This is a genomic window from Actinomadura meyerae, assembly GCF_900188445.1.
In the GTDB taxonomy this organism is placed as follows: domain Bacteria; phylum Actinomycetota; class Actinomycetes; order Streptosporangiales; family Streptosporangiaceae; genus Spirillospora; species Spirillospora meyerae.
Genome location: NZ_FZOR01000011.1, coordinates 55,653 through 170,995 on the forward strand (window position 1 = coordinate 55,653; position 115,343 = coordinate 170,995).

Annotated in this window: 92 protein-coding genes, 1 other RNA gene and 3 pseudogenes (1 of these 96 only partly in view); 32 read left to right on the forward strand and 64 right to left on the reverse strand. The window is 72.8% G+C overall.

Features of this window, described 5'->3' with window-relative positions; all coding sequences use genetic code 11:
- From CHF16_RS13795 to CHF16_RS13810, 4 genes are all read right to left on the reverse strand, one after another.
- Positions 1-3,035, reverse strand: partial view of a DEAD/DEAH box helicase family protein gene (locus tag CHF16_RS13795; protein ID WP_089326410.1) — the 5' portion only. It extends 868 nt beyond the left edge of the window; the window shows 3,035 of its 3,903 coding nt (coding positions 1-3,035); the start codon lies at positions 3,033-3,035; the stop codon falls past the left edge of the window.
- A 144-nt stretch (positions 3,036-3,179) separates the two neighbouring features.
- The gene (locus CHF16_RS13800; RefSeq protein WP_089326411.1) at positions 3,180-3,383 is read right to left on the reverse strand and encodes a PspC domain-containing protein; all 204 of its coding nucleotides are present in this window, start codon (positions 3,381-3,383) and stop codon (positions 3,180-3,182) included.
- Between the two features lie 176 nt (positions 3,384-3,559).
- Positions 3,560-4,255, reverse strand: a complete 696-nt coding sequence (locus tag CHF16_RS13805) for an HAD family hydrolase (protein ID WP_089326412.1) — start codon at positions 4,253-4,255, stop codon at positions 3,560-3,562.
- A complete protein-coding gene (locus CHF16_RS13810; RefSeq protein ID WP_089326413.1) occupies positions 4,252-4,902 on the reverse strand; it encodes an MBL fold metallo-hydrolase in 651 nt (216 codons plus the stop codon). The genes CHF16_RS13805 and CHF16_RS13810 overlap by 4 nt, the downstream gene beginning before the upstream one ends.
- A 97-nt stretch (positions 4,903-4,999) precedes the next feature.
- Here CHF16_RS13810 and CHF16_RS13815 point away from each other — a divergent pair, with 97 nt between their 5' ends.
- Genes CHF16_RS13815 through CHF16_RS39440 form a run of 3 tightly spaced genes read left to right on the forward strand, consistent with a single transcriptional unit; the run spans position 5,000 to position 7,489 of the window.
- Positions 5,000-6,064, forward strand: a complete 1,065-nt coding sequence (locus tag CHF16_RS13815; protein ID WP_089326414.1) for a phosphotransferase family protein — start codon at positions 5,000-5,002, stop codon at positions 6,062-6,064.
- Entirely contained in the window at positions 6,061-7,167 is a 1,107-nt protein-coding gene (locus CHF16_RS13820) for an Rv3169 family protein (protein ID WP_179271524.1), read from the forward strand. The genes CHF16_RS13815 and CHF16_RS13820 overlap by 4 nt, the downstream gene beginning before the upstream one ends.
- Before the next feature lie 22 nt (positions 7,168-7,189).
- A complete protein-coding gene (locus CHF16_RS39440) occupies positions 7,190-7,489 on the forward strand; it encodes a hypothetical protein (RefSeq protein WP_143227972.1) in 300 nt (99 codons plus the stop codon).
- Positions 7,490-7,562: 73 nt separating this feature from the next.
- Here CHF16_RS39440 and CHF16_RS13825 read toward each other — a convergent pair whose 3' ends face one another.
- The 3 genes from CHF16_RS13825 to CHF16_RS13835 form a co-directional block, all read right to left on the reverse strand.
- Complete coding sequence (locus tag CHF16_RS13825) at positions 7,563-7,862, reverse strand: Fe-S cluster assembly protein HesB (RefSeq protein ID WP_089326415.1); 300 nt, start codon at positions 7,860-7,862, stop codon at positions 7,563-7,565.
- A gap of 104 nt (positions 7,863-7,966) precedes the next feature.
- Entirely contained in the window at positions 7,967-8,926 is a 960-nt protein-coding gene (locus CHF16_RS13830) for an LLM class F420-dependent oxidoreductase (protein WP_089326416.1), read from the reverse strand.
- 9 nt (positions 8,927-8,935) lie between these two features.
- Positions 8,936-9,703 carry an SDR family oxidoreductase gene (locus tag CHF16_RS13835; protein ID WP_089326417.1) on the reverse strand — a complete coding sequence of 256 codons (768 nt, stop codon included), beginning with the start codon at positions 9,701-9,703 and terminating at the stop codon, positions 8,936-8,938.
- Positions 9,704-9,910: 207 nt separating this feature from the next.
- Here CHF16_RS13835 and CHF16_RS13840 point away from each other — a divergent pair, with 207 nt between their 5' ends.
- Positions 9,911-10,360 (forward strand): Zn-ribbon domain-containing OB-fold protein, encoded by a 450-nt coding sequence (locus tag CHF16_RS13840; protein WP_089326418.1) that lies wholly within the window; start codon positions 9,911-9,913, stop codon positions 10,358-10,360.
- 29 nt (positions 10,361-10,389) lie between these two features.
- Positions 10,390-11,547, forward strand: a complete 1,158-nt coding sequence (locus CHF16_RS13845) for a lipid-transfer protein (RefSeq protein ID WP_245868486.1) — start codon at positions 10,390-10,392, stop codon at positions 11,545-11,547.
- A gap of 34 nt (positions 11,548-11,581) precedes the next feature.
- On the opposite strand, the gene CHF16_RS40880 is transcribed toward CHF16_RS13845, so the two are convergent.
- Positions 11,582-13,198 carry a serine/threonine-protein kinase gene (locus CHF16_RS40880; RefSeq protein ID WP_218826665.1) on the reverse strand — a complete coding sequence of 539 codons (1,617 nt, stop codon included), beginning with the start codon at positions 13,196-13,198 and terminating at the stop codon, positions 11,582-11,584.
- A 408-nt stretch (positions 13,199-13,606) separates the two neighbouring features.
- Here CHF16_RS40880 and CHF16_RS13855 point away from each other — a divergent pair, with 408 nt between their 5' ends.
- From CHF16_RS13855 to CHF16_RS13865, 3 genes are read left to right on the forward strand one after another with little or no spacing between them, the layout of a single operon-like run.
- A complete protein-coding gene (locus CHF16_RS13855) occupies positions 13,607-14,206 on the forward strand; it encodes an ATP-binding cassette domain-containing protein (protein WP_245868461.1) in 600 nt (199 codons plus the stop codon).
- A gap of 15 nt (positions 14,207-14,221) precedes the next feature.
- On the forward strand, positions 14,222-16,339 hold the full coding sequence (locus CHF16_RS13860) for a YhgE/Pip domain-containing protein (RefSeq protein ID WP_089326421.1): 2,118 nt from the start codon (positions 14,222-14,224) through the stop codon (positions 16,337-16,339).
- Positions 16,340-16,366: 27 nt separating this feature from the next.
- Positions 16,367-16,954, forward strand: a complete 588-nt coding sequence (locus CHF16_RS13865) for a TetR/AcrR family transcriptional regulator (RefSeq protein ID WP_089326422.1) — start codon at positions 16,367-16,369, stop codon at positions 16,952-16,954.
- Positions 16,955-16,982: 28 nt separating this feature from the next.
- On the opposite strand, the gene CHF16_RS13870 is transcribed toward CHF16_RS13865, so the two are convergent.
- From CHF16_RS13870 to CHF16_RS13895, 6 genes are all read right to left on the reverse strand, one after another.
- Positions 16,983-17,450 (reverse strand): MarR family winged helix-turn-helix transcriptional regulator, encoded by a 468-nt coding sequence (locus tag CHF16_RS13870; protein ID WP_218826666.1) that lies wholly within the window; start codon positions 17,448-17,450, stop codon positions 16,983-16,985.
- Between the two features lie 218 nt (positions 17,451-17,668).
- Entirely contained in the window at positions 17,669-19,240 is a 1,572-nt protein-coding gene (locus CHF16_RS13875) for an acyl-CoA synthetase (protein WP_089326423.1), read from the reverse strand.
- A gap of 83 nt (positions 19,241-19,323) precedes the next feature.
- Positions 19,324-20,481, reverse strand: a complete 1,158-nt coding sequence (locus CHF16_RS13880; protein ID WP_089326424.1) for a thiolase domain-containing protein — start codon at positions 20,479-20,481, stop codon at positions 19,324-19,326.
- Entirely contained in the window at positions 20,474-21,511 is a 1,038-nt protein-coding gene (locus CHF16_RS13885; RefSeq protein WP_089326425.1) for a thiolase domain-containing protein, read from the reverse strand. The genes CHF16_RS13880 and CHF16_RS13885 overlap by 8 nt, the downstream gene beginning before the upstream one ends.
- A complete protein-coding gene (locus CHF16_RS13890; RefSeq protein ID WP_089326426.1) occupies positions 21,511-22,458 on the reverse strand; it encodes a Zn-ribbon domain-containing OB-fold protein in 948 nt (315 codons plus the stop codon). The genes CHF16_RS13885 and CHF16_RS13890 overlap by 1 nt, the downstream gene beginning before the upstream one ends.
- On the reverse strand, positions 22,448-24,007 hold the full coding sequence (locus CHF16_RS13895; protein ID WP_089326427.1) for an acyl-CoA synthetase: 1,560 nt from the start codon (positions 24,005-24,007) through the stop codon (positions 22,448-22,450). Before CHF16_RS13895 ends, CHF16_RS13890 begins: the two co-directional genes overlap by 11 nt.
- 155 nt (positions 24,008-24,162) lie before the next feature.
- On the opposite strand from CHF16_RS13895, the gene CHF16_RS13900 reads away from it, so the two are divergent.
- Positions 24,163-24,975, forward strand: a complete 813-nt coding sequence (locus tag CHF16_RS13900; protein ID WP_179271525.1) for a crotonase/enoyl-CoA hydratase family protein — start codon at positions 24,163-24,165, stop codon at positions 24,973-24,975.
- Positions 24,976-25,139: 164 nt separating this feature from the next.
- The gene (locus CHF16_RS13905) at positions 25,140-25,529 is read left to right on the forward strand and encodes a hypothetical protein (protein WP_089326428.1); all 390 of its coding nucleotides are present in this window, start codon (positions 25,140-25,142) and stop codon (positions 25,527-25,529) included.
- Between the two features lie 61 nt (positions 25,530-25,590).
- Here the strand turns inward: CHF16_RS13905 and CHF16_RS13910 are convergent, their stop codons facing one another.
- Both CHF16_RS13910 and pgfA read right to left on the reverse strand, forming a co-directional pair.
- Complete coding sequence (locus CHF16_RS13910; RefSeq protein WP_089326429.1) at positions 25,591-26,700, reverse strand: NAD(P)H-dependent flavin oxidoreductase; 1,110 nt, start codon at positions 26,698-26,700, stop codon at positions 25,591-25,593.
- A gap of 354 nt (positions 26,701-27,054) precedes the next feature.
- Complete coding sequence (pgfA, locus tag CHF16_RS13915) at positions 27,055-28,203, reverse strand: cell envelope lipid trafficking protein PgfA (protein ID WP_089326430.1); 1,149 nt, start codon at positions 28,201-28,203, stop codon at positions 27,055-27,057.
- Positions 28,204-28,443: 240 nt separating this feature from the next.
- On the opposite strand from pgfA, the gene CHF16_RS13920 reads away from it, so the two are divergent.
- Both CHF16_RS13920 and CHF16_RS41350 read left to right on the forward strand, forming a co-directional pair.
- Positions 28,444-29,196, forward strand: coding sequence for a class I SAM-dependent methyltransferase (locus CHF16_RS13920; protein WP_245868463.1), 753 nt, complete (start codon positions 28,444-28,446; stop codon positions 29,194-29,196).
- Positions 29,193-30,416, forward strand: coding sequence for an acyltransferase family protein (locus CHF16_RS41350; protein ID WP_245868465.1), 1,224 nt, complete (start codon positions 29,193-29,195; stop codon positions 30,414-30,416). The genes CHF16_RS13920 and CHF16_RS41350 overlap by 4 nt, the downstream gene beginning before the upstream one ends.
- Positions 30,417-31,581: 1,165 nt before the next feature.
- Here CHF16_RS41350 and CHF16_RS41355 read toward each other — a convergent pair.
- The 12 genes and pseudogenes from CHF16_RS41355 to CHF16_RS13980 all read right to left on the reverse strand — a co-directional run.
- Positions 31,582-34,836: pseudogene (locus tag CHF16_RS41355) on the reverse strand (alpha-(1->3)-arabinofuranosyltransferase domain-containing protein); the annotation flags it as partial.
- A gap of 31 nt (positions 34,837-34,867) precedes the next feature.
- Positions 34,868-36,046, reverse strand: coding sequence for a glycosyltransferase family 4 protein (locus CHF16_RS13935; RefSeq protein WP_089326433.1), 1,179 nt, complete (start codon positions 36,044-36,046; stop codon positions 34,868-34,870).
- Positions 36,043-36,906, reverse strand: a complete 864-nt coding sequence (locus CHF16_RS13940) for a glycosyltransferase (protein ID WP_089326434.1) — start codon at positions 36,904-36,906, stop codon at positions 36,043-36,045. The genes CHF16_RS13935 and CHF16_RS13940 overlap by 4 nt, the downstream gene beginning before the upstream one ends.
- A gap of 13 nt (positions 36,907-36,919) precedes the next feature.
- Positions 36,920-37,051: a hypothetical protein gene (locus CHF16_RS41835; RefSeq protein ID WP_274704639.1), complete on the reverse strand. Its 132-nt coding sequence runs from the start codon at positions 37,049-37,051 to the stop codon at positions 36,920-36,922.
- Positions 37,051-38,820 carry an MmpA family trehalose lipid delivery protein gene (locus tag CHF16_RS13945; RefSeq protein ID WP_143227973.1) on the reverse strand — a complete coding sequence of 590 codons (1,770 nt, stop codon included), beginning with the start codon at positions 38,818-38,820 and terminating at the stop codon, positions 37,051-37,053. The genes CHF16_RS41835 and CHF16_RS13945 overlap by 1 nt, the downstream gene beginning before the upstream one ends.
- A gap of 13 nt (positions 38,821-38,833) precedes the next feature.
- A complete protein-coding gene (locus tag CHF16_RS13950; RefSeq protein WP_089326436.1) occupies positions 38,834-40,960 on the reverse strand; it encodes an acyl-CoA dehydrogenase family protein in 2,127 nt (708 codons plus the stop codon).
- 54 nt (positions 40,961-41,014) lie between these two features.
- Positions 41,015-42,313, reverse strand: a complete 1,299-nt coding sequence (locus CHF16_RS13955) for a hypothetical protein (RefSeq protein WP_089326437.1) — start codon at positions 42,311-42,313, stop codon at positions 41,015-41,017.
- A gap of 75 nt (positions 42,314-42,388) precedes the next feature.
- On the reverse strand, positions 42,389-43,219 hold the full coding sequence (locus CHF16_RS13960; RefSeq protein ID WP_089326438.1) for an EI24 domain-containing protein: 831 nt from the start codon (positions 43,217-43,219) through the stop codon (positions 42,389-42,391).
- A gap of 11 nt (positions 43,220-43,230) precedes the next feature.
- Positions 43,231-44,097 (reverse strand): SDR family NAD(P)-dependent oxidoreductase, encoded by an 867-nt coding sequence (locus tag CHF16_RS13965; RefSeq protein ID WP_089326439.1) that lies wholly within the window; start codon positions 44,095-44,097, stop codon positions 43,231-43,233.
- A gap of 49 nt (positions 44,098-44,146) precedes the next feature.
- On the reverse strand, positions 44,147-46,342 hold the full coding sequence (locus CHF16_RS13970; protein WP_089326440.1) for a hypothetical protein: 2,196 nt from the start codon (positions 46,340-46,342) through the stop codon (positions 44,147-44,149).
- A complete protein-coding gene (locus CHF16_RS13975) occupies positions 46,342-47,091 on the reverse strand; it encodes a hypothetical protein (RefSeq protein ID WP_089326441.1) in 750 nt (249 codons plus the stop codon). The genes CHF16_RS13970 and CHF16_RS13975 overlap by 1 nt, the downstream gene beginning before the upstream one ends.
- A gap of 66 nt (positions 47,092-47,157) precedes the next feature.
- The gene (locus tag CHF16_RS13980) at positions 47,158-47,796 is read right to left on the reverse strand and encodes a Crp/Fnr family transcriptional regulator (RefSeq protein WP_089326442.1); all 639 of its coding nucleotides are present in this window, start codon (positions 47,794-47,796) and stop codon (positions 47,158-47,160) included.
- Between the two features lie 49 nt (positions 47,797-47,845).
- Between CHF16_RS13980 and CHF16_RS13985 the strand changes: the two genes are divergently transcribed.
- Positions 47,846-48,709, forward strand: a complete 864-nt coding sequence (locus tag CHF16_RS13985; RefSeq protein ID WP_089326443.1) for a TIGR03619 family F420-dependent LLM class oxidoreductase — start codon at positions 47,846-47,848, stop codon at positions 48,707-48,709.
- Positions 48,710-48,734: 25 nt separating this feature from the next.
- Entirely contained in the window at positions 48,735-49,172 is a 438-nt protein-coding gene (locus CHF16_RS13990; protein ID WP_089326444.1) for a nuclear transport factor 2 family protein, read from the forward strand.
- 4 nt (positions 49,173-49,176) lie between these two features.
- Here the strand turns inward: CHF16_RS13990 and CHF16_RS13995 are convergent, their stop codons facing one another.
- Entirely contained in the window at positions 49,177-50,199 is a 1,023-nt protein-coding gene (locus CHF16_RS13995; RefSeq protein ID WP_143227974.1) for an effector-associated domain 2-containing protein, read from the reverse strand.
- A gap of 379 nt (positions 50,200-50,578) precedes the next feature.
- On the opposite strand from CHF16_RS13995, the gene CHF16_RS14000 reads away from it, so the two are divergent.
- Together CHF16_RS14000 and CHF16_RS14005 are read left to right on the forward strand one after the other, a co-directional pair.
- Positions 50,579-50,770: a hypothetical protein gene (locus CHF16_RS14000; RefSeq protein ID WP_089326446.1), complete on the forward strand. Its 192-nt coding sequence runs from the start codon at positions 50,579-50,581 to the stop codon at positions 50,768-50,770.
- Positions 50,770-51,990 carry an FxsB family cyclophane-forming radical SAM/SPASM peptide maturase gene (locus tag CHF16_RS14005; protein ID WP_089326447.1) on the forward strand — a complete coding sequence of 407 codons (1,221 nt, stop codon included), beginning with the start codon at positions 50,770-50,772 and terminating at the stop codon, positions 51,988-51,990. The genes CHF16_RS14000 and CHF16_RS14005 overlap by 1 nt, the downstream gene beginning before the upstream one ends.
- Before the next feature lie 22 nt (positions 51,991-52,012).
- Here the strand turns inward: CHF16_RS14005 and fxsT (CHF16_RS14010) are convergent, their stop codons facing one another.
- The 6 genes from fxsT (CHF16_RS14010) to CHF16_RS14035 all read right to left on the reverse strand — a co-directional run bounded on the left by fxsT (CHF16_RS14010) (position 52,013) and on the right by CHF16_RS14035 (position 62,600).
- Positions 52,013-56,173: an FxSxx-COOH system tetratricopeptide repeat protein gene (gene fxsT, locus CHF16_RS14010; protein WP_089326448.1), complete on the reverse strand. Its 4,161-nt coding sequence runs from the start codon at positions 56,171-56,173 to the stop codon at positions 52,013-52,015.
- Positions 56,170-57,192 (reverse strand): AAA family ATPase, encoded by a 1,023-nt coding sequence (locus tag CHF16_RS14015; RefSeq protein ID WP_089326449.1) that lies wholly within the window; start codon positions 57,190-57,192, stop codon positions 56,170-56,172. The genes fxsT (CHF16_RS14010) and CHF16_RS14015 overlap by 4 nt, the downstream gene beginning before the upstream one ends.
- Before the next feature lie 23 nt (positions 57,193-57,215).
- A complete protein-coding gene (locus CHF16_RS14020) occupies positions 57,216-58,697 on the reverse strand; it encodes a VMAP-C domain-containing protein (protein WP_089326450.1) in 1,482 nt (493 codons plus the stop codon).
- A gap of 167 nt (positions 58,698-58,864) precedes the next feature.
- Entirely contained in the window at positions 58,865-60,241 is a 1,377-nt protein-coding gene (locus CHF16_RS14025; RefSeq protein ID WP_179271527.1) for an MFS transporter, read from the reverse strand.
- A gap of 343 nt (positions 60,242-60,584) precedes the next feature.
- Entirely contained in the window at positions 60,585-62,237 is a 1,653-nt protein-coding gene (locus CHF16_RS14030) for an nSTAND1 domain-containing NTPase (protein WP_143227975.1), read from the reverse strand.
- Positions 62,238-62,381: 144 nt separating this feature from the next.
- Positions 62,382-62,600 (reverse strand): hypothetical protein, encoded by a 219-nt coding sequence (locus tag CHF16_RS14035; protein ID WP_089326453.1) that lies wholly within the window; start codon positions 62,598-62,600, stop codon positions 62,382-62,384.
- A gap of 289 nt (positions 62,601-62,889) precedes the next feature.
- On the opposite strand from CHF16_RS14035, the gene fxsT (CHF16_RS14040) reads away from it, so the two are divergent.
- A complete protein-coding gene (gene fxsT, locus CHF16_RS14040) occupies positions 62,890-65,409 on the forward strand; it encodes an FxSxx-COOH system tetratricopeptide repeat protein (protein WP_245868467.1) in 2,520 nt (839 codons plus the stop codon).
- Between the two features lie 13 nt (positions 65,410-65,422).
- Here fxsT (CHF16_RS14040) and CHF16_RS14045 read toward each other — a convergent pair whose 3' ends face one another.
- The 11 genes from CHF16_RS14045 to ftsE form a co-directional block, all read right to left on the reverse strand.
- A complete protein-coding gene (locus CHF16_RS14045) occupies positions 65,423-66,646 on the reverse strand; it encodes an FxsB family cyclophane-forming radical SAM/SPASM peptide maturase (RefSeq protein WP_245868468.1) in 1,224 nt (407 codons plus the stop codon).
- Between the two features lie 72 nt (positions 66,647-66,718).
- Positions 66,719-67,234, reverse strand: a complete 516-nt coding sequence (locus tag CHF16_RS14050) for a GNAT family N-acetyltransferase (RefSeq protein ID WP_245868470.1) — start codon at positions 67,232-67,234, stop codon at positions 66,719-66,721.
- 33 nt (positions 67,235-67,267) lie between these two features.
- Positions 67,268-67,600 (reverse strand): DUF3140 domain-containing protein, encoded by a 333-nt coding sequence (locus CHF16_RS14055; protein WP_089326454.1) that lies wholly within the window; start codon positions 67,598-67,600, stop codon positions 67,268-67,270.
- Positions 67,597-67,833: a hypervirulence associated TUDOR domain-containing protein gene (locus CHF16_RS14060; RefSeq protein ID WP_089326455.1), complete on the reverse strand. Its 237-nt coding sequence runs from the start codon at positions 67,831-67,833 to the stop codon at positions 67,597-67,599. The genes CHF16_RS14055 and CHF16_RS14060 overlap by 4 nt, the downstream gene beginning before the upstream one ends.
- Before the next feature lie 17 nt (positions 67,834-67,850).
- Positions 67,851-69,323, reverse strand: coding sequence for a cytochrome bc1 complex cytochrome b subunit (qcrB, locus tag CHF16_RS14065; protein WP_089326456.1), 1,473 nt, complete (start codon positions 69,321-69,323; stop codon positions 67,851-67,853).
- Between the two features lie 327 nt (positions 69,324-69,650).
- Positions 69,651-70,023, reverse strand: a transfer-messenger RNA (tmRNA) gene (gene ssrA, locus CHF16_RS14070).
- Positions 70,024-70,335: 312 nt separating this feature from the next.
- Positions 70,336-72,270 (reverse strand): penicillin-binding transpeptidase domain-containing protein, encoded by a 1,935-nt coding sequence (locus CHF16_RS14075; RefSeq protein WP_245868471.1) that lies wholly within the window; start codon positions 72,268-72,270, stop codon positions 70,336-70,338.
- A 9-nt stretch (positions 72,271-72,279) separates the two neighbouring features.
- Positions 72,280-72,780, reverse strand: a complete 501-nt coding sequence (gene smpB, locus CHF16_RS14080) for an SsrA-binding protein SmpB (RefSeq protein WP_089326457.1) — start codon at positions 72,778-72,780, stop codon at positions 72,280-72,282.
- A gap of 25 nt (positions 72,781-72,805) precedes the next feature.
- Positions 72,806-74,023, reverse strand: coding sequence for a S41 family peptidase (locus CHF16_RS14085; RefSeq protein ID WP_245868473.1), 1,218 nt, complete (start codon positions 74,021-74,023; stop codon positions 72,806-72,808).
- Between the two features lie 63 nt (positions 74,024-74,086).
- Positions 74,087-74,992 (reverse strand): permease-like cell division protein FtsX, encoded by a 906-nt coding sequence (ftsX, locus tag CHF16_RS14090; protein WP_089326458.1) that lies wholly within the window; start codon positions 74,990-74,992, stop codon positions 74,087-74,089.
- A gap of 131 nt (positions 74,993-75,123) precedes the next feature.
- Positions 75,124-75,813: a cell division ATP-binding protein FtsE gene (gene ftsE / locus CHF16_RS14095; protein WP_021597771.1), complete on the reverse strand. Its 690-nt coding sequence runs from the start codon at positions 75,811-75,813 to the stop codon at positions 75,124-75,126.
- Positions 75,814-76,243: 430 nt separating this feature from the next.
- Between ftsE and CHF16_RS14100 the strand changes: the two genes are divergently transcribed.
- A complete protein-coding gene (locus CHF16_RS14100; RefSeq protein ID WP_089326459.1) occupies positions 76,244-76,429 on the forward strand; it encodes a hypothetical protein in 186 nt (61 codons plus the stop codon).
- A 36-nt stretch (positions 76,430-76,465) separates the two neighbouring features.
- Here the strand turns inward: CHF16_RS14100 and CHF16_RS14105 are convergent, their stop codons facing one another.
- Positions 76,466-77,509: a DUF8094 domain-containing protein gene (locus CHF16_RS14105; RefSeq protein WP_245868475.1), complete on the reverse strand. Its 1,044-nt coding sequence runs from the start codon at positions 77,507-77,509 to the stop codon at positions 76,466-76,468.
- Positions 77,510-77,769: 260 nt separating this feature from the next.
- On the opposite strand from CHF16_RS14105, the gene prfB reads away from it, so the two are divergent.
- The 3 genes from prfB to CHF16_RS14120 all read left to right on the forward strand — a co-directional run bounded on the left by prfB (position 77,770) and on the right by CHF16_RS14120 (position 81,080).
- Positions 77,770-78,879, forward strand: coding sequence for a peptide chain release factor 2 (gene prfB / locus CHF16_RS14110; protein ID WP_089326461.1), 1,110 nt, complete (start codon positions 77,770-77,772; stop codon positions 78,877-78,879).
- Between the two features lie 113 nt (positions 78,880-78,992).
- Entirely contained in the window at positions 78,993-79,994 is a 1,002-nt protein-coding gene (locus CHF16_RS14115; protein ID WP_089326462.1) for a DUF8094 domain-containing protein, read from the forward strand.
- 219 nt (positions 79,995-80,213) lie between these two features.
- Complete coding sequence (locus CHF16_RS14120; RefSeq protein ID WP_143227976.1) at positions 80,214-81,080, forward strand: DUF8094 domain-containing protein; 867 nt, start codon at positions 80,214-80,216, stop codon at positions 81,078-81,080.
- Between the two features lie 36 nt (positions 81,081-81,116).
- Here the strand turns inward: CHF16_RS14120 and CHF16_RS14125 are convergent, their stop codons facing one another.
- Both CHF16_RS14125 and CHF16_RS14130 read right to left on the reverse strand, forming a co-directional pair.
- On the reverse strand, positions 81,117-85,958 hold the full coding sequence (locus CHF16_RS14125) for an NAD-glutamate dehydrogenase (protein WP_089326464.1): 4,842 nt from the start codon (positions 85,956-85,958) through the stop codon (positions 81,117-81,119).
- A 181-nt stretch (positions 85,959-86,139) separates the two neighbouring features.
- Positions 86,140-87,708 (reverse strand): serine/threonine-protein kinase, encoded by a 1,569-nt coding sequence (locus CHF16_RS14130; protein ID WP_089326465.1) that lies wholly within the window; start codon positions 87,706-87,708, stop codon positions 86,140-86,142.
- 180 nt (positions 87,709-87,888) lie between these two features.
- Between CHF16_RS14130 and CHF16_RS14135 the strand changes: the two genes are divergently transcribed.
- Entirely contained in the window at positions 87,889-88,485 is a 597-nt protein-coding gene (locus CHF16_RS14135; RefSeq protein ID WP_089326466.1) for a hypothetical protein, read from the forward strand.
- A gap of 61 nt (positions 88,486-88,546) precedes the next feature.
- The gene (locus CHF16_RS14140; RefSeq protein ID WP_089326467.1) at positions 88,547-89,221 is read left to right on the forward strand and encodes a Uma2 family endonuclease; all 675 of its coding nucleotides are present in this window, start codon (positions 88,547-88,549) and stop codon (positions 89,219-89,221) included.
- Positions 89,222-89,224: 3 nt separating this feature from the next.
- Here CHF16_RS14140 and CHF16_RS14145 read toward each other — a convergent pair whose 3' ends face one another.
- The 5 genes from CHF16_RS14145 to CHF16_RS14165 all read right to left on the reverse strand — a co-directional run bounded on the left by CHF16_RS14145 (position 89,225) and on the right by CHF16_RS14165 (position 95,135).
- Positions 89,225-91,180 (reverse strand): acetoacetate--CoA ligase, encoded by a 1,956-nt coding sequence (locus tag CHF16_RS14145; RefSeq protein ID WP_089326468.1) that lies wholly within the window; start codon positions 91,178-91,180, stop codon positions 89,225-89,227.
- A 203-nt stretch (positions 91,181-91,383) separates the two neighbouring features.
- Positions 91,384-92,094 carry an HAD family hydrolase gene (locus tag CHF16_RS14150; protein WP_089326469.1) on the reverse strand — a complete coding sequence of 237 codons (711 nt, stop codon included), beginning with the start codon at positions 92,092-92,094 and terminating at the stop codon, positions 91,384-91,386.
- A 108-nt stretch (positions 92,095-92,202) separates the two neighbouring features.
- Positions 92,203-93,834, reverse strand: coding sequence for an L-glutamate gamma-semialdehyde dehydrogenase (gene pruA, locus CHF16_RS14155; protein WP_089326470.1), 1,632 nt, complete (start codon positions 93,832-93,834; stop codon positions 92,203-92,205).
- 96 nt (positions 93,835-93,930) lie between these two features.
- A complete protein-coding gene (locus CHF16_RS14160) occupies positions 93,931-94,464 on the reverse strand; it encodes a DUF6912 family protein (RefSeq protein WP_089326471.1) in 534 nt (177 codons plus the stop codon).
- Between the two features lie 23 nt (positions 94,465-94,487).
- Entirely contained in the window at positions 94,488-95,135 is a 648-nt protein-coding gene (locus tag CHF16_RS14165; protein ID WP_089326512.1) for an HAD family hydrolase, read from the reverse strand.
- Positions 95,136-95,195: 60 nt separating this feature from the next.
- Between CHF16_RS14165 and CHF16_RS14170 the strand changes: the two genes are divergently transcribed.
- On the forward strand, positions 95,196-96,404 hold the full coding sequence (locus CHF16_RS14170) for an acyl-CoA dehydrogenase family protein (RefSeq protein WP_089326472.1): 1,209 nt from the start codon (positions 95,196-95,198) through the stop codon (positions 96,402-96,404).
- Between the two features lie 142 nt (positions 96,405-96,546).
- Here the strand turns inward: CHF16_RS14170 and CHF16_RS14175 are convergent, their stop codons facing one another.
- Together CHF16_RS14175 and CHF16_RS14180 are read right to left on the reverse strand one after the other, a co-directional pair.
- Complete coding sequence (locus CHF16_RS14175) at positions 96,547-97,443, reverse strand: N-acetylmuramic acid 6-phosphate etherase (protein WP_089326473.1); 897 nt, start codon at positions 97,441-97,443, stop codon at positions 96,547-96,549.
- A complete protein-coding gene (locus CHF16_RS14180) occupies positions 97,440-98,417 on the reverse strand; it encodes a MurR/RpiR family transcriptional regulator (RefSeq protein WP_245868477.1) in 978 nt (325 codons plus the stop codon). The genes CHF16_RS14175 and CHF16_RS14180 overlap by 4 nt, the downstream gene beginning before the upstream one ends.
- Positions 98,418-98,478: 61 nt before the next feature.
- Between CHF16_RS14180 and CHF16_RS14185 the strand changes: the two genes are divergently transcribed.
- The 4 genes and pseudogenes from CHF16_RS14185 to CHF16_RS14195 all read left to right on the forward strand — a co-directional run bounded on the left by CHF16_RS14185 (position 98,479) and on the right by CHF16_RS14195 (position 102,339).
- Positions 98,479-99,759 (forward strand): N-acetylglucosamine kinase, encoded by a 1,281-nt coding sequence (locus tag CHF16_RS14185; RefSeq protein WP_245868479.1) that lies wholly within the window; start codon positions 98,479-98,481, stop codon positions 99,757-99,759.
- A gap of 519 nt (positions 99,760-100,278) precedes the next feature.
- Positions 100,279-101,211 (forward strand): annotated as a pseudogene (locus tag CHF16_RS41365) (glycoside hydrolase family 3 protein); the annotation flags it as partial.
- 180 nt (positions 101,212-101,391) lie between these two features.
- The gene (locus tag CHF16_RS41370; protein WP_245868489.1) at positions 101,392-101,742 is read left to right on the forward strand and encodes a glycoside hydrolase family 3 C-terminal domain-containing protein; all 351 of its coding nucleotides are present in this window, start codon (positions 101,392-101,394) and stop codon (positions 101,740-101,742) included.
- Positions 101,743-101,811: 69 nt separating this feature from the next.
- Complete coding sequence (locus CHF16_RS14195; protein ID WP_089326475.1) at positions 101,812-102,339, forward strand: hypothetical protein; 528 nt, start codon at positions 101,812-101,814, stop codon at positions 102,337-102,339.
- A gap of 27 nt (positions 102,340-102,366) precedes the next feature.
- Here CHF16_RS14195 and ptsP read toward each other — a convergent pair whose 3' ends face one another.
- From ptsP to CHF16_RS14225, 6 genes and pseudogenes are all read right to left on the reverse strand, one after another.
- Positions 102,367-104,049 carry a phosphoenolpyruvate--protein phosphotransferase gene (gene ptsP, locus CHF16_RS14200; RefSeq protein ID WP_089326476.1) on the reverse strand — a complete coding sequence of 561 codons (1,683 nt, stop codon included), beginning with the start codon at positions 104,047-104,049 and terminating at the stop codon, positions 102,367-102,369.
- Between the two features lie 2 nt (positions 104,050-104,051).
- Positions 104,052-104,324, reverse strand: coding sequence for an HPr family phosphocarrier protein (locus CHF16_RS14205; protein ID WP_089326477.1), 273 nt, complete (start codon positions 104,322-104,324; stop codon positions 104,052-104,054).
- Positions 104,325-104,337: 13 nt separating this feature from the next.
- Positions 104,338-105,015 carry an HAD family hydrolase gene (locus tag CHF16_RS14210; protein WP_089326478.1) on the reverse strand — a complete coding sequence of 226 codons (678 nt, stop codon included), beginning with the start codon at positions 105,013-105,015 and terminating at the stop codon, positions 104,338-104,340.
- A gap of 30 nt (positions 105,016-105,045) precedes the next feature.
- Positions 105,046-105,495: a PTS sugar transporter subunit IIA gene (locus CHF16_RS14215; RefSeq protein ID WP_089326479.1), complete on the reverse strand. Its 450-nt coding sequence runs from the start codon at positions 105,493-105,495 to the stop codon at positions 105,046-105,048.
- 31 nt (positions 105,496-105,526) lie between these two features.
- A pseudogene (locus CHF16_RS14220) lies at positions 105,527-105,763 on the reverse strand (PTS sugar transporter subunit IIB); the annotation flags it as partial.
- A 22-nt stretch (positions 105,764-105,785) separates the two neighbouring features.
- Positions 105,786-106,826, reverse strand: a complete 1,041-nt coding sequence (locus CHF16_RS14225) for an SIS domain-containing protein (protein WP_089326481.1) — start codon at positions 106,824-106,826, stop codon at positions 105,786-105,788.
- A gap of 499 nt (positions 106,827-107,325) precedes the next feature.
- Between CHF16_RS14225 and CHF16_RS14230 the strand changes: the two genes are divergently transcribed.
- From CHF16_RS14230 to CHF16_RS14240, 3 genes are all read left to right on the forward strand, one after another.
- Entirely contained in the window at positions 107,326-108,075 is a 750-nt protein-coding gene (locus CHF16_RS14230) for a GntR family transcriptional regulator (RefSeq protein ID WP_089326482.1), read from the forward strand.
- A 14-nt stretch (positions 108,076-108,089) separates the two neighbouring features.
- Positions 108,090-109,469 (forward strand): PTS transporter subunit EIIC, encoded by a 1,380-nt coding sequence (locus CHF16_RS14235; protein ID WP_089326483.1) that lies wholly within the window; start codon positions 108,090-108,092, stop codon positions 109,467-109,469.
- A 312-nt stretch (positions 109,470-109,781) separates the two neighbouring features.
- Positions 109,782-110,216 (forward strand): Rv3235 family protein, encoded by a 435-nt coding sequence (locus tag CHF16_RS14240; RefSeq protein ID WP_143227977.1) that lies wholly within the window; start codon positions 109,782-109,784, stop codon positions 110,214-110,216.
- Between the two features lie 57 nt (positions 110,217-110,273).
- On the opposite strand, the gene secA is transcribed toward CHF16_RS14240, so the two are convergent.
- Positions 110,274-113,153 carry a preprotein translocase subunit SecA gene (gene secA, locus CHF16_RS14245; protein WP_089326485.1) on the reverse strand — a complete coding sequence of 960 codons (2,880 nt, stop codon included), beginning with the start codon at positions 113,151-113,153 and terminating at the stop codon, positions 110,274-110,276.
- A 184-nt stretch (positions 113,154-113,337) separates the two neighbouring features.
- Here secA and CHF16_RS14250 point away from each other — a divergent pair, with 184 nt between their 5' ends.
- Positions 113,338-113,670: an HGxxPAAW family protein gene (locus CHF16_RS14250; protein WP_089326486.1), complete on the forward strand. Its 333-nt coding sequence runs from the start codon at positions 113,338-113,340 to the stop codon at positions 113,668-113,670.
- Positions 113,671-113,959: 289 nt separating this feature from the next.
- On the opposite strand, the gene CHF16_RS14255 is transcribed toward CHF16_RS14250, so the two are convergent.
- The gene (locus CHF16_RS14255) at positions 113,960-115,276 is read right to left on the reverse strand and encodes a winged helix-turn-helix domain-containing protein (RefSeq protein WP_245868481.1); all 1,317 of its coding nucleotides are present in this window, start codon (positions 115,274-115,276) and stop codon (positions 113,960-113,962) included.
- Positions 115,277-115,343: the final 67 nt, after the last annotated feature.

Sequence of the window (115,343 nt, forward strand, 5' to 3'; positions counted from 1 at the left end):
CCGGGGGTGCCCCACAGGGCGGGGATATTCGGCGTTGCAGGGGGACGGCGCTCCGGTTCCGGGGGCTCGGGCGTCGTGTCCGGGCGTCGGGGAGGGGGGCCTGTCGGGGGGCGTCGGGGTGGGGCGGCCTCGGGTGGGTTCGGGCGCGGAGCGTCCAGGCGGCGGGGCGGGACGCGGCGGGCGCCGGGCTCGTTCGCTTCGCGTGAGGGCAGGGACGGGGCGTCCAGGCGGCGGGGCGGGGTCTTCGCCCGGGGCGGTTCCTGCTCCGTCTCGTCGCGGGGGGCGGTCAGGGCGGTGAAAAGGGTGGTCGTCGGGGTGATCGCCTCGTGCAGGTGGGGTGGGAGGCGGGTGGCGGGGAGGGGGCCCTCGGGGGGCGGGAGGTCGGCACCGGCGGGGCCGACGAGGATGGCGCGGGGTGCCAGCCAGAGGAGGAACAGGGCCTCGGCGCCGGCCTCGTGCTCGCCGTCCACGATGACGGCGTCGAACGAGTCGGGTTCGGGCGGCAGGACGTCCGGGATGCGCCAGAGCGGGAGGATCCAGGCGGGGACGTCGGCGAGGTCGGCGGCGGCCGTCCACGCCTGGGCGGTGGTGAGGGCGGCGCGGGCCTCGGCGAGTTCCTCTTCGGCGGCGGCCAGTTCGGTGCGGGCGGGCGGCGGGGTGGCGGCGGCGCGGCGGGCCCAGGCCCAGGCGTCGTCCCAGCGGCGGGTGCGGTCGTGCCAGGCCTCGTCGCCGTCGGTGGCGATCATGAGGTTGGCGAGGTCGGGGTGGACGGCGCGGACGCGGTCGAGGAGCTCGGTGCAGCGGATCTGCAGGGAGCGCTCGTGGCGGGCCTCGGCGAGAGCGCCGAGGGCGCGGCCGTAGGCGGCGGCGTCGCGGGCCTCGATCGCGGCGATGGCGGCGCCCAGCTCGGGGGGATCGTCGGCGTGCGGGGGGCCGATCGAGTCGCGGAGGGCGTCGAGGTCGGCGGTGGCGCGGTTGACGCCGAGCCCTTCGAGGGCGTTGCGGAGGGCGGTGGCGTAGGCGTGCCACTGCGCCGGGTGGTTGATGGACACGCCGAAGCCGTGCCGGTCGAGGAGCGTGCGCGTCGAGTCGACGGCGGGCATGGCGTCCCGGACGCGGGCGAGGCGGGCGTGGGCGCGGACGAACCGGGCGATGCGCTCGGCGGGCGGGAGGTCGGCGGGGAAGGAGATGCCCGCGGCCTCCCAGACGTACTGGAGCTCGCGGCAGGTGATCCGCACCATGAGGTCGGTGTGGACGAGGTGGAGCAGCTCGGCCGTGGTGGGCGCGGCGCCGTCCACGGTGACGGTGGCGAGGAGCGTCTCGGCCTGGCGCTGGGCCGCGGAGCGCAGGGGCCCGCGCTTGAGGGTGCCGCCGCCGGCGAGGTAGCCGCGCAGGTCCTGCGCGGCTGCGGCGAGGCCGCGCAGGTCGGCGTCGGCGGGCAGCTCGACGCGGTGGCGGCCGAGCCCGGCGAGGGCGCGCTCGGCCCACTGGGCGCGGTCCGTCATCTCCACGACGCGGGCCCAGATGAGCGGGCGGCGCTCGGCGAGCGCGTCGCTGAACGCGCGGACGGCGAGGTCGGCGGGGTTCCAGCCGCCGGGGTGGCCGTCCAGGCCGAGGTCGCGGAGCGCGGCGGCGACGATGGACGCGTCGCCGTCGAGGCGGGCGAGGAGGGTGACGTCGCTGTCGCGGAGGCGCTGCGACAGGTCCGTGCGGGCGCGCTCGGCGCGCTCGGCGGCGGCCTGCTCCGCCTCGATCAGCGTGCGCACGTAGGCGGCGCTGGGCAGCGCGCCCGGGTCGACGTCGCGCTGCGCGGTGCGGGCCTTGCGCTCGGGGCTCTCCTCGGCGAGCAGGACGACCAGCTCCGCCGCCTCGGACCGGGAGATCGGCGGGGTCGGCGGCAGGTCGGGCCGGACGGGCAGCCACGACAGCTCGGGGTCCTCGTCGCGGCGGTCGGGCGCGGGCGCGGCGGACTCGCCGTCCAGCCGCTCGGCGAGTTCGGTGACGCGCCGCGCGGCGGCCTTCTCGCGCTCGGCCGGGGCGGCGGCGTCGGGCCGGGCGGCGCGGACCGCGTCCCGCACCTGCGCGCCGGTGGCCGCGTCGGTCGCGGTGAGCTCGGCGAGTCCGGGCGGGAGGGCGGCGCGCAGCGCGGTGGACGCGCCGGGCCCGGACGTGGCGACGAGCACCCGGTGGCCGCGCGCCAGCATCCCGGCGAGCAGGTCGGGGACGGTCTGCGGCGTCCGCTCCGGGATGTGCATGACCTGCGGTCTGCGGCCGGGCGACACCAGCCGCGCCAGCCCGTCCGGCACGCGCCGGGGCAGCAGGCTGAGCAGCCGGGCGTGGTGGTCGGCGACGGCGTCGCGGCCCGGCGGCCGGACGACGAGCGCGGGCGCGAGCCGGATGCGCGGGGCGGGCGGCCCGCCGTCGGTGCCGGGCGTCCAGTCCTCCCGGTACTCGGCGGGGCCGGTAAGCGCCGTCTGGGCCCATTTGCGCAGGACGTCGCCGACGGACGGGTTCAGCCCGAAGCCCTGCCCGGCCTGGACGGCGTCGGCGATCCAGCCGGCGGGCCGGAACCCGGGATGCCCGGCGAGCAGCTCCCGGTCGCGCAGGGTCGTGTGCCCGGTGAGGACGACGTCGACGCGCTCGGTGCGCTCGTCCACGACGATGCGGACGGGCGTGCTCAGCAGGTGGTCGTGGACGGCGGGGCGCCACGACAGCAGGCCGGTCGCGAGCACGACCTCCTGCCCGGCGAGCTCCCGCAGGACCCGGTACCAGTTGCGGAGCGCGAGCCAGCCGTCGAACTCCTCCAGCACGACGGGCGGCGTGAGCGGGATGACCGGGATGCTGAACAGGACGTCGCCGGGCCCGGCGTCCGCCTCCACGTAGACGTCGCCGGGCAGGTCGGCCAGCCACTCGACGTGGTCGTGGCCGGCGAGGTCGCGGGACGGGCGCCGCCGGGCCCGCGCCAGGTCGCGCAGGAACCCCAGCAGCCGGGCCGCGTACTCCGCCTCGCGCGCGGCGGCGGCCTCCTCAGGCACCTGGCTCCTCCCCTTCCCACGGAGGGACGGGCCCCTTCCGGCGTTCCCCGCCCGGGCGACCGGACGGCGGAAGGGGTCCGATGGTGGTGCCCCGATCTAACACCCATGCGGGTGCCCGGTCGAGCACTATCGATGATCTTGGAGCTAGCGGACGCCCGCCGTGTGCCGGTCCTCGTCGGGCATCATCACCCACAGGACCAGGTAGACGACGAACTGCGGGCCCGGAAGCAGGCACGAGAGGACGAAGAGCAGGCGGACCATCCCGGGCGTCATGCCGAACCGGCGGGCGAGGCCGGCGCAGACGCCCGCGATCATCCGGCCGTCGCGCGGGCGGTAAAGACCGTTCATGGGTTCTTCTCTCCCCGATTAATCGAGCGGTGAACGCGGCCGCGGTCTCCGTCGCGGCCACGTTCTCCACGCTACGAACCGGGCGAGCCCCCCACATCGGCCGCAAGACCCGTTCCGGCGCCATACTCGCGGATTAGGGGACATCCCCTAGGGGCGGTCTCGGACGCGCCCCAGTGCTACCGGGCGTTGTACTCGGCGACGAGCTTCGGCAGGTCGACCAGGTCGTCGAGGACGAACAGGCAGTCGCGGAGCGCGGCGTCGTCCCGCTGGATGTGGCCCCAGGGGCCGCGCCGCAGGAACGCCGCCCGCATCTCGAACTCCAGCGCCGGGCGGACGTCGTTGTCGATGCGGTCGCCCACGTACAGGACCCGGTCGGGGAGCACGTCGGCGAGCTGGGCGCAGCGCTCGAAGAACTCGGGGGACGGCTTGCTGACGCCCCACACGTCCGAGATGCCGACGACGTCCGCGTCCAGGGCGATCTCCGCCATGTGCGCCGCCGCCTCGACCGGCTGGTTGCCCGCGATCCCGACGTAGAGGCCCTGGTCGCGGAGCCCGGACAGGCAGGCCCGCGCGTCCGGGTACAGGTCGTCCGGCCCGAACCCGTTCGGGACGCCCGCCTCGGCGCGGCGCCGCTCCTCCTCCGCCAGGTCGAACCCCGGCCGGAAGTACTCCAGGACGTCCATGTGGGTGCCGCCCGTGGCGAGCACCGCGCCGAGCTTCGCCAGGAACGTGTGCCTGGGCACGCCGAACCAGTCGGCCCACCGCCCGTAGATCTCCCCCTCGTTGATGAGGGTCTCGCCGATGTCGAAGAACACCGCCCGGATGGGCGGCGGCGCGGAGGCGGGGGGCCGGGGGCGAGGGGAACCGGTCATTTGGCGGCCAGGTCCACCGTGGTGCCCGGGGTGAGGCGGACGTACTCCTTGCCCTGCTCCTTGCCCGCGTTGCCGACGAAGTTCTGCAGCACCTGCAGCCCGATGTCGTTCAGCAGGCCGTCGTGGACGATGAAGGCGCGCTCGGGGCGGACCTCCCGCGTGTACTGGATCAGCTCCGGGATCTTCATCCAGGGCGCGTTCCCCGGCAGGCACAGCGTCGGGACGGGCTCGGACGGGACGGTCCACGCGTCGCCCGGGTGGAACACCTCGCCGTTCACCAGGAAGCCGACGTTCGGGATGGGCGGCACGTCCGGGTGCAGGATCTCGTGCTCCTCGCCGTAGACGTGCACGTCGAAGCCCGCGATGGTGACGGCGTCGCCGTGGCCCACCTGGTGGACGCGCCCGCCCAGGTCGGCGAGGCTCTCGGCGACGACGCGGGACGTCCAGACCTCCAGCTCCGGACGCTCCGCCATCGCGGCGCGCAGCGCGTCGGCGTCGAAGTGGTCGAAGTGCTCGTGGGTGATCAGCACGGCGTCGGCGGCGGCGACCGCGGCGGCACCGTCGCTGAAGGCCCCGGGGTCGATGACGATCGTGCGGTCGTTCTCGGTGAGCTGCACGCAGGCGTGCCCAAGCTTGGTCAGACGCATCCGGCCATGTTTTCACGCCGGGGGTCCCGCACCCATTGACCGCCCCCCGGCTCGTTGATAGAACACGTTCTACTTTGCTGCGGCGCAAGGAGGCGGCATGCCCGTTCCCGACCAACGCGATCCCGAGATCACCCGGCGCGCACTGGCGGACTGGCTGGCCGGGCGGCTGCCCGGCGCCGCCATCCCCGCCGTGGAGACCCCGCAGACCAGCGGGTTCTCCAACGAGACCCTGCTGTTCGAGGCCGAGTGGGCCGACGGCGGCGAACCCCGGCGCGAGCGGCTCGTCGCGCGGGTCGCGCCCGTGAAGTACCAGGTCTTCCCCGAACCGCGGTTCGCCGAGGAGTACCGGCTGATGCGGATCCTGGACGAGCGCACGAGCGTCCCGGTGCCGCCGATCCGCTGGTACGAGCCGTCCCCGGACGTGCTCGGCGCCCCGTTCTTCGTGATGGGGCGGGTCGACGGCCGCGTCCCCACCGACATGCCGCCGTACCACCTGGACGGCTGGGTGACCGAGGCCCCGCCGGAGGAGCGGGCCGCGATGTGGTGGTCCACGCTGGAGATCCTCGCCGTCCTGCACCGGCTGGACGTCCGGGAGCTGGAGCTCGGCTTCCTCGACCAGCCGCAGTGGGGCGCGCCCGGCCTCGACCAGCGGCTGAACTACTACGAGCACTACCTGCACTGGGCCTACCAGGGGCCGCAGGAGACGGCGCTCAAGGCCCTGGAGTGGCTGAAGGCGAACCGCCCCGAGGAGCCGGACGAGCCGGTGGCGCTGTGGGGCGACGCCCGCATCGGCAACGTGATCTTCCAGGAGGGCGTGCCCGCGGCCGTCCTGGACTGGGAGACCGCCGCGCTCGGCGCGCCCGAGGAGGACCTCGCCTGGTTCCTGTTCCTCGACCGGCACCACAGCGAGGGCGTCGGCGCGGCCCGGCTGGACGGCTTCCCCTCCCCCGCCGAGACCGTCGCCCGGTACGAGGAGCTGCTCGGCCGCCCGATGCGGGACATGGCGTACTACGAGGTCCTGTCCGGCTTCAAGTTCTCGGTGATCATGGCGCGGATCGGGCAGGCGATGATCGACTTCGGCTGGATCGAGCCGTCCTCCGACTTCCCGTACAACAACAACTGCACGCAGCTGCTCGCCCGCATCCTCGGAGGTGACCGGTGACGCTGTCGCCGCTCGACGACTACCCGATCCACCAGGCGCCCGAGGTGATGCGGCACGTCACCACGTCCGACCGCAACTTCTACGACCGGTACTACTTCAACGCCCACCCCTGCTCGGACGAGCTGATGCTGATCATCGGGATCGGGCAGTACCCGAACCTCGGGGTGATGGACGCGTTCGCGGTCGTGCGGCGCGGTCCGATCCACAAGGTCGTCCGCGCGTCCCGCGAGCTGGGGAACGACCGCATGGACACCAGGGTCGGGCCGTTCCGCGTCGAGGTCGTCGAGGGGCTGAAGCGGCTCAGGGTCGTCCTGGACGAGAACGAGCACGGCCTCGCGTTCGACATGGTCTGGGAGGGGGCGATCCCCGCCACCCTGGAGCCGCCGCACTACCTGCGCTGGCAGGAGCGCGTCATGTTCGACTCGCGGCGGCTCGCGCAGACCGGACGCTGGTCCGGCACCATCACGGTCGACGGCGAGACCATCGCCGTCACGCCCGACCACTGGTGGGGCTCGCGGGACAGGTCCTGGGGCATCCGCCCCGTGGGCGAGCCGGAGCCGCCGGGCATCCAGGTCAAGAACGCCGGCACGTTCTACTGGCTCTACACGCCGATGCAGTTCGAGGACCACTCGATCCTCTGCATCGTCCAGGAGGACGAGAAGGGGCGCCGCGTCCTGGAAGAGGCGACGCGCGTGTGGTCCGACCCCGACCGCGAGGCGGAGTACCTGGGACGGCCCGAATACCGTCCCGAGTACGCCGAGGGAACCCGCGACGTGGTCACCGCCACGCTCCGCTTCGCGCCGCCCGGCGGCGAGCCCTTCGAGGTGAGGGCTACGCCGATCCTGCCCGTCCACATGATGGTCGGCACCGGGTACGGGCTGGAGCCCGGCTGGAAGCACGGCATGTACCAGGGGCCAGACCTCAAGGTGGAGGGCGTCACCCATGACGTCCGCAACCCGGAGGACGCCGCCCGCATGTGGGGCATGGTCGACGCGGTCGGCAAGTACGAGTACCTGGACGGCGCCCAGCCGACCAGCGCCGTCACCGGCTACGGCCTGTACGAATACTGGGCGCTCGGCCCGCATCCGTCCTTCCCCGAGTAGCGGATCTGGGAGACTGGCGAGCGTGACGACCCCGTCTTCGCCCGACCCCCAGGACGCGGATCGGCCGTCCCGGAACGAACCGGACGGGTCCTCTGCGGAGCAACGGCCTCCCAGGACCACAGGGAAGAGCAGCCGCCGGTCCGGCTCCCTCCGCTCCGCCGGCGCGCTGCGAAGGGAACTGGACCAGCAGGTGCGCGACCACTACGGCACATGGCGCGACCAGCCGCGCGGCCTGGCCTGCGCGGTGATCGCCGCCTTCATGATCCTCACCACGGTGGCGTTCGTGTTCGCGGTGCTCGCCGTCGTCGCGGCCATGCGCTGAACGCGCGGGGCTGAACGCACGGGGGCCGGGACCGCTCGCGGCGGCCCCGGCCCTCGCACGTCGTTCGGGTGGGTCAGGTAGGGGTCCCCTCGGTTCCCTCCGCGATGGTGAAGGCCACATCCCCCTGCGGGTCGACCTGCGCGTCGAGGGTCTTGTCGTCGAGCATCTCCGCGACGGCCGCCTCCAGGTACACCTTGGCGCCCTCCTCCTCGACGACCTGGTCGCCGGCCTCGGGCGCGGGGGCGACCGACAGCCGCAGCGCGTCCGAGCCGTCGAGCCCGGACTCGATGCGGATACCGGTCTCCGGCGGAAGCTCCGGATTGGCGGTCACCGTACGGATGACCTGGACGGCACCGCTGGTCAGCGTGAGCACGATCAGCTCCTCACGTCTCTGTCTGTTCGGATCTGCCCCACCCTCCCCGAACGAGGGCGGGGCAAACATCCGGACGCAGCCGAGCGGGACGCGGCCGGCGGGTGTCAGCCCGCGCTGGGCGCGAGCGCTCGCGCCGCCTCCACCGGGGAGAGCCCGCCGCCGGGGACGACGGCCAGGACCGGCGTGGTCAGGCCGCTATCCACGTACTCGCGGACGCGCGCCCGGCACGCCGCCGGCGACCCGTGCACGATCAGGTCGTCGACGACCTCGTCCGGGATGACCTCCAGGGCCTTCTTCCGGTCGCCGGCCGCCCACGCCTCGTTCATCGGGCGCAGCGCCTCGCCGCGGCCGAGCCACTCGTGGAACGCCCGGTACACCGGGACCGTCATGTACGCGGCGATCATCCAGCGGCCGATCGCGCGCGCCTCCTCGGCGTTCTCGGTCGGGCAGACGAACAGCCGCGCGATCAGCTCGGGCTCCTCGCCGATCACGCCGCGGACCGTCCGGACGTCCTTCGGCGCGAGCCAGTTGGTGATCGCGCCGTCGGCCTCCCGCGCGGCGAGCCGCAGCATGCCGGGGCGCAGCGCCGCGAGGACGATCGGCGGCGGGGCGTCCGGGACGTTGTCCAGCTTGAAGCCCTTGACGGTGAAGGTGTCGTACTCCTCCTTCACCTTCTCGCCGGCGAGGGCCTTGCGCAGGAAGCGGAGCGTGTCGCGGACCCGCTTGTACGGGTCGTCGAACGGGATCCCGTTCCAGCGCTGCACGATCGTGTCGGACGAGGTGCCGATGCCGAGCACGAACCGTCCGGGCGCGAGGCCGGCGATCGTCGCGGCCTGCTGGGCCAGCAGCGCCGGTCCGCGCGTGTAGACCGGCACGATCGCGGGACCCAGGCGCAGCTCGGGGCCCCACTGGGAGGCGAGCGCCAGCGGGGTGAACGCGTCGGTGCCGTTGGTCTCGGCGGACCAGGCGTCGGTGTAGCCGAGCCCGGACAGCTCGGCGACCAGCTCGCGGTGCTCGGCCAGCCCGAGCCCCGTCATCGGAATGGTCAGTCCCCAGCGTGACATGCGGGCCTCCTAGGCGATCGACGCGCGGATGGTGGCGCCGCCGTCCACGACGAGCGTCTGCCCGGTCATCCAGGACGAGGCGTCGCCCGCGAGGAACACGGCCGCGTTCGCGATGTCCTCCGGCTCACCGAGCCGCTTGAGCGGCATGTGCTCGCTGATCTGCGCCTCGTTCGGCTCCCAGAGCGCGCGGGCGAGGTGGGTCTTGACCAGGCCGGGGGCGATGCAGTTCACCCGCACCTTGGGCGCCAGCTCCATCGCGAACTGGCGGCTGAGGTGGATCACCGCGGCCTTGGTGGCGTTGTAGTAGCCGATGCCGTGCTCGGTGATCATGCCGCCGACGGAGGCGATGTTGATGACGGCGCCGCCGCGCTCGGCGAGGCCGCCCTTCAGCGCGAGCTGCGTCCACTGGACGATCGCGAACTGGTTGACCTCGACGGTCTTGGCCGCGGCGGCGGGCTCGATGTCGGCCATCGGGCCGTAGTAGGGGTTCGTCCCGGCGTTGTTGACCAGGATGTCGATGCCGCCGAACTCGGCGACGGCCGCGTCCACGCAGGCGGCGGCCTCGTCGGCGTGGCCGACGTGCGCCGCCTTCGCGAGCACTCCCGCGCCGGGGCTCGCGGCGGCGATCTCCTTGGCGACCTCGTCGAGCGCCTCCTGCTTGCGGGAGGAGATGACCACATTGGCGCCCTCGGCCGCCAGCGCCGCCGCGATCGCCTTCCCGATGCCTCGGGACGCCCCGGTGACCAGGGCCGTCCTTCCGTTGAGACCAGTCCGCATCCGCGCGCTCCCTACTGCTTCGCCACTGCTTGCAACTCGCTCGCACCCTGTGGGCGGCATGGGCAGAATCCGACTCGGTCCACTGTAGCGAAGTGACTGACGAGTCAGTTACCTCGGCCCCTGGGTTCGTCCCGCTGACCGGACCCGGCATTCTTTCTAACGATTGTTTGATTGGTACTCTCGCCGTGAAGACACGAGGAGGGCCGCGTGACCACGACCAAGGAGCGCCGTCCGGCCGCCGAGGGCTGGTACACCACCGCGGACGGCGACGTCCGCCTGCTCGGTACCCGATGCTCGTCGTGCGGCACGCCGTACTTCCCGCGCAACGAGCTGGCGTGCCGCAACCCCGGCTGCACGGGACCGAAGGACGGCTCCGAACTGGAGCCCTACGCCCTGTCCGCGCGCGGCCGCGTCTGGTCGTACGCCGACTCGCGCTACAAGCCGCCGCCGCCGTACGTCGCCGCCGAGCCGTTCGTCCCCTACGCCGTCGCCGCCGTCGAGCTCGAAGCCGAGCGGATGGTCGTCCTGGGCCAGGTCGTGCCCGGCGTCACCGTGGACGACCTGGAGGTCGGCATGGAGGTCGAGCTGACCGAGGGCATCCTCTACGAGGACGACGAAGCCGAGTACACCGTCTGGATGTGGAGGCCCGTCAAGTGAGTCGCGACATCGCCGTCCTGGGCGCGGGCATGCACCCGTGGGGCAAGTGGGGCCGCAACTTCGTCGAGTACGGGCTCGCGGCGGCGCGCCAGGCGCTCGCCGACGCCGGGCTGTCGTGGACGGACGTCCAGTACGTGTCCGGCGCCGACACCATCCGGAACGGGTACCCGGGGTTCATCGCGGGCGCCACGTTCGCGCAGGCCCTCGGCTGGTCGGGCGCGCGGGTGTCGAGCTGCTACGCGGCGTGCGCCTCCGGGGCGCAGGCCATCAACACGGCGCGCGCGCAGATCCTCGCGGGCCTGTGCGATGTCGCGCTGGTCGTGGGCGCCGACGCCGCCCCGAAGGGCTTCTTCAAGCCCGTCGGCGGGGACCGCCCGGACGACCCCGACTGGCTGCGGTTCCGCCTGCTCGGCGCGACCAACCCCATCTACTTCGCGCTGTACGCGCGCCGCCGCATGGCCATGTACGGCGCCACGCTCGACGACTTCGCCGCCGTGAAGGTGAAGAACGCGCGGCACGGCCTCGGCAACCCGAACGCCCGGTACCGCAAGGAGGTGACCGTCGAGGACGTCCGCGAGTCCGCCGTGGTCGCCGACCCGCTGCGGCTGCTGGACATCTGCGCCACCAGCGACGGCGGCGCCGCGCTCGTCCTCACCTCGATGGAGTTCGCGCGGCGGCACGGCGTGGCCGACCCGGTCCGCATCCCGGCGGTCTCGACGGTGACGCCGACGTTCCCGAAGACCGTGCTGGACCTGCCCGACTTCGCCACGGACTCGGCGATGACCGCCGCCGTCCCGGAGCGGCCGTTCCGCTCCGCGATCGCGCACGCCGCCTACGAGGAGGCGGGCCTCGGCCCCGAGGACCTGTCGCTCGCCGAGGTGTACGACCTGTCCACCGCCCTCGAACTCGACTGGTACGAGGACATCGGGCTGTGCGAGCAGGGCGGCGCCGAGGAGCTGCTGCGCTCCGGCGCGACGGCGCTCGGCGGGCGCGTCCCGGTGAACCCGAGCGGCGGCCTCGCCTCGTTCGGCGAGGCGATCCCGGCGCAGGCGATCGCGCAGGTGTGCGAGCTGACCTGGCAGCTGCGCGGGCAGGCCGAGGGCCGCCAGGTCGAGGGCGCGCGGGCCGGCATCGCGGTGAACCAGGGCCTGTTCGGCCACGGATCCGCCGTCATCGCCGTCCGCTGAACGGCCGGCCCCGAGACCTACGGAGGCGACGGCTTCACGCGACCGTGAAGCCGTCGCAGGCCATGAAGTACGCGTCGCCGTTCGGGTGGACGTGCATCCAGATGACCGTCCAGACACCCTTCATCAGCGGGTAGGTGCCGTTCCCGGCGCCCTCCCACTCGAAGTCCGCCGGGTACCGGAGCTTCACGTCCTGGTTGTCCTTCGGTACCAGGTGCGGCTTGCTCACGACCACGCCGGTCACGCCGTTGCCCTGCTGCTCGGCGGGCGGGCGGATCTGCGCGGCCACGTAGTAGCCGGACGGCTGGGCGTACTTGAAGCGCATGCTCAGCTCGATGGACGACGCGGTGACCGGCTGGCGCGGCGCCGACCTCTGCAGGTCCCTGGCGAGGGCTTGGTCCTCCGGGCGGACCGCCGGGAGGCAGGTGAAGTCCTTCCAGGAGAAGCGGGTTCTCTGGTAGTCGTCGGTGGGCTCCTTGACCAGGATGACGTCCGGCGGGCGGCCGTCGGCGGACGGGGTGCGTCCGGCCGGGGCCGCGGTCTTCTGCCCGCCGTCGGCGCCCTGCCCGGCCTGGGCCGTGGTCGAGCTCTTCGACCCGCTCGCGCCGTTCTCGCCGCTTCCGCCGTCGTCGCCGTTGAGGAGGACGCGCGCCGCGAAGGCGCCCCCGAGGACGACGGCGACCACCGCGGCCCCGGCGGCGATGACGGCGGCGCGCGACCGCGCGGGCCCCGCGCCGGGCACGGTCCGCGTCCGGTCCGGCGGGACGAGGCCGGACGCGGCGGCGTCGGCGAGGCTCAGCGGCGGCGCCTGGACCGGCCCGACGATCGCCCGGTAGGCGGGGTCGGCGGGCAGCGGCTCGACCGGCCCGATCTCTCGCAGCAGCTCCTCCGCGCCGATCCGCTGCTCCGGGTCCTTCGCGGCGCAGCGGCGGATGAGGCCGGCGAGGCGCGGCTCGACGCCGTCCACGTCGATGTCGCCGCTGAGCGTGCGGTGCAGGACGGCCTCGATGCGGCCGCCGCCGAACGGCGGGCGTCCCGTGGCCGCGTAGGCGACGGTGCCGGCGAGCGAGAACACGTCCGACGCGGGGAGCGGCTGCTGCTCGCGGACGACCTCCGGCGCGACGTAGCCGGGGGTGCCGTTCCACGCGCCCGTCTGGGTGATCTGCGTCTGCCCCTCGCCACGCGCGATGCCGAAGTCGATCAGGCGCGGGCCGTCCGGGGCGAGGATCACGTTGCCCGGCTTGAGGTCGCGGTGCTGGACGCCCTGCCGGTGGATCTCCAGCAGGCCCTGCGCGAGCGCGGCGAGCAGCCGCAGGCAGGTGCCGGCGGGGACCGGGCCGTGCTGGGCGACGGCCTGCCGGAGCGTCGGGCCGGGGACGTACTCGGTGGCCAGCCAGTACGGCGGCGCGTCCAGCCCGGCGCCGACCATCGCGGCGGCCGACCGGGACCGCACCCGCTCGACGGTCGCGACCTCGCGGCGGAACCGCGCGAGCGCCTGCGGGCCCTCGAAGTCCTCCCGGATCACCTTGACCGCGATGTGCCGGCCGCCGCCGGTCAGGCCCAGGTAGACCTGCCCCATCCCGCCGGCGCCGAGCCGCCCCAGCAGCGGGTAGCCGCCGATCCGCGCGGGATCCTCCGGACGCAGCGGTTCCACGGTTCACCGGCCCCTCGTCGTCGCCTCCGCGAATAAATGATCATAGGGGCGGCGGCGGGGGCGTGCGGGCCGGTCGCCGAGGTCGGTCCGCCTCGCACCCCTGCGACATTGTGATGGAAGTCACCCCCTATCGCCCGTGTGACCTGGGGCGGAGCGGTCACGTGTCTGATGTCACCGCTCTGGCGGGTTCGCGTAGTTTTTCCCCAGGCTAAATTTGAACTGACCGGTCAGTTCAAATTGTGGGGAGCTCCGATGAAGCCCGCGCACCAGACTCCGGGGACGGCTGCCGCGGCCGGGGGGACCGCCGCGACCGTCCCCGGACCCCGCCCGAGCGGCTCCGGGACTGGCGGGGGCCGTCCCGGAGCCGCCGGAACCGCCGGTGCCGCGGTCAAGGCGAGGGGCCTCGGCGTGCGCGGCCCCCGTGGATGGGCGTTCCGCGGCGCGGACCTCGACGCCCCGGCCGGCTCGCTCGTCGCCGTGAGCGGCATCGCCGGGACGGGACGCACCGCGTTCCTCCTCACCCTGGGCGGCCGGATGCGGCCCACCGAGGGCACCGTCGAGGTCGGCGGCCGCACCGGGCTCGGCGAGATCCAGCGGGTCGCGGCGCTCGGCATCGTCCCCGGTGTCACCGAACTCGACCCGGCGCTGACCGTCCGCGAGCACCTCGACGAGGCGCTCGCCCTGCGCGAGGGCGTCTTCGGCAGGTGGCGGGGACGGGAGGCGCGCCGCCGCCGCGCCCTCGACCGCGCCGGGCTCGACCTCGATCCCCGGACGTCCGCCGCCGAACTCGCACCCGACGAGGAACAGCTCCTCGGAGCCGCCCTCGGCCTCGTGGGCGACCCCGGCCTGCTCCTGCTCGACGACATCGGCGAGGGGCTGGACGCCGAACGGCAGCGCGCGCTGTGGCGGCGGCTCGCCGCCATCGCGTCCGGCGGGGTCACCGTCGTCGCCGCCTGCCATGACGCCGCCCCTGCCGAGGGCCTCGCCACCCGCGCACTCTCGCTCTAGCTCGGAGATCCCCCCATGAGACTTCCCGCGCTGACGCCGGGCGCCCTCGAACTGCGGCGCTTCCAGCGCAACCGGCTGACCCGTATCGCCCTGGCGGGTCTCGTCCTCCTGCCCCTGCTCTATGCCGGGCTGTACCTGTGGTCGTTCTGGGACCCCTACGCCCGGCTCCAGCATGTGCCGGTGGCGCTGGTGGTCGAGGACCGGCTGGCCAAGGCGGACGGCAAGACCGTCCATGCGGGGGCCGACCTCGCGGACGAACTACAGAAGCGCAGGGTGTTCGACTGGAAGACCGTGTCGGCGCATGAGGCCGACAAGGGCGTGCGGTCGGGGAAGTACTACCTGTCGCTGACGATCCCGTCCGACTTCAGCGCCCGGATCGCCTCGCCGTCCGGGGACGGGACGCCCCGTCCGGCCGATCTCCGGCTCCGGATGAACGACGCGAACAACTACGTCATGGGGACGCTCGCGCAGGCCGCGTTCAAGGAGATCAGCGCCGCCGCCGGGACCGAGGCCGTGCGCGGGTACTTCGACCAGGTCTTCCTGTCGTTCGGCAAGCTGCACGGCGAGCTGGGCGAGGCCGCCGACGGCGCGGGCAAGCTCGCCGAGGGCTCCGGTCAGGCCGAGGACGGCGCCGGCAAGCTCGCCGCGGGCGCGGGCGAGGCCAAGGCGGGCGCGGGCCGGCTCAAGGGCGGCATCGACGAGGCCCGCTCCGGCAGCGCGGAGCTGACGTCCGGGCTGGGCGACCTGCACGACGGGACCGAGCAGGTCGCCGCCGGGATGCGGCGGCTCACGGCGGCCGCCGACCGCGCGGGCGGCACGCTCGTCCCGCTGCTGCGCGAGAACGCCCCGGAGATCCGCTCCGCCGCGCTGGCGGTCGCGCGGGGCGCGGACGCCCTCGCCGACGGCGCCGGACGGCTGCCCGCGCGGACCGGCGCCGCCGTGCGGCAGGCGGAACGCGCGCAGCAGGAGCTGGAGACGGAGCTCGCCGCGCACCCCGAGATCCCCTCGGACGTCCGCCGGGACCTCACCCGGTCCGCCGCGCAGGTCGTCGCCGTGGCGAAGCAGGTGGACGGGTACGTCCGCGGGCACACCGGCGACCTGCGCGAGGTCGCGGCCGACGCGCGGACGGTCGAGCGCGCCGCCCGAAAGATCGCCGAGGAGGCGCCCTCCCTCGCCGCCAAGGTCGACAAGGCCCGCCGCGACATCGACCGCCTCGACGCCGGGACGCGGCAGGTCAACGCGGGCGCCGGGCGGCTGCTCGCCGGATCGTCCCGGCTCACCACCGGCCTCACCGCCCTCACCGGCGGCGCCGGGGAGCTGGAGGGCGGCCTCGGGCGGCTCTCCGGGGGCGCGGTGACGCTGGAGACCGCCCTCGCGCAGCTCGCGGACGGCAGCGGGAAGCTCGCGACCGGGCTGGACGACGGCGCCCGGCAGGTCCCCGCGTACGGCGACGAGGAGCGCGCGGCGCGGAGCGACATGATGAGCGACCCGGTGCGGCTGGCCGCGACCACCGACAACCGGGTGCCGAACTACGGGACGGGGTTCGCGCCGTTCTTCGTCCCGCTGTCGCTCTGGGTCGGCGGCATGATCATCTATATGCTGCTGCGGCCGCTGAACCCCCGCGCGATGGCGGGCACCGCGCCCGGCCGCCGCGTCGCGCTCGCCGGCTGGCTGCCCGCCGCGGCGCTCGGCGCGGCGCAGGCCGCGGTCGTCCTCGCGGTGCTGCGGTTCGCGCTCGGGCTGCGCGCCGAGCACTGGCCGGGGCTCGTGGCGTTCCTCGCGCTCGCGTCCGCCGCGTTCCTCGCCGTGATCCAGTGGGTGAACGCGCGGTTCGGGCCGGTCGGCCGGATCCTCGCGCTCGCGCTCCTCATGCTCCAGCTCACCTCGGCCGCGGGCACCTACCCCATCGAGACGAGCCCCCGGTTCTTCCAGGTGATCCGGCCGTACCTGCCGATGTCGTGGGTGGTGGACGGTGTCCGCCACCTGATCGGCGGCGGGCCGATGACCGCGGTATGGCAGGGTTGTGCGGTGCTGGCGGCGTTCCTGGCCGGCGGGCTCGCGCTCACCGCCCTGGCCGTCCGGCACAACCGGGTGTGGACGCTGAAGCGGCTCCACCCCGCCTTGAAGCTCTAGGGCCCTGACGTTTCGGGAGGCGCGAACGTGGCGCGCGGCACGACGCGGGAGAAGACCCGGGAGAAGCTGTTCGCCTCGGCGATCGAGCTGATCGCCGAGAGCGGCCTCGCCGCGACCACCGTCGACCAGATCGCCGAGCGGGCCGGGGTCGCCAAGGGCACCGTCTACTACAACTTCGGCAGCAAGGCCGCCCTGTTCTCGGCGCTGCTGGAGTACGGCGTCGACCGGCTCGCGACCGCGCTGCGCGGCGCCGCGTCCGGCAGGGCCCCGCTGGACGCCCTGGAGGCCGTCGTCGCCGCCGAGCTCGCCTTCATCGGCGAGCACGAGCCGTTCGCCCGCGTGCTGATCGCGGAGACGTGGCGGGCGGGCGGCGACTGGCAGCACGCGGCCCGGCTGATCCGCGAGCGCGCGATCGAGGTCGTCGCCGACGTCCTGCGCGACGCGGTTGCCGCCGGCGACCTGCGCCGCGACCTCGACACCGGCACCGCCGCGTCCGCCGTCTTCGGCATGGTGCTGACCGTCGCCCTGGACTGGCGGGCCCTCCAGCCCGCCCGCCCGCTGACCGACGTCCAGTCGACCGTGATGGCCCTCCTCCGCGGCCGCCTGACCCCCTGAGAACGCCGCTCCGCGGTCGGGGGCGCGGTCAGGGGAGGTCGCGGATCTCCTGGATGACGGCGGGCATCGCCGTGTTGTTCTCGGTGATCCAGCGACGCAGGACGGCGAGCTCCTCATCGGTGTAGGTGGCGAGGCGGTCGCGGAAGGCGCGGGCGATCGGCTCGAAGTAGCGGCCGAACTCGGCGACGTTCTCCTCGACCAGCTCGACGATCACGCGGCGGCGGTCGTCGGGGTCGCGGGTGCGCTTGACGTAGCCGGCGCGCTCCAGCCGGTCGATGACCGCGGTGATGGCGCCGCCGGTGGTGATGCCCATCAGGTGCGCGAGCTGGCCGGGGGTCTGCGGGCCGTCCAGCACCAGCGCGCTGACGCACTGCGCGTCGGTGACGTTGAGCCCCGCCTTGCTCGCGGTCGCGTGGTGCAGCAGCACGGTGAACATCGTGCTGCGCTGCATCGCCCGCTGGAGTTCCTCCAACTGGTCCGGGTCCCGGGTCGCCACGCCCACCTCTTCCGCACGTCTCCGCAATAGAGAGAGCCTAGTGGCCGCATCCGGTCAGGAACCAGCCTGGCGGCGCGGCGTGTGGCGCAGGACTCACACCTCGCCGATCAAGGCACTCCCAGGTCACCCCTATCATGGGAGTCGTTAGGACCACTAACAGAGGTCCGCTCCTGGCCCCGAATCCCACGAAGGTTCGGGGCCGACCTCTAGCGACTCCCCTACCGGACCTCCTCCGCCACCTGCTTCGCCCACCGGTAGTCGGCCTTGCCCGCCGGGGAGCGCTTCATCTCCGCGACGAACGCGTAGACGCGCGGCACCTTGTAGCCCGACAGCTCCCGCCGGCAGTGCGCGTCCAGCTCCTCCGAGGACGGCGCCTCGCCCGCCGGCTGGATCACCGCGGCGACGCGGTTGCCCCAGCGCTCGTCCGGGATGCCGGTCACGACCGCGTCGTACACCGCCGGATGGCCCTTCAGGACGGCCTCGACCTCCTCCGGGAACACCTTCTCGCCGCCGGTGTTGATGGCCTGCGAGCCGCGCCCGTACACGGCGATCGACCCGTCCTCCTCGACGGTGGCGATGTCTCCGGTGAGCAGCCAGCGCTTGCCGTCCACCACCGGGAACGTCTTCGCCGTCTTCTCCGGGTCGTTGTAGTAGCCCTGCGCGATGTGGCCCGTGCGGGCGACCTGGCCGATGACGCCCGACCCCGGCTTGACGGGCTGGAGCGCGTCGTCCAGGACGGTGACGTTCTCCACGTCCGGCGCGAACTTCAGGCCCTTCTCCGGGGTGGACCCGGCGACCGCCTCGGCCGTCGAGCCCGACTCGGTCGAGCCGAACCGGTCCAGGATCATGACGTTCGGCAGCAGCCCCTGGATGCGCTCCCGGACCGTCCCGGTGAAGATCGCGCCCGTGGAGACGAACGCGAACAGCGAGGAGGTGTCGTAGTTCCCGCGCGCCAGCTCCTCCGCCATCGGGATCGCCATCGCGTCCCCGGTGATCGTCAGCGAGTTGACCTTCTCCCGCTCGATCGTCCGCCAGATCTCGGCCGCGTCGAACTTGCGGGTGTAGACGAGCGTCGCGCCCATGAACCAGGCGATCCACGTGGCGACCTGCGCCGCCCCGTGCATCAGCGGCGCCACCGGCATCATGAGCAGCGGCCCGCCGGTGCGGGCGTTCTCCACGATGTCCTCGGGCCGCGACGGGCGCGGCACCGTCGGGTTCCAGAACGCGAAGATGATCTGCTCGGCCGACCAGATGACGCCCTTCGGCATCCCGGTCGTCCCGCCCGTGTAGATGATGTAGAGGTCCTCGCCGGACCGCGCCGGGAAGCCCGCGCGCGTCCCGTCCGCGTCCTTCAGCGCCGCGTCGTAGGCGACCGCCCCCGCGATGGACGGCGCGCCGCCCACCGCGATGAGGTGGCGCAGCTCCGGCACCTCCGGGACGGTCGCCGCGACGCGGTCCTCGAACTCCACGTCGTACAGCAGCGCGACGCTGTCGGAGTCCCGGTACACGTAGAGCAGCTCGCTCTCCACGTACCGGTAGTTGATGTTGATCGGCACGGCCCGGATCTTCAGCGCGGCCAGCAGCGCGGCAGCGTACTCCACACCGTTGTAGAGCTGCACGGCGATGTGCTGCCCGGGGCGGACGCCCGCGTCCATCAGGTGGTGCGCGAGCCGGTTCGCGTGCTCGTCCAGCTCGGCGAACGTGAGCCGCTGATCGCCGCACACCAGGGCGACACGGTCCCCGATCGCGTCCGCGATCCCCTCGAACAGGTCAGCGTGGTTGAACTCCATCGGACGTCCCTTTCGGGGTCTGGGGTGGTCCCCATGGAGGAACAGGGGTCTGGGGTCGTATTCGCGCCTCGGTAAGGGTCAGATCAGGGCTTGTCGCTGCCGACGATCCACATGGCGAAGAACTGGGCGCCGCCGCCGTAGGCGTGGCCGAGCGCGCGCCGCGCGCCGTCCACCTGGTGCTCGCCCGCCTGCCCGCGCACCTGGAGCGCCGCCTCGGCGAACCGGATCATCCCGGACGCGCCGATCGGGTTGGACGACAGCACGCCGCCGGACGGGTTCCACGGGATGTCGCCGTCGAACGCCGTCGCGCCCGCCTCGGTGAGCTTCCAGCCCTCGCTCTCGCCGCAGAACCCGAGGTTCTCCAGCCACATCGGCTCGTACCAGGAGAACGGGACGTACACCTCGGCGCAGTCCAGCTCGCGGCGCGGGTCGCTGATGCCGGCCTGCCGGTACACGTCCGCCGCCGCGTCCTTGCCGCCCTGCGGGCTGACGCTGTCGCGGCCGGCGAACTGCATCGGCTCGGACCGCATCGACGTGCCGTGCACCCAGGCGGGCGGGTTCGGGGCCTTCTTCGCCGCGTCCTCCGACGCCAGCACCATCGCGCAGGCGCCGTCCGAGGACGGGCAGGTCTCCAGGTAGCGGATCGGCTCCCACAGCATCGGCGTCGACTCGACCATCTCGCGGGAGATGCCGGGGATCTTCAGGTGCGCGTACGGGTTGCGCAGGGCGTTCTGCCGGTCCTTCACCGCGACGAGCGTCCCGATGTGGTCGGGCGCGCCGGACCGCCGCATGTACGCGCGGATGTGCGGCGCGAAGTAGCCGCCCGCGCCGACCACGAGGGACGTGGTGAACGGCCCGTTCACCGTCAGCGCCCACGTCGCGTTCGACTCCGACTGCTTCTCCCAGGCGAGCGTGAGGACCCGCTCGTGCACCCCGGACTGGATCAGGTTCGACGCGACGATCGCCGTCGACCCGCCGACCGAGCCCGCCGTGTGCACCCGCAGCAGCGGCTTGCCGGCGGCGCCGAGCGCGTCCGCCAGGAACAGCTCCGGCATCACGACGCCCTCGAACAGGTCGGGCGCCTTGCCGACCACGATCGCGTCGATGTCCTTCCAGGTCAGCCCGGCGTCGTCGAGGGCCCGGCGGGCGGCCTCGCGGAGCAGGCCCACCATCGAGACGTCCAGCCGCTTGGTCTTGTACTGGGTCTGCCCGATGCCGATGACCGCACAGCTCTTAGCCATTGTTCTCTCCCGACAGCACGCAGACGAGGTTCTGCTGGAGGCAGGGGCCGGACGCGGCGTGCCCGAGCGTCCGGGACGCCGTCCCGTCGTGGATGCGGGCCGCGGCCTCGCCGATCCTGATGAGGCCCGCCGCCATCACGGGGTTCGCCGACAGCGCCCCGCCGGACGGGTTGACCGTCACGCCGTCGTCCAGGCCGAGGGCCTCGCGCAGGATCAGCTCCTCGTGGCTGAACTGCGCGTGCAGCTCCGCCACCTCGACGCCGGCCGCGCCCGCCTTCTCCCCCGCGATGCGGGCGGACTCCGAGCGGGTCAGGTCCCGGACGCCGAGCGCGTGCGGCTCGGTCCGGTGGTCGATGCCGGTGATCCACGCGGGCCGCTCGCACAGCTCCCGCGCCTTGTCGCCCGCCGCCAGCACGATCGCGGCGGCGCCGTCGGTGACGGGCGCGACGTCGTAGGGGTGCAGCGGCGCCACGTCGTAGCCGTCCCCCTCCGGGTCCGGCAGGTGCAGCGCGAACGGGTTCTCCCGCCCGGACGCCCGGGACCGCGCGGCGACGGCGCGCAGGTCGTCCTCCTTGACGCCCGACTTCTCCATGTACGCGCGCGCCTGCATGGCGGCCATCGACACCTGGTCGACGCCGAGCGGCGCCAGCGTGTACGGGTCGAGCTGCTGGGACATGATCGCGCGGAGGTCGCCCTGGGACGACTTGCCGAACCCGTACACCAGCGCGGTGTCGATCTCGCCGAGCTGGAGCTTCACCCACGCCTCGTACAGCGCCCACGCGCCGTCCATCTCGACGTGGCTCTCCGAGATCGGCGGCCAGGCGCCGAGCGTGTCGAGCGCGGACACGAACGCGAACGGCGCGCCCTGCAGGTAGTCGCACGAGCCCGAGCAGGTGAAGCCGAACCGGGACAGCCCCGTCCGCTCCTTGATCTCGGTGATCACCGGGAGCACCATCTCGGTCTCCGCGATCCCCTGGTCCTCGCCGCTGTGCCGGCTCTGCGCGAATGCGACGACTGCGACAGCACGCATCACATGAAGTCCTTGATCTCTTCGAAGGGGACGTCGGGCTCGTCGATCGGCTCGAACCACTTGATGTTGGCCATCGACCGGTCCCACTCCTCGCGGGGCCGCCACGCCGCCTTCACCCGCATGCCCATCCGCACCTGGTCGGCGGGGATCCCGGCGACCAGCGTGAGCATCGTCAGCCCGGCGCCGTCCAGCAGCACGTAGGCGGACACGAACGGCACCTCGGGGGCGCGCGGGTCGGGGATGTTGTTGACCGCGAAGGTCGTGACGGTGCCGGTGTCGGGCAGCTCCACCTCCTCGGAGGTGGGGACGCCGTCGCGCGGGCAGAACCCCCGCATCGGCACGATGACCTTCTCGCACACCGGGCAGCGGTGCCCGATGATGCGGCCCTCGGAGACCCCCTCCAGGAACCGGCCGAGCGCCTGCCCGCCCTTCAGCCGGTAGCCCAGGCTCGCCTGCGGGTTGATCATGGTGACCTCGGGCAGGAAGCACTCGATGTCGCCGATCGTCCCGGTGCGCTCCGCGCGGTACTTCAGCCGCACCCGCATCCCGGTCTTGAGGAACCGCGGCGGCTTCGCGCCCGCCTCGAAGACGCCGAGGTCGAGCGCGTGCAGCAGCGCGGTGTCGGCGCCGTCCGGGCGGATCAGCGCCCACGCGAATGGGCGGTCGAACGGGTGCTCCTTCGCCGGGTGCGGCACCCACGACCAGGTCGTGACCGTCCCGGCCGGGCCGACCTCGACGAACTCGTCCGTCACGTCCTCGCCGGTGTCGGGGTCGCACTCCGCCGGCGGGACGAGCACCCGGCCGCCCGCGGTGCGGACGCCGACCAGCCGGCCGTCGCGCAGCTCGCTGAGGAAGCGCCCGAGCACCGGCCCGACCGAGCGGGTGTACCCGCCGGGGAACTCGACGACGTGGTTGGGGGTCTGTGATGGCGCCGTCTCAGATGGCACTGTCGCGGTCCTTCCAGTACGGGTCCCGCAGCTTGCGCTTGAGGAGCTTGCCGTTGGGCTCGCGCGGCATCGTCTCGATGAAGTCGATGGACTTCGGCCACTTCATCTTCGCGAGCCGGCCCTCCAGCGACGCGAGGATCTCGGCGGCGAGCTCGTCGCCGGGCTCCACGCCCTCCGCGGGCTCCACGACGGCCTTGATCTGCTCGCCCCACTCCTCGTCCGGGATGCCGAACACCGCGACGTCCGCGACCTTCGGATGCAGAGTGATCTCGTTCTCGATCTCGGCCGGGTAGATGTTCGCGCCGCCCGAGATGATCATGTCCGCCTTGCGGTCGGACAGGAACAGGAACCCGTCCTCGGTGAGGTAGCCGATGTCCCCGACGGTGAAGAAGTCCTTGAGGCGGTTCTTCTCCGTCTTCTCCTTGTCGCCCTTGTACTCGAACTGGACGCCGGCCATCTTCATGTAGATCGTGCCGTGCGTCCCGGCCGGGACGGGGTTGCCGTCGTCGTCCACGATCAGCAGCTCGCTGATCGGCCAGGCGTTGCCGACCGTGCCGGGGTGCGCGCGCCAGTCGGCCGGGCTCGCGATCGTCCCGCCGCCCTCGGTCGCCGCGTAGTACTCCCAGATGCAGTCGCCCCACCAGTCGAGCATCTGCTGCTTGATCGGCACCGGGCACGGCGCCGCCGCGTGGATCGCCCACTTCATGCTCGACACGTCGTACCGGGACCGGACGTCCTCGGGCAGCGCCAGCAGCCGCTTGAAGTGCGTCGGGACCATGTGGGTATTGCTGACGCGGTATTTCTCGATCACCCTGAGGGTGTCTTCGGCATCCCACTTGTCCATGTAGACGAGCGTGTGGCCCATCTGCAGGGCGGTGCCGCCGAACTGGGTGACGGCCGTGTGGTAGTTCGGCGAGGTGATCAGATGGGCCTGGTGCTCGCCCCCGGCGGGGATGCCCGGCGGGATGCCGAACAGGCCGAGCAGGAACGTCATCAACTCGGCGCTGTCGTCGGGGTCGATCCCCATCAGCGCACGCTTGACGCCCTTCGGCCGCCCGGTGGTACCCGACGTGTAGTGCATCGTGGCGCCGTTGGTGCGGTCCTCGGGCAGCGTGTCGGGCTGGCCGTCGACCAGCTCCTCGTACGGGCGGAAGCCCTCGATCTCACCGAACGAGAACCGCCGGTGCGCCTCGATCTCCTCGCCGGCGCGCGCGCCCTCCTTGGCGTACCGCTCATGGACGAAGAACGCCTTGGCCTCGCTGTCGGCGACGATGTACCCGATCTCCGGCCCGGTCAGGTGCCAGTTGATCGGCGTGTAGTACCAGCCGGCCTGCAGCGCGGCGAGGTACAGCACGACGCCGTCGATGCCGTTCGGGACGAGCCCGCAGATGCCGTCGCCCTTCTCCAGTCCCAGCGCGCGCAGCCCGTGCACGAGCCGGTTCGAGCGGGCGAGCAGGTCGCCCGCGGCGTACTCGGTTCCGTCCGGATCGACGGCGGCGATCCACTCGGGATCCGCCTGCGCCAACCGCCAGAAGCCCAATGACCCCATCGGATCTCCCCTAAGTGACCACAGTGAGCACCGACACACCGCGGCGCCCGGCAGCCAAAGTAGATCACGTTCTCGTTTTGCAGTTCAACCCCTACCGGTAGGGCAGTGGCTTAACTAGAATCTGTTCTCGTTTGACATCTGAGCTGGAGGAACCCATGGCGGAACGGCTGCCGATCAGCACCGACCACTGCATCGTCGAGCGCGACGGGCACGTCGTCATCGTCACGATGAACCGGCCCGAGGCGCGCAACGCGCTCAGCTCCTCGATGCTGGTCGGCCTCGCCGACGCCTGGGCGTACATCTCCGAGACGCCGGAGGTGCGGGTCGGCATCCTCACCGGAGCCGAGGGGACGTTCTGCGCCGGCGCCGACCTGAAGGCGATGGGGCAGCCGCCGTCGGACCCGCGCGTCCAGGAGCGGATGGCGCAGATCCCGGACTTCCACTGGAAGGGCCTGCTGCGCGACAGCCGCCCCACCAAGCCGATCATCTGCGCCATCGAGGGCTACGCGGTCGCCGGGGGCACCGAGCTCCTCGTCGGCACGGACCTGCGCGTCGTCGCCGAGGGCGCCACCCTCGGCCTGTACGAGGCGAAGCGCGGCCTGTTCCCGATGGGCGGCACCGCGATCCGGCTGCCCCGCCAGATCGGCTACGCCAACGCGATGGACATCATGCTCACCGCGCGCTCGGTCAGCCCGCGGGAGGCGCTCGCCATGGGGCTGATCAACAAGATCGTCCCGGACGGGCAGGCGCTCACCGCGGCCCGCGAGCTGGCCGACCAGGTCGCCGCGTGCGGCCCGCTCGTCGTCCAGGGCATCCTGCGCACCTACCGGGAGACCGAGCACCTCGCGGAGGAGGAGGCCCTCAAGATCTCCGACGAGATCGGCTGGCCGATCCTCGGCTCCGAGGACGCCAAGGAGGGCTCGCGCGCCTTCAAGGAGAAGCGTCCCGCCGTCTACCACGGCAGATAGCCCCTTTCCGGCCATGCCGCGGTGCCGGGGCCTCGCCGTCCCGGCGCTGCGGCATGTGCGGTATCGGTCGTCCGTAAATCGGCCGGAGTTTTGCCGTCCCTCTCCCGTGGCACCGCTCAGGGCAACCGAGTCACGGAAGGACTGAGCAGGCCATGGCCTTGCACATGCGACGCAGACGGCCCACCACGACGGAAGAGGCGCCGCCCCAGCGGTGGACGTGGCGCCGGCGGGGCACGGGCGGCGCCGCGACGGCCGAGCGCAGGCCGGCGCGCTGGCGGCGCGCCAGGCCGAACCCGGTCAGCGCGATCATCATGGCGGCGGGCTGGGCCGCCGCCGCGCTCCTCGCGCTCGGGATGCTGCTGACCTGGGGCGAGGCGAACCCCGGCAACGTCATCGTGGACGGCGTCCTCGACGCGGGCCGCTGGCTCGCCACCCCGTTCCACGACGTCTTCACGCGCACCGACCCGGAAGAGCAGCTCTACATCAACTGGACCCTCGCGGGCGTCGTCTACTACGTCCTCGCCCGGACCCTGTCCTGGATGACCCGGTTCTGAGCACCCGAAAGGCCCCGGCCGGCATGGAGGGATGTGGCCGGCCGGGGCCCTCTCGGGGGGATCAGCCTTCGGTGATCGTGTTGAGGCGCTCGATCGCCTCGACGTACTCCTCGATCAGGTCGTAGACGACCTGCGCGGCCGGCTTCACCTGGTTCATCGAACCGACGATCTGGCCGACCGGGAACGTCACCAGCTCGCCGTCGCCGGACCGCTGGATGCGCGGCAGCGCGTCCGCGATCAGCATGAACTGCATCGGCATCGGCAGGTAGCCCGGCGACTTCTCGCTCTCCCACGCCTCGGTCCACGCGGTCTTGAGGAAGCGGGCGGGCTTGCCCGTCCACGCGCGGGACCGGACGGTGTCGCGGGACGTGGCCTCCAGCAGCTTCGGCAGCGCGCGCTCCGGCGTGTCGGCCTCGTCCACCGTCAGCCAGATCGAGCCCGTCCAGACGCCGTCGGCGCCGAGCGCCATGCCCGCGGCCATCTGCCGGCCCCGGCCGATGCCGCCCGCGGCCAGCACGACCACGTCGTCGCCGACCGCGTCCACGACCTCGGGGATCAGCACCATGGTCGCCACGTCGCCGGTGTGGCCGCCGGCCTCGGTGCCCTGCGCGACGATGATGTCCACGCCGACCTCGACCTGCTTGCGGGCGTGCCGCGCGTTCGAGGCGAGCCCCGCGACCTTCACGCCGTGCTGGTGCGCCTGCTCGACGACGTCCGCCGGGGGCGGGCCGAGCGCGTTCGCCAGCAGCGCGATCGGGTGCTTGAGCGCCACCTCGACCTGCGGGCGGGCGGTCACGTCCGTCCAGCCGAGCAGCGCCTTGCCCGCCTTCTCCGAGGGCGGGTCGACGCCGTGCTCGGCCAGCAGGTCCTCCAGGAACTGCTTGTGCTCGGCCGGGATCATGCCCTGCAGCTTGCCGAGCAGCTCCTCGGCGTCGCCCATGTCGGCGCCCTCGTACTTGGCGGGCATGACCACGTCCACGCCGTAGGGCTTGCCGCCGACGTTCTCGTCGAGCCACTTGAGCTCGAGCTCGAGCTCCTCGGGGGTGAAGTGCAGGGCGCCGAGGACGCCCATGCCGCCGGCGCGGCTCACCGCCGCGACGACATCGCGGCAGTGACTGAACGCAAAGATCGGGTACTCGATGCCGAATAGTTCGGTGACTCGTGTCCGCACAGCCTCGACCCTAAGCGCGCTCCCCCGAAACTGCAACAGGTTCTACTTACAAATCTGGGCGCGGCCGGCGCGGGGCACCGCGCCGAGCGCGCCCCTTTATGCCCCACTCGTCGGATTGCCGCCCGACAACCGGGCCGTTCCTTCGTCCACCCGGCGTCCCATCCCTCCCGCAGGGCACCGCACTAGAACACGTATCACCCAGCCCTCGCCGGGCGGGCGTGACGTTCTCGGGCGTGTGCGGCCCGGCGGGCGGGCAGGCCGGCACAGGACGGGAGACCGGCGGCCATGCGTCACCGGCCCGCGACCAGAAGCGCCGGGGCGGGCTACCGGGCTGCGCCGTGAAGAGGGTCGCCGTCAGGGGCGGCGGGAGGGGCCGGCGGCCTTGCGCTGCTGGCGCTGGCTGCCGGGCGCCTGGCGGCGGGACGGTGCCGGCGCTCCCTGCCGGGCCGGTGACCCCTGCCGGGACGGCGGGGAGGGAGGGGACTGCGGGGAGGGGGGCCGCGGCGGGCCCTGCGGGGTCATGTCGCCGAACTTGCCGTCGGCGCGGCGGGGCGCCTCGATGGGCGGGGGCTCGCGGCGGGCCAGCCCCATGAAGCCGCCGACGAACAGCAGGATCAGGCCGACGAAGATGGACCCGGCCGGAAGGTAGCTGCGCACCAGGTCGATCTGCAGCGCCGTCCCGTTGGCCATGTCGACCATGGCCTTCTGGTCCTTGTCGACGCTGATGAGGTCGGCCTGGGCGACGATCATCTTGCCCTTGCCGTCCGCCGTCTGGACGGTGCTGCGGATGTTCTTGCGGTGCTTCACCGGGATGCCGGTGCGCGGGTCGACCCAGACGGTGTTGTACGCCTCGGTGTAGCGGTCCACCTTCTGGTCGGGGGTGCCCTCGGGCAGGCCCAGCATCTTGGCGGGCAGCTTGGTGTCGAGGGCCGCCGTCTTCGTCAGCGGAATGGTCTGGGTGAACCGGTACGTGGTGAGCCCGTGGACCTTCTCGACGGCGTTGAACTGCATCGGCGCCGACTGCTTGGTGGTCATGTCGAAGAACGGGTAGTCGCGCTTCTGCACGTTCGCGATGGGGAACAGCAGCCCGTAGCCCGACATGCGGACGGCGTTGTCGCCGTCGACGTTGACGCCGCAGCAGTTGACCAGGACGCCCGTCCGGCGGTCGAAGGCGATGCGGAAGCCCTGGATCTGGACGGGCGTCTCCGGCTTGGCCTGGTCGTAGATGTTGGTCGTGGAGTCCCAGACCGCGATGTCGTCGTTGCCCTCGTTGGCGCGGACGTCACCGCGGACGGTGTTCTTGGCCAGCAGGGTGACGCCGGTCTTGACCTTGAGGTCCGCCTGGTCGAAGTACGTCGCGTCCTTCGACTCCAGGGACGTCACCTGGTAGCGGTTCAGCGGCGCGACGACCACCTGGTCTGCGATGTAGAAGCGGATCAGCGGCGCGAGCGCGAGGAAGAAGGCACCGAGGCCGATCAGGACCAGGCCGACCGGTCGCCGCATGAACACCTCCGAGGGGGTGCCGTCGTCATCGCCGACGGCCGCGTCATCGTCAACGGCCGAGAGGCCGGGTCCGGGATGCCCGGATCACACTACAGGACCCCTTATGCGGGAGCCCGACAAGTCCCGTTCCAGAGTAGGGGACGGGTGCGCGCCGGATGAGTACCGGCGGGTAAGCTCCGCGTTACCTTCGGACGTGATGACCCGGTGAGGTGGGCGTTGACCTCGGCGTATGGCCATCGGGTGGCGCGGAGCGAGCCGGTTCCCCGGCACTCCGCGACACTGGCGCGGTCGGTGCGGCTGCTGAACGCGTTCCGGCACGAGCGGAGGGATCCGGAGCGCTTCTACGACCTCATGGCGCGCGACACCGTCGCGCTGCTCGCCACGTACACCGAACTGAAGGACGCGACCGTCATCGACGTGGGGACGGGCTCCGGGTTCTTTGCGCGCGCGCTGAGTGCGGCGGGTGCGCGCTGCACCGGCCTCGACCACGACCTCGGTGAGCTGACCGCGCACGGCGAACCGGGGGCGAACCAGCTCGTCGCGAGTGCGCTCGCGCTCCCGTTCAGGACGGCCGCCGCCGACGTGTGCTTCTCATCGAACGTCCTGGAGCACGTCCCCGACCCGTGGCGCATGGCAGGCGAGATGGTCCGCGTGACGCGGCCGGGCGGGACGGTCTTCCTGTCGTTCACCAACTGGCTGTCCCCGTGGGGCGGGCACGAGACGTCGCCGTGGCACTACCTCGGCGGCGACCGGGCCGCCCGCTGGTACGAGCGCCGGACGGGGCGCCCGCCGAAGAACCGGTACGGGCGCACCCTGCATCCCGTGTCGGTGTCGGCGGCGCTGGCGTGGGCCCGGGGGCGCGACGACGTCCGGGTCCTGGACGCCCTGCCGCGCTATCATCCGCGCTGGGCCGAGGCCGTGGTGCGCGTCCCGGGACTGCGGGAGGTCGCGACGTGGAACCTCCTCCTCGTGCTCAGGAAGAGGGAGTCGTGAGACCTGCCGCGCCGCCGCCGATCTCGGGCCACCAGGACACGATCGACGGTGTGCGCGCGGTCGCGGCCCTCGCCGTCCTGGTCTTCCACGTCGCGAGCTCGGCGGGAACCATCACGAACCCGGACGGGCCCGGCTGGCTCTTCAACGGCGGCCAGATCGGCGTGCCGATCTTCTTCGCGCTGTCGGGTCTGCTGCTGTACCGGCCGTGGGCTGCGGCGGCCCTGGACGGGCGGCCCTCCCCCCGCACGATCACCTACCTGCGCAGGCGCGTCCTGCGCATCATGCCCGCCTACTGGGCCGTGATCGTGGTCTTCATGGTCACGGCCGGCCGGGACCACATCGGCGACCCGGTCACCTGGGCGTCGCTGATGACGCTCACGCAGACGTACGTCCCGGACGCCTGGTGGCCCACCGGCCTCGGGCCGTCGCATCTCGGGCAGTTCTGGAGCCTCGCCGTCGAGGTCGCCTGGTACGTGACGCTGCCGGTCACCGCGGCCGTCCTCGCCTGGTACGCGCGCCGGACGCGGACCCACGACGTCGGTGTGCGGGCCAGGCGGCTGCTGGTCGGCATCGGCGTGTACGCGTCGCTGTCGCTGCCGTGGTCGGTCGTGCTGTTCGTCCCGGAGCGGCAGGAGCGGATGGGCCTGTTCCTGCCGCGGTACTTCGCGTGGTTCGCGATCGGGATGGCGCTCGCGGTGGTGACGGTCTGGGCGCGGCTGGACGACCGCCGCCCGGTCGCGGCGCTGTGCCGGGCCGTGTCGGACTCGTGGGCGGCGTGCTGGGCGGCCGCGGCGATGCTGTACGTGGTAGCGGCGACGCCCGCGGCGGGCCCGCTCAGCCTCCAGGACCCCGACGTGTTCTGGACGTCCGTCCTGCACGTCGTCGTGTTCGGGCTGTGCGCGGCGGCGTTCGTGGCGCCGGTCGCGCTGGCGCCCGCGGGGCAGCCCGTGCTCGGCGCGATCCTCGGCAACCCGGTGATGCGGTTCCTCGGCCGGATCTCCTACGGCGTGTTCCTCTGGCAGCTCCTGATCATCGTCTCCTGGTACGACGCGGCGGACCGGACGTTCCGGGGGGACGTGGCGACGGATCTGCCCCTGATGGCGGCGGCGACCATCGCAGCGGGGACCCTGAGCTACTACCTGGTGGAGTGGCCGGTGCAGCGGCTGGCCCGGCGCCGGGACCGGGCCCGTCCGGCCCCTGCCCCGGTGCCGTCCAGCTGAGCGAGATCCGCCGCGCGCCGGGGTCGCCGCCGGGCGGTCTCGGCCGCCACAGCTCCGCCGCGAGGCGCCCGACGATCGCGATGCCGAGCAGTTGCGGCGCGATGTCGGCGAGCGCGCCGGACGGGGCGGCGGGGTTGCCCGGCACGTCCAGCCACCGCGCGGCGGCGAGGCAGCCGGTGCCGGCGAGCATCGCGGCCGCGATCACCCACGGGGAGGCGAGCGCGCGCAGCACGGCGGAGCGGCGGGTGCGGGCCCACCCGCACACGGCCGCGACGCCGAGCGCGACGGCGAGGCCGGGTACCCCGGCGATCCAGCCGCCGAGCGCGGCGGCGAGCCCGATCGCGGCCCACGCGGGCCAGCCCGTCCCGGCGACCATGGCGCGCGGGTCGGGGCGGCGGCGGCCCGCCGGGCTGCCCGGCCAGACGCTGGCGATCAGCAGGACGAGCAGCAGGTTGAGGCCGGTGACGACGGCGATCCGCTGGGCCCGGTCGGGGGTGTAGGCCAGCTCGATGACGCCGCTCGTGCCGGCGGGCACGAGCCAGCCCTGCTTCCACCCGTCCAGCCGGACGGCGCGCAGCTCCTTGCCGCCCGCGGTCGCGCGCCAGCCGGTGTTGAAGTTCTCGTTCACGGTCAGGAACGAGTCGGCGGCCGCGTCCACCCGCAGCTCGCGGGAGCTGGAGCCCCAGTTGAGGACCTCGACCTGCTGCGGCGGCGCGGCGTCGGCGGACGCCCGCGGCCTGGCCCCGACCGTGACGGTGTCGATGCGGTAGTTGTCGAACGGCATCGCCGCGAGCCGGTTGCTCCCCTCGGCGAGCACGGCCTGCTTGCACGCGCTGAACTTGAGCGGGCGGCCGGCGAGCAGGTCGCCGAGCGTGCCGGTCGCCTTCGTCTGCACGACCCCGCTCTCCCGCTGCCCGGCGGCACCGCGTCCGCGCCCTCCGCCGCCGTTCCCGCCGCCGTTCCCGCCGCCGGTCTCACCGCCGCCGGCTCCGGACTCGCCCGACGTACCGGCCGCACCGGCCGCGCCGATCCGCAGCTTGGGCCCGAACCCGCACGGCAGTTCCAGCGGGTAGGAGCGCACGTCGGGGAACGGCTTCACCCCGGGCACCTTCAGCTCGGCGAGCTGGATCGGCTGGGGCCGGCCGTCCCGGAAAAAGGTGATCTTCAATCGGTCGGTGGTCATCGGCGCGAACGACAACTTGCCCGCGGCGTCCGACAGGCCCTCGCGGGTCTGGCCGCCCGCGCCCTCGACGCGCAGCCGGACCGGGCCCGCCGCGCCTGGCGGGCGGGTGGCCGTCACCGTGGACACCCGCTTGCGGCCCTTCCACCGGACGCTGTAGGCGGGCTCGTCGTCGCTCTCCCCCGCGATCCAGGACGTCGCGGGGTCGCCGTCGAAACCGGACCTCGCCTGGTCGGCCGGGTGGCCGGACAGCGTGGAGGTCGCGGCGACGGACGGCTGCCCGTGCACGGTCGTGTACCGGTCGATGAGCCGCCGGTCGGTGAGGACGGCGGTGCCCGTGACGGGCGCCCGGCCCGCGACCGCCGAGGTGAACGTCCGGTCGAAGCCGTCGCCCTCCTCGTCGCCGGAGCCGAGGGCCGGCGAGCACACCCAGCGCGCGCTGCCCCGCACGCACTCGCTCCGCGCGCCCGGCGCGCGGCTCATCACGTAGGTGGCCGGGCCGTCGACCCCGGACGGCGCGGGCAGCGCGTAGGTGCGGGTCGGGGTCACGCCCGCGATCGCCACCTCCGACACCGCCGCGCGCGCGAACGCGGGCACGGCGGGCTTGGAGGCGAGGGCCGTGATCCGCAGCCGCAGCCAGCGGGTCGGGCCCTCCGGCACGCGGAGCGCCTGCGGGTCGGCGCTCGGCCGGACGGCCTGCTCGACCGCGCCGTTCTCGGTCTCGACGGCGACGCGCGACACCGGCGGGCCGAGCGCGGCGTCCTGCGGGAACGCGGCGGTCATGGTGCGCACGTCGCGAGGCCGGTCGAAGTCGGCGCGGAGCCACTGCCCGACCGGCCCGTCGTAGCCGGCGGTCTCCCACGCGGACAGCGGGTCGCCGTCGAAGGCGGCGAACGGGACGGCCTCGGGCTTGCGGGCCTGCGGGATCGCGTCGTCGCCGCCCGCCGACGTGGACGCCGTGATGTCGCGGACACCGCCGCCGTAGGCGGCGTGGGTGGCGTACCGCGCCCAGCCCGTGTCGAGGACGTCGGCGGCCTTGCCCCGCTGCGCGGCGGACAGCGTCGGGGACGTCTGGTGCAGCTCGCCGAAGTTGCGGCGGACCAGCCGGGGCGAGTCGGTCACGACCGGCGTGCCGCCGAGGTCGGCGGCGTCGTCGTCCAGCAGGACGGGCGCGTCCGGCAGGGCGCCGTCGTCGGCCATGGCGAGCAGCGACTCCGGCCCGCCGTAGACGCGGACGGAGTCGCCCGCGCCGGTCAGGCTCGCGACGTCGGCGGCGCCCTCGACCTCGTACACCTCCAGCGGCGGGTACCGCTGGTCGACGGCCGCGACCGCGTCGTCGCCGCCGCCGACGGGCGCGCCGAACGCGGCGACCCTGCGCAGGCCGGGCGAGTCGTCGAGCGCCTGGTGGAGGCGGGCGGGCCAGCCGCCGCGCAGCGCCTCCCGCCGCAGGTCGTTGCGGACCAGGACGTAGCGGACGCCCATCCGGCCGAGGAAGGCGCTCAGCCCCGGCGAGCCCTGCCCGGAGCGGACCTGCTGGTCGATGGCGTCCAGCGCCCGCGTGTAGCCGGGCGACCCGGCGGGGACGAGCTGGCGGACGCCCCACCGCGCGGTCAGCAGCGGCTGGACGATGTCGTCCATCGGGCGGCCCCACAGGTACTCGCCGAACGGCGCGCCGGGCACGGCGAGCACGCCCTGCTGCCCGGCCCGCGCGTTGATCCAGGACGCCGCGTCCCGCCAGTACCTCGGGACGTCCTTGAACTCGCCGGGGCCGGACAGGCCGTGCGAGACGACGGTGAGGCCGATGCCGCCGAGCGCGACGGCGGCGACGGCCGGGAGGCCGAGCAGCGACCGCGCGGCCTGGCCGAACCCCTGGCCGGACCCGCCGCTCAGGCTCCGCACGCCGCTCTCCGGCCGCCGCGCGGCGCGGGCGTCCCGGGCGGCCCGGGCGCGCCGCCCGGCCGCGGCGAGCAGGTGCGCGAGGCCGAGCGCGAGCGGCAGCCGGACGACCGCGTCGAACTTGTGCAGGTTGCGGAGCGGCGCGAGCGGGCCGTCCAGCAGGTCGCGCAGCTGCGCCGCGAACGGGCCGGGGATGTCGCTGAGGTGGCCGAGCGAGATGACCGCCACCCCGGCCAGCAGCGTGACCAGCAGGAACGTCCGCTCCGGGAGGAGGCGGGCGAGCAGCCCGGCCAGCCCGAGCGCGGCGACGACGCCGGTGCAGACGATCGGGACGGGACTGAGCGAGAGGCCGTGCCCGACCGGCCACCAGACCTGGCCGTCGACGATCAGGTAGTTGACCCAGCGCTCGGCGCCGCGCAGCACGTTGACGAGGCCGGTCGGCCCGGTCGTCGTCGCGGCCTTCTCGGTGTAGGTCAGCCAGGAGAACCCGTACGTGCCGGTGAGCAGCAGCGGCACCAGCCACCACGCGGTCGCGGCCCCGGCGGCCGCCGACCACCAGGCGAGCATCCGGGCGCGGAACGACCCGCGCGGCCGCGTCAGGATGTAGAGGAACGGGACGACGAGCACGGCGACGGTGGCGGTCGCGTTGATGCCGCCGCAGCACGCGATCGCCAGCCCGGACCGGGCCGCGGCCTTCAGCCGGCCGGTCTCCCCGGACGCGGCGGCGGCGAGCGGCAGGACGATCCACGGCAGCATCGCGACCGGCAGGTACTCCGAGGAGATCTGGCCGAGCGTGGCCAGCCCGTTCGGCGCGAGCGCGTACGCCATCGCGGCGAACAGCCGGGTGCCCTGGCCGTCGCCCTCCGGCCCCGAGCCGCCGACGCCGAGCCGCCCGGCCAGCCGCCAGGTGCCGACGAAGGCCAGGCACATCAGCAGCGACAGCCAGAACCGCTGGGTGATCCAGGCGGGCATCCCGGCCAGGTCGCCGAGCGCGAAGAACGGGCCCATCGGGAACAGGTAGCCGACGGCCTGGTTCTGCAGCTGGCCGAACTGCTCCGGGTCCCACAGGTGGAGGGCGCGGCCGAGGAACCCGAGCGGGTTCACCGCCATGTCGATCTTGGTGTCGGCGAGGATGGCGCCGGGCCGGGTGGCGAACGCGAGCGCGCTCAGCGCCAGGCAGCACGCGAGCACGCGCAGCCGCTCCCGCAGCCGCGCGGCGGCGTCCGGGCCGGCCGGCCCGGACGCCCCGCCGGGCCCGCGGGACGCGCCGGCGCGGGGCGGATTCGCCTCTCCCACGGCCATGCTCGCCCCCTGCCCCTCTCGTGCCCGTCGTCCGGGACCCATCCGTCCCGGGTGCCCCGGTCCTCCCGGGATGTCAGCCTGAGTGTCCGCCACCGTACCGGCGGCCGCCCGCGCTTCCGGCGGCGGCGCCGTCGCGCACGGCGGCGGTCACGAGGTCGCGCATCCGGCCGGCGGTGCGCGCCCAGTCGAACTCTGCCGCCCACCTCTGACATTCCGTGGCCGTCCGCTCGCGGAGCGTGGGATCGGCCAGTTCCTTGAGGGCGCGCTCGACGACTCCGCCCAGGTCATCGCCCTCGCGGACGAGCCAGCCGGTCGTCCCGTCGCGGACGGCGTCGCGGAGCCCGTCCACGTCGAAGGCGACGGTCGGGACGCCGAGCGCCGCGGCCTCGATCACGCTGAGGCCCCACCCTTCGCCCTGGGAGGCGCTGAGGTGCAGGTCGGCGCGGGCGACCAGGGCCGCCTTCACGTTCTCCGGGACGTATCCGTGCGGGATGACGACGCCGTCCAGGCCGCGCGCGCTGATGGCGGCCTTCAGCGATGGCGCTTCAGGGCCGTCCCCCACGATGTGGAGCTTGAGCCCGGGGTGGCTTCCGGTGAGGCTCTGCGCGAGGTCCAGCAGGAGGTTGAGGCGCTTGTGCGGGACGAGTCGCGTCACGCACACCAGCTCCGGCTCGCCCCGCGCTTCGGGCACCTCGCCGTCCGGTTCGGCGACAGACGACCCGTTGTGGACGACATGGGCGGGACCGGTCCAGCCCAGCCGTTCCCTGACGGCGCGCAGCGTGGACGGCGAGACGACCACGAACGCATGCCGCCGGTAGGTCCAGCGGCTCACCGGCCCCTCCAGCACTTGCCCGAGCCAGGCGAGCCATCTGGGGAAGTACAGGCCGAACTGGGCGTCGTGCACATGGTGGACGACGCAGAACACCGGTACACGGCGCGCCAGCACCCACGGCGTGAAGAAGGGGATGCCGTTCTGGCAGTCGATGACCGCGTCGAAGCGCCGCCGGTGCAGCAGCATCCAGAGCAGGACGAGCGGGTAGACGGTGAAGCGCCCGCCGAGGCGGACGAACTCCACGTCCTCCACGCGCCCCCCGCGCCGCTGACCGGGGGCCCTGCACGTCACGTAGTGGACCTGAGCGCCTTCGCGGGCGAACCTGCGCGCCAGTTCCCAGGCGTACCGTTCGGCACCGCCGGCGGCGGGGTGCCAGGGATCCCGCCAGTTGACGACCGCCAGCCGCAGATCCGCGCTCATCCCGACTTCGCGCTCGGCGCCGGCGCCTGCTCGGGGACGGCGACGGCCGCCGGGCGCGGCTCGGGGAGCTTCGGCTCGGCGAGCATCGTCCGGACCGGCACCACCGGGATGATCGGCGTCGCCGGAAGGCGGGGCATGCGGAACCCGACGCGCGCGCGGATCCGCGTCAGGTCCACCAGGCATTGGAACGAGTGGCGCCACACCGAGAAGGTGGAGCCGGGGCGGTCACGCCAGACGACCGGAATGGCCGTGACCGGCGCCCCCTGCCGCACGCAGTGGGCCAGCAGTTCCACGTCGAACGAGAACCCGGTGGTGCGCAGCCGCTTCGCCGCCGTCCGGCCGAGCGGACCGTCGAAGAACTTGAACCCGCACTGGGTGTCCTGGATGCCTCCCACCAGGTCGCGGACGATCCGGTTGAACGTGATGGCCCCGAGCCGCCTGACGGGCAGCGCGTATCCTTGGACGACCGACCGACCGTGGCGCCTTGACCCGACCACGACCGGGCGGCCCTCGCGCAGCAGGACGATGGCTTCGTCCAGCGCGGCGAGGTCTGTTGCCATATCGGCGTCCATGAACCCCACGTACGGGGCCCTCGTCTCCAGCAGCCCGGCACGGACCGCCGCACCCTTACCCCTGACCTCGCACCGCACCAGCCGCACCGGCACCGGACCCTCGAAGGACCGGACGATGCCGGCCGTTCCGTCGGTGCTGGCGTTGTCGACGACGATGACCTCCGCCCGCAGCGGCAGGGCCGCGAGCTTGTCGCACAGCAGCGCCAGTCCCGCCGGAAGCCGGTCGGCCTCGTTGTAGGCGGGAACGACGATCTCCAGCAGGGCGGGGCCGTCACGCCGGGTCCCCATCAGGGCCTACAGGTCACCGGGAGCCGTAGTTGTACAGCGGCTCGATGACCGGGTCCTTCTGGGAGGCGTTCACGAGCTGGACCGTACTGAACGACACTCCGGCGGCCAGCAGTACGCCGACCAGCGCGGCGATGGCGATGCGCATCAGGGGGTCCTTCGTCGATGAGTGCTGCGGGGCTTGGTACTGCCGAGTAATGGAAGGCTCAGAGTAGTACGTGGGGCCAGGATTGACCAGAAAACGACCAGACTGAGGATGCCCCAGGCGGCGGCCACCGGCGGCACCGGCACCGCCGTCCCGCCACCCTTCGCGGCACTGCCCGCGGCCCCGTCGATCCGGTAGACGGCGAGGTCGGCGCCGCGCAGCACCTCGACGGCCGCGCCGGACGGGCGGACGGAGCCGATCTCCGCGTCCACCACGACGTACCGCACGCCCATGTCGCGGAGCGTGTCGGCCCGCGGCGCCCCACTCTTCGCGACGGGCGCGAGCCGCACCGCCCTGGGATCCTCCTGCGGGACGGTCGTGCCGCCCACGGTGACGGCGTCGTCGACGATGACGCGTCGGTGCAGGTAGCGGGGCAAGGGGTCGAGCACGCGGCGCCCATGGTTCCATGGGTAGCTCCGGTACGACGCCCATGGCAGCACCAGCACGTCGCCCTCCGCCGGGTCGCGGTCGATGATGTGCTGCGCGCGCGCCCAGTCGTCGGGGTAGTGGACGGCTCGCAGGTCGCCCGCCGCCCCCCACGCCAGTGTCGGCAGGAGGAGCACGGGCACGGCCATCGCCGCGGCGGCCACCCCCGGCCATCTCGCCTCGGCCGCTCTGTCGGCGGCGACTCCGAGCCCCACCGCGACCACGACGGCCAGCGGTGCCGCGTACTGCTGCCCGTCCCGCAGCACCGCGAACCCCGGCCACAGGCCGATGAGCCCTTCGAGGACGGGAGCGGCGACCGCGCCCAGCGCGGCGATCGCGAACCCGGCCGCCGCCGCGACCGCCGCCCCGCGCCACCATTCGGGTTCCCGCCCCCACACGCCGTACGCGACGAGCGCGCCCACCACCACCAGGAGCCAGAGCGTCGCCGTCACCGGCGCCCCGTAGCCGCTCGGCACCGTCTCGCCGTTCCATACACCGCCAAGCAAGAGCAGGCTCCCGAGCGTCCCGAAAGGCGTGTCGGCCCTGGCCGCGAACAGGTCGACGGCCGCTCCGTCCCCCGGCAGGCCCGCTGGCCGCAACAGCCCCGGCACCAGCCAGGGCAGGCTCAACACCGCCGCCGACGCGATGACTCTGAGACCAGCACGACCCTTGAGACCAGCAAGGCCCCTGAGACCAGCACGGGCCTTGAGGCCGGCGCGCGCGGGGCCGCGACCACTCGCCAGCGCGACCGCCAGAGCGGTGACGGCGGTGACGGTCAGTGCGGCGAACCCGCCGATGGCGGCGGGCAGCATCGTACGGACGAGGCGGCGCGTCCCGCCGGGCTCGTCCGTCCGGACGGTGGCCCCCACCACCCACGGCAGCGCCGCGTAGCCGAGCAGCAGCGCCCACTGCCCGAGCAGCAGCCGCTCGGCGACGAACGGGTTCCACGCGTAGCAGACCCCCGCGGCGAGCCGGGGCAGGAGGCGGCGGGACGGCACCAGCGAGGCCGCCGACGTGCACGCCATGACGAAGACCGCCAGCAGGACGAGCTTCTGCACGGCGTCCGCCGGGACGGCGGCGGCGAGCGCGGTGACGAACGCGTCGCTCGGGACGTGCCGGGGCACGATGCCCGTCAGCCCGAACGTCAGGCGCGTGAACGCGGGGTCGGGCACGAACACCATGTCGTACGACAGCACGAAGCCCGGCACGAGCCCCGGCCCCAGTGCCGCAAGCCCGAGCCCCAGCCCGGTCAGTGCGGCCACCAGATGCCGCGTCCCGCCTCCCATGTGAGCCTGGACGCTACCTCACCGGCTCGGGGTCCCGGGGAAGCCCGAGGATGCGCTCGCCGATCACGTTGAGGTTGACCTCGGTCGTGCCTCCGCCGATCGTCATCGCGCGCGAGGCGAGCAGGTACCGGGTCCAGCGCGCGCGCAGGTCGTCCTTCCAGCCGCCGGTCAGCGCGCCCTCCTCGCCGAGCAGGGTGAAGCCGAACTCGGTGACCTGCTGGCCGTGCTCCATCGCCACCAGTTTCCGGACGTTCGCCGTCGCGCCCGGGTCCGTGCCCGAAAGCTGCTTCAGCGTGGCGCGGAGGCCGAGCAGGTTGAACGAGTGCTCGTCGCAGGCGAGCCGCCCGAGGCCGTCGCGGACCACCGGGTCCCCGTCGAGGCCGAGCCCGGCCGCGAGGTCGAGCAGCTTGGGCAGGTCGCCGCCGAGCTGGAAGCTGCTGGTCAGGCCGACGCGCTCGTTCGCGAGGGTGGTGCGGGCGACCCGCCAGCCCGCGTTGACCGGGCCCACGACCAGCTCGTCCGGGACGAAGACGCCGTCCAGGAACACCTCGTTGAACACCGCGTCGCCGGTGCACTCGCGCAGCGGCCGGATCTCGATGCCCGGCGACTTCATGTCGACCAGGAAGTAGGTGATGCCGTCGTGCTTGGGCTTGCCGGGGTCGGTCCGGGCGATGCAGATGCCCCACTGCGCGTCGCGGGCGAGGGACGTCCAGATCTTCTGGCCGGTGATCGTCCAGCCGCCCTCGGTCCGTTCGGCGCGGGTGCGCAGCCCGGCGAGGTCGGAGCCCGCGCCCGGCTCGGAGAACAGCTGGCACCAGATGATCTCGCCGCGCAGCGTCGGCGGCAGGAACCGCTCCTGCTGCTCCGGCGTGCCGTACTGGACCAGCGACGGGACGACCCACGCCGCGATCATCAGCGGCACCGGGCGCACCTTCGCCGCCTTCAGCTCCTGCTGGATGACGATCTGCTCCAGCGGCCCGGCGCCGCGCCCCCACGGCTTCGGCAGGTGCGGCGTCACCCAGCCGCCCTCCGCCATCGCCGCCCGCTGCTCCAGCGGCTCCATCGCGGCCAGTTCGGCGACGCGGGCGCGGATCTCCTCGCGGACCGGCTCGGCGCCCTCGTCCAGCTCGATGCTCATCGGCCGCCGGACGCCCCGCACCGCCAGCGCGGCGACCGCGGCGCGGTGCTCGCTGGCCCGCCCCAGCAGCGCGCGCAGCGTCAGGGCCCGCCGGTACACGAGGTGGGCGTCGTGCTCGTAGGTGTAGCCGATCCCACCGTGGATCTGGATGTTGCCCTCGGCGCAGGTGACGGCGGCGTCCGCGGCGAGCGCCGCTGCGACCCCCACCGCGTAGGCGCGCTGGTCCTCGGGTTCGCTCAGCGCGCGCGCCGCGTCCCACACGGCGGCCCTGGCGCGCTCCACGGCGATGAGCATCCGGGCGCACAGGTGCTTGACGCCCTGGAACTGCCCGATGGGACGGCCGAACTGCTCGCGCAGCTTGGCGTAGGCGACGGCGTCGTCCAAGGCGCGCCCCGCCACACCGCATGCCTCGGCCCCGAGCAGGACGACGGCGAGGGCCTGCGCGTCGACCCCGTCCAGGAAGGCATCGACGGTCACGCCATCGACGGTGACCGATCCCACGGGCCGTGTGATGTCGAGCGACTCCAGCTCCCCCACGGTGACGTCGTCCTTGCCCAGGACGACCCAGCGGTCACCGGCCGGGAGCACGAACAGGTCGGCCAGCGGGGCGCCCAGAACGGGCTGCACCGTGCCGGAGACCGTGGAACCGTCGACGTCCAGGCCGCCGGACAGCGCCACGGCCGCCGTGCGGGAGCCGTCCGCCAGACCGGACGCGTCGGCCCCGGCCGCGTGCAGGATCGCCGAGGCCAGCACGGTCGGCGTGTACGGGCCGGGCGCCAGCACCCGGCCCAGCTCCTCCAGCGCGACGGCCTGCTCCAGGACCCCGAAGCCCTGCCCGCCGGACCCCTCCGGCAGGTGCAGGCCGGGCAGCCCCTGAGCGGCGAGCGCCGGCCAGAACCCGGCGTCGGCCTCCCGCGCCGCCGCCGGAGTGATGTTCCGCTCCGCGAACCCGCGCACCGACGCCGCCAGCGCCTCGTGCTCCTCGGTCAACCCGATCGCCATGGCCACACCCCTTCTCGAACGTGGCCACAGCCTATTAGAACGCCATTCGGGTTGTCAGCGCGCGAGCTTCAGGTGGGTGAGGAACGCGTTCAGGTCCGGCCAGTACTTCTTGTGCGTGTTCGGCATCGAGGCGAACACCACCGCCGGGGCCTCCCGGCCGGTGTCGACCACCGCGGTGGCCACGACCTCGCCGGTCGCCCGCACGCCGTCCCGCTGGTAGGTGAGGTAGGAGGCGATCAGCCAGCCCTTGCGCCCGCCCACCGTCAGCTCCTGCGACGCCAGCGGCGCCGTCTTGTGCGGGAACGCGTAGTACTGCCCCTCGTACCCCTGCGCGGCCAGGGCCGTGACGTTCTTCACGCTCTCCGGGCCCTGGTAGGCGGACAGCAGGGTCGGGGCCAGCGTGCCGGTGAGCAGCTGGCCGTACCAGAGCTGCTGCGCGCGCCGCTCCGTCACCATGATCTGCTGCCCGGACCACCCCGGCGTGCCCAGCTTGTTCTTCTTCGTGGGCAGCTGCCAGGGCGCGGCGAAGCGCGGGTAGGACAGCCCCGAATGGGTGTCGTTCACCCGGCCGAGCATCCGGCTCGGCCGGCCCTTGAACGTGGCGAGCGGCTTGTCCGGCGGGAGCTGGACCCGCGTGGCCTCGGACTGCTCGGCCGCGGCCCGCTTGTCGGCGTTGCCCGCCGGCTCGCCGGACTCGTCCCCGCCGCTCTTGACGAAGTACACCGCGCCGGCCGCGATGAGCGCGACGACCAGCAGCCCGACCCCGCCGAACAGCACCAGCCGGGACCGGCCGCCGCCGTCGTCGAACCCGTCACCGGACGGCTTCGGGGAACCGCCGAGCTTGGCGTCGGCCGACTCCTCGTCGGCCATCCAGTCCGGCATCTGCCAGTTGCCGCTGCTCGGCTTGCCCGGCTTGGCGGGCTGGCCGCTCCCCGTGGGGACGGCCGGAACGTAGTTGGAATCACCCGGGCCGGAGTCGCCCGCGCCCTCGTCGAAGAGCAACCCCTCCCACTGGGGGGCCTCCTCCTCCCGGCGCGCGGCGGGCTCCGCCTCCGCACCGGACTCGGCGACCGGCGCGACCTTGACGTCGTCGGCCTCGCGGTCGGCCTCGCGGTCGGCGGGCTCCTGCGCCGGGGGCTCCTCGACACGGCCCCACACGTCGTGCGGCGCCGCGCCCTGCTCGGCAGCGGCCTTGCCACCGGCGGGATCGGCGGGCGCGAACTCCTCCGCCTCGGGGAGGGCCGTTCGCGGACCGGTCGCCTCGTCGGCGCCGGGGCCCTGCGGGAATCCGTCCCGCGGCTCGTTCTCGCTCATGTCGGTCCAGCGCACACCGCGCTCCCCCTGATCGGACATGCGGCACACGTTACGCGAAGATCAGCAGTCGCAATCCGGGCGGTCATCACGCTCCGGACACATCTTCCCATCGGCTCAGTGATGCTGCGCCATACCGGCGTCACCCGCTGTGACCAGTGGGTCATCTGCCAGCCGCTCACGGGCCATCAGCGTCGCCCCGGCCACCGCGCCCGGCATCGCGAGCACCGCGCCCAGCGGGATGAGGAACACCACAAAAGTCGCCGCGCCGAACCCGACGACGAGCGGCCGGTCGGCCCGCATCCGGGCGAACCGCTCCCTGCGCAGGATCCCGCGCCGCTCCAGCGCGACGGAGGTCAGCTCCCCCGCGAGGAAGTATCCGGACACCAGCGCCGCGACCACCGGGACGACCGTCTGCCCCACCACCGGCAGGAACCCGCACGCGAAGAACACCACCGCGAACCCCAGCGCGATCGCCCCGACGACCAGCGTGTCGGCGATCGCCCGCCCGATCTGGGTGAGCAGCGGGACGTCCGGCTCCGGCGGCGCGCCGCCCTGCGACTCCTCCACCCGCACCGCAATGGCCTCGTAGAAGGGGTCGCCGACCAGCAGCGTCACCGCGGTGAACGTGATCATCGCGAGGAACAGCGCGGCACCGTAGATCGCCACGCCCGCGACGATCCGGGCGGACGTGCGGGCGGCGTCCGCCCACCCGTCGGCGAAGCCCGTCACCCAGCCGGCGAGGTCGTCGACCTTGAACGCCAGGAAGACCAGGGCCGCCATGTAGACGGTCAGCACGATCAGCGCCGGGATCAGCCCGAACAGCCACTGCGCGGGGTGGCGGGCGGTCCAGCCGAGGCCGCGCAGCAGGTAGCCGGCGCCGCCGAACAGATCCTTGACCGCGGACGGCTTCGCCGCCGCGGGCTGTGGGAGGTGCGGTTGGCTCACGCACCCTGACCCTATAGGGAGGGCAGCCCTACGAGCCGGGACGAACAATCCCAGACCGCCCGCTGCAACTCCCGATCCTTCAGCGCTCCCACCGTCGGCAGGAGCCCGGCGCCGGGCGTCGAACTGTGGAAGCCGCCGCTGCGCGTCTCGAACTCCTCGTGCAGCGCGACCTTCAGCGCCATCCGCGCCCCCTGCGCGGGCGTCCGCATGAACGGGGTGCGCGACAGCAGCGCCCCGGCCCGCCCGGTCCCGGGGACGTCCCGCAGCAGCCCGGTCGCCACGACGCCCGGACAGACGGCGTTCACGGTGACCCCGCTGCCCTCCATCCGCCGTGCCAGCTCCTGCGCGAACAGGATGTTCAGCAGCTTCGACCGCCCGTAGACCCGCACCGACCCGGCCGGCCCGTACGACCCCGGCTCCGCCAGCCGCTCCACCTCGAACCGGTCGGCCTGCCGGTGCGCCTCCGACGCCATCACCACCACGCGCGACGGCGCCCCCTTCTCCAGCAGCCCCAGCAGCCGGTTCGTCAGCAGGAACGGCCCCAGATGGTTCGTCGCGATCATGCGGTCGTACCCGTCGGCGCTGACCTTGGCCCGCAGCAGGTGGACGCCGGCGTTGTCGACCAGCACGTCCAGCCGGTCGAACCGCTCCTCCAGCGACGCCGCGACCCGCTCCACGTCCATCCGCACCGACAGGTCCCCGAGGAAGGTCTCGACCCGCGCACCGGGCACGTCCCGGACCAGCTCCTCCACGGTGGCGGCGGCCCGCAGCTCGTTCCGGCAGACGATCCCGACCAGGAACCCCGCCCGCGCCAGCCCCCGCGCGATCTCCTTCCCGATCCCGGACGTCCCTCCGGTCACCACCGCGATCTTCCCCATGCCCCCACCGAACCACCCCGCCCCGCCGACCGGCAAGGGACCTCCGCCCCTACCCGCCCCCCAGCACCCGCCGCCGGACCTCGACCCACACCATCAGCAGCAGGCGCTTCCACTCGGGCAGCAGCAACACCACCAGGACGTCGTCCCGGATGCCCCGGCGGTCGCGGGCGTTCCCGGCCCAGGCGCGCGCGAGCTCCACCATCAGCGCCCGGCTCGCCGGATCGCGCACGGCGACGGAGGTGAACAGCCCGACGATCCGCGGCCGCAGGTCCGGCCGCGCCTCCGCCGTGTCGAGCCAGAGCATGATCGCCTCGGGGACACCCTCCCGGCCCGCCCGAGCCAGCGTCTCCATGGCCAGCAGCGCCGACCATGCCGATGCGCACGCGGTCGGCTCGACCGCGCCGGGCCCGGTCAGGACGGCCGCGAGCCCGTCCGCGCCGCGCAGGCCCGCCAGCTTCAGGAACAGCTCCGCGCCGAACATCGAAAGCCGCCCTCCCATCGGGGACGGGTCGTCTCCGGCGCCCGCCCAGACGAGCGCCGCGCGCAGCACCGCCCCCCGGTGGACCTGCGCCAGTCGCAGCGCCGCCTCCAGCGCCACCGCCCGGACACCCGGGCCGCACACCGCCAGCCGCGCGACGGCGTCCAGGACGGCACCGGCCCTGGGCGGGCCGGCACCGTCCGGCAGGGCGAGCAGGACTCGCAGCGCCACGCCCGCGAGCCGGGCGGCGTCCCGCTCCGAGGTGAAGCGCGCCGCGGCACCGCACCAGGCCAGCGCCGCCTTGGCGACCTCCTCGCCGTGGGCCGCCGCCAGCTCGACCGCCGCGTCCACGACCTCGTCGCGGACCTGCTGGTCACCGTTCGCCGCGAGATGCTTGAGCCGGGTCAGCGCGACCGACGGATACGTCCCGCCGAGCACCTGGCAGACCCGGACGATCGTCAGCTTCAGCGTCTGCGGCGTCCCCCGCTCCTTGGACCACTCGTAGAGGAACCTGCGCACCCGCCCGCCGACGACGGGATGCAGGCAGGTCCCGACCAGGGCCAGGTAGGCCAGGTCCGCCAGACCTCGCCGGGCCCACTCGGACACGGTCGGCCGGATGAAGCTGGGCAGGTCGGCCGCCGCCGCCAGGTCGGCGAACACGGTGGCCACCCTGCGCTGGAGCGGGGCGTCCAGGCCCACCGCCTCGTCGGTCGGCAGCTCCGACAGCCACGCCAGCAAGTCGGTCCGCACCAGCGGGTAGTCGCGGCACGCGTGCCGCAGCACCGAGGACGCGTAGCCGTGCCGGCGGAAGAGGATCCGGTCGTCCTCCCGGTCCGCGCCGAGCAGATCGCTGAGCTCGGCGGACGGGCACCAGGCCAGCCCGCCGCCCTCCACGTTGATGCGCAGGTGCCGGGCCAGGGACAGCGCGGCCCCGTACACGCTCGACTCGCCCGCGGGCGCGATCGCGGCGGCGGCGATCAGCAGCGCCCGGTTCCGCAGGTCCGGGTAGTCGGCGAACCAGCCGCGCAGCTGCTCCTCCCACTCGCGGTAGGCGCGCTCGGCCTCCCCGGCGTCGCCGGTCTCCCGGACAAGGTCGGCGAGCCGCCGGCCGTCCGCGGGGGAGGCGCCCTTCAGCAGGTCGGCGGCACGCCCCCAGTGGGGCCACTGCGTACCGCCGAGACCGCACACGTCGAGCCGGCGCCGGTAGACGGCGTCGGCGGACGGCGGCTGCACCGGCACCGGCCGGAGGAACTCCGCGAACCGGCGCAGCTCGGCCGCGGTCCCCACCACGAGGACGATGCCCCGGGAGCGACCGAGGACCACCTCCAGCCGGGACCGGAGGCGCGACGCGTCGTCCTCGTCGGCCGCGCGCACCAGGTACACGCAGTCGACGCTCCAGTCCTCCTCCGCGTCGTCCTCCGCCGAGGAGAGCGGGCGGACCGGCAGGTCCGGACGGAGTTCCCGCGCCGCCGCGACCGCCGTGGTCGTCACCCCGGCGCCCTCGTCCCCGGCGAGCGCGACCACGCGGTCGCGCCGCAGCACGTCCACGATCAGGTCGTGGTTCCCCGCGCGCACGTAGCCCGCGACGCGGTCGGCGATCTCGCTCTCCGACAGGCCCATCGTGGAGCGCGCGCGACCGGCGTGGAAGTGCATGATCAGGTCGCGGGAGACCGTGTTCCCGATCGCGTTCTGCGTGCCGTCACCGATGATCGTGACGTCCCCGCCGTCCCGGCCGTCCCCGCCGAGCACGTCGTCGAACGGCGCCATCACCGCTCCTGCCGGAAGTCGCCGCCGACCGTGTTGCCGATCGCGTTCTGGGAGCCGTCCCCGCTGATCGTGATGCCGCTGACGGACGGCCCGGCCGCCGGTCGCGCGGGCGCCGCGGCGGCGCCGGTGGGCTGCTCGCGGTGACCCGGCCGTCCCGCCGCCGACGGCACCGGCACGTACAGGTACGCCGGCCTGGCGTACTGCTTGACCTTCGCCTCCACCTCCGTGAGCTGGCTTGCGCGAAGGGCGGTGCGCCCGCCCTCGACGTAGGCGGTGAACAGTTCCCGCGAGAACGCGAAGACCGCGAAGGTGACCTCCGGGTCGCTGTTCTCGAGCGCGTCGCGCAGCGGGCCGCTGTCGAGCAGCCGGCACGCGTCGACGACGGCGGTGGAGATCCCGGGTGCGGCGGGGCGCTCGTCGTCCACGAGGCCCACGTGCAGCGCGGCCCGCAGCCGCAGCCGCAGTCCGCGCGCCCGCAGCCCCGGCGCGCCCGCGGCCAGCTCGTCCTGGAGGCGGCGCGCGAACGGGTCGACGAGCGCGGGCACCGCCTCGTGCGGCAGGACGGCGAGGATCCCGTCGCCGGTGCTCTGCGTGAACCGGGCCTTGCGCCAGGTCTCCCCCAGCCCGCTCGCCTCGAAGGCGGCGGCCAGGACCCGCCGTATCTCCAGGTGGACGTCCGGCAGCTCGGCGTCGCGGTGAGCGCTGAACTTCTCGGCGTCCACGACCAGGACGGCGCGGTACTCCTCCATGCGGCCTCCCAAGTGGTGCGGATGGCCACAACACTGGCGACATTCCGTCCGGTGCTCTGTCAGGAATCAGACAGAGTCCCGGCCTGATCCGGCCAAGGCGCGGAGCACGCGGCGGTCGGTGATGACGGTGCGGCCGCGTTCGGTCGACACGGCGCCGAGCTCCCGGAGCCGTGCCAGCTCGGCGGCGACGACGCCGCGGGACAGGCCGACCGCCTGCCCGATCTCCAGCTGGCTGAGCCCGACCTCGCCGCCGGTCACGGCGAGGCGCAGCAGGGCCCGGACGACGCGGGGGCCCGCGGGCAGCGCGGCGGTCTCCGCGCGCCACTCCTCCCCTTCGCGCAGCCGCCGCATCGCGTGGCGCAGCAGGTCCGCCTCCGCGCCGGCGGCGCGGACCATCGCGCGGAAGCGGTCCGCGGGGAGGACGCGGGTGACGCAGGGGTCCATCGCGACGACCGTCGCCGAGCGGCCGTCACCGCCCAGGACGGCGATCTCCCCGAGCAGCTCGCCCGGACCGCGCACGGCGAGCAGCAGGACCCCGCCGTCCGGGAGGGTGAGCAGCGCCTTGATCCTGCCCGACAGCAGGAGGAGCACGTGGGACGGCGGGTCGCCCTGCCGGAGCAGGACGTCGCCCGCGCGGAAGCGCCGCTCGGCGCCCGCCTCGACGAGCGAGGCCCAGGTACGGGGCGGGACACCGGCGGGGACCATGCGTCCATGATGCCTGGCATAAAATTAGAACGGGTTCTAGTATCTGGGCATGAGGTTCACCTACGCCGAGGCCATGACCGACCCCTCGTTCTACGTGCCGCTGGCCAGGGCCGCGGAGGCGGCCGGGTACACGAGCATGTCGGTCGCCGACTCGCTGGTCTATCCGAAGGAGTCCGACTCGACCTACCCCTACACCGCGGACGGCAACAGGGAGTTCCTGGAGGACAAGCCTTTCATCGAGACCTTCACGCTCATCGCGGCGTTGGGGGCGGTGACCAGCACGCTGCGGTTCACGCCGTTCGTGCTCAAGCTGCCGATCCGGCCGCCGGTGCTGGTGGCCAAGCAGGCCATGTCGGTCGCGGCGCTGACCGGCGGGCGGCTCGGGCTGGGCGTCGGGCTCAGCCCCTGGCCCGAGGACTTCCAGGTGATGGGCGTGCCGTGGGAGCGCCGCGGGCGGCGGATGGACGAGGCCATCGACATCCTGCGCGGCCTCAGCACCGGGGAGTACTTCGAGTTCCACGGCGAGCACTTCGACGTCCCGGCGATCAAGATGGCGCCGGCGCTGCCGTACCCGATCCTCGTCGGCGGGCACAGCGAGCCGGCGCTGCGGCGGGCGGTCGTGCGCGGCGACGGATGGATGCACGCCGGCGGCGACGACCTGGACGCCCTGCTGGCCAGGCTGCGGAGCATCCGCGAGCAGGAGGGCAGGAGCGGCGAGCCGTTCGAGATCCACGTGATCTCCATGGACGCCTACACGCCCGACGGCGTGAAGCGGCTGGAGGACACGGGCGTCACCGATGTCATCGTCGGCTTCCGCATGCCCTACGCCAAGGGCCCCGACACCCAGCCGCTGGCCAAGAAGATCGAGGCGCTGGAGCGGTTCGCCGAGGACGTGATCGCCAAGGTCCAATAAAACGAGAACACGTTACAATTCCGCCATGGACGCGATCACCTGGAACGCCTCCGAGGCCGACCACCCGGCGCGCCGCGCCGCCCGCGCCTCGATGGCCGCCGTCGTCGAGGGCCGCAAGGACGACTGGCTGGGCCTCTTCGCCGAGGACGCCCTCATCGAGGACCCCGTCGGGCCGTCCTTCCTGGACCCCACCGGCAACGGCCACCGCGGCCCGGAGGGCATCAGGGCCTTCTGGGAGAACTTCGTGTCGACGATCGCCGGGTTCCGGTTCACCGTCGCGGACTCGTTCGCCAACGGGCCCTGCTGCGCGAACGTCGCCACGATCACCACGACGACCCCGGACGGCTCCACCATGACGATCGACTGCGTCCTGATCTACACGGTGGACGGGGACGGCCGGATCACCTCGCTGCGCGCCCACTGGGAGCCCGACCGCGCGATGGCCACCCTCACCAAGGGATGACGCCTCAGCCCGGCCAGGCGTCATCGGCGGGCGGCAGCAGCGACTGGGCGATCGTTCGCTCCAGGCGCCGCACCGCCATCGACTCGCCGACGAACCCCTGGATCGCCTGAAGGAGCTGCTGCAGGCCGCCCGAGTAGTCCAGGCACGTCTGCACGATCGCGAACAGGTCGGCGCGCGCCTCCGCCGACCGCGGCACCGCCCCGGCGATCTCCGCCGACAGCGCCCCGACCACCTGGTCCCGCCCGCGCTCGGCGCGCAGCCGGGGGATCTCCAGCAGGCCGTCCACGACGCGGAACAGGGCGGGCAGCGGCACGTCGGACGGGCCCGGCGGCGGCTCCTCGGACCGGAACCGCGGCTCCTCCGACCGGAACGGCGGCTCCTGCACCGCCGGAACCCCACCACCGACCGGACGCACAGGACGGCCGCCCGGCACGCGCACCCACGCCTCGTCGGACGTCTCCTTCACCCGAACCTCGACCCGGTAGTAGTCGTCCGGATCGACCAGCCCGCGGCCGTGGCGCACGACGTCCTCGTACACCCGCTTGGACACGATCACCGCGATCCCGGTCTCGGCCGCGGCGACCGCCTCCTTCAGCGGCGCGGCGTCCAGCAGCCGGAACGCGTGCGTCAGCGCCGTGCTGACGACGCCGTGCGCGTCCGTCTCCGCCTCGCCCGCGCCGACCGCCACCCGCAGCCGCATCCGCGCGGCCTCGCTCGCCGCCGCGTTGTGGTGCCGGACCTCCGCGCGCAGCCGGTCGACGACCCCCGTCAGCAGCAACTCCGTCCGGACGTGCGGCGGCAGGACGACCATCACCCCGTCCCCGCGGTCCTCGTGGTAGCAGTCGCCGAGCCGCAGCCCGGCGCCCGCCAGGCTCCGGTCGAGCCCCTTGTACATCGCCTCGCGCACCCGCACCCGCACCGGGTCGGCGCGGGACGCGGCGCTGAACCCGGCGATGTCGCAGAGGAAGAACGAGCACATCCCCCCGGGCCGCCATCCCTTCGGGGCCGGGCGCAGGGTCTCCGTCACGGGCACCTCACCGGTGGTCGCTGCCGATCCCACTGTGCAACCCTCGGCCGACTCCGGCAATAAAAGTGCGTCAACCGTCACACTCCGGGCGTCGTCCCAGGAAGCACGGCATATTGGGCGCTCACGGTGATGGACGGGGGAATGGCCACCACCGGGACGCGTTTCGGCAAGACCTCCCTCCCCGCGCCTCCGAAGAACGGCCGGGCGGGCGGACGGCGCAAAGAATTCCACGGCGCGTCTTCTCCGAGTTTCGCGCGCGGGACGCCACCGGGTCCATATGATCGTCGCGTCGCGGCTAGTCTGGTGCTCCTGGGCCCACAGAGGGAGCGCGACGCATTTCCGATTCGCTGGACAAGCGGGAAAAGAAGGGGAGACGGCCGTGCGGGTCACTCATGGCAGGGCAGCAGAGTCCGGCGGCCTCGCGGGCCCCTTCTGGACGCCTCCCACCCGGCGCGAACTCGACGCCTCCACGGCGTCCGAGGGCACGGTGCTGAGCTCCGCGCTGCGGCGCGCCCGCGATGAGCGGCGCGACCCGCGCCGCGTCTGGGCGGGCTTCGACAACCGCGTCTGATGCCCGCGGCCGGAACCGGCGAATGGCCGTTTCACGGCCTCGACATTCCCGCGCTCGCGGCCGGCGGATGGCGGCCCGTGCCGTTCTCGGAGTTCGTCCTCAAGATCCACGGCCGGTGCAATCTCGCCTGCGATTACTGCTACGTCTACGAGGGCGCCGACCAATCCTGGCGGGACCGCCCGGCCGCGATGCCGGACGCGGTGCTCGACGCCGCGGCGGCGCGGGTGGCCGAGCACGCGCGGGCCCACGCGCTGACCAGGGTGGCGGTCGTCCTGCACGGCGGCGAACCGCTGCTCGCCGGCCGGGCCGCGGTCGCCGCGGCGGTGGCGCGGTTCCGCGCGGCGATGCCGCCGTCCTGCGAGGTCGAGGCCGGCGTCCAGACGAACGGGGTGCTGCTCACCGACGCGATGCTGGCGATGCTCGACGAGCACGACGTCGGCGTGTCGGTCAGCCTCGACGGCGACCGCGAGGGCCACGACCGGCACCGGCTCCGCGCGAACGGGCGCGGGAGCCACGCCGAGGTGATGCGCGGGCTCAACCGGCTCGCGGGCTCCTATCGCCGGCTCTACCGCGGGCTCCTCTGCACGGTCGACCTCGGCAACGACCCGATCCGGACGTACGAGGCCCTCCTCGAAACGGGCCCGCCGCGCATCGACTTCCTGCTCCCGCACGGGACGTGGACGGCCCCGCCGCCCCGCCGCCCCGTGGACGGCGGCGGCACCCCCTACGCCGACTGGCTGATCGCGGTGTTCGACCGCTGGTACGGCGCGCCGCGCAAGGAGACCGGCGTCCGGCTGTTCGAAGAGATCATGAACGTGCTGCTCGGCGGGCAGAGCCGCAGCGAGAACGTCGGGCTGTCCCCGGTGGCGATGCTCGTGGTCGACACCGACGGGACGCTCCAGCAGGTCGACTCGCTGAAGACGTCCTACGCGGGCGCGCCCGAGACGGGCCTCACCGTCTTCGACCACCCCCTCGACGACGCGCTGTGGCATCCCGGCGTGGTCGCCCGGCAGATCGGCCGCGCCGCGCTGCCGGGCACGTGCGCGGCGTGCGCGGTCCGCGACGTCTGCGGCGGCGGCGCCTACGCGCACCGGTACCGGACGGGCCGCGGCTACCTCAACCCGTCGGTGTACTGCCCCGACCTGAAGAAGCTCATCGGCCACATCGGGCGCACCGTCCAGCGCGACCTCGCCCTCGCCGGACCCGCCGCCGGCCGCTGACTCCGCCCAGCGCCACCGCGCCTCACAGGGCGGTGGGCTCGATGTCGCATTCGAGCAGTTCCCCGCGCTCGGCGGCGCGCACCTCCGGATGGCCCGCGCCGAGCACCCGGGTCAGCAGCGCCAGAGCCGGGGCGACGTCGTGCTCCTCGCCCATGGCGGCCCGCGCCCGCTCCAGGTTGAGCGTGGCGGCGAGCGCGTAGGGATGCCGCTCGCCGAGCAGGGCGACCATCTTGCCCCGCGCGTCGGCCAGCAGCCGGACCGCGGCCTCCAGCTCGCCGAGCAGGTAGTAGTCGTTGGCCAGCCCGACCGTGGCGCACAGCGCGTAGTAGTGGTGGGGCCCGAGGATCCCGGCCTCGAGGCTCGACAGCGCCGCCCGGTCGGCCTCCTGCGCCGCGTACACCTCCGCCAGCCGCCGCAGGACGACCGCCCGGTCGATGGCGCAGACCAGCGCGAACGGGTGGGTCTCCCCCATCTGCCGGCGGTACCCGTCCAGCGCCTCGTCGATGAGCGGCAGCGCGTCGGCGGGACGGCCGATCGCGGCGGTGGTGAGCGCCAGGCAGACCTTGCTCGCCAGCGTGCTCGGATGCTCCTCCCGGAACCGGCGGACGTGCGCGGCGAGCGTCTCGGCGGCCAGCCGGTGCGCCTCCTCGTGGCGGCCGAGCTTCCGCAGCGTGCCCGCGTGCGTGATCTTCGCCTGGAGCACCATCGCGTGCCCCGGGCCGAGGACGGGCCGCGGGTCGGCGAGGTTGCCGGCCTGCATGTCGTACGCCTCGCCGTACCGCCCCAGGGCGTGCAGGTCCAGGGCGAGGTGGTGGTTGATGCGGAACTGCTGCCGGTACGGCTGCCCCGGCTTGCGCTGCGCCTGCCACACCTCCAGGTCGATCTCGTAGGCCTGCTGGAACTCGCCCAGGACGCGCAGGTCGATGGCGAGGTTCGTGGCGGACAGCTGCGTGTTGGGGTGGTTCCGCGCGAACAGCCGGCCCATCCGCCGCCAGGCGTCGAGATCGACCTCGTAGGCGCGGCGGAACTCGCCGCGGAACCGCAGGTCGGCGCCGAACCCGGCGGCGGCGAACAGGGTCTGGATGTGGTCGGCGCCGAACTTCTGCCGCGTCCGGGCGAGGTTCTCCTCGCTGAGGTCGGCGGCCGCGCGGTTGTCGCCGAGGCCGCGCAGGGCGTTGGCGAGGACGCGGGACACGTCCAGGACCGCGTCGTCGTCGGCGCCGTACCGCTCCAGCCAGCGGTCCAGCGCGATCTCCGCCAGCCGCCGGCTGCCCTCGTACTCCCCCGACATGTTGAGGAACTTCGCCTGGTCGATGCCGACGACCCGGATGCCGTAGTCCTCGGCCTCGAACACCCCGGACGGGACGACATGGGGCGTGATCTCGGCCCGCCGCTCCCAGGTGGACTCCACCTCCGGCGGCTCGCCGGGGGTCGCCGCCTCCAGCATCGCGTGCACCTGGTCCCGGACGCGGCGCCGCCCGTCCTCGCCGAGCCGGTCGTTCAGGATGGCGCGGACGAGCCGGTGCACCTGGAGCGCCGCCGACTCCTCGTCGAAGCGGGCCAGCGAGAACCGCGCGATCGCGCGCATCGCCTCCCGCAGCCGCGTCTCGTCCGCGAGCAGCCCGGCGAGCTCGGCGGGCAGCGCCGCCGACCCGCCCGCGGCCAGCAGCCGGCAGGACACCGGTTCGGGCCCGAACACGCCCCACAGCTCCAGCAGCGCCCAGGCGACGGGCGCCTTCTCGCGGAGGAGGTCGAGGTTCAGGCTCACCCCGGCCGCCAGCGACACCGGGAAGTCGTCGCCCGACGGGGCGGCCGCGACGATCTCGGTCAGCCGGCGGTCGAACAGCCGCAGGTAGTCCTCCACGGTGCCGTCGGTGACGGCCTGCCACGCCGCGGCCTGGTGCACCGCGAGCGGGAGGTCGCCGACGCGTTCGGACAGCAGGTCGGCCTCCGCCTCCGACAGGCGCGGCACCAGGCGCCGCAGCAGCGCGATGCTCTCCGGCCGCTCGAAGACGTCGACGTCCACCACGGTCGCGTGCCGCTCCCAGCGGCGGTCCCGAGAGGTCACCAGCACGTGGCGGCCGGGGCCGAGGACCTGACCGGGCTCGCCGAGCGCGGCCGGGGTCAGCGGGACGACCTGCTCGGGGTCCTGCGCGTTGTCGTAGATGAGCAGCCAGCGGCCGTAGGGGCGGCCGTCGCGCAGCGCGCGCAGGACGTCGTCGACGGTGTCCTTGATGTCGTCGCTCATCGGCATGTCGAGCTGCCGGGCCAGCAGCGCGAGCGCCGCGCGCGCCGAGGTCGTCTGCTCGGCGGGGATCCACCACACCAGGTCGTAGTCGTCGGCGTGCCGGTAGGCGTACTCGACCGCGAGGTTGGACTTGCCCTCACCGCCCATCGCGAATTCCGACCGCGGCAGGAGGGCCGCCGCGCCGTCGCGCAACGCCGTCCGCACGGACGAGAGCAACCGGTCGCGGCCGACGAAGTCGGGGTTGCGCGAGGGGAGCCACCGGCGCGGCGCCGGCGCGGGCTCGGCGCGCGCGCCCGGTACCGTGCCGGGCGGCCGCGCGGTGTCGTCCGGCGCCGCTCCGGTGAGGGCGTCGGGCGCGGCGCCGCCGCTCGCGAGCTGCTTCGCCAGCTGCCGGTACGGCCCGCCGAGGCCCGCCAGCGCCTGGGCCGCCACCTGCGCGAACGGCAGCTCCGGCGGGAGCTGCGCCTCGCCCCGTCCCACCGCGGCGAGCAGCGCGGGGAAGTCCAGGGACGACCCGATGCGGTCGCGCACGACCCCCCACACCGCGCGCAGCACCTGGTACACCTCGCGCCTGCGCAGCCCCTGGAGCAGGATCTCCCGGACCCCGTCGTGAAACTCGTAGGCGATCTCCTCCTCGCCGCCGCCGGACGGGCGGCCGACCAGCCGCAGCAGGCCGCTGAGGAACACCTCGGCCAGGTCGGCCGACGTGGACTGCGGCAGCATCGCCTGCTGGACGAGCCGCATCACCGGCAGCCGCAGCGGGGCCGCCGCCAGGAACGTCGCCAGCCGGAACGCCGCCGGCGAGGACGACGCCCGGAACTGCTTGACCCGCATCTCCGGGGACACGTCATCGCCGCCGGTCTCACCGGGCGGCGGCTGCGCCACCGCCCGGCCGGTGAACAGCGCGGCGCCCATGACGTCCCTGCCGCCGCGGGCGACCATGCCCGCCCACGACCGCAGCCACCGCTCGCTCAGCTCGACCACCGGGATCGGGATGCCGGGCGGCCGGTCGCCGGACGGCCGCAGCGGCGGCAGCGCCACGGTGAGCAGCTCGTTGGCGACCGCCGGTCCGGACGCGCCGAACCGCACCGGCTCGATGGCCGCCGCGGTCCGCCACCAGAGCCGCTGCGGCAGCGGCTGGACGATCGCGACGGTGCCGGCGCGCCCCCACCGGTCGAGCAGCGCGGCGGCCCGGCCGTCCTGCCACGCCGGGCCGATGCAGTCGCTGACGACCAGGATGAGGCGCCGGCGGGTCGGGTCGACCAGCTCGTCCGGGTCGCGCTCGGCGCCGGGCCCGAAGGCGGAGCCGGTGCGGAGCGACAGCCCGCGCGCGCCGGTGTCCATGTACCAGGTCCGCATGTCGCGGAACGCGCCGAGCTGCTGCAGCAGCAGCCGCAGCTCGTCCACCGTCTGCCGCCACACGATCATCGACGGGCCGACGTCCGCGACCAGGGCCAGGTCGTGCCGCCGCTCCTGCGCCGGCACCATGACGGGCTCGCACACGCCGGTCTCGGCGATGCGCTCGGCGGTCGCCGCCTCGTCCAGATGGCGGCGGGTCAGCGACGGCACGGTCGTGCGCAGCGAACGCAGGGCGCGCGACAGCGGCAGGGTGCCCGTGATGGCCGGCATGGCGGGCATCCGGACGGGGAACGCGGTCGCCGGCACGTCCTGCCCGGCGAGGTAGAGGCCCGCCTCCACGGTGCGCGGCGGCGTGGACTCCCGCCCGGCCGGCGCGGACGGCTCCCGCGGCGGGACGGGCGGCGGCGCCGGGCCGGGCCGCTCGCCGCCGTCCGGCTCACCGGTGCCACCCGCCGCCAGATGGGTCGGGCCCTCGTGCGTCCGGAGCCAGTCGGCGAGCCACAGCGCGTCCGCCGTCTCCTCGGCCGTGGGCGGCGGATCGAGCCCGCCCAGGGCCTCGACGAGCCGCTCGATCATCCCGCGCCGGGCCTCTCGATGGGCCGCAGCACGGTGTCGAGGATCTCCTTCAGCTTGGTCTCGGGCGGCCGGCTCCCGGACGTGGCGAGGTAGACGGCGTTGAGGAGCTGGTCGGTGGCGAGGGCGCCGTCGGCGCGGCGGGCGAGGAACTCCTCGATGAGCCCGTCGCTCGCGTCCCGCGCGGCCGGGCCGAGGTGCGCCTCGATGATCTCCGCGAGCTGGTCCCGGTCGGGCGGCTCGATCCGCAGCCGGACGCACCGGCGCAGGAACGCGGGCGGGAACTCGCGCTCCCCGTTGCTGGTGATGATGACGATGGGGAAGTGCCCGCACCGCACCTCGCCGCGGTCGATCGGCACCCGCTCGCCGCCGTCGGCGGTCATCACGCGGATGCGCGACTGCTCCTCCGGCAGCCGCTGCAGCTCCAGGATGCCGAACCGGCCCTCCTCGAAGACGTTCAGCAGGTCGTTCGGCAGGTCGATGTTGCTCTTGTCGAGCTCGTCGATGAGCAGGACGCGGGGCAGGTCGCCCGGCAGCAGCGCGGTCCCGAGCGGCCCGAGCCGGATGTAGCGGCCGATGTCGGGCGGCTCGGCGGCGTCCTCCCGGCCGCCCGCGCCGCGCAGGCTGCTCTCGTGCAGCCGGCCGATCGCGTCGTAGTCGTACAGCCCGGTCTTCAGCGTCGTCGTACTGGTGATCGACCAGTACAGGACGTTGCCGAGCCCGAGCTCGTAGGCGACGTTGTAGGCGAGCGTGGACTTGCCCGATCCCGGCTTGCCCGTCACCAGCAGCGGGCGCCGCAGGAGGAGGGCCGCGTTGACCTTGTCTATCAACGACTCGTCGGGCCGGTAGGAGACCGCCTGCCGCAGGTCCCGCTGCCGCTGCCCGTCCGGCGCGTCCTCCGGGCTGAAGCGGCGCCAGGGCGGGGGCGGCGGTAACCGGCGCACCCGGTCGTGCGGCCGGCTGTCGCCCCGGTAGATGCGCCAGTCACCGTCGAGGCCGCGGGTCTCTGGTTCTGTCGTCATGGACGCCTTCCGGGGGGAGGGTGCTATGCGGGTGGCCGGAGCCGCACGTACGGCTCCGGGATGCGGTCGGCATCGTCGAACACGAGCGTCAGGTGCAGGCCGAGATGGCCGGAGCCGGTGCCCTCGGAACCGCTGGACAGCGCCTGCCTGCGCAGCTCCATCGTCCGGCGCGGAAGCTTCATCAGGTCGGCCGCCATCAGCTCCTTGACCTCACGGGCGAACTGGGCGGGGTAGCGCCCGTCCCGGCACCAGGCGACGACGGGGATCCCGGCGACCAGCCCGACCCAGTGCTCGTCCGCCTCGTCGTCCTCACCGCTCCACGGCGGGAAGGCCAGCGCGAGGACGGCCGTGGACTCCTCGGAGAGCCGGGAGAAGAGCTCCTCCTTGTCGTACTCGCCGGACCGTGCCACGAGGCAGACCGGCGGGTCGACCGAGTGCCCGGACAGCCAGTCCCACTTGTGCCGCCAGTAGTGGTGGAGCTCGGCGTGCCGCATCCGCTCCAGGCTGCGCACGACGACCGGGTACCGGATGCCGACGCGGTGCTCGAACCCCGCGACCTTGATCCTGATCTGCTCGACCGGGTGGTCCAGCAGGTCGCGGGGCAGGATGAACTCGATCGTGAGGTCGGGACCGCGCCGCCCGATCACCGAGCTCTCCGCGGTGAGCAGCCGTTCGAGCAGCTCGGGGATCCGGCTGAGCGGCAGCGCCTCGTCGCTGCCGTACAGCGTGCTGCCGGGCTCGCGGCCCACCTGGAGCCACGCGGTGATGAGGTAGCGGTCCGCCTCCAGTGCGTCGGGCGCGCACTCGATGACCAGGTAGTTCTCCGCCGGCTCCGGCGGCCCTCCGCGCACGGCCGCGGGCCCGCCGCCCCCTTGTAGCACGGCGCGGTCGAGGCCCTGCGCCTCGATCTGCCGGCGCACCCAGTCGCGGAAGGGACCCGCCGTCGGATACCCCGCGTACTCGGCCAGGTCGCTCACGAACACCAGCAGCGGCGGGGTGCCGTCCGGCCCGTCGGGCATCTCCTCTAACAGGGCGACGACGTCGTGCAGGCTGCGGACTTCGCGGTCCAGCGAGGGCCAGGCCGGCCCGACCGCCCGCCGGTAGAGCATGGGAAACCGGCCAAGGTGCGTCAGGCCGGGGTCGGTCCGCTCCAGCGACGTGATCAGTTCGTGCAGCTCCCGCCGCTCCGCCTGGTCGAGCCACGGCTCCGGCAGCAGCTCGGCGACGACCTCCCCGAGCGCCCTTACCGAGAGGCTGGCCGGATAGAACGTCTGCAGGATCCGCACCAGCGCCTGCGCCGCGCCCGGATAGGCCAGCAGCGCGTCGACCAGCGCCCACACGTCGAGCATGTCCTTGTCGTGGCGGACGTAGTCCAGCCGGTGCCCGAGCTCGCGCTCCAGCGCCTGCACATGGAGGGCGCGCTCGCGCTGGACGCTCATCGCGTCGACGCGGCGGATCGCCTCGACGAGCCGATGCTGATCAGCGACGTTCAGCGACGTGATCAAACGCGCCTCCGACCGAAGGACGGCGGCGAAGAATGCCGCCAGGTTCGACGCTGGAAGCGTACCTCCGCGACACGCGCCGCAAGGCGCCCCTTACCCCCGATCCGAAGCGACCGGAATTGGCCGCCCGCATTGTGTCCCCTTACACAGTGATCATGGCGGAGCGCGGGCTAGGTGTCTCCCGCGGCCGGCAGCGCCGCGCCTCCCGCGGCGACCCTCTCCCCCGGCCGCGGGGCGTGCGCCTGCGCGGGCCGCCGCCAGGAACGGCGGTCGGGAGTCCGGATGAGGACGAATGCCGCGAGGCCGATCACCCCGAATGCGATGGTCACCGCGGCCGCCGCCGGCCGGGTTCCGAGTGCGGTGATCACATAACCTCCGGAAAGGGCGCCGAACGTCACCGCACCGGTCGTGATGAACCGGTGGACCCCCTCAACTCGGCCCAGAACTCGGCGCGGAATGACCCTGCCCTGGTACACCGCCAGCGCGACGTTGATGTGGGCCCCCGTGAAACTGCAGGCGCCCCATGCGCACAGGCCGACCAGCGGATCGTCCACGCCCGCGACGATGAGCAGGAGCGGCAGCCACAGCGCAACACCCCACTTGACCGTCGGGCCGGGGGTGAGGAAGCGAACGGTGGCGGGAGCGGTGACCGCACCGAGAAGTCCGGCGGCACCGGACGTGGCGAGCATGGTGCCGATGATGGAACCGGAGAATTCGCGCCGCTCGGCCTCGACCACCAGCAGCAGAATGACGACTTGGAAACCGACGTTCGCGACCGCGCAGGCTCCGAGCGACACGGAGAGGAACTTGTCGCGATATATCCAGCGAAACCCTTCTTTGAAGGAGTTCAGGACTCTTCTCGCCGAGATCTCCGACAGTTTCGGCAACTTTTGCCGGGGAGCTCCGATGGATTTGAGGCGGGATCTCAAGGCGATGAGCGAGAAGACGGAGAGGAGCGATGTCAGGCCGTCTAAAATGTAGGGTGCGGCGCGCCCGAGCGTGAACATCACGCCCCCCACGGGCCTGCCGAGAACAATGGCCAGATGATGCCGGGCCTCGCTCGTTCCCATCGCGTTCTCGGCCTTGCCGTCCGGTACGACGTAGCGGACGGTGGCCAGTTCGGCCATCCGGAAGAAGACGGCGCACGATCCGTCGACCACCGCCGCCAGCACCAGCATCGGCCAGGGCGCGGTGAACGCGCAGAGGCAGCCGACCAGGACGATCGAGTTGACCACCCGGATCAGCTGGCTGACCAACATGATCCGCCAGCGGTCCGAGCGGTCGACGATCAGCCCGACCGGCAGGTGCAGGAGCAGTCCCGGGATCGTGCTCGCGGCCGCCACCCAGCCCGCCACGATCGGTGAGCCCGTCAGCGCGAGGGCCAGCAGCGGATTGGCCGCGGCGGCGCCGAGCGTGCCCAGTTGCGACAGCACCGAGCCGCTCAGCAGCAGGCGGAAATCCCGGCGCCAGTAATCGTCATTCCCACCATTAGCATCGGCCTCGCCGCCGCCATCCTGAGAGGCCGTTCCCGGCGCGGCGGCGGTCACCTTCCGACTTCTCCTCGCTCCAGACCGCGGCCCCACCTCGGCCGCGTCCACCTGTGCAGTTCACTATCGACCTGCCCCGGCGAACGGGACACAAGGTCGCGCCGGGCACAAAATTCGACCAGGAGTCGCCCAAAGTACCCGGCCGCCACCCATTCACGGCCTGACGATAAGACAGACCCGGCGGCGCCGGAATCTTAGCGTACAATTGCCCGGACACCGAATCGACATCTCTGCAAATCGGACAAAAAAAGCGACTTCTGCCGTTCGGGGCAAAGTCCGCGCACCTAAGGAGACTCGCCACAGAGGGCACATTGGGCGATATGCGCGGAGGAACAGGCGCGGGTTACGCGATGCCGGACAGGGCGCGCTTGGCGATCAGCGCCTCGCGGTTGGCACCGTCCCGTCCGAGGACGTCCTCGAACACCGCACGGGCGGCGCGCGTCCGTCCGGCCTGGCAGAGCGCCCGCCCGAGCGCGGTCTGGATGGAGAGTTCGTGCGGTAGCCGCCCCGCCGCCGCACGGAGCTGCCGCACGGCCTCCCCCGGGTCGTCGGTCAGCAGGATCCGCCCGATTCCGGTGAGCAGCCAGCCCACGGCCGTGTTGTCCGGGACCGCCTCGAAGATCGCCGCGGCCTCCCGGTAGCGCGCCACCGCCGTCTTCGGGTCCCCGCTCTCGTGGGCGAGGTCTCCGAGGAAGGTCGTGGTGACCGCAAGGCCTCGCAGATCGTCGTCCCCGCACCCTCGGACGGCCGCCTCCGCGTGCCGCCGCGCGAGTTCGGTGTCGCCGTCCGCCAGTGCTCGGTGCGCCTGGCGCAGCCGTGCCGCGGCACCCGGCCTGCGGATCGGAACCGCACCGGCGCCGAGCCGCCCGGCGGGCTCGATGAGCCGCGGATGCAGGATCTCGTAGCACAGGCCGCCGTCCCGGGCACGGGCCCGGATGAGGTGGGCGTCCTGGATCGCGTCGACGACCGCCTTGGGCACGTCCTCGCACGCACGGGCGGCGGGCACGCCCGCACGCCCCTGCGGCCCGCCGAACAGAGACCGGAACCAGGAGCAGAGAGCAGTCGCCAGGAGACTGTGGTCGGCGGCGATGGTCGAGAGGCTGTGGGCGCAGAAATCCGTGAGGGCGGCATCCACCTCGGTGCGCAGCCGCTCGGCGGTGATCTCGCCTTCTCCGGACAGCCGCTCCCAGACCCGCCCCAAAGCGAGTTGCAGGAGCACCGGCTGGACGCGCGCGGTCGTCTGCGAACCCGTTCCCGTACGCAGCGTCCTCAGTTCACTGACCAGTGCCTCGGCGCCTGCGCCGGAACGCCCCAACCGGTGGAGCGGCGCCTCGACGACCTCGCGCGCCGCCGCGGGCGTCAGCGCTTCGAGCCCGTAGACGGCGGGCGGCGCCTGGGCGAGCCCGTCGGCCGCCTCCAGCGCCTCGTCCAGGACGTCGTCGCGCACGACGAGCAGCAGGTGCAGATCGGGCACCTCGTGCAGCGCCCCCGCCAGTTCGTCGAGGAAGCTCCGGCGATGGCGCTCGTGCCGCCCGGAGGCGCACAGCAGGACATCGGCCCCGTCGATGGCCCCGAGCACCGGCGACCGGTGATCGGACCGGTCCGCGCGGATCCGCCTGCGCAGGAACGTGGCCAGCGTCACCTCGCAGATGCGGACGGGCGACTCCCGCGCGTACCACGAGGCGAGCACGGCGAGCCGGAACGGATCGTGCTCGGCCAGCGCGGCCACGGGGAACGACGGCCGGTAGGCCATGTGCGCCACGGGAAGGACGTGCGCGCCCTCGGCACGCAGCAGGGGGACGGTCCCCGCCCGCAGCAGCGAGGTCTTGCCCACGCCGGCGCTTCCGTGCAGGATCACGAGGCGATTGGTCGTCCACAGTTCGGCGACTTCGCCGCTCTCCCGGTCCCTGCCGCGGAACTCCTCCCGATCGGCCTCGTCCATGGCGCGCAGGCCGACATAGGGGCCGCGGGGGCCGGGCAGAGACTGCGCGATCATCATTTCGTCCAAAGATGGGGCACCCATTGGCATATGGTGCCGCCCGGTTCGCCCGAGCCTAGCGCACAGTCGCTCGAAACGGCTGGTGAACGCGACAGAGAAACAACCGCTTCGAGCAGCCGAAAAACGCGAACGGGTCGGCCGTTAATCGCTGCCGGCCCACGCAAGATCGGCTTCGGTTCCCCGCACCCCGTCGAGCGCCGCCGTCGAGATCCCGCCACTGGAGCCGCTGTTGTCGAATGAGCGGCTCAAGGAACCGCGCCGTGCCAGCTCCGTTCTCGTCCGCCGCAGCCCGGGACTCTGGTCGCCCACTGCCTCCGTCGGGACGTCCTTGCTGGACAATAGGAAGTTGACCTTCGGCATCGACCTCTCCCTGCATCCGGTTGGCATGGCGACACCCACACTGATCGCGGCAAGCCGTCACCAGCATGATTACAAACAGTGGGCCGCAGCGCCAGGGACAATCTCGTGCGCCAATTCGGTCCGACGGCAGAGGAGAGCGGGAACGACCGAAAAGTGCAGACTCCCTGCGTGTCATCTGACACATATCTAAATCTGCGCCATCAATATACTGTCCAAGTTGGCGCATTTGCTTGACTACGACGTGAGACAGCTTGCTCCACAGGGCTTCAGCGTGACGCAAGGGGATCGAGTGATCAATACGCAACCCGACCCATCGCCAAGGATTCCCCAGGTCTGGGGCAAGGTCCCGCCCCGGAACAAGAACTTCACCGGCCGCACCGACCTGCTCGCCCGGCTGCGCGAGGGCATGGGCGGCCGGGCGACCGCGGTGCTGCCGCACGCGCTCCACGGCCTCGGCGGGGTGGGCAAGACCCACATGGCGGTGGAGTACGCCTACCGGTACCAGTCCGACTACGACCTGGTCTGGTGGATTCCGGCGGACCAGCCGGTCCTCGTGCGCTCGTCCCTTGCGAGCCTCGCCCCGCGCCTCGGTCTTCCGTCGGCATCGGTGAGCGGGGTCGAGGAGGCGGCCAACGCCGTCCTGGAGGCGCTGCGCCGGGGGGACCCCTACACCGACTGGCTACTGATCTTCGACAACGCCGACGAGCCCGAGGAACTGACCGACATCCTTCCGCAGGGCCCCGGGCACGTGCTGATCACTTCGCGCAACCACCGCTGGGCGGGGGTCGTCGACGCCGTTCCGATCGACGTGTTCACCCGTGCGGAGAGCGTGGAGTTCCTCACCAGGCGGGTACAGCGCGGGATCACCCCGGAAGACGCGAACCGGCTCGCCGAGGAGCTCGGCGACCTGCCGCTCGCCTTAGAGCAGGCGGGCGCGCTCCACGTCGAGACCGGCATCGCGGTGTCGGAGTACCTCCGGCTCCTGTCGGAGCGCACCAGCCAGTTGCTGTCCCAGGGGAGGCCGAGTGAGTACCCCGCGTCGATGACGGCCGCCTGGGCGCTGTCCGTCGCCAGTCTGGAGGAGAAGCTGCCCGAGGCGCTGGTCCTCCTGCGGTACTGCGCGTTCTTCGGCCCGGAGCCGATCCCGCGGGACGCGTTCAGCAAGGTCGTCCCCGGACTGAGCCCCGCGCTGTCGAACCTCATCGCCGACCCGATCCGGCTGGGCCGCGCCATCGGCGAACTCGGCCGGTTCGCACTCGCCCGGCTGGACCTGCCCGCCAGGACCATCCAGGTCCACCGGCTGATCCAGGCCCTGGTCCGCGACGAGCTGCAAACGGCGGAGCAGGAGCGCCTCCGCCACGAGGTACACCTCCTCCTGGCGAACTACACTCCCGCGGACCCCGCCGACGCGGGCAACTGGGACACCTATCTCAACGCTCTCGCGCACCTCGGGCCGGCCCGGGTGGCCCAATGCCCGGAGCCGGTCGTCCGCGAGCTCGCCCGCAACATGATCACCTTCCTGTACGCCTCGTCCGACTACCTCTCGGCGCAGTCGTTCGTCCAGACGTTCATCGAACGCTGGTCGGCGGCCTCCGGAGCCGACCACGAGGACGTCCTCGAACTGAAGGTGCAGCTCGGCAACCTCCTGCGCGAACTCGGCCGGTACGACGAGGCGGCCGTGCTGAACAGGGAGACGCACCTCGCGGCGGAGAAGTCCCTCGGCCTCGACCACGGCACGACGCTGCGCGCGCTGCGCGGACAAGCGGCGGACCTCAGGGCGAGCGGCGACTTCCAGTCGGCGCACGAGATCGACGAGGAGGCCCTCCGCCGTTTCGTCGTGAAGCTCGGCAAGCAGCACTGGGACACCTGGCGCGCCATCAACAGCGTGGCGCTGGACCACGGTCTCAAGAGCGACTACACGAACGCCCGGGCACTCCTCGAAGGAGTGATCCGCGACATCCGCGCGAGCGACCCCTCCCCCAATCCGGCCTCGTATCTCAACATCTACACGGGACTGGCGCGGGCGGTCCGCCTCAGCGGCGACTTCTCCGAGGCGTGCGACCTCGGCGAGGACGCCTACGCCTACGGCGTCGAGCGGCTGGGGCCCGAGCACGCGTGGACGCTGCGCACCGGCAAGGACCTGTCGATCGCCTGGCGCCGGGCGGGCGACTACGACCGCGCCCTCGAACTCGCCGAGGAGATCCACCAGCGGTACGTGCGCAGCTTCGGGCTCGACCACCCCGACACGCTGGCCGCCGCGATCTGCCTGGCGAACATCCGGCGCACGATCGGCCAGTTGCAGGACGCGCTGACGCTCGCGGACGACACCGTCCGCCGCTACCCGCGCGTCTACACCGCCGAGCACCCCTACTACCACGCCTGCGCGGGGAACCTGGCCATCCTGCGGCGGATCACCGGGGACGCCGGCGTCGCCCGGAAGGTCAACGAGGAGTCGCTGGCCGGCCTGGAAGTGAAGCTCGGCCGCGACCACCACTACTCCCTCTCGGTGGCGATCAACCTGGCCAGCGACCTGGCCGACCTCGGCGAGGCCGAACCGGCGTACCGGCTGTGCTCCGGCACGCTCCGCCGGCTCCGCACGCTGCTGGGCGACAACCACCCGACGACGCTGTCGGCGGCCGCGAACACCATCGCCAACCTGCGGGACCTCGGCAGGGACGACGAGGCGGACGCGCTGTACCGCGACACCGAGGAGCGCTACCGCCGCACCCTCACCCTGGAGCATCCCGACGCCCAGGTCTTCCTGGAGGGGCGGCGGCTGGACGCCGACTTCGACCCGCCGCCGATCTAACCCACCCGCCGATCTAGCCCGCCGCCACCGGTTCGGCGGCCAGCTCGCGGCTGACCACGTCCCGGATGTGGGTGATCAGCTTGAACAGGTCCCGGCAGTAGACCGAGGGGTTGCGGAAGCCCGTGCCCGACCGGTACCGGTGGGGGTAGAGGCCGGCGCCGCAGACCTCGTGCGCCGGGCAGGCCAGGCACTGGTCCGACAGCGCCCGCCGGCCGATCTGCCGCGCGGCGACCGACGGCAGCGCGAGGACGGTGTCGAACGGGTCGCGGGACACGTGCAGCCGGGTGCCCGCGGCGCCCTCGTAGGCCGACTTCAGCGAGTCGACCTGCTCGATCTCGCCGTTGGTCTCCACCACGACCACCGACACCGGGGACAGCCCGACCGCCTCGCTCCCGGACATCCGGCCGAACAGCAGCCGGATGATCTCGCTGAACAGCCGGATGCGCACGTCCGCGGCCTCCACGGCGTACCAGCGGTCGAAGATGGCGATGAGCCAGTCCGCGTAGGGTGTCGACTCGTCCGGCGGGCGGCCCGGAGGGGGCGTGTCCCAGTTGCCGTGCGGGAGCAGGAAGTCCATCTCGGGCGGGGCGAACTCCAGCAGCGACTCGTAGGTGGCGACCGGGTCGTTGCGCAGCTCGATCGTGCTCAGCAGCCCGCCGAACAGGTGCCGGTGCCGGGGGCCGGTGAGCCGCTCCAGCCCGGCCCGCACCGCCTGGTAGCTGCCGCGCCCGTCGGCCCTCCGTCTGTGCCGGTCGTGACCCTCCTCGTCGCCGTCCACGCTCACGCCCACCATGACGCCGTACTCGGCGAACAGGTCGAGGAACACCTCGTCGAGCAGGACGCCGTTGGTCTGCACGCTGAAACCCACGTGCGCATCGGTGCCGACGGCGGCGCGGACGACCTCGATCGCGTGGCGCAGATGCTCAGCGCCCGCCAGCAGTGGCTCACCGCCGTGCAGGACGACCTGGACCTCCGATAACAGGTTCGTCCGGGCGTGCTCGGCGATGCGCTGCGCCGTCCACTCCAGCACCTGGCGCGACATGCGGCGCGGCTGCCGCCGCCAGCCCTGGTCGGCCATCTCGTACATGTAGCAGTAGTCGCACGCGAGGTTGCACCTGCTGTGCACCTTGAGGATGAAGTCGCGGAGGGGCGTGGGCCGCCAGCCGTCCTCCAGGAGGGCGCGGACGTCCAACGCGTCCGGCCACTCGCTGCCGGGCTCGCCGCTGCGGACGCCCAACTGCTGACCCCCAATGAGATCAAGACACGGCGCTGCGCTTCATGTTTTGCACTTTATGTCTAATTCACAAGATCAATAAACATGGCGGGCCCAGCGCTCGTGATCTCGCCACACGCCGTCGATCTTGATGAACTCCGGCGAGACCCCCTCCATGCGGAACCCCAGCCGCCGCACCAGCCGGATGGACGCGGCGTTCCCCGGCTGGATGTCGGCCTCCACCCGGTGCAGCCCGAGCACGCCGAACGCGTACTCGACGGCGAGCCCCACGCCCTCGGTCAGGTATCCCTGGCCCGCGTAGGGCAGGAAGGCCGCGTAGCCCAGAACCCCCCGCTGGAAGCAGCCGCGGACGATGCCGTTGATGTTCACGGTGCCGACCAGGTCGCCACCGCCCCGCAGGCAGATCACCATCCCCACGGCGGCAACGCCGTCGAACCGCGCGAGGTACGCCGCGAACTGCTCCGGCGACGACGGCAGGGAGACCCACGGACGGTGGAAGTCCGCGCTCGACTTCGCCAGCTCCAGGAACCGCGCCTCGTCCTCCGCCCGCACGGGCCGCACGAGCACCCGGGCGCCCACCCCCAACTCCACGCCCGAAATCTACCTCCCGCACCGGGGGAGCCTTCACTTGAGCGGGTCGTGGCCCCAGTTCATCAGCGAGTAGCGCCACTTGGTGTCGGCGACGTCACCCGACGGACGCTGCGCCAGATGCCGGTGGACATACCCGGTCACCTTGCGCATGTGCGCGTAGTCATCCTCGGTCAGATCCGAGTGGGACGTGCGGAGCAGCTCGACGATCCGGCGGCCGGACGCGTGGCCCGTCGACTCCCCGCCGCCGTCCTTCTGGCCGACCGACCGCGACTCGTCGGTCTCCAGCCAGCGCTCCAGCTCCTTCGGCGTCATGTTGACGGCATCGCCGAACTCGGCGGCCACGCTCTCGCGGTCGTCGCCGGTCACCGCGAGCGCCGTCGCTTCCTGCTCAGCGCGGAGCCCTTGTGCACCGCCTTCTTGCCGCTCTTCTCGCTGCGGACGGCGTACTGCGGCTCCTCGGGCGACGCCGCGACCGTCCGCCCCGCCTCCTCGCGCCTGTCGGTGATCTTCTTCTCCACCCGTCCCTCGGCCGTGGAGCCGTGGCTGCGCCACGTGACCTCGTCGCCGACGTCGGGATCGTCCTCGCGCTTACCGGTCATGCGGCTGGCGGTACCCGCTACCTGCGCGAATAGTCTCCCAGCGACGGCCGGGACGGCTCCCCCGCCGGTACCGGGCGCCGGATCCGCTCGACCTCCTCCACGGGCAGCGGCCGGACGCGCTCGCTGTACCCGCCGGCCGGCGACCGCAGGATGATGCCCGTCTCCAGCCCATGCTCGACGAGTGCCCGGTCGCGCCGCTGGAGGCCCAGGCAGATCCGGCGGGTGACGGAGAACGCCACCACGGGCCCCACGAAGACGGCCGCGCGGAAGAACCACGTCGTCGCGAACAGCGACACGTGGAACCTGTCGGCGATCACGTCGTTCCCCGCCGCCGCCCACAGGACGCCGTAGAACACGATGCCCGCGACCCCGACCCCCGTCCGCGTGGCGGCGTCCCGCGGCCGGTCGAGGACGTGGTGGACGGCCCGGTCGCCCGTGACCCGCTGCTCCAGGAACGGATAGAGGGCCAGCAGGGTGAAGAACACCGTGATCACCAGCAGCGGTACCAGGACCCCCAAGGCCACCGTGTGCCCGGCGACATTGACGTCCCACCCGGGCATGAGGCGCAAGGCGCCGTCGCCGAAGGCCAGGTACCAGTCGGGCTGCGAGCCGGCGCTGATCGCGCTCGGCGAGTACGGCCCGTACAGCCACACCGGGTTGATCTGCGCCACGGCCCCGAGCAGCACGATGACACCGGCCGTGAACAGTAGGAACGCCCCCGTCTTGGCCATGAAGACCGGGTAGAACGGCTTGCCCTCGACCGTCCGCTCCGTGCTGCCGCCGCGCCGGAAGTCGGTGTGCTTCTGCACCCAGGGCAGCACGAGCGCGTGCACCGGCACGAGCGCCGCCATGAGCCCGGGGATCAGCAGGACGTGCAGGACGTACAGCCGCGGCACGAGGTCGGTGCCCGGGAACTCGCCGCCCAGCAGGAAGAACGCCAGGTAGGTGCCGACGACCGGGACGGCCTGGACGCCGCCGATGATGAGCCGCAGCCCCGTCCCGGACAGCAGGTCGTCCGGCAGCGAGTACCCGGTGAAGCCGTTGGCCATGGCGAGCGTGAACAGCACGATGCCGAACAGCCAGTTCAGCTCGCGCGGCTTCCGGAACGCCCCGGTGAAGAACACGCGCAGCATGTGCGCCATGATCGCCGCGACGAACAGCAGGGCCGCCCAGTGGTGCACCTGCCGCATCAGCAGCCCGCCGCGCACGTCCATGCTGATGTGCAGCGTCGACGCGTACGCCTCGCTCATCCGCACCCCGCGCAGCGGCGCGTACGAGCCGTCGTACACGACCTCGGTCATGCCGGGCTTGAAGAACAGCGTCAGGAACACACCGGACGCGAGCAGGACGAGGAACGCGTAGAGCGCGATCTCCCCCAGCAGGAAGGACCAGTGGTCGGGGAAGGCCTTGCGCATGGCCCGGCGCGCGAAGCCGGTCGTCCCAAGGCGGTCGTCGAGTGCGTCAACGGTCCGGAGTACGCGCTCGGCCATCACTCAACCTCCGGTTCGATCGACCCCGCGTAGGCGATACGACCGAACGTAGTACGACGCACCGTAGTACTACAAGAGGTAGATCACGAGCCCGACACGACGAAGGCAGGCGACCTGCGCACACACCGAAAAATCAGCAGAGAGAGGGCACGGGGCGAAGCCCCAAGAACGAAAAAAGGCTGACGCCCCCGCACCTAAGCAGAGACCTCAGCCATCAGGGGGCGTGGGGGCGGAGCCCCCACACCGGGGGCCTGGGGGTCACCCCCCAGAAAAACGTCGAGGAGTGGCGGGCCTGCGCTTTCCGCAGGCACACCACTCCTCGACTCCGAGTGGAGGTGGCGGGAATCGAACCCGCGTCCTTCGGTGATGGGTCAGGGCTTCTCCGGGTGCAGCCTGCTTGGCGTTTTCTCAGTCCCGGCGCTCACGCAGGCGTGTCGCCGACGGACTCAGTCGCTGTTGGCTGTCCCTACCGGCCCCGCGACCGGGTCGGTAGGTGGAGTCTCCTTACGATGCCAGACCCCGGTTCGGAGACGCTACCGGGCTGACAGAGTTCGCTCCTCGCTCAGGCGGCGAGGGCGAACTCGGACTGCTTCTTGTTGGCAGTTATTGGTTTGCTGTCACAGGATTTACGAGGTCACGACAGCAACCCTCGACCCGCTTCCCCTGGCTCGAACGACCGAAGTCGAAGCCGGTCACCCCCATGTTGAGTTGTCAAAGCAGGCGTCCCGCAGGACGTCTGCACGATGACGTTACTAGGGTAACGCGTGCGCGGGCAATCCCATTCCCGGCCGGGCAGCCGTGAGCCCCGGTGGGCGCGGGATGCGCCGCGCCCACCGGGGCCGACCGGCAGGGTCGGGCCGGTCCGGACGGCAGAGCCTCCCCCGAGACGAGGCTCTGGTCTCATCACGGCGACTGAGTCCGCAACCCCCCAAGCGGAGTCTCAGTCACCCGGAAAGACGCCCGCGGACGGGCGATGGTTGCGTCCCGTCCGTAAAGAGCTGCCAAAACCGGCTCAGCCGCGGCCCCCGCCGAGGAACTTGGCGGCGAGCTTGGCGGTGTTGACGGGGCCCTCGACGGCGATGGCGAAGGCGCGGTCGCCGCTGGAGCCGACGAACCAGGAGACGCCCTTCTTCTCGCCGCCCTTCTCGTAGGGGGTGTAGGCGGCGACGCCGGTGACGTCCCCGGCGACGCGGGCGTGGCGGGCGTTGCCGTGGGTGGCGGTGCGGGTGAGGACGCGCTTGAGGCTGGCGACCGCCTCGGGCGGCAGGCTCTGCGCGGGCGGCGGCTGGACGTTCTTCGGGACGTCCCTGAGGACGTACGGCGGCTTCCAGGTGCCGGCGTACGCGGCGGCGGCGACGAGCGCCATGGACAGGGGGCTCACCTCGACGTTGCCCTCGCCGACCATGGTGGCGGCCTTCTCGCCGTCGTTGGCGGGGGTGGGCACGGAGCCGGTGAACGCGGGGACGGTCAGGCCCCAGTCCTTGCCGATGCCGAACTGGCCGGCCTCCCGGACGAGGGCCTGCGCGTCCAGCTTGGCGCCGAGCTGCGCGAGGCTCGTCTTGCAGGAGCCGGCGAACGCGTTGGAGAAGGCGGTCTCGCCGCGGTCCTTGTTGGTGAAGGTCCTGCCGCCGATGGTGACGGACCCCGGGCATGCGATCTTGGCGGACGGGTCGAGCCGGGCCTGCGAGAACAGGGCCTCGGCGGACACGATCCCGAACGCGAGGCCGGGCGGGTAGTGCCCCTCGAAGGCGCGGTTCTCGCCGTTGGTCGCGTGGTTGGCCGCGGCGAGCACCTCGCCGGTGCTGGGCCGCACCACGACCATGGACGCCGGGTACCGCAGGCCGCGCAGCGTGGCGTCGGCGCGCCGCTGGTAGGTCGGGTCGAGCGTGGTCTGGACCGTCTCGGGCTGCTGGCCCTCCCAAGACCGCAGCTCCTCGGTGTTCTTGCCGGACTCGTCCTGCGCGACGACGCGGATGGTCGGCGTCCCCGCGAGGCGGCGCTGCTGGAGCAGCTGGATGCCGCTGACGCCGATCGTGTCGCCGGGCTGGTAGGGGGCGCCGACCTGCTGGAGCCGGTCGGCGGTGGCCGGGCCGAGGTTGCCGACCAGCTCCGGCGCGTACGCGGGGGCGATCGGCTCCCTGACCTCCTGGTACTGGAGCCCGGGGATGGCGGCGAGCCGCTTGATGAGCGCGTTGTGCGTCGGGGACTGCAGGGTCAGCAGCGGCAGGAACGTCTGCGGCGGCGCGGACCGGACGCGGCCGAGGAGGCGTTCGGAGTCGAGCCGCCGGCCGCCGTCGATCTTGGTCTGCTTGGCGAGCTGCTCCAGGGTCTTCGCCGGGTCGGCGAGCTGGCCGGGGAACACGCCGAAGTTGTAGGCGCGGACCTGCTGGAGCACGGACCGGCCCCGGGTGTCGGTGATGGGGGCGCGCTTCGGTACCTCGGTCACCACGGCGAGGCGCTGCCCCTGCTTGAGCTTGGTGTGGATGACGGACGGGCTCCAGGCGATCTTCCACTTGCCGCCGTCGCGCCGCAGGTGCATCAGCCCGGGGTACTCCCACGGCTGGCCGTTCTCGCCCAGGTCGATCTTGACGGTGAAGCGCGCGTCGGCCTCGTCGCCCTTCTTGACGATCTGGTCGACGCCGCCGTCCTCCACCTCGGTGCCGAGGGACAGCCGCAGCGAGGCCGCGTCAAGCTGCTGCCGGACGCGGCCGAGCGCCTCCGCGACCTCCTTCTTGTCGGCGCCGACCGTCTGGGCCGCGGCGGCCTCGTAGTTGCCGACCTGCCAGGCGATCAGGAAGTCGCGGACGGCGGGCATCGCGGACGGCTCGGCGCGGGCGCCCGGCATCATGGTCGCGACGAGCGCGCCGCAGACGGTCAGGCCGCCCAGCCCCATCGCGATCGGACGCAGCGGTATCCGGCGCCGTTTCCGATGGTTCTGGCTGTTCATCGACACCTTTCACCGTCTCCTGAACCGGGCCGCCGCCGCCTTCTGCATCTCGCGGTCGGCTTCCCGCTTGGCGATGGCCTGGCGCTTGTCGTAGGACTTCTTACCACGGGCCAGGCCGATCTCGACCTTGGCCTTACCGTCCTTGAAGTACAGGGAGAGCGGGATCAGCGTCCACCCCGGTTCGGACGACTTGGCGATGATCTTCTGGATCTCGCGCTTGTGCAGCAGCAGCTTGCGGCGCCGGCGTGGCGCGTGGTTGGTCCAGGTGCCCTGCGTGTACTCGGGGATGTGGACGTGCTCCAGCCACACCTCCCCGTCCATGACGTGGGCGTAGCCGTCCACGAGGGAGGCTCGGCCGGCGCGCAGCGCCTTCACCTCGGTGCCCGTGAGCACCATGCCCGCCTCCCACGTGTCGTCTATGTGGTAGTCGTAGCGGGCCCGCTTGTTCTGGGCGATGATCTTTCGCCCGGTGTCCTTCTTATCCTTCTTGCGCCCGGTGTCCCGTGCCACGTCATCAGTCCTTGTCCGGCCCTCGTCAGTCTTTGCCCGGCATCGTCGCGCGCAGGCCGTGCAGCACCGTCCGGGCGCGCCGCTCGGCGACGTCCGGCGGGCGGTCGGCGGACACCGCCACATCGGGTTCGATCCCGACCCCGTCGAGGTTACGGCCGCCCGGGGTGCGGTAGCGACCGACGGTCAGCTCGATGACCGACCCGTCGGCGAGCCCGATCGGTTCCTGGACCGAGCCCTTCCCGTACGTACGCGATCCTACGATCACCGCGCGGTCGCGGTCGCGCAGGGAGCCCGCGACGATCTCCGCGGCGCTCGCGGTGCCCGCGTCGACCAGCACCACGAGCGGGGTGCCGGCGTCGCCGGGCGCGGTGACCGTGCGCCGCTGGGCGGGCCTGCCGCGCGGCTCGTAGGTCACCACGGGGCCGCCGGCGAGGAACGCCGACGCCGTCTCGACCGCCTCGTCCAGCAGCCCGCCGGGGTTGCCGCGCAGGTCGAGCAGCACCCCGCCGGTCGGCCGGCCGGACGGCGACCGCCCGGTCACGGCGTCCCGGACCTCGCGGCCCGTGCCGCGGCTGAAGGCCCCGACGCGGATGCGGCGCGCGTGGTCCGGAAGGTCGGTCACGGTGACGTCGCCTCCAGGGACCGGTGTGCGGACGAGATGGAACCTCTGGGTTCGACGGTCGCGCTCGACGGTTAGTTCGACCGATTCGCCGGGACGGCCGCGCAGGGCCTCCGCGACCCGCGAGACGTCCCAGCCGTCCACCCGCGCGTTCCCGACGGCGGCGATGACGTCGCCCGCGCGGACACCGGCGCGCGCGGCGGCCGTGCCCGGCTGGACGCTGGCGACCACCGTGCGGGCCCCCGTCCCGTCACCGCCGTCACCGCCGCCGGTGCTGCCGAGCCACAGGCCGACGCCGCTGTAGCGGCCGGTCAGCCGACCTTCGACGTCGTCGTATTCGCGGGCCGGGTAGTAGTGCGCCCACCGGTCGCCGAGGCCGCGCAGCATGCCCTCGATGGCGGCGCGGTCGAGTTCGCCGCGCCCCACCGGCTCCGCCGCACTGCGGCCGATCTTCGTGGCGGCCTCGTCCAGCACGGAGCCGCCGCCCGCGACGGCCGCGTGCCGGTCCGCACCGGAGCCGCTCACGACTCCGGCGCCGTAGGCGCAGACGATCGCCGCCGCGACGGCCATGCCGCGCAGCACGTGGCCTGGCCGCCTCCCCAGAAACGGCGCGGACCGAGACATGCGGCAAGTCTAGGGCGGCCGGACGGCCCGGATCCGGCACTTGCCCCGGATCCGGGCGGCATGTCAGATCCGCAGGTATCTGCGCAGCGTCAGGAACGACGCCACGGCGCACAGCAGGACGCCGAAGCAGATCGACACGACGATGACGGCGAGCACCTGGCTCCAGCCCAGCTGGCTGACGAGCTGCACCTGCCCGGCGAGCCTGTCGATCAGCAGTTTCTTGCTGAACACCAGCAGCACCGAGGCGAACAGGCCGCCGATCAGGCCGGCGATCGCGCCCTCCAGGATGAACGGCATCTGGATGTAGGTGTTGGACGCGCCGACCAGCCGCATGATGCCGGTCTCCCGGCGCCGGTTGAACGCCGACAGCCGGACGGTGTTGCCGACCAGCATCACCGCCGCGATCACCTGGATCAGCGCGATCGTCAGCGCGGCCACCTGCAGGCCGTTCAGGATCCGGAAGAACCGCTTCAGGATCTCCTGCTCGTTGATGACGGTGTCGACGCCGGGCTGGCCGAGCATCGCCTGCGCGACCGCCTTGTACTCCTCCGGGTTCTTCAGCTTGACCCGGAACGAGTCGGGGATGTCGCCCTCGCGGGTGCTCTCGACGAAGCCGGGCGACCCGGCGAAGCGGTCCTTGAACCGCTCGTACGCCTGCTGCTTGTTCTCGTACTCGACGGCGGAGACCTGCGGCATCTTCTCCAGGCTGCCCTTGAGCGTCTGCCGCTGCTGGTCGGTGACGTCCTGCTTCTGGCAGCTGGGGTTGGAGCTCGTCTTGGCGCACAGGAAGATCGAGACCTCGATCTTGTCGTACCAGTAGCTCTTGGACGCGTCGACCTGCTGCCGCAGGAGCAGCCCGGTGCCGAAGAGCGCCATGGCGATGGCGACGGTGATGACGAGGGAGATCGTCATCGTCATGTTCCGGCGGAGACCGATCCAGATCTCCTGGAGAACGAACTGTACGCGCATGCCTCGCTGTCCTTGATCGCCTTAGGTCCGCCCGGGCGCCTGGGCGGCGCCGTGAGGGAACGCGGCCCGAAGCGGGCGGTCCCCGCCTTCGGGCTGTCGTACGCCCCGGCGGGAATCGTTGGTTCAGATGGTCAGTACGCCTGGCCGTACACGCCGCGCGACTGGTCTCGGACGACCCTGCCGTCCTCCAGCTCGACGACGCGCTTGCGGAACGCGTCGACGATAGCGGCGTCGTGGGTGGCCATGACGACGGTGGTACCGGTCCGGTTGATGCGGTCCAGCACCTTCATGATGCCGATCGAGGTGGCGGGGTCGATGTTCCCCGTGGGCTCGTCCGCCAGCAGGATCATCGGCCGGTTGACGAACGCCCGCGCGATCGCGACGCGCTGCTGCTCGCCGCCCGACAGCTCGTCCGGCATCCGGTGGGCCTTGCCCTCCAGGCCGACGAGGTCGATGACCTCGGGAACGACCTTGCCGATGAACCGCCGCGGCTTGCCGATCACCTCGAGGGCGAACGCGACGTTCTCGAAGACGTTCTTGTTGGGCAGGAGGCGGAAGTCCTGGAAGACGCAGCCGATCCTGCGGCGCAGGTGCGGCACCTTCCAGTTGCTGAGCCGGCTCAGGTCCTTGCCCGCCACGTGCACGTGACCCTGGGAAGGACGCTCCTCCTTCAGGATGAGGCGCAGGAAGGTCGACTTGCCGGAGCCCGACGGACCCACCAGGAACAGGAACTCGCCCTTCTCGATGGCGACGTTCACATGCTGCAGGGCGGGCCGGTTCTGGCTCGGGTAGACCTTGGTGACGTTGTCGAAATGGATCACGGCTGCATCACGGCGGTTCGCTGTAGGGGTTGGGGAGCGGCCCGGCCCGCGGCCACGGACGCGTCCGTGAGCACTTGCCTGCGCCGCCCGGCTTCACGACCGGGTGGGACGCGGAGCCTTCGAGCAGTGTAGAGGGGACGGGGAACTACCTCGGCCCACTCGGCACGGTACGGGCATCCGGGGGCGTCACTCCAGCCGATCGGTGTGTTCCGTCCGATCAGTGCCATGTGAACCGTCTCCCGACGTCCGGCCGTTATCTACCATCAAGCTCCCGGACTTGCGGGAACGACCCTACAGTCCGGCTACGCTGGATGATGGCGAAAGATACCTAATAAGTGGACGGACACCGAAGAAGCGGACGCTTCGCCTGCACGGACCCGCGTACCGACGCACGGACCCGCGGACCGATCCCGGAGATTGGGGCCACGACATGAGCTGCGACCATCTGATCTGCGCTCGGTGCTCGAACCCGGTGGTGGAGGGCCGCTGCCCGACCTGCCGGCTGGCCCGGTCGGAGATGCACCGGCACGGACCGTCCCTGCCGCCCGCGCTCGTCCTGGCGATCCTGGTGGCCCTGCTGTTCGCCGCCCTCGTCCTGCAGCGCGTCTACGGCTAGGACCGGAACGCCCGGTCAGGCGAGCGGCGCCGGACGTCAGGGCTTCCTGGGCGGCGGGGTCGCGGCCTTCGTCACAGCGCCGTCGTCGGCGACCATGTGCGCCTTCGGCTGCGGATCGTCCTTCTTCTTGGCCTTGGCCGGGTCGAACGCGGCGAAGTGCAGCGTCGAGGTGGTGTCGACCTGGTTGCCCTCGACCGTCCCGTCCAGCAGGTGCTCGGCGTCCTCGGGGATCTCCGGCTTCGGGGCGCCCGCGGCCTCGGCGATCAGCGAGGTGTTGCGGAACAGCGAGTACACGACCAGCCCGCCGCCGTTCTTCGTCCGCAGCCCGAAGTAGGGGAACGGCGTCGCGGTGTAGACGACCTGGAGCGTCAGGTCGTCCTTCTTGGCCTTCTTCTTGGCGCGCCTGGCGTCCTTGTAGAACCCGGTCGTCACGGCGTTGGAGGCCATCACCTTGGCGGCGACGCTGCCGCCGCCCTCCGCGGCGATCGTCGCCTGGATCCCGCCGACGTCGCGCGGCCGGATCAGCAGCGACTCGTCGTCGCTGGCCAGCGCCTCGGCGTAGCCGTCCTCGCCGATCGCGACCTTCGGCTCCTTGGCCTTCTTCTGCAGCGGCGCCGCGAGCGTGAGCTTCCAGTGGTCGGACGGCTCGCGCAGGATGAACGCCATCAGCACCCTGCGCTTGCTCTTGTCCTTCCCCAGGACGGACCGGTCGACCGACACCAGGAACCACTGCGGGAAGAAGCCGTCCTTCAGCTTCGGCACGTACATCCTGGGCTTGCCGTAGACGAAGCGCCGCACCGGGTCGCCGTCGTAGGCGGCCTTGCGGAACTCGGCCGCGGTGAGCTGGGACTGGCCGTCGGACGTCCACGTCAGCGCGAGCCGCTCGTCGCCGGCCGCGCGCGCCACGTCCTCGTCGGTGACATAGGTACGGAACGCCCGCTCCGCGACCTGCGGGGTCAGCGGGACCGGGGCGGGCGGGGACGTCTCGGGCACGCCGGCCTCGGGCCGCGCGACCGCCTTGTCCTGCGAGCAGCCCGCGACGGCGAGCGCCAGGACGAGCGGGACCGCGGCCGCGATCACCCTCAGGAAGCTGTGCAAGGACCCGTCCCCCGGACCGGACTCCCGGCCGGCCGTCGTCGGCCGGCCTCCTCGGCCCGTGATTCTGCCATCCACATGATATTGACCCTACGGCCGGGCCGCCCGGCGGACGGCCCGATCGGCGCCGCGCCGCACCGCCGATCCGGCGCCGCGGCTCACGGCCGGCCCGGCACCGCGGCGGCCGCGGGACGGGCCGTGCGGGGACGCGATAAGCAGTGCTGGGACGGCGATAAGCTCGGAGCGTGGCAGGCATCGAACCGGAAGAGCAGCTCAAGGAGCTCGGCGCGACACTGTCCAGTATCGAGCAGGTGCTGGACCTCGACGCCATGCGCCGCGACATCGCCGAGCTGCGCGAGCAGTCGGCCGACCCCGACCTGTGGAGCGACCAGGAGCGCGCCCAGTCCGTCACGCGCCGCCTGTCGCACCTGGAGAGCGAGCTCGGCCGGGTGGAGGGCCTGCGGCAGCGGCTCGACGACGCCGCCACGCTGTACGAGCTCGCCCGGGAGATGGACGACGCCGACACGCGCGCGGAGGCCGACGAGGAGCTCGCGGCGCTGCACAAGGCCGTCCAGCAGCTCGAGGTGCGCACGCTGATGTCGGGCGAGTACGACGCCCGGGAGGCGCTGGTCACCATCAACGCCCAGGCCGGCGGCGTGGACGCGGCCGACTGGGCCGAGCAGCTCCAGCGGATGTACCTGCGCTGGGCCGAGCGGCACGGCTACCCCACCGAGGTCTACGAGACGTCCTACGCCGAAGAGGCCGGGATCAAGTCGACCACGTTCACGGTGAAGGCCCCCTACGCGTACGGGACGCTGCGCGGCGAGCACGGCACGCACCGCCTGGTGCGCATCTCGCCGTTCGACAACCAGGGCCGCCGGCAGACGTCGTTCGCCGGCCTGGACGTCGTTCCCGTGGTGGAGCAGAGCGACCACGTCGACATCGACGAGAACGACCTGCGCGTGGACGTGTACCGCTCGTCCGGGCCGGGCGGCCAGGGCGTCAACACCACCGACTCGGCGGTGCGGATCACCCACCTCCCGACCGGGATCGTCGTGTCCTGCCAGAACGAGCGCAGCCAGCTGCAGAACAAGGCCACGGCCATGAACGTCCTGCAGGCCAAGCTCCTGGAGCGCAAGCGCCAGGAGGAGGCGGAGAAGATGTCCGAGCTGCGCGGCGAGGGCACGAGCAGCTGGGGCACGCAGATCCGCAACTACGTGCTGCACCCGTACCAGATCGTCAAGGACCTGCGCACCGGCGTCGAGGCGGGCAACCCCTCGGCCGTGCTCGACGGCGACCTCGACGAGTTCATCGAGGCCGAGATCCGCTGGATGCGCCAGCAGGAGACGGCCTGATCCCGTCCCCCGGACGGGGGTGAGGCGGAGTTCCCCAATCACAGCGTGACTGCACGGTCACTCTGCGAAGATGGCGCGTGGTCCGGATCAACCGTCGCCATTCGGGGGGCCTCATGGCCGCACGCACTCATGTTCCGTTCACTCCGCTCGCCGGCGCGCTGGGCGGCTGCCTGCTCGCCGCGGCGCTGACCTCCGGCTGCTCCGGCTCCGGCTCGCCCGCCGAGGCGGAGAAGGCCAAGGGGACGCCCGCGCTCACCAAGGAGCAGGCGCAGCAGGTGCTCGCCTCCTTCACCGAGGGGCTCAACCGCGCGGGCAAGCGGCTGAGCGCCCGGGCGCTGCGCACCGTCGAGACCGACCCGCAGCTGTCCATGGACATCGCGGCGCTGAAGCTCCGGCGCGCCGTCCGGCGGCCCCCGGGCACGCTGGCCTTCACCAGCTCCACGTTCTACATCCCGCGCCTCACCGGCCACCCGCACTGGTTCGCGGCCGACACCACCACCGGCAAGGGCGACCAGACCGTCCGGCACGCGCTGCTGTTCACGCAGGACAAGCCGGGGGCGCCGTGGCTGCTGGCCGCCGACCCCTACATCGCCGAACCGGCGCTGCCCAACGTCGCCCTCGACCCGGAGGGCTTCGCCACCCCGGTCGACCCCGCCACGAGCGACCACCTCGCCGTCGCGCCCGCGAAACTCCCGCAGGCGCACGCCGCGCTGCTCACCGGCGGGCCGAGCGCGTCCGGCGCCGCCCTCCTCGCGGACGGGGCGCGCACCAGCGAGACCTACAAGGCGCTGAAGCAGGGCGAGCAGGCCCTCGCCGGGCGCGGGGTCACGCTGTCGTCGCGCTTCTCCCCCGCGCCGTACCGGATCTTCGCGCTGCGCACCAAGGACCGCGGGGCGATCGTCTGGTATGTCCTGAAGCAGAATGAGGCGTACTCCGCCACGAAACGGGGCAGGCTGTCGGTGAGCGGGGATCTTGTCGGGCTCGCCCCGGCCAAGTCCGCCAGGACGCGCATGGACACCACGGTCCTCGTCCAGTACCTGGCCACCGTTCCACCCAAGGGCCGCGCCACGGTCAACGGCATGTACCGCAAGGCCGTCATCGCCCACGGCTCCTGAAAACTCCGTCGGATGCCGGGCGGTCCAGCGCTTCTGACCGCTGCAGCCGGGCCCCTCCGGCATCCGACGGTATTAACCGTATTAACGGTTCTTTCCTCGGCGGCCGGTGCTGGCGCGCCTGAAACCGAACCGTCCTCGGCGCCGCGCTCTACACTGGCGCGGATACGTGTGAGTTGACTCATATGTCCGCCGGGGTGAGGCGTGCGCGGTGTCGGGTGCGTGGTGGTGGCCGCGGTTCTTGTCGCGCTCGCCGGCTGTTCGGGGAGTGACGCTCGTGGCGGGGACGCGCCCGAGGAGGTGAGCGAGTCGCCCGCCTTACCGGCGGACGAGCCGCTCAAGGTGCTCCGGGGGTGGGTGGAGCGGCACAACAAGGCCATCACGTCGGGTGATGAGCGGCTGTGGCGGGAAGCCGTGACGGGGGCGCTGGCCCTGCCCGTCCAGGCCCGGGTCCGGACTTATGGGAAATTGGCCGCTTCCGCCCAGATCTCGCTGGCCAATCCGGTGTTCTACGTGCCGAGGTCAGGTTCTCCGAGGTGGTTCTCGGTTGCGGCGCTGGAGCGGGCGGGGCGTACCGAGCAGCAGGTCCTCGGGGTGTTCGTGCGGAGCGGTGGGGTGTGGCGGGCGGCGCACTGGCTGACGTTCAAAGGGGAGCCGCCGCGGATCGCCTTCGACCCGGAGGGGTACGCGATCGCGGTCGGTGATCGGGGGCTGCCGGGTGCGCATGCGGGGTATCTGGCTCGTGGTGACGAGACCGGTGTGGTGCCCGATGCCTATTCGCGGAACGCTCGGACGAAAGCCGTGGGCGATTGGGACGGGGCGCCAGGGACGTTCACGCCTGGGCCGGGTCCGTCCTATGCGTTGCGGACCCAGGACGGCGGGGCCCTCGTCTGGTACGCGGTGCAGCAGGAGCAGGTGCTGAAGGGCGGAACCGCCGCAGGTCTGCCCATCGAAGCGCGTGACCACCTGGACGGGCGGCCGGGGAAAACGGTCACGCTGACGTGGCAGTGGCTCGCCATCGGGTATGCGCCGCGCTCCGGGAAGGGGCGCGTGCTCGGGGAGTCGGTGTCGCTCGTGTCCGCGCGGTGACGGCGCCCGCCCCGGCATGGGGCGGGCGCCGCCGTGCTACGCCTCGCTGGACGGGAGGGAGCTCGCCGTCACCAGGGTGCGGATCGCGCCCAGGGCGACCGACAGGGTCGCCAGGTCGAAGCTGTCGCTCTCCCAGATCTCGCTGAGCGTCTGCTGCGCGCGCTGGACGGCCGGCCTGTTCTTCTCCGCCCAATGGCTCATGCGCTCCTCCGGCTGGCCGCCGGGCTCGCTGGTGACCAGGACGTCGCGGGTGAGGGCGGCGTGGGCGGTGTACAGGTCGTCGCGGAGCGCAGAGCGCGCCAGCGTGCGCCACTTGTCGTCGCGCGGCAGCGCGATGATGCGCTCGCGGAGCCGGGACAGCTGCAGCCGGTCGGCGAGGTCGAAGTAGACCTCGGCGACCTCCTCCACCGGGCGGCCCGTGTCGTGCGCGACGCCGACCAGGTCGAAGGTGGAGTAGGCGGGGACGAACGCGGCGCAGCGCTCGGCGAGCTCGTCCGGCACGCCGAGTTCGGCGAAGCCGTCGCGGCGCTGCTCGAACGCCGACAGGTCCAGGCCCACCAGCAGCTTGGACACGTGCGCGCCGAGCGTCGCCGCGCCGCCGCGGAAGAAGTCGATGCTCTCCCGGATGTCGAACGGGGGCCGCCGGTTGTGCAGCAGCCAGCGGGCGGCGCGCTCGGTCAGCTTGCGCGCCTCCAGCCGCATCGCTATCTGCGTCGACTCCGCCACCTGGTGGGAGAGGCTCTCCACGTCCCGCCAGAACCGCGGCATCTCGAACACCTCGCGGGCGACGAGGTACGCGCGCGCGATGTCGGACGCCGACGCGCCCGTCTCCTCGTTCATGCGGAACACGAACGTGGAGCCGCTCGCGTTGACGACGTCGTTCACGACGGCGGTGGTGATGATCTCGCGGCGCAGCGGGTGCCGGTCCATGTAGCGGCGGAACCGCTCGCGCAGCGGCGTCGGGAAGTAGTCGACCAGCCACGACTCCAGGTAGGGGTCGTCGGGCAGGTCGGAGGCGACGATCTGCGCGTCCAGCGCGAGCTTGGCGTAGGCGAGCAGGACGGAGAACTCGGGGCCGGTGAGGCCGAGCCCGGACTGGCGGCGCTCCGCGAGGGCCTTGTCGTCCGGCAGGAACTCCAGGCGCCGCTTCAGCAGGCCGTCGCGTTCGAGCTTGCGCATGTACCGGGCGTGGACGTGCAGCATCGCGGGCGCCTGCGCGCGGGACGCGGCGAGCACCACGTTCTGCGCGTAGTTGTCGCGCAGGACGAGCCGCCCGACCTCGTCGGTCATCTCGTAGAGCAGGCCGTCGCGCTGCTTGCCGGTCAGCTCCCCGTCCCGCACGGCCTGGTCGAGCAGGATCTTGATGTTCACCTCGTGGTCGGAGGTGTCGACGCCGGCGGAGTTGTCGATGAAGTCGGTGTTGACGATGCCGCCGCCGCGCGCGAACTCGATGCGGCCGAGCTGGGTGACGCCGAGGTTGCCGCCCTCGCCGATGACCTTGCAGCGCAGCTCGGCGCCGTCCACCCGGACCGGGTCGTTGGCCTTGTCGCCGACGTCGGCGTTGTTCTCCGCGGACGACTTGACGTAGGTGCCAATGCCGCCGTTCCACAGCAGGTCGACCGGGGCCCGCAGGATGGCGCGGATCAGCTCGTACGGGGTGAGCGCCTTCACCCCGTCGGCGATGCCGAGCGCGGCCCGCATCTGCGGGGTGATCTGGATCGACTTGGCGGTGCGGGGGAAGACGCCGCCGCCCTTGGAGATCAGCGCGGTGTCGTAGTCGGCCCAGCTGCTGCGCGGCAGCTCGAACAGCCGGCGCCGCTCGGCGAACGAGGCGGCCGGGTCCGGGTCGGGGTCGACGAAGATGTGCCGGTGGTCGAACGCCGCGACGAGCCGGATGTGCTCCGACAGGAGCATCCCGTTGCCGAAGACGTCCCCGGACATGTCGCCGATGCCGACGACGGTGAAGTCCTCGCTCTGGACGTCCTTGCCGAGCGAGCGGAAGTGGTACTTGACCGACTCCCACGCGCCGCGGGCGGTGATGCCCATCGCCTTGTGGTCGTAGCCGACGGAACCGCCGGACGCGAACGCGTCGCCGAGCCAGAACCCGTACTCGGCGGCGACGCCGTTGGCGATGTCGGAGAACGTCGCGGTGCCCTTGTCGGCGGCGACGACCATGTAGGTGTCGTCGCCGTCGTGCCGGACGACGTTCGGCGGCGGGACGACCTTGCCGTCCACGAGGTTGTCGGTCAGGTCGAGCAGCCCGGAGATGAAGTCCTTGTAGCAGGCGATGCCGGCCTTCAGCCAGGCCTCGCGGTCGGCGGACGGGTCGGGGAGCTGCTTGCCGACGAAGCCGCCCTTCGCGCCCGCCGGGACGATGACGGTGTTCTTCACCGCCTGCGCCTTGACCAGGCCGAGGATCTCGGTGCGGAAGTCCTCGCGGCGGTCGGACCAGCGCAGCCCGCCGCGCGCCACCGACCCGAACCGCAGGTGGACGCCCTCGACCTTCGGCGAGTACACGAAGATCTCGTACATCGGGCGCGGCTGCGGCAGGTCGGGGATGCGCTCCGGGTCGAACTTCATCGCCAGGTACGGCTTGCCCTGGTAGTGGTTCGTGCGGAGCGTCGCCTGGACGAGCGCCAGGTAGGCGCGGAGGATGCGGTCCTCGTCGAGGCTGGCGACCTCGTCCAGCTTGCCCTGGAGCTCCTCGGTGATGCCGGCGCTGCGCTCCTCCTCGCCGCCCTGCAGGGACGGGTCGAGGCGGCTCTCCCACAGCCGCACCAGCAGCCGTGTGATGGACGAGTTGCGCAGCAGCACCTGCTCCACGTACCGCTTGGAGAACGTCATGCCGGTCTGCCGCAGGTACAGCGCGTAGGCGCGCAGCACCATCGCCTCGCGCCAGGTCAGCCCGACGTGCAGGACGAGCGCGTTGAACCCGTCGTTCTCGATCTCGCCGCGCCACAGCGCGGTGAACGCGTCCTGGAAGAGGTCCTTGATGGCCTCCTCGGCGACGTCCGCCGGCGGGACGTAGCGCAGGCCGAGGTCGTAGATCCAGAACCGGCGGCCGTCGGCGGTGCGGATCTCGTACGGGCGCTCGTCGATCACCTCGACGCCCATGTTCTGCAGCAGCGGCAGGACCCGGGACAGCGAGATCGGCTCGCCCAGCCGGTAGATCTTCAGCCGCCGCTCGCCCGGCTCGGCGCTGTACGGCTCGTACAGGTTGATCGACGTGGCGCCGTCCTCGGTGAGCTCGTCGAGGCGGCGCAGGTCGGCGACGGCGGTGCGGGCCGGGAAGTCGGCCTTGTAGCCCTCCGGGAACGCCTCCCCGAACGCGCGGCCGAGGGTGCCGGAGCGCTCCTCGCCGCACTGCTCGACGATGGCGTCGGCGAGGTCGTCCTCCCAGGAGCGGGCGGCGTTGGCGAGCCGGTCCTCCAGCTCGGTGACGTCGATGACCGGCAGCGGGCGGCCCCGCTCGGCGCGCACGACGACGTGCAGCCGCGCCAGCAGCGACTCGGTCACGTTCGCGCTGTAGTCGACGCTGACGCCTTCGAACGCCTGCTTGAGCAGTTCCTGGATGCGCAGCCGCACCTTGGTGGTGTAGCGGTCGCGCGGGAGGTAGACCATGCACGACATGTAGCGGCCGTACGGGTCCTGGCGGAGGAACAGCTTCAGCTGGCGGCGCTCGCGCAGCCGCAGCACGCCGAGGGAGATCTTCAGCAGGTCGTCGACGGAGATCTGGAACAGCTCGTCGCGCGGGTAGCTCTCCAGCACCTCGATGAGGTCCTGGCCGTCGTAGCTGTCGGCGGTGAACCCGGCGCGCTCCAGCACGTCCTCCAGCTTGCGCTTGAGGACGGGCACGTGCGAGATCGACTCGCTGTAGGCGACGTGCGTGAACAGGCCGAGGAAGCGGCGCTCGCCGGCGACCTCGCCGTTCTCGTCGAACTTCTTCACCCCGATGTAGTCGAGGTACAGGGGCCGGTGGACGGTCGAGCGCGAGTTCGCCTTCGTCAGCACCAGCAGGCGCTTCTCGGTGGCCAGCTCGCGGACCTCGGGCGGCAGCGCCGCGAAGCTGTCGGACTCGCGCTTGTCGCTGCGCAGGATGCCGAGGCCCGTGCCCGGCTCGGGCCGCAGCGCCGCGCCGTCGTCGGTGAGCGTGTAGTCGCGGTAGCCGAGGAAGGTGAAGTGCCCGTCGGCGAGCCAGTTCAGCAGCTCGACGCCCTCGTCGAGCTCCTTGTCCGGCAGCGGGGGCCGCGCCTCCCGGATCGCGGCGGCGATCTCACCGGCGCGGGCGCGCATCTTCGGCTCGTCCTCGAACGCGACCCGGACGTCCCCGAGGACGCGCACCAGGTCCTTCTCCAGCTGCTCCAGGACGGCGCGGTCGCTGGTGCGGTCCACTTCGATGTGGATCCACGACTCGTCCACGTCGTCGTCGCTGTCGAGCTTGTGGCGGAACGCCTTCAGGTGGCCCGCGACGTCGCGGTCCACGCCGAGCAGCGGGTGGACGATCAGGTGGGTGGTGAGCTGGTGCCGGGTCAGCTCCATCGTCACCGAGTCGACGAGGAACGGCATGTCGTCGGTCACGACCTGGACGACCGTGTGGCCGGGGTCCCAGCCGTACTCCTCCAGCGTCGGGGTGAAGACGCGCACCTTCGCGCGCCCCTGCGGACGCTCCTCGCCGAGCGCCCGGTGCGCCATCGCCGGGCCGCAGATGTCCGCCGGGTCGCGCGCCATGAGGTCCTCATGGTCGACCTGGCGGTAGTAGAGGCGAAGGTAGTCGAAGACCTCCTCGACGTCCCCGCCACGCGCCCCCGGGCGCTGCGCGCACGTCTCGGCCGCCCGCCTGAGCAGGTCGTCCTTCGCTTGATCGAGCATGCCGCCCATCAACAACAACTCCCCTTGAGACCCTTCGCCACACCGTTGTGGCGCCGCTCACTGCATGAGCGTAGCCAGGAATCGCCGCAAAGCCGACCTGCTCTGCGGCAAGGTCAACGTGGCCTATGCCACCCTGCCAGCCCGGCACGCCCCCGCGCCGGTTCCCATGCCGAGGGGGCGAACGGGGAGGTCAGCCGCCGTTGGCGCCGTTGGCTCCGGCGTCATCCTCGTCCGGAGGGGTGGGGTCGGTCGGCGGGGTGCCCGGGTCACCCGTCGGCTCTCCGGGGTCGGTCGGCTTGTCGGTGGGCTTCGTCGTCGACTTCGTGGGCGTCGGCTCGGTCGGGGTGGTGGACACCGTCGGCGTATCGGTCGGCGCCGGGCTGTCGCTCGGCGTCTCGCTGCCGGTCGGCGAGGGCGTGTAGGACGGCGACGCCGTCTGCTGGACGGGCCGCCGCGCCGTCGTCGGCGCCGCGCTCGGCTCGACCTCGGCCGACGCGGGCGGGGCGCTCGGGTCGCTGACCTTCTGCCCGGCCTTGCCCTTGCCGTCGGCGCCGAGCATCAGCACGGACGAGACCACCACGATCGCGACGAACAGCGCCGCGGCCCCGGCGAGCAGGGCGGAGCGTCCCGAACCGGCGAGCGCGTACCGCAGTCCGCCGCGCCGGTCGCGCCCGTCGCCGTCGCCGGGCTCGCCGACCATGACGAGGTCGGGCGGCAGCGTGTTCCCCTCGGCCCATTCGGCCGGGGTGGGCGCGCGGTCGCCGGCGCCCGGGTCGGTGCCGCCCGCGTCGCGGAAGGCGGCGACCGTCTCCACGGGCTCCTGCGCCGCGGCGGCGGCCGGGAGGGGCTCGAAGCCGTCGTCGCCCGCCTCGGCGGCCCGCACCGAACCCGCCGCGAGCATCGCGGTCTCGTCGGCGCTCACGGGCCGGGCCGCGGGACGTCCCGCGGCGGCCTCCTCGTGCCCGAGCAGCCGCATCAGCACCTGCCGCGCGCCGGGGCGCAGCGCGGGGTCCTTCTCCAGGCAGTCGAGCACCAGGTCGGCGAGCGGGCCGTCGAGGTCGCCGAGGTCGGGCTCCTCGTGCAGGATCCGGTTGATCACCGCGGGGATGGTGTCCTGCCCGAAGGGCGGCTCCCCGGTCGCGGCGAACACCAGCGTCGCGGCCCAGCAGAACACGTCCGCGGGGGTGCCGACCTCGTCGCCGCTGATCTGCTCGGGCGCCATGTAGGACGGGGTGCCGATCACCCGGCTGGTCAGCGTGGTGGCGCCGCTGATCGCGCGGGCGACGCCGAAGTCGATGACGCGCGGGCCGTCCGGGCCGATCAGCACGTTGTGCGGCTTGAAGTCGCGGTGCACGATCTTCGCCTGGTGGATCGCGGCGAGCGCCGTGGCGGTGCCGACGGCGAGCCGGTCGAGCGCCGCGCCGCTCAGCGGGCCCTCGTCCGTGACCTGCTGGTTCAGCGACGGGCCGCGCACGTACTCGCTGACGATGTAGGGCCGGTCGCCGTCGGCGTCCGCGTCGAGCACCTGCGCGGTGCAGAACGGCGCGACCTGCTTGGCGACCTCAAGCTCGCGCAGGAACCGCGCACGTGCCTTGTCGTCGGACGTCAGCTCCGAGTGCAGCAGCTTGATCGCGACCTGCCGGCCGTCCTCGGCGGCGCCGAGGTACACCGTGCCCTGCCCGCCCTCGCCGACCCGGCCGATCAGGGCGTACGACCCGAGCCGATCCGGATCACCGGACCGCAGCGCCCCAATCTCCATGCGTGGAACCGTCCCTCTCTGGATCGACGGGCCGTGCTCCCGGCCCGGATCACCCCTCCGACTGTGTGACGCCCGAACCCCGAGGGAAGTTCACCCGATCCGGCGGGGTACTCACCCTAATGGCGTCTGTTCTCACAGCGATACCGACGAGCACGATGTCACACCAGAGACACTGGACGCATGGCAATGCTCGACGGGCGCCGCGTCCATACGCGCGCCGACCTCGTGGCCGAGTACGGGCTCGGGCGCAGCACGCTGGAGAAATGGCACCGCGAACGCGCGTCCAACGGCCATCCCGAGCCGGTCGGGACGGTCGGCTCGCAGCTCGCCTGGGACGCCGCCACCTGGGACCGCTGGTACGCCGCGCACCGCGCCCGTGAAGTCCCGCCTGGCCTGGTGACGCGCGACGAGCTGGCCGCGCGGCACGGCGTCAGCCGCCACCGCCTCAAGCAGCTGTGGGCGGACCGCGCGTCCAACGGCCATCCCGACGTCGCCCACCGCTCCGGCAAGGCGATGTACTGGGACGAGGCCGCCTGGACGTCCTGGTACCGCGGCCTGGCCGAACAGGCCCCCGACGAGGACCCCGACGACCTCGTGACGCTGGCCGACGCGGCCCGCATCCTCGGCCTCGCCCAGACGAGCGTCACCGTCTACGCCAAGCGCCCGCCCGCCGGCTGGCCGGAACCGGCGCGCGTGGAACCCCTGCGCGGCGGCCGCGTCCGCCGCCTCTACCGCCGCCGCGACATCCTCACCTACGCCGCCTCCCGCACCGGCTGATCTTCCGCCTTCTCGGCGCGTTGGGGAATTGCTCACTCGTACGATGTGACCGTCTGTCGCAATGAGGGAGCTCAGTGTCATGGGTGTCGCGGTCGCCAAGTACCACACGCTTTCGGACACCCCGTACGCCCTGTGGGTCAGGGGTGAACTCGCCGATGAACTCCACCTCCCCGACGACGGCACCCGGGTCGAGGTCATCGGAGGAGAGATCGTCGTGTCGCCCGGTCCAACGCTGGACCACAACTACATCTTGGACGACATCCACGATGCGCTGCACGACGCCCGGGCCTCCGATCCCGCCTTCCCCTGGACGGCGGCGCGCACGAGTGACCTGAACCTGGTCGCGGCGCAGCAGGGCTGCGTTCCCGACCTCAACATCCTCGACCGCGAGACGCGTCTGGACACTCGGCGGCGCAAGGGCAAGCGGCTCCTGCCGGACGAGGTGGAAGCGGTCATCGAGGTCACTTCACCGTCCAACGCCAAAGACGACCGGCCTCCGAAGCTCCTGCACGACGCCGCCACCAAGTGGAGCGGCTACGCCCGTTCCGGCATCCCGTTCTACCTGCTGATCGACCGCGACCCGCGCATGCCCGGGGTCACCCTCTACGGCGAGCCGGACGTGCGCGCGGGCACGTACGAGGTCCTGCAGACCTGGAAGTTCGGTGACGTCGTCCGGCTCCCAGAGCCGCTCGGCTTCGAGATCAGCACCGAACTCTGGGAGCCGTGGGACGAGTGAGGGTCAGGGGGTGAAGTGGGGGAGGACCTCCGGGTTGGCCATGGAGTCGCGGTTGGCGGCCTTGTCGACCGGGGTGCCCTGGAGGATCTTGCGGACGGGGACCTCCAGCTTCTTGCCCGACAGGGTGCGCGGGATGCCGGGCACGGCGGTGATCTCGTCGGGGACGTGCCGGGGCGACAGTGACGAGCGGATCTCGCGCCGCAGGTTCTGTACCAGTTCGTCGGTCAGGTCCGCGCCTGCCGCGAGCTGCACGTAGAGGAGCAGGCGGCCCTCCTGGCCGAGGCGGCCCGTGTCGATGACGAGGCTGTCGGTGATCTCGTCGAACGCCTCGACGACGCGGTAGAAGTCGGCGGTGCCCATGCGGACGCCGCCGCGGTTGAGGGTGGAGTCGGAGCGGCCGTAGATGACGCAGCCGCCGTCCGGGAGGATCTTGATCCAGTCGCCGTGCCGCCACACGCCCGGGTACATGTCGAAGTAGGAGGCGCGGTACCGGTCGCCGTCCTCGTCGTTCCAGAAGAACACCGGCATGGACGGCATGGGCTCGGTGATGACCAGCTCGCCGACCTCTCCGATGACGGGCTCGCCGTCCTCGGTGAACGCCTCGACCTTGGCGCCGAGGCCGCGGCACTGGATGACGCCGGCGCGCAGCGGCAGCAGCGGGGACGGGCCGACGAAGCCGGTGCACAGGTCGGTGCCGCCGGAGAACGAGCCGAGCAGCAGGTCCTTGCCGACCGCGTCGTACACCCAGGCGAAGCCCTCGGGCGGCAGCGGCGACCCGGTGGAGCCGATGCCGCGCAGGCCGGACAGGTCGTGCTCCTCGCCGGGGCGGCGGCCCTCCTTGGCGGACGCCGTGATGTAGGGCGCGCCGACGCCCATGTAGGTGACGCCGCTGTCGGCGGCCAGCGACCACAGGTCGAGGGGCGCGCCGTCGTACATGACGACGGTGGAGCCCACCAGCAGACCGCCGATGAGGTAGTTCCACATCATCCAGCCGGTGGTGGTGAACCAGAAGAACACGTCGTCGGGGCCGATGTCCTGGTGGAACGACAGGGCCTTGAGGTGTTCGAGCACCACGCCGCCGTGGCCGTGCACGATGGGCTTCGGCAGGCCCGTCGTACCGGACGAGTACACGACCCACAGCGGGTGGTCGAACGGGACGTCCTCGTACTCCAGGGTGTCGGAGCCGGCGCGGGGCAGGTCGGCGTAGTGCATGCCGACGCGGAGGCCGTCCGGGGTGGCGGCCGGGTCGAGGTAGGGGATCAGGACGGTCGCGGCCAGGCTGGGCAGCGCCGCCTCGATCTCGCCGACGATCCCCCGCCGGTCGAACCGCTTGCCGTTGTAGGCGTAGCCGTCCACGGCGATCAGCACCTTCGGTTCGATCTGCGCGAACCGGTCGATGACCGAGGACGATCCGAAGTCCGGCGAGCACGACGACCAGATCGCGCCGAGCGACGCCGTCGCGAGGAAGCAGATCAGCGCCTCGGGGATGTTCGGGACGTAGGCGGCGACCCGGTCGCCCCTGCCGACGCCGAGGGCGGCCAGGCCCGCGCGGACCTCCGCCACGTGCAGCGCCAGCTCCCGGTAGGTCAGGACGCGGTGCCCGCCCGCCTCCGAGCGGAAGATCACCGCGGGCTTGTCCGGCGTCTCGTCCGCGCGGCGCAGCGCGTTCGCGGCGTAGTTGAGGGTGGCGCCGGGGAACCACTTCAGGCCGTCGACCGGCATGGGGCCGCCCGTCCGGACGGGGCCGTCGCCGCGCTCGCCGACGACCTCGAAGTAGGACCAGATCGCGTCCCAGAACGCGTCGACCTCGGTGACCGACCAGCGCCACAGTTCGTCGTAGGAGTCGGCGCGGACGCCCCGCTCGCGCAGCCAGTGCATGAACCGGGTCACCCGCGCCTTGGCGACGACCTCCTCCGACGGCTCCCACAGCACCGAACCCTCGGATACCTCACCGGCCATCTCTCTCCCTCCCCGCCGCGCCACGCTGCGCGGCCATCCCAATATCGGCCCGCCCCCGCACACGGCGCAACCTGCCCGATCACCCCGCCGGTACGCGCGGGGGCCCGCTCCATCCCAGGTCGGAAGCCCCCCGGGAGCAATCCGGCGGCCCCACACAACCCGCCGTCCGCGCACCTCCGCCGCCCACACCCGGCGGCGTGCCCTCAGAGGCGGGTCAGGTCGGCGACGGCGGTGACGACCGCGCGGGTGTCGCCGAGGGTCGCGAGGACGGTGTCGGCTCCGGCGGCGCGCAGCTCGGCCTCGGTGGCGCTGCCGGTGGCGACCGCGATGATCGGGGAGCCGGCGATGTGCGCGGCCTGGACGTCGCGGGGCGAGTCGGCGATGTAGACGGTCGCGGCCTCGGAATAGGAGGTGCCGTGCCGCTCGCCGGCGCGGGTGCGGGCCAGTTCGAGCAGCGCGGCCTTGCTGTAGACGCCGTTCTCGTAGCCGCCCGCGCCGAGGTCGAGGCGGGCGGCGAGGCCCAGCTCGGTGACCTTCAGCATGGCGTTCGGCTGGATCGAGCCGGTCAGCACCGACTGGACGACGCCCGGGACGTGCGCGAGCGCCTCGACGGCCTCCGCGGCCCCGGCCAGCACCCGCCCGTGGGCGCGCAGGTCGGCGCGGCGGGACGCGAACGCCTCGGCGAGCGCGTCGAAGAACGCGGGCAGGTGGTCGTCGGTGGTGACGACGTCGTTGAACGCGAGCGTCTCGAAGATGATCTCAGACTCGGTGCGGCCCGGGGTGGGGGCGAGCCGGACGAGCGGCCGCCCGATGGTCCGCTGGAACGCCTCGGCGTAGGCGTCCCGGGTGACCCGCCCGACGTCGACCAGCGTGTGATCGATGTTCCACAGCACCAGACGGTTCAGCGTCGACATCCCGTTCCCATGCGCGGTCGGAGGAGCACGGGCGGGCGCCGGAGCCGGTGCCCGCCACGGTGAGCGACCTTATCGTCCGGTTTCCCGCCCCCGACCGCAAGCGCCCTGTCAGGGGCCCATGTGGGGGTAGCGGTGGTCGGTCGGCGGGACGAACGTCTCCTTGATCGAGCGGACGCTCGTCCAGCGGGTGAGGTTGAAGACCGAGCCGGCCTTGTCGTTGGTGCCGGACGCGCGGGCGCCGCCGAACGGCTGCTGGCCGACGATCGACCCGGTCGGCTTGTCGTTGACGTAGAAGTTGCCGGCGGCGAAGCGGAGCTTGTCGGTCGCCTCCGCGATGGCTGCGCGGTCCTCGGCGATGACGGCGCCGGTGAGGCCGTACTCCGACACGCCCTCCATCTGGGTGAGGACGGTGTCGTAGTCGCCGTCGTCGTAGACGTGCACGCCGAGGATCGGGCCGAAGTACTCGCGGGTGAAGATCTCGTCGGTCGGGTCGGACGACTCCAGGACCGTCGGGCGGACGAAGTAGCCGCGCGAGTCGTCCAGTTCGCCGCCGACGAGGATCCGTATGGTGTCCGTGCCGCGCGCACGCTCGATGGCGGCGCGGTGCTTGGCGAACGCGCGGTCGTCGATGACGGCGCCCATGAACAGCGACAGGTCCTCGGCGACGTTGCCCATGGTGAGGGACTCGGTCTCGGCAAGGAAGTCGTTCCGCATCCGGTCCCAGACCGAACGCGGGATGTAGGCGCGGGACGCGGCGGAGCACTTCTGCCCCTGGTACTCGAACGCACCGCGGATCAGGGCCGTCTTGAGGACGGCAGGGTCGGCGGACGGGTGCGCGACGACGAAGTCCTTGCCGCCGGTCTCGCCGACGATCCGCGGGTAGCCCCGGTACACGGCGATGTTCTCGCCGATCGTCCGCCAGAGGTTCTGGAAGGTGGCGACGGAGCCGGTGAAGTGCAGGCCGGCGAGGTCGGGGTGGCGCAGCGCGACGTTGGAGACGGCGCGGCCGTTGCCGGTGACCATGTTGATGACGCCGGGCGGGAGGCCCGCGGCCTCCAGCAGCCGCATGGTGAAGTGCGCGGCGAGCTGCTGGGTCGGGGACGGCTTCCAGACCACGACGTTGCCCATCAAGGCGGCCGAGGTCGGCAGGTTCCCGGCGATGGCGGTGAAGTTGAACGGGGTGATGGCGAGGACGAACCCCTCCAGCGGCCGGTACTCCAGCCGGTTCCAGACGCCGGGCGACGACAGCGGCTGCTGCTCGTGGATCTGCTGCGCGTAGGCGACGTTGAACCGCCAGAAGTCGATCAGCTCGCAGGCGGCGTCGATCTCGGCCTGCTGCACCGACTTCGACTGGCCGAGGATCGTCGCGGCGTTCACCGTGGCGCGCCACGGCCCGGCGAGCAGTTCGGCGGCGCGCAGGAAGATGGCGGCGCGGTCCTCGAAGGCCATGGCGCGCCAGCCGGGCGCGGCCTCGTGCGCCGCGACGACGGCCTCGGCCACGTCGGCCTCGGTGGCGTCGCCCATCCGGCCGAGGACGTGCGCGCGGTTGTGCGGCTCCACGACGTCGATCGGGGTGCCCGCGCCCATCCGCCGGTCGCCCGCGATCGTCATGGTCAGCTCGGTCTGCGTCCCGGCGAGCTCCTTGATCCGCGCCTCCAGCGCGGCGCGCTCCGGGCTGCCCGGCGCGTATCCCCTCACCGGCTCGTTCGCCGGTACCGGCACGGTGGTGACGGCGTCCATCTCGCGGCTCCCTGCACTCCGACGGCGGTGTCGATGTGCCGGGACCTACCCGCCCGCGCGGACGACTACCGCCCGCACGCCACCCGGGGCGGGACCTCAGTCGAGGAGGTGCGGGAGCTCCTGGGTGGCGTACCAGAGCAGTTCGTGGCCCTCGGCGCCGTCGACGGTGAAGCGGGCGTCGTCGTCGCCGGCGTCGGCGGCGGGGAGCGCCTCGGCCGCGGCGGCGATGTCATCGGTGGCGCCGGGGTCGTCCACATGGCCGGAGGCGATCTTCTTCCACGGGATCGCCGCGGAGACCTCGACCAGGGCGCGGTCGCCGTTGCCGCCCAAGGCGCCGAAGGCGCTGCCGGGGGCGTGGGGGGACGTCCCCCCTCGAACGGCGGCGTCGGGCACCTCGGCGGCCAGGACGACCCGGCGGCGCGGCGCGGACGGGTCGGCGGCGAGCAGCCGGAGGGAGGCGCGGGCGGCGGCGGTCATCGCCGCATACTCCAGCTCCTCCAGGTCGCCGCTGGCGTACCACTCGCGGAGCGCGGGCGTGACCGCGTGGGCGGCGAGCGGCGCGGGGCCGATCTCCCGCGCGGCGTGGACGCCGGCGAGGAGCGTGAGCGTGGACGGCAGATAGACGCGCATGACGGCAGCAGTCTGCCAGACGGTCAGGGCAGCAGCTCCATGCCGCGCAGTTCGGCGATGGTGGTGTCGGGATCGGTGTGCAGGATGCCGCGGATCCCGAGCGCCTCGGCGGCGCGGATGTTGTGCTCGATGTCGTCGATGAAGACGCAGTCGGCGGCGTCCAGGCCGAGCAGCTCCAGGGCGTGCCGGAAGATCCGCTCGTCCGGCTTGCGCATGCCGACCTCGGCGGAGATCACGACCGCGTCGAACAGGTCGGCGAACAGGTCGCGCGGGTACTCGTTGCCCCACGAGTTGGACAGCAGCGCGGTGCGGGCGCCGGCGGCGCGGGCCGCGCGCAGCGCCTCGTACATCGGCTCGACCGGGCTGAACGCGGCGAACATGCGGGCGACGAGGCCGGCGGCCTCGACGGGCCCGCCGTCCACGGTGAGCAGCTCGGCGGCGAGCCGGCGCTCGAACTCGTCCACCGGGAGCGAGCCGTCCTCCAGCCCGTGGATCGGGTTGGTGCCGGCGCCGTCGTACGCCTGCTTCACCCAGGCGCGCATGACGTTCCTGTAGTGGCCGGCGTCGATGCGGTCGGCGGCGATCCACTGGGCGACGGCGTCGGCGAGCGGGGAGGTGAGGACGCCGCCCCAGTCGGTGATGACGGCTTTGACCGGTCGTTCTGAGGGCACGCCCCGATGGTAGGCGATCCCGGACACTTCACCCGAATCCCGTTCTGCCAGAATGCGCGCATGGACTTCGAACTCAGCCCGAAGGCACGCGAGTACCGGGAACGCCTCCAGGAGTTCATGGACGAGTTCGTCTACCCCGCGGAGCCGGTGTACACGGCGTGGCGGGCCGAGAACGACCCGCACGCCCTGCCGCCGGTCGTCGAGGAGCTGAAGGCCGAGGCCCGCGCGCGCGGCCTGTGGAACCTGTTCCTGCCGGACGTGTCCGGGCTGACGAACGTGGAGTACGCGACGCTCGCGGAGCTGACCGGGCGGTCACCCGATCTGGCGCCGGAGGCGGTCAACTGCGCCGCGCCCGACACCGGGAACATGGAAGTCCTGCACATGTTCGGCACGGACGAGCAGAAGCGCCGCTGGCTGGAGCCGCTGCTGAACGGCGAGATCCGGTCCGCGTTCGCGATGACCGAGCCGGAGGTGGCGAGCTCGGACGCCACCAACATCCGGACCTCGATCGTCCGGGACGGCGACGAGTACGTGATCAACGGCCGCAAGTGGTTCATCACCGGCGCCGCCGACGAGCGCTGCAAGATCTTCATCGTGATGGGCAAGACCGACCCGGACGGGCCGGTCCACCGGCAGCAGTCGCAGGTGCTGGTGCCCCGCGACACCCCCGGGCTGAGGATCGTCCGGCATCTGCCCGTGTTCGGCTACCAGGACCAGCACGGCCACTCCGAGATCGTGTTCGAGGACGTCCGGGTCCCGGTGTCGAACCTGATCGCCGGCGAGGGCGACGGCTTCATGATCGCCCAGGCGCGGCTCGGCCCCGGCCGCATCCACCACGCGATGCGGGCGCTCGGCATGGCCGAGCGTGCGCTGGAGCTGATGTGCCGCCGCGCCGTCGAGCGGGTCGCGTTCGGCGGTCCGCTCGCGAGGCAGGGGGTGGTACGCGAGCAGATCGCCGAGTCGCGGATGGCCATCGAGCAGGCCCGGCTGCTCACCCTGAAGACCGCGTGGCTGATCGACCGGCACGGCTCCAAGGGCGCCCGGACCGAGATCGCCGCGATCAAGGTCGTGGTGCCCCGCATCGCCCACGAGGTGCTCGACCGGGCGATCCAGGTGCACGGCGGCGCCGGGGTCTCCGACGACACGCCGCTCGCGGCGATGTACGCGTGGGTCCGCGCCATGCGGATCTTCGACGGTCCGGACGAGGTGCACGTGCGCACCGTCGCCCGGCAGGAACTGCGCCGCTACGAGAGCCGGTCCGCCGGCTGATCCGCCATCGGAACCGAGCCGCGGCCGCGGCTCGCACGGCGCGGACCCCCCTGTTCGGCCGGCGTCTCCCCCGCCGGTCCGTCCCTCCCGGTGCGCCGGGCCCTCCGTGGCCGCACCGGTCCCCTGACATGGATCGGCCCGCTCAGGCGGACCTCAGCCGCTGGAGGGCCTCGCGGACGCCGCCGTCCGCCTCCTCCAGCACGGTCGTCGCCCGCGCCGCCGGGACCTCGCCGAGCAGCGAGACCAGCGCGACGCGGGTGTTCCCCCCCGCCTCGGCGAGCGCGTTCTCGCAGGTGCGGGCGTCCATCCCGGTCGCCTCGGTGAGGATGCGCACCAGCCGCGCGCGGAGCTTGGAGTTCAGCGCGTTCACGCTGATCATCAGGTTGGAGTAGGTGCGGCCCATCCTGATCATCAGCGTGGTGGAGAAGGAGTTCAGCACGAGCTTGGTGGCCGTGCCCGCCTTCATCCGGGTGGACCCGCTGATCACCTCGGGCCCGGTGGCGAGCCCGATGTGCACCTCCACCTCGTCCCCGTAGGGGGTGCGCGGGTTGCAGCTGATCAGCGCCGTGCGCGCCCCGACCGCGGCGGCGGCGCGCAGCGCCCCCACCACGTACGGGGTGCGGCCGCTGGCCGCGATGCCGACGGCGATGTCACCGGGCCGGACCTCGCGGGCGTCCCGGCGGCCGAGGTCGGCGTCGTCCTCGACGTCGGAGACCGCCTGCGACAGCGCGCCCGGCCCGCCGGCGTGGTGCGCGACCACCCGGCCCCAGATGCCGAACGTCGGGGGCAGCTCGGCGGCGTCGATCACCGCGAGCCGGCCGGACGTCCCGGCGCCGAAGTAGTGCACGCGGCCCCCGGCGCGCAGCGAGTCGACCGCGAGGTCCACCAGCCGGGCGACCTCGGGCAGGACGGAGGCGACGACCGTCGGCACGGTCGCGTCCTCGGAGTTGATCAGGCGCAGCACCTCCATGGTCGGCAGCGTGTCGACGTCGAGGGTCCGGGGGTTCCGGCCCTCGGTGGGGAGCTCGCAATCGATCACCGACGCCTCCGGTCGGGTCGCACGGTCCGCCCGCGGACCGCCTCGAACGTGGCTTCCAGGGCCTTGCGGGTCGGCCCGTAGGTGCGCTGCGCCACTCCGACGAAGACGCAGTCGACCACCGTGAGCTGCGCCAGCCGGCTGGCGGTGGCGCCGGAGCGGAAGGTCGTCTCCCGCGCGGCCGTCGTCAGGATGAGATCGGCCACCTCCGCTATCGGGGACTTCGGGAAGTTGGTGAGCGCCACGGTGCGGGCGCCCCGGGTCTTCGCCACCTCCAGCGCGTCGATCGTCTCGACCGTCGCGCCGGTGTGCGAGATGCCGATCGCCACGTCGCCGTGCCCGAGGACGGCGGCGCTGGTCAGCATGATGTGCGCGTCCGCCCAGGCGGAGCAGACGCGGCCGATGCGGTGCAGCTTCTGCTGGAAGTCGGCCGCGACGAACGCGCTGGCGCCGACGCCGTAGACGTCGACCCGGTCGGCGGCGACGACCGCGTCCACGACCTGCTCGAGCATCTTGATGTCGAGCTGGGAGGCGGTCTCCTCGACGGCGCGCGCGTCGGCGAAGGTGACCTTCTCCACGATCTGCTCGAGGGAGTCGTCGGGGCTGATGTCGCTGCCGATCACCCGGCCGCCGCTGGCGCTCTGCGCGCGCCCGGCCTCGGTGGCGAGGGTCAGCCGCAGCTCCGGGTAGCCGTGGAACCCGATCGCCCGGCAGAACCGGATGACGGTCGTCTCGGACGTGCCGCAGGCCTGGGCCAGTTCGGTGATGGTGGAGTTGGCGACCCCTTCGGGGTCGTCGATGACGCGTTGCGCCACTCTTCGCTCGGCGGGGGGCAGCGAGGGCAGCAGGGAGCGGACCCGCACGACCGTGCTCAGCGGCGTGGCGTCCCGGCCCTGCGCCGCCTCCTCCGGCGGTGCGCCGGGCTCCCCCGTGATCCCCCGCTCGGGGCCCTGTTCAGGGCCGATGGGTTTCTTCATGGAGGAAATTTTCTTACGCACAGGATGTCACGTCAACGGTAGAAAAGGCTACGGTCGCCATGTGTTGACCCATTTGGCCGGTCCTTACGTGGTCGGTATCGACGCGGGTGGCACGAAGACCCGCTGCGTCGTGCTGACGCTAGGGGGTGCCCTGGCCGGTTCCGGCACCGGCCCGGGGGCCAACCCCAACTCCGGAGGCGACACCGCGGGGGCGCTGACCACCGCCCTGCGGGAGGCGCTCGGGGACCTGGACCGAACCCACATCCTCACCGGCGTGTTCGGCATCGCCGGCGCCGGCTCGGCCGGCCGGCCCGCCGCGGTCGCGGCGGCCCGGCGGGCCTGGCAGGCCGTCGGGCTGCGCGGCTCGCCCGCGGTGGTGACCGATATCGCGGTGGCGTTCGCCGCCGGAACCAGCGAGCCCAAGGGCATCGTGGTGTTCTCCGGCACGGGCGCCGGCGCGGCGGTCATCAGCGACGGCGCGATCGTGCAGCGCGCGGACGGCTACGGCTGGCTCGTCGGGGACGAGGGTTCGGCGGTCTGGCTCGGGAAGGAGGCCGTCCGGGCGGCGCTCGCCGCCTACGACGGCCGCGGCTCCCCGACCCTGCTCACCGATTCGGTCCCCCGGGCGCTGCTCGGCGCCACCGTCGTCGCCGAGATCGACGCGGAACGGCGAAGACCCCGCCTTCCCCGGGCGCTGGCCATGGCCGGCGCCCCTTCGTCGTCTTCGCCGGCACCGGGCGGTCCGGTGCCGGCGCAGGCCGCGTCCCTCGGCTCCGGAGCGGTACCCCCCGGCGGGGGCGGCACGGGCACCGCCGTGCTGCTCCCCGGTTCCCCGTATCCCCCCGTCCCCTCTCCCCCGCCCGGCGGCGTGCCACCGGACCCCGGGCACACCGGAGCCGGACCACCCGGCTCACTGGGGCCGCCGGGCCACCCGGCGGCCCCCGGTCCGTCCGGGCACCCCGAACTGCCCGGCACGCCGCCCAATCCCCGGCTCGCCCAGGCGATCATCAAGGAGGTCTACGGCCGCCCGCCCGCGGCCCTCGGCCGGCTCGGCCCGGTGGTCGCCGCCGCCGCGGCCGCCGGCGATCCCGTGGCCAGGCGCATCACCGACGAGGCCGCGCAGTGGCTGCTGCGCGACGTCGACGCGGTGCGCCCGGCCCTGTCCGACCCGAGCGCACCGGTCGTGATGCACGGCTCGGTGCTCCGCGAAGGCCCCGTCGCCGAGGCGGTCCGCACCGGATTGCGCGACCGCTTCGACGAGGCGCCGCGCTGCGCCGGCGACGGAGCCGTCGGCGCGGCCGGGATGGCACTGCGCCGCCTCGGCCACCCCCTGCCCGGCTGAGCAGCCCGCCCGCCCGGCGGAACCGCTCGGCACGGCCCCCGGCCCGGCTGCTCCCCCGACCCAGCCCGGCCGCGCACGGATGGACGGCACCGCGGCCGTCCGGTTCATCGCGATGGACCCCACACGATCCGCCCGACTCCGGTGAGTCAGGGGTCCATCGTGATCCCCCTGTGGCCAGTGGGACGGCAGCGCCGGAAGAACCCGCCGCGCCGGTCCCGGCCCGCGCCGCGCCCCGGAGATCGAGTCGACAGCGTGCCGGGGAGCGGCTACCGTCGCGGGCGTCCGATGCGACCGAGGAACCGAGACCACGTCGGGGGGCCTGGTCAGGTGCGTGCTTCACGTTCCCTCGCGGTCGCGGCGGCGGCCCTGCTGATCGGCGGGATCGCGGGCTGCGGCGGCGGGAGCGGCAAGGGCGGGCGAGCGCCGTCCGCCGGATCCGGCACGCCGTCCGGTTCCCCCGCCTCCCCCGCGCAGGCGTCGCCGGCCCCGGACGCGTGGATCCCCGGCCGCATCGCGAAGATGACCGTCGAGGAGAAGGTCGGGCAGCTGTTCGTGCCGACCTTCTCAAGCCGCGCCGACGCCCTCGCCAAGATCCGCAAGTACCACGTCGGCGGGTTCATCTACTTCCCGCGCAACTTCGGCTCCCCGGCGAAGACCGCCGCGCAGTCGAACGCGCTGCAGAAGGCGTCCGACATCCCGCTGCTCCTCGGCGTGGACGAGGAGCAGGGCATCGTGTCCCGCACCCCGTTCATCACCCGCTTCCCCGGCAACATGGCCCTCGGCGCGACCCGCGACCCGGCCGACGCCCGCGCCGCCGCCCGCGTCACCGGCGCCGAGCTGCGCGCGGTCGGCATCAACCTCGACTACGCGCCCGACGCCGACGTCAACGTCAACCCGCGCAACCCGGTGATCGGGCTGCGCTCGTTCGGGTCCGATCCGGCGCTCGCGGCCCGGATGGTCGGCGGCGCGGTCGCCGGCTACCAGGACGCCGGGGTCGCCGCCGCCGCCAAGCACTTCCCCGGGCACGGCGACACCGCCGTCGACAGCCACACCGGGCTGCCGGTCATCCGGCACTCGGCGGCCGAGTAGGAGCGCGTTGACGCGCCCCCGTTCCGCGCGGCGGTCGCGGCCGGCGTCGACATGATCATGACGGCGCACCTCGTCGTCCCGAAGCTGGACCGGTCGGGCGACCCGTCCACGCTGTCGAAGACCGTGCTGACCGGGCTGCTCCGCGGCAAGCTCGGCTACCAGGGCGTGATCACGACCGACTCGCTGGAGATGGCGGGCGTCCGGGAGAAGTACGGCGACGCCGCCGTGCCGGTGCGGGCGATCGGCGCGGGCGCCGACCAGCTGCTGATGCCGCCGAGCCTGCCGCGCGCCTACGGCGCGGTGCTGCGGGCCGTCCGCGCCGGGAAGATCAGCGAGCGGCGGCTGGACGAGTCGGTCACCCGCATCCTGCGGCTCAAGCAGCGGCGCGGACTGTTCGACGGGACGGCCGCCGACCCCGCGAAGGCGGGCGCGGCCATCGGCACCGCCGCGAACCGGGCCGCGGCCCGGCGGGTCGCCGAGCGCTCGATCACCCTCGTCCGCAACACGGGCGGGCTGCTGCCGCTCAAGGGCAGGAAGGTCGCGGTGTCCGGGCCCGGCGCGGCCCGGCTCCAGGCGGCGCTGCGCCGCCGGGGCGTCACCGTCGTCGCCGCCGGAGCCGCGGACGTCACCGTCCTGACCACGCAGAACGCGGGGGCGGCGACCGCGTCCCGCATCCGCGCGCTCGGCCCGAAGCCCGTCGTCGTCGCCGCGCTCGGCCGCCCCTACGACCTCGACGCGGCCGGCGGCGCGAAGGCCGCGCTCGCCGCCTACTCCTCCGGCGCGGTCACGGTGAACGCGCTGGCCGGGGTGCTGAGCGGCGCGGTGAAGCCGGTCGGGAAGCTCCCGGTCCCCGCCGGCGGGCGGCCCGCCGGATACGGCCTCGGCTACCCGTAGCGGGGCGATGGACGGCGGGGTCCGTTCCTGGGAGGATCATGCCGCCTTCTTCCCCCAGGGAGGTCGCCGTTGCACGCCCGTCCGCCGCGCGCCGCCGCGCTGCTCGTCCCGCTGTTCGTGCTCCCGCTGCTGGGCCTCGGCGCCTGCGGCGGGCAGGACGAGGTCACGATGCCGCCGCTCACGCCCGAGCCCGGCGACTCGCAGTTCCTCGACGCGCCCGAGCCCACGGCCTCCGCGGCGTCCGCGAAGGAGACCCTCCCGGCGCGGCTCGCCCTGTTCAAGTACCTGCGGGGTCTCGCGGCGGGGAACGCCAAGGTCTGCGCCTACCTCACGCCCGCCTACCAGCGGGAGGCGTTCGGCGGGCCCGCCGCGTGCCGCACCGGCTTCGCGGCGGCCCGCGCGAAGCTGCGCCCGCAGGACATCGCGGCCCTGCGCGGCGTCACCGTCCCCGCCTGCGAGCCGGGGCCGGGCGACGGCGAGTACACGGTCCGCTTCGAGGACCTGGCCTGGAAGGGCGAGCCCGCCCGACCGGGCGGACCGCTGGCGGCGAGCTTCACCCTCCGCAAGACCGGCGCCTACTGGCAGATCACCGTCTGACCGTCACGCCGCCCCTCACACTGACCGTCACAGTCCCAGCCCGGTGAGGCCGGGCAGGTGGGCGCGGGCGGCGTCCTTCGCCTGGTCGGCCGTGCGGGCGCCGCGCGCCGCGGCCGCGGCCTCCCGGCACTGCTCCAGCGTGTGCTTGGCCAGCGCGGCCCGCACCAGCGGCAGCGACGGGGCGCTCATCGACAGCGACGTCACCCCGAGCCCGACCAGCACGCACGCGAGCGCCGGGTCGCCGGCCGCCTCCCCGCAGACCCCGCACGGGACGCCCGCGGCGGCCGCCGGGGCGACCAGGTCGAGGACGGCGGGCTGCCACGGGTCCTGCAGGCGGGCGAGGCCGCCGACCTGCCGGTCCGCCGCGCACGCGTACTGCGTCAGGTCGTTGGTGCCGATGCTGAAGAACTCCACCTCGGCGGCGATGTCGCGGGCGCGCAGCGCGGCGGCGGGCACCTCGACCATGACGCCGGGGTGCTCGATGCCGGCCTCCCGGCACCGTTCGGCGAACCAGCGGGCGTCCGCCGCGTCCGTCACCATCGGCGCCATGACCTGGAGCTGGGCGGTGAGACCGGCGGCGGCGCGGGCCAGCGCGGCGAGCTGCGCCGCCAGCACGTCCGGGTACCGCACCGACATCCGCACGCCCCGCTCGCCGAGCGCCGGGTTCGGCTCCTCGCCGGGCGCGGGCAGGAACGCCAGGGGCTTGTCGGCGCCCGCGTCGAGCGTCCGGACGACCACGCGGCCCCCTGGGAACGCCTCCAGCACCTTGCGGTACGCCTCCTCCTGCTCGTCGTCGGACGGCGGGGTCGCGCGGTCCAGGAACAGGAACTCGGTGCGGTACAGGCCGACGCCCTCGGCGCCGTTCGCCACCGCCTGCTCCAGGTCCTTCGGCCCGCCGATGTTGGCGAGCAGCGGCACCGCGTGCCCGTCGGCGGTCGCGCCGGGCCCGGTGAACTCCGCGAGCGCGGACGCGCGGGCCTCGGCCGCCGCGCGCGCGGACCGCACCTCGTTCTCGGACGGGTCGATCCGCACGGTCCCGGCGGCGCCGTCGACGAGCACGCGGGTGCCGTCGGCGAGCGTCGCCGCGCCCGGCAGCGCCACGACCGCGGGCACGCCCATCGTCCGGGCGATGATCGCGGTGTGGCTGGTCGGCCCGCCCTCCTCGGTGACGAACGCGACGACCTGCGCCGGGTCGAGGACGGCCGTGTCGGCCGGGGCGAGGTCCCGGGCGACGAGCACGAACGGCTCGTCCGACTCCGGTACGCCCGGCACCGGCAGGCCGAGCAGCCGGGCGACCGCGCGGTCGCGGATGTCGTCCAGGTCGGCGACGCGCGCCGCGAGGTACTCGCCCGCCCCGGCGAGCATCTCCCGGTAGACGCCGAATGCCTCGAACACGGCGCGCGCGGCGGCCACGCCCTCGTCGACCTTGGCGCCGACGCCGTCGGCCAGGCCCGGGTCGCGGGCCATGAGCGCCTGCGCGTTCAGCACGTCCCGGCCGTCGGTGTTGCCGGCCGCGGCGGCGCGCTCCCCGCGCGCCTCCAGGTCGGCGGCGACGGCCTCCAGCGCCGCCAGCGCCGCGGCCCGCTCCGCCGCGGCGTCCCCGCCGTGCCGGTCGCCGGCCGGCGGTTCGGGGACGTCCCCGGCGACGCGCAGCACCGGACCGGCGCCGACCCCGGGGCTGACTCCCGCGCCCTGCAGTACGACCGCCACGGCTACGCCTCCTCGGGCTCCGGCGTGGACAGCAGCTTCTCCAGGCTGTCGAGCAGCTCGTCGGCGCCCTCGCCCTCCGCGGACAGGACGATCTCCTCCCCGTGCCGGGCGTCCAGCCCCAGCACCGCGAGGATGCTCTTGGCGCTCACCGGGTCGCCGCCGCGCTTGGCCACGGTCACGTCCATCGGGGCCTTGGCCGCGGTCTGGACGAACAGCGCGGCCGGCCGCGCGTGCAGCCCCACCCTGGACTCGATCTTGACGTTGCGCTCGGTCACGGCACACTCCTACCTAGTTGAGCGCCAGGCCCCGCACCCGCAGCGCGGGGCCCGGCACGACGTCCACTTCCTGAAAATCGGCCACCACATGGTCGGCCTCGGCGAGCGCGCCCGCCGGCTGCGTGGTGATGACGCCCACGCAGGTCATGCCCGCGGCCTTCACGGCCGCCACGCCCGCGGGGGCGTCCTCGAACCCGACCGCCTCCTGCGGCGGCACGTCCAGGTCGCGCGCGGCGGCCAGGTAGCCCTCCGGATGCGGCTTGCCGGTGACGACGTCCCCGGCGGTCACCACCAGGTCCAGCAGGTCGCGGATGCCGAGCCCGGCCAGCAGCCGCTCGGCGTACGCGCGCTGCCCCGAGGTCACCACGGCGAGCGGCACCCCCGCGTCCGCGAGCGACCGGACGAGTCCGACCGCGCCGGGGACGGGCGCCACCCGCGGCATCCCCGGCAGCGACTCGTAGGACACGGCCTGCTCGAACAGCTCCTCGACCGTCCGGCCGGGGAAGAGGTGCGCGTGGTCGCCCAGCGCCTCCAGCCCGCGCCGCCCCGCGAACGAGCGGATCAGCGCGTCGTCCCACGGGACGCCGTGCGCGTCGAACAGCCGCGTCCACATCTCCCGGTTGCGCGGCTCGGTGTCGATGAGGGTCCCGTCGAGGTCGAACACCGCCGCGCCGAGTCCGATCACCGCCATCCGGTCACCGCCATCCGATCAGCTCCGTGCTCAGCTCCATGTGAAGAGTTCGGCCCCCTTCGTCACCTCGCCCGACTCGGTCACGTCCGACAGGGCGTCGGCGCCCGCGTCCAGCGCCACGACGGCGCAGATCGGCGAGCGGCCGCCCGCCTCGATCACCGCGGGGTTCCAGCCGATGACCGGCTGCCCGGCGGTGACCTCGTCGCCCTCGGCGGCGAGCAGCTCGAAGCCCTCGCCCTTCAGCTTCACGGTGTCGATGCCGAGGTGGACGAGGACGCCGTGGCCCTCGGCGTCCACCACGACGTAGGCGTGCGGATGCAGCTTGACGATCTTCCCGGTGACGGGCGCGATGGCCTGGCCGGGACCGCGCTCGGGGTCGACGGCCGTACCCGGGCCGACCATGGCCTGGGCGAAGACCGGGTCCGGGACGCCGGCGAGGCCGACCACCCGGCCGGTGACCGGGGACAGTACTCGGGTCATGGGAGGGCCTTCCCTTGCTCCTGGGGCGGGGTCAGTCGAGGATGTCCTCGATGTCGCTGGCGATGGTGTCGGCGTCCGGGCCCACGACGACCTGCACGACGGTGCCGCTGCGCATCACGCCGTACGCGCCCGCCTTCTTCAGGCCGGCCTCGTCGACCTTGCCGCCGTCCTCGACCTCGGTGCGCAGCCGGGTCGCGCAGGGCTCGATCTCGATGATGTTGTCCGCGCCGCCCAGCGCCGCGATGATGGCCTCGGCCTTGTCCATGTCCTTCTCTTCTCTCGCTCGGGGGTCAGTCGGTCTGGGTGACCTTGTTGAGCCCGCGCGGGACGTCGGGGTCGACGCCGAGCCGGCGGGCGAGGTTCTCGACCATGATCTGGCCGGGCACGATGAGGCCGAGCGGCGCCACCCACTCGGGCAGGGCGGGGCCGGGGAGCGCGGCCGAGCACGCCGCCGCCAGCTCCGCGCCGCCGCCGACGCCGAACGCGCGGGCGCCCGCGCCCTCCACCCGGCGGGCCAGCGCGACGGTGCCGGGCAGCGTCGGCCCGGCGTCCGCGGCGACCAGCAGCGCGGGGGTCTGCGCGTCCACGACGGCGATCGGGCCGTGCAGCAGGTCGGCGTAGGACAGGCCCATCGCGTGCAGGTAGCACGCCTCCTTGATCTTCAGCGCCAGCTCCAGCGCGGTGCCGAACGCGATGCCGCGCCCGGACACCACCGCGCCGGGCACCTTCGCCAGCTCCGCGACGATCTCCGGCAGCGCCGCCGACTCCTCGGTCAGCTCGATCATCCGGGCGACCTCGTCGGGGACGCGGCGCAGGTCGCCGGCCGCGACGTCCGCGCCGAGCCCGATCCCGAGCACCGACAGCGCGGCGAGCTGCGTGGTGTAGGTCTTGGTGGCCGGGACGGCGATCTCGTCGCCCGCCTCGGTGACCAGCGCGACCTCGGCGGCCTCGGCCAGCGGGGAGCCGGCACCGTTGGTGACCGCGACCGTCCGGGCGCCGCAGCCCTTCGCCCAGTCGAGGGTCTCGACGATCTCCTCGGTCTTGCCGGACTGGCTGATCGCGACGGCGAGCACGCCGTCCAGGTCCACCCGGCGCCTGTAGGCGGTGGCGATGGACGGCGCTGCGAGGGTGGCCAGCCGGCCCGCCTGCGACTCCACCAGGTACCGCCCGTACACCGCCGCGTTGTCGGACGAGCCGCGCGCGATGAACAGCACCTGCCGGGTCTCCCGCGCGAGCGCCGCGAGGTCCGCGGTGCGCGGGAGGAGCGCGTCGATCGTCCGGCGCAGCGCGTCCGGCTGCTCGCCGATCTCGGCGCGCATCTGACTGGTCATGATCCCCCTCCGAAGAGTTTCTGCCCGCCCGCCCAGGCGGTACGCGCCCGGTGGTCCCCGTCCGCCACCCGGACGCATCCCGGGGAGACCGCGCGGGTAGGACCCTGCGCGGGAGTGGTGATCACGCAGGCGGCCGTGATCAGTAGTGCTGCCATGGTGCGCGCTCTCTGTGACGCGATCGGTCTCGGGGGGCGGGTTCCTCCGGGAACTACTGGTCTAGTCCGGACTAGACCAGTACGCACCATACTCCACGAATCGGATGGAGAAGAAGATGCGGGGCGAAACTCGTCCTGACCTGCGGATTCGCCGATCTTGACGTCGTCGCGGCGTGACCTGGTCGTTACGGATTCGTGCATTGACAGGTCTTTCGATCCTGTGGTCTAGTCCGGCCTAGACCAGTACGAACCAAATCGCATACCGTCTAAGTCACCGTTAGTCCACTCCTCCGTCGAAACCCGGCGAACCCCGTCGATCCGGCCCCCGGCCATCGAGGACCCCCGTGACCACCATCGATCCGCACAGTCCCGTACCGAAGTACTTCCAGCTCCGCGCGATCCTGCTCGACCTCATCGAGAGCGCCGAGCTGCCCGTCGACGCCCCCATCCCCTCGGAGCGGGAGCTGTGCGGCCGGTACGGGCTGTCCCGCATGACCGTCCGGCAGGGCGTCGACCAGCTCGTCTCCGAGGGGCGGCTCTACCGCGTCCCCGGAAAGGGCACCTTCGTCGCCCGGCCCAAGATCGAGATGCCGCTGCGGCTCGTCTCCTTCACCGAGGACATGCTGGCCCGCGGGCTGCGGCCGGGCGCGGTCGACCTGGACCGGCGGACGGTCCCGGCCGACGCGCGGCTCGCCCGCATCTTCGGCGTCGAACCCGGCACCGAGATCCACGTCATCGAGCGCCTGCGCACCGCCGACGGGGAGCCCATGGCCCTCGAACGCGCGCACATCCTGGCCTCCCTCGCCCCCGACCTGCTCGACCGCCGGCTCGCGGACCGCTCCCTCTACGGCGTCCTCGAGGCGGTGTACGGGCTGGTCTTCGACGCGGGCGACCAGACCATCGACGCCAGCCTGGCGGACGCGGCGGACGCCAGGCACCTGCAGATCCCCCGGGGCAGCGCCGTGCTGCTCCTGCAACGCCGCTCGTACACCGGAGGAGTGTGCGCCGAGCTGGGCGTGTCGACCTACCGGGCGGACCGCTACCAGATCCACACGGCCCTCGGAAACCCCCCGCCGCACTCCGAACACCCCTGAGGAGGAACCTCGCGATGACTGCGACAACAGTGGACTCCGCGCCGCGGCGCGGGTCCAGCACCCTCGCGGTGCTGCAGCGGATCGGCCGCAGCCTCATGCTGCCGATCGCCGTGCTGCCCGCCGCCGCGCTGCTGCTGCGCTTCGGCCAGGCCGACATGCTCGGCGCGGACGGGCTCGGCTGGGACCGGGTCGCCGAGATCGTCGGCGAGGCAGGCAACGCGCTGTTCGCGGCGCTCCCGCTGCTGTTCGCCGTCGGCGTGGCGATCGGGTTCGCCAAGAAGTCCGACGGCTCCACCGCGCTCGCCGCGGTCGTCGGCTACCTGGTCTTCGACCGGGTCTCCAAGATCATGTTCTCGCACACCGACGAGCTCCAGGGCAACGTCCTCATCACCAAGGTGACGGACGAGGCGCAGGCGCAGGTCATCGACTGGGGCGCCAAGAACCCGACCGACGTGCTCGGCGGCATCCTGATGGGCGTCATCGCGGCCCTGCTCTACCAGCGCTACTACCGGATCAAGCTGCCCACCTGGCTGGCGTTCTTCGGCGGCCGCCGGTTCGTGCCGATCATCACCGCGGTGGCCGGGCTCGCGCTCGGCATCGCGATCGGGTTCATCTGGCCGCTGCTCGGCAGCTGGCTCACCGACGCGGGCGAGTGGATCACCGGCGCGGGCGCCGCCGGCGCCGGCATCTACGGCGTGATCAACCGGCTGCTGCTGCCCTTCGGGCTGCACCACATCCCGAACTCGCTGATCTGGTTCGTGTTCGGCGACTACAACACCGCCGACGGCGTCGTCCACGGCGAGATCAACCGCTACCTGGCCGGCGACCCCGACGCGGGCGGCTTCCTCGCCGGGTTCTTCCCCGTGCTGATGTTCGGCCTGCCCGGCGCGGCCCTCGCGATGTGGCACGCCGCGCCCAAGCACCGGCGCCCCGCGGTCGGCGGCATCATGATCTCCGCCGCGCTGACCGCGTTCGTCACCGGCGTCACCGAGCCGATCGAGTTCGCGTTCATGTTCGTCGCGCCCGTGCTGTACGGCGTGCACGTCGTCCTCACCGGCATCTCGATGGCCGTCCTGGAGGCGGCCGGGGCCAAGCTCGGCTTCGGCTTCTCCGCCGGCGGCATCGACCTGCTGCTGAACGCCCGCAAGGACAACACCTCGGGGCTGCTGCTGATCCTCGGGATGGGCGTCCTGTACTTCTTCCTCTACTACTTCATCTTCAGATTCCTGATCACGCGGTTCAACTTCGCGACCCCGGGCCGGGAGCCCGAGGGCGAGGAGTCGACCGCCGCCGACCCGGCCGCGAGCCCGGAGCTCGCCGGCGGCGAGAAGAAGGCGAAGAAGCGCGACCGCAAGGGCACCGGCGAACCGCAGGACTCCCCTGCCGCCGGCTGACCCTCCCCCGACGGGCGCCGCGGACGCCTCGCCCCGTTCGCGGCGCCCCACCCGGGCCGGTCAGCCCGCCGGCCCCGCCCTCCACGAGGTTCCGGACGCCCGCACCCCGTTCCGGAACCCGCTCCCAGAAGGCGGCGGGACGCCGATCGGCGTCCCGCCGCCTTCGCACATCCGCTCACCCGGCACCCGGTCGCGCCTTCGGTCGAGGCGGGCGTTACAGGAACGGCCGGAGGCGGTCAGGATGTATTTCCCGCGACTCTTCTGACTCCTGTTTCCAAACGAGTCGGGAGGTTCTCAATGAGTGGTCGTCCTGTGGCGTCTTCGGAGGTTCGGGTCATTCGGTACCGGCCGGAACCGGCCACCCGGAAGGCACCCGCGCCGCCCGGTCCGGGGCTGCGCGTCGTGCGGCCGGGCGACGGGGTCGAGGCCGAAGTCCGGGCGGTCGCCGACACCGCCGTGCGGCTCGTCGTGGAAGTGCTGGCCGGGGCACGGCCGGCGCACCAGCTGTCGCTCGTCGCCGTCCCCGCGGTCTGCCGGGCGTTCGCACCACCCCCGGGCGCGGGGGCGCGCGGTAGACGGGTCGTCCCGCCGAAGGTGCTGTCCACCAGGATGCAGCGGCCCTCCCCGGCCGTGGCGGAGGCCACCGCGGTCGTGGTCGTGGCCGGGCGCGTCCACGCGCTGGCGCTGCGGCTGGAGCTGGCGCGGGGCCGCTGGCGCTGCACCGCCCTGGAGACGACCGCCCCCTGACATGCCGAAACGGCCTCCCGGACGCCCGGGAGGCCGTTTCGCTCGTTCTTCGCGGTGCTACTTGTTCTTGTTGCGCGGGTCGCCGTGGCAGCGCTTGAACTTCTTGCCCGAGCCGCAGGGGCACGGGTCGTTGCGGTTCACGCCCGCGTACTCGTCCTCGGCCTCCTCGCTGTGCAGCTCGACGCCGCCCTCACCGTCGACGGTCGGGGCCGAGTACTCCAGCTTCTTCGGACGGGACGGCTTCTCCAGGCCCTTCGCCTTGATCGCGGGAGCCTCGTCGGCCTCCTCGACCTCGACGTCGTCCTGCACGGTGTCCTCCACGGTGTCCTCGTCGGCCGCGGGGGCCGACTTGGCGACCGACACCGGCGCGGCGCCGACGGCGGGGGCCTCCGGCTGCTCCTCGACCTCGACCTCGAGGTTGAACAGGTAGCCGACCGACTCCTCCTTGATGCCGTCGAGCATCGCGTTGAACATGTCGTAGCCCTCGCGCTGGTACTCCACCAGCGGGTCGCGCTGCGCCATGGCCCGCAGGCCGATGCCCTCCTGGAGGTAGTCCATCTCGTAGAGGTGCTCGCGCCACTTGCGGTCCAGCACCGACAGGACGACCCGGCGCTCCAGCTCGCGCATGACCTCCGAGCCGAGCTCCTCCTCGCGCTTGTCGTAGGCCGCCTGGGCGTCGTCGCGGATCTTCTCGGCGAGCGTCTCGGCGTCCAGCCCGGACAGGTCCCCGTCCTCGTCGGCGAGGTCCTCCACCGAGATCGAGATCGGGTACAGCTGCTTGAACGCCTTCCACAGCTTGTCGAGGTCCCACTCCTCGGCGAAGCCCTCGCCGGTGGCGCCCGCGACATAGCCCGCCACGACCTCGTCGATCATCCGGCGGACCTGGTCGTGCAGGTCGGCGCCCTCCAGCACCTTGCGGCGCTCGGCGTAGATGACCTTGCGCTGCCGGTTCAGCACCTCGTCGTACTTCAAGACGTTCTTGCGCATCTCGAAGTTCTGCTGCTCGACCTGGCTCTGCGCCGACTTGATCGCGTTCGTGACGATCTTCGACTCGATCGGGGTGTCGTCCGGGATGTTCAGCCGCGTCATGATCGACTCGACCCGGGCCGAGTTGAACAGCCGCATCAGGTCGTCCTCCAGCGACAGGTAGAACCGGGACTCGCCCGGGTCGCCCTGCCGGCCGGAGCGGCCGCGCAGCTGGTTGTCGATGCGCCGCGACTCGTGCCGCTCCGTCGCGAGCACGTACAGGCCGCCGGCCTCGACGACCTCCTCGTGCTCGCCCTTGACGTCCTCCTTGGCCTTCTCCAGCGCCTCCGGCCAGGCCGCCTCGTACTCGTCGGGCGTCTCCAGCGGGGACAGGCCGCGCTGGTGCAGCTCCAGGTCGGCGCGGAAGTCGGGGTTGCCGCCGAGCATGATGTCGGTGCCGCGGCCCGCCATGTTCGTCGCGACGGTGACGCTGCCCTTGCGGCCCGCCTCCGCGACGATCGCCGACTCCTGCTCGTGGTGCTTGGCGTTCAGCACCTGGTGCGGGATGCCGCGGCGGCGGAGCATCTTGCTCAGCCGCTCGGACTTCTCCACCGAGGTGGTGCCGACCAGCACCGGCTGGCCCTTCTCGTGCCGCTCGGCGATGTCGTCGACGACGGCCTCGAACTTGGCCTGCTCGGTCTTGTAGACGACGTCGGCCACGTCCTTGCGGATCATCGGCTTGTTCGTCGGGATCGGCACCACGCCGATCTTGTAGGTCTTGTTGAACTCCGCCGCCTCGGTCTCGGCGGTGCCGGTCATGCCGGACAGCTTGCTGTAGAGGCGGAAGTAGTTCTGCAGGGTGATCGTGGCGAGCGTCTGGTTCTCGTCCTTGATCGCCACGCCCTCCTTGGCCTCGATGGCCTGGTGCATGCCCTCGTTGTAGCGGCGGCCGTGGAGGATGCGGCCGGTGAACTCGTCCACGATCAGGACCTCGCCGTTCATGACGACGTAGTCCTTGTCGCGCTTGTAGAGCTCCTTGGCCTTCAGGGCGTTGTTCAGGAAGCTGACCAGCGGGGTGTTCGCCGAGTCGTACAGGTTGTCGATGCCGAGCCAGTCCTCGACCTTCTCGACGCCGGACTCGGTGATGCCGACCGTGCGCTTCTTCTCGTTCACCTCGTAGTCGCCGGGGCCGTACTCGTCGACCTGGCCGGCGGTGCTGATCAGCTCGGCCCGCTTCAGCCGGGGGACGATCTTGGCGAACTCCGAGTACCACTTGGAGTTCTGCTCGGCCGGGCCCGAGATGATCAGCGGGGTGCGGGCCTCGTCGATGAGGATCGAGTCGACCTCGTCCACGATCGCGAAGTTGTGCCCGCGCTGGACGCACTCGTCCAGGCTCCACGCCATGTTGTCGCGCAGGTAGTCGAACCCGAACTCGTTGTTCGTCCCGTAGGTGATGTCGCAGTTGTAGGCCGCGCGGCGCTCGTCCGGGGTCATCTGCGGGAGGATGACGCCGACGTCCAGCCCGAGGAACTGGTGGACGCGGCCCATCCACTCGGCGTCGCGCTTGGCGAGGTAGTCGTTCACCGTGACCACGTGCACGCCGTCCCCGGACAGCGCGTTCAGGTACGCGGGGAGCACGCAGGTCAGGGTCTTGCCCTCACCCGTCTTCATCTCGGCGATGTTCCCGAGGTGCAGCGCGGCGCCGCCCATGATCTGGACGTCGTAGTGCCGCTGCCCGAGGACGCGCTTGGCGGCTTCGCGTGCGGTCGCGAAGGCCTCCGGAAGCAGGTCGTCCAGGGACTCGCCGTCGGCGATGCGTTCCCGGTACTTGTCGGTCAGCTCGCGCAACTCGGCGTCGCTCATCTCGAGGAAGTCCTCCTCGATCGAGTTGACCTGATCCGCGAGCTTCTTGAGCTTGCGCAGGGTTTTTCCCTCGCCCGCACGAAGGATCTTATCGATGACTGGCGGCACTCTCGAAGGCTCCTTGCAGATCGTGGTACACCGCTCAGGGCGGCACGCACACCACACGTACGATGCCATCGTAGGCGAGACCCAGAATGGTCTAGGTCACTCCGCAGCGCAATCCACACCGCGTTCCGTTTGACTTTTCGGGTCCCGGAGAGGATCACTCACACCTCACGGGAGGGAGGCCCCAATGTCCTCAGAGGGTTCGCACGCCGGCCGGCCGAGTTCCTGGCTGGCCGTCGGCGTCATCTTCGCCGGCTTCGTCGTGGGCGGCGTGGCGCTCTGCCTCGGCCCGTCCTGGATCATGTTCTGGGTCGGCGTCGGCATCGTGGTCGCCGGGTTCCTCGTCAGCTGGATGGTCCATCTCTTCAGCGACGTCGTCGTGGACGCGCCCCGCGTGATCCCCGAGATCGTCGACTACTCGCTGTTCGGCTCCCGCTCGGCCAAGCGCCGCGGCGGCGAGCAGGGCGAGGTCATCGAGGCCCCGGTCGCGACCGACACCGAGCAGACCCCCCACGGCTGACCGCCCCGTCACGAGGCCGGCCCATCGCGGCCGGCCTCACGCACGTCCGGCCTCAACAGGACTTCACGCCCCGTCCGGACTTCTCGCCCGGCCGAGCGGCGACCGCGTTCCGGCGGCGTGGTTGCTCACACTCCATCAACGCCCCGCCCCGCCGAGCCGATTCCCGGTCCGCCGCGACGTCTTCGCAGGTGGCAGCTCATATCTAGGGCGGGCGGCGCCCAACGGGTTCGGCGGCTCGACCGGTCGTGGCGCCCGAGCCCGGCGTGGTGCCTCAGGCTGGCGTGATGCCTCAGGCCGGCGTGGCGGCGTCCAGGGCGGCCTTGACGAGGGCGGGCGGGAGGGCGGTGCGCTCCACGCGCACGTCGTCGCAGCCGACCCAGGCCGCCGCGCGCCAGAGGGCGGTGGCGAGGGCCGCCGCCGAGGTCTCGGTGCGCGCGGCGGTCCGGGTGGCCCACGGTTCCAGGGACGCCTGGCGGGCGATGAGGGTGCGTCCCTCGCGGGCCGGGTCAACCCGTCCGATGAGGCGCCCGCCGGCGAGCAGCGGCATCGCGAAGTAGCCGTGGACGCGCTTGTCCTTCGGGACGTACGCCTCCAGCCGGTGGTCGAACCCGAAGACCCGGGACGCGCGGGCGCGGTCCCAGACGAGGGAGTCGAACGGCGAGAGCAGGGTCGTGGCGTGCCTGCCCCTGGGCGGGGCCGCGAGCGCGCCGGGGTCGGCCCAGGCGCGCTGGGACCATCCCTCGACCCGGGCGGGGACGAGCCCGGTCGCCTCGATCACGCGGTCCACCTGGTCCTGCTTGATCCGGTAGTAGTCGGCGAGGTCGCCGCGGGTGGCCACGCCGAGGGCGCGCCCGGCGCGGGCGACCAGCTCGGTCAGGCAGGCGTCGTCGTCCGGGTCGCGGTCGAGGAGCCCGGACGGGACGGCGCGCTCGGCCAGGTCGTAGACGCGGCGCCAGCCGACCCGCTCGACGCAGACGACCTCGCCGATGTCCAGCAGCCACTCGATGCCGATCTTGTGGTCGCTCCAGTCCCACCATTCGGCGCTCGCCTTGGCGCCGCCGAGCTCCTTGGTGGTGAGCGGGCCGTCCGCCTTGAGGCGGGCGCGGATCTCGTCGCAGACGCCCTCGGGGACCTTGTGCCAGCGCCATCCGCGCCGCAGGTACGCGCGCCGCCGGAACGCGAACAGCGGCCAGTCGGCCATCGGTATCACGGACGCGGCGTGCGCCCAGTACTCGAACGCCGGATACCCGCCGCGCGGCGCCCGCCGACCCGTGGCCGCACCGTCCCCGCCGCGCGTGTTCGCGCCGCGTCCGTTCGAGCGAGCGCTGCCGCCGCCCCAGTAGGCGGCCTCGATGGCGGCGCGGCTCACCGCGCCCAGGCGGGCGTAGGGCACCAGCTCGTGGGAGCGCGCCAGGACCGAGATCGTGTCGAGCTGGACGGCGCCGAGCCGCTCCAGCATCGCCGGGACCCCGCCCTTCGGGCGCGCGCCGAGGAAGCCCTGCGCGCGCAACTGGAGCCGCCGCGCCTCGTCCGCCGCGAGCTCGACCTCGCCGGCCCCGGTCCCGCCCGCTGTGTCCATCACGCCGTCCATCACGCCGTCCACCACGCCCGCGATGCTACGTCACAACACCGACAAAACCGTATTGCCGGTCTCGCGACCACCGCGCCGATCC

Coding starts and splice junctions, on each gene's coding strand:
- CHF16_RS13800 (WP_089326411.1), bottom strand. CDS start 3,383: ATGAACGGTCTTTACCGCCCGCGCGACGGCCGGATGATCGCGGGCGTC.
- CHF16_RS13805 (WP_089326412.1), bottom strand. CDS start 4,255: ATGACCGGTTCCCCTCGCCCCCGGCCCCCCGCCTCCGCGCCGCCGCCC.
- CHF16_RS13810 (WP_089326413.1), bottom strand. CDS start 4,902: ATGCGTCTGACCAAGCTTGGGCACGCCTGCGTGCAGCTCACCGAGAAC.
- CHF16_RS13815 (WP_089326414.1), top strand. CDS start 5,000: ATGCCCGTTCCCGACCAACGCGATCCCGAGATCACCCGGCGCGCACTG.
- CHF16_RS13830 (WP_089326416.1), bottom strand. CDS start 8,926: ATGTCACGCTGGGGACTGACCATTCCGATGACGGGGCTCGGGCTGGCC.
- CHF16_RS13835 (WP_089326417.1), bottom strand. CDS start 9,703: ATGCGGACTGGTCTCAACGGAAGGACGGCCCTGGTCACCGGGGCGTCC.
- CHF16_RS13845 (WP_245868486.1), top strand. CDS start 10,390: ATGCACCCGTGGGGCAAGTGGGGCCGCAACTTCGTCGAGTACGGGCTC.
- CHF16_RS13860 (WP_089326421.1), top strand. CDS start 14,222: ATGAGACTTCCCGCGCTGACGCCGGGCGCCCTCGAACTGCGGCGCTTC.
- CHF16_RS13875 (WP_089326423.1), bottom strand. CDS start 19,240: ATGGAGTTCAACCACGCTGACCTGTTCGAGGGGATCGCGGACGCGATC.
- CHF16_RS13880 (WP_089326424.1), bottom strand. CDS start 20,481: ATGGCTAAGAGCTGTGCGGTCATCGGCATCGGGCAGACCCAGTACAAG.
- CHF16_RS13885 (WP_089326425.1), bottom strand. CDS start 21,511: ATGCGTGCTGTCGCAGTCGTCGCATTCGCGCAGAGCCGGCACAGCGGC.
- CHF16_RS13895 (WP_089326427.1), bottom strand. CDS start 24,007: ATGGGGTCATTGGGCTTCTGGCGGTTGGCGCAGGCGGATCCCGAGTGG.
- CHF16_RS13900 (WP_179271525.1), top strand. CDS start 24,163: ATGGCGGAACGGCTGCCGATCAGCACCGACCACTGCATCGTCGAGCGC.
- CHF16_RS13905 (WP_089326428.1), top strand. CDS start 25,140: ATGCGACGCAGACGGCCCACCACGACGGAAGAGGCGCCGCCCCAGCGG.
- pgfA (WP_089326430.1), bottom strand. CDS start 28,203: ATGCGGCGACCGGTCGGCCTGGTCCTGATCGGCCTCGGTGCCTTCTTC.
- CHF16_RS13935 (WP_089326433.1), bottom strand. CDS start 36,046: ATGAGCGCGGATCTGCGGCTGGCGGTCGTCAACTGGCGGGATCCCTGG.
- CHF16_RS13940 (WP_089326434.1), bottom strand. CDS start 36,906: ATGGGGACCCGGCGTGACGGCCCCGCCCTGCTGGAGATCGTCGTTCCC.
- CHF16_RS41835 (WP_274704639.1), bottom strand. CDS start 37,051: ATGCGCATCGCCATCGCCGCGCTGGTCGGCGTACTGCTGGCCGCCGGA.
- CHF16_RS13945 (WP_143227973.1), bottom strand. CDS start 38,820: ATGGGAGGCGGGACGCGGCATCTGGTGGCCGCACTGACCGGGCTGGGG.
- CHF16_RS13950 (WP_089326436.1), bottom strand. CDS start 40,960: ATGGCGATCGGGTTGACCGAGGAGCACGAGGCGCTGGCGGCGTCGGTG.
- CHF16_RS13955 (WP_089326437.1), bottom strand. CDS start 42,313: ATGTCCGATCAGGGGGAGCGCGGTGTGCGCTGGACCGACATGAGCGAG.
- CHF16_RS13965 (WP_089326439.1), bottom strand. CDS start 44,097: ATGGGGAAGATCGCGGTGGTGACCGGAGGGACGTCCGGGATCGGGAAG.
- CHF16_RS13970 (WP_089326440.1), bottom strand. CDS start 46,342: ATGGCGCCGTTCGACGACGTGCTCGGCGGGGACGGCCGGGACGGCGGG.
- CHF16_RS13975 (WP_089326441.1), bottom strand. CDS start 47,091: ATGGAGGAGTACCGCGCCGTCCTGGTCGTGGACGCCGAGAAGTTCAGC.
- CHF16_RS13980 (WP_089326442.1), bottom strand. CDS start 47,796: ATGGTCCCCGCCGGTGTCCCGCCCCGTACCTGGGCCTCGCTCGTCGAG.
- CHF16_RS13985 (WP_089326443.1), top strand. CDS start 47,846: ATGAGGTTCACCTACGCCGAGGCCATGACCGACCCCTCGTTCTACGTG.
- CHF16_RS13990 (WP_089326444.1), top strand. CDS start 48,735: ATGGACGCGATCACCTGGAACGCCTCCGAGGCCGACCACCCGGCGCGC.
- CHF16_RS14005 (WP_089326447.1), top strand. CDS start 50,770: ATGCCCGCGGCCGGAACCGGCGAATGGCCGTTTCACGGCCTCGACATT.
- fxsT (WP_089326448.1), bottom strand. CDS start 56,173: ATGATCGAGCGGCTCGTCGAGGCCCTGGGCGGGCTCGATCCGCCGCCC.
- CHF16_RS14015 (WP_089326449.1), bottom strand. CDS start 57,192: ATGACGACAGAACCAGAGACCCGCGGCCTCGACGGTGACTGGCGCATC.
- CHF16_RS14030 (WP_143227975.1), bottom strand. CDS start 62,237: ATGATCGCGCAGTCTCTGCCCGGCCCCCGCGGCCCCTATGTCGGCCTG.
- CHF16_RS14035 (WP_089326453.1), bottom strand. CDS start 62,600: ATGCCGAAGGTCAACTTCCTATTGTCCAGCAAGGACGTCCCGACGGAG.
- CHF16_RS14060 (WP_089326455.1), bottom strand. CDS start 67,833: ATGACCGGTAAGCGCGAGGACGATCCCGACGTCGGCGACGAGGTCACG.
- qcrB (WP_089326456.1), bottom strand. CDS start 69,323: ATGGCCGAGCGCGTACTCCGGACCGTTGACGCACTCGACGACCGCCTT.
- CHF16_RS14075 (WP_245868471.1), bottom strand. CDS start 72,270: ATGAACAGCCAGAACCATCGGAAACGGCGCCGGATACCGCTGCGTCCG.
- CHF16_RS14085 (WP_245868473.1), bottom strand. CDS start 74,023: ATGTCTCGGTCCGCGCCGTTTCTGGGGAGGCGGCCAGGCCACGTGCTG.
- ftsX (WP_089326458.1), bottom strand. CDS start 74,992: ATGCGCGTACAGTTCGTTCTCCAGGAGATCTGGATCGGTCTCCGCCGG.
- CHF16_RS14100 (WP_089326459.1), top strand. CDS start 76,244: ATGAGCTGCGACCATCTGATCTGCGCTCGGTGCTCGAACCCGGTGGTG.
- CHF16_RS14115 (WP_089326462.1), top strand. CDS start 78,993: ATGGCCGCACGCACTCATGTTCCGTTCACTCCGCTCGCCGGCGCGCTG.
- CHF16_RS14125 (WP_089326464.1), bottom strand. CDS start 85,958: ATGGGCGGCATGCTCGATCAAGCGAAGGACGACCTGCTCAGGCGGGCG.
- CHF16_RS14130 (WP_089326465.1), bottom strand. CDS start 87,708: ATGGAGATTGGGGCGCTGCGGTCCGGTGATCCGGATCGGCTCGGGTCG.
- CHF16_RS14135 (WP_089326466.1), top strand. CDS start 87,889: ATGGCAATGCTCGACGGGCGCCGCGTCCATACGCGCGCCGACCTCGTG.
- CHF16_RS14140 (WP_089326467.1), top strand. CDS start 88,547: ATGAGGGAGCTCAGTGTCATGGGTGTCGCGGTCGCCAAGTACCACACG.
- CHF16_RS14145 (WP_089326468.1), bottom strand. CDS start 91,180: ATGGCCGGTGAGGTATCCGAGGGTTCGGTGCTGTGGGAGCCGTCGGAG.
- CHF16_RS14150 (WP_089326469.1), bottom strand. CDS start 92,094: ATGTCGACGCTGAACCGTCTGGTGCTGTGGAACATCGATCACACGCTG.
- pruA (WP_089326470.1), bottom strand. CDS start 93,834: ATGGACGCCGTCACCACCGTGCCGGTACCGGCGAACGAGCCGGTGAGG.
- CHF16_RS14160 (WP_089326471.1), bottom strand. CDS start 94,464: ATGCGCGTCTATCTGCCGTCCACGCTCACGCTCCTCGCCGGCGTCCAC.
- CHF16_RS14170 (WP_089326472.1), top strand. CDS start 95,196: ATGGACTTCGAACTCAGCCCGAAGGCACGCGAGTACCGGGAACGCCTC.
- CHF16_RS14180 (WP_245868477.1), bottom strand. CDS start 98,417: ATGAAGAAACCCATCGGCCCTGAACAGGGCCCCGAGCGGGGGATCACG.
- CHF16_RS14210 (WP_089326478.1), bottom strand. CDS start 105,015: ATGGCGGTGATCGGACTCGGCGCGGCGGTGTTCGACCTCGACGGGACC.
- CHF16_RS14215 (WP_089326479.1), bottom strand. CDS start 105,495: ATGACCCGAGTACTGTCCCCGGTCACCGGCCGGGTGGTCGGCCTCGCC.
- CHF16_RS14225 (WP_089326481.1), bottom strand. CDS start 106,826: ATGACCAGTCAGATGCGCGCCGAGATCGGCGAGCAGCCGGACGCGCTG.
- CHF16_RS14235 (WP_089326483.1), top strand. CDS start 108,090: ATGACTGCGACAACAGTGGACTCCGCGCCGCGGCGCGGGTCCAGCACC.
- CHF16_RS14250 (WP_089326486.1), top strand. CDS start 113,338: ATGTCCTCAGAGGGTTCGCACGCCGGCCGGCCGAGTTCCTGGCTGGCC.